A 93,031-nucleotide genomic window follows, 5' to 3' on the forward strand; every position below is an offset into this window, starting at 1 on the left:
GGCGATGTCCGTGCCAAGACCGCGTCCGGCACCGGTGACGAAGATGACCTTGCTCATGGGGGAGTTCCTTTCAGGCGCCGCGACCGGCACCCGCTCTGCGCGGTGAATACGGATCGGAGCAGACGGGCTCGACATCAGGCTGGACGGCGTCAAACTTGGTCGGTGGGCATGATCCACAACTCGCCGATAGAGGCGTGTCGAGGGCGAGTGACCATGTAGGCGACGCCGTCGGCGATATCGGTAGGGGCGAGAACCTCGGTCGTTTCGTAAAAGGGGTTGATGATCGAGGCCTGGATCTCGGGTCGGTTGTGTGAGCCCAGCTCGGTATGGACGCCGCCCGGCTCCAGGACACCGACTCGGACGTGCCGCTGGGTGACTTCCTGACGCAAGGACTCGGTGAAGCCGTTCACACCGAACTTGGTGAGGTTGTAGACGCCGCGGCCGTTCCGCGCCACGCGGCCCATCAGCGAGCTGATGTTGACGATGTCGGCGACCCGGCGCGGGCCCTCCTCAGCGGCCTTGAGCAGGTGCGGGAGGGCGACGCGCGTCGGGTAGAGCAGGCCCTGGACATTGATGGCAAGCATCCGCTCCCACTCTTCGGCATCCGCGCCGACGACCGGGCCCAGCAGCATCAGGCCGGCGTTGTTCACCAGGATGTCCAACCGGCCGAAGCGAGCGACCGTCTGCTGTACGGCCGCTTCGGCCTGGGTGCGATCAGTGATGTCCCCCTCCACCACGAGCGCGGTGCCACCTGCTTTTTGAAGCTCGGCAGCAAGTGCGTCCAGACGGTCCCTGCGGCGGGCCACGAGCGCGACCGAGGCGCCGCACCCGACGAGCTCACGGGCGGTGGCGGCGCCAATACCGCTGCTCGCGCCCGTGACGAGAGCGACGGAGCCAGTCAGTTTCGGTGCCATGGAGTTTCCTCCTTTCGGCCCCACGCCGCGGGCAACGGCGCGTTCACCAGGTGGGTCACTTCAATAGATGAGGCCTCGGCCCGTGGGCTCCTGGCTGGGCTTCAACGGCGTTCAGGCGTGGGTGTTGTCGTAGGCGAGGCTGTCGCCGAGTTCGCGGGAGGCTTCGGCCTGGGCGAGGAGTTCCTTCGCCTTGGCTTCGACGGCCTCGATGGCGTCCGCGCCGGCGACGAAGCGGTGCAGGGGCTTGTCCTGGCCGGCGATGGTGAGCAGGACGCGGGCGAGCTTGGCGGGGTCGCCGGGCTGCTGGCCGTTGATGCTCTTCCAGGCGGTGATGGTGGCGGTGGTGCGTTCGGCGTAGTCGTCGATGGTCGGCTCGGGCCAGGTGGTGGAAGCGTCCACGAGGAGTTCGGTACGGAAGAAGCCGGGCTCCACGACGGTGGTGTGGATGTTGTACGGCTCGACGTCGTAGCGCAGGGACTCCATCCAGCCTTCGACGCCGAACTTGGAGGCGGCGTAGGCGACGCAGAACTCCTGGCCGATGATGCCAGCGAGGGAGGAGAGGGTGATGATGTGCCCGGCGCGCTGCTTGCGCAGGATCGGCAGGACGGCACGGGTGACGTTCATCGGGCCGAAGAGGTTGGTGTCGAACTGCCGGCGCATCTGCGCGGGCGAGATCTCCTCGAAGTAGCCGGCGAAGAAGTTGCCTGCGTTGTTGATCAGGACGTCGATGCGGCCGAAGCGGTCGACGGCTGCCTGCGCGGCAGCCTCGGCGTCCTCCAGGCTGGTGACGTCGAGCCTGGTGACCAGCAGGTTGTCCTGCGGCCCGCCCAGGGTCTTCTCGACCTCCTCGGGGCGCCGGCCGGTGGCGACGACCTGATGGCCCGCGGCGAGGGCCTCGCGGGCGATGTCCGTGCCCAGACCGCGTCCGGCACCGGTGACGAAGATGACCTTGCTCATGGGGGTTCCTTTCAGGCGTCGTGATCCGGCACTGGTGTGGTGCAGTGATGCGACGCGTGGCGTTGCCAACCAGGTCGAGCGGATCGGCTCGGCCGATCCGCTGCGTAGTACGGGGCTGCCGATGCCCCGGCGGTTTATCCCGGTGATTTCGTTGAGTTTCGCACCTCCATGCGCATCGCCACAGAGAAGGATTCCGTACCCGGATGAAATGTTCCAGGTATAAATCCCTACCCCCCAATGTAGGTCCATTCGGTGCCACACTGGCTGGCATGACTCGCAACGCGCATCTCAACGAGCTGGGCGAGTTCCTCAAAACCCGCCGGGCCGAACTGAGCCCCCGCGCAGTGGGCCTGCCCGAGACGGGCGCCATGAGGCGGGTCAAGGGCCTGCGCCGTGAGGAAGTCGCTCAGCTCGCCGCCATCAGCACCGAGTACTACACCCGGCTTGAGCAGGGCCGCATCCAGGCATCGGGGCCGGTGCTGTCCGCTCTGTCGCAGGTACTCCGTCTGGACGACGACCAACGGGACTACCTCTTCGAACTCGCCGGAAAGGACCAGGGCCGGCCTCGCCGCCGTGCCGTGCAGAAGGTACAGCCGACGCTGCAGCGGCTCCTGGACAACCTGATCGACACACCGGCAATCGTTTTGGGCCGCCGTACGGACATCCTTGCCTGGAATTCCCTGGCCGCCGCCCTGATGACCGATTACGCGGAAATCCCGGAGAAGAAAAGAAATCACACCCGGATTCTTTTCACCGATCCCGTGATGAAGTCCCTGTACGCGGACTGGGAGGAGGTCGCTCACACCACCGTCGCCCAGCTGCGGATGCAGGCTGCCAAGTATCCCGACGACCCCCGGCTGGCCGCCCTCGTCGGAGAGCTGTCAGTGCAGGACCCGCACTTCCGCCGTTGGTGGGGCAACCACCACGTCGCCGCCCGCACCATGGGCACCAAGACTTTCCACCACCCTGTGGCCGGCGAGCTCACCCTCGACTGGGACACCCTCACCGCCAGCATCGACGCCGAGCAGCAAATCGTCGTGCTGACCGCCGAACCGGGCACACCTTCCCACGACGCGCTGCGCATTCTCGCCTCCTGGGCCACGGACCAGCAGCAGCCCGCACCCGATACGGCCGCCTGACCGCCTTGCCCGGACAGGACGGTGTCCGGCACCCGGTGACGGCGACAAGAACGCCCCCTTGGCCCAGTTGGCCGTTGCTGAGGTCGTCTCCCGCGGCGGAGGGCCCACGTGGACGACGCCGAGTCCGGGCCGGCACCGCTGTTCACCATCCGGCGCGACTGCACCCCGGTGCCACTCCGGCCGCGGCAGCTTCCTCCGGGCCGAGCCCCCACTGACCGAGCCCACCCGGTGCCTGGTCGGGTGCGCTGCCCAGGCCGATGGTCGTGCGCCTGTCCGTCATCGCTGAACAGCCAGCCATCGGCCATGTCACCGCAGCCCACTCCGAACGCACACCGCCAAGTTGCCTCGTCAGCAAGGCCGTTGGTTGCCAGCGGGAAGCCGCGCGATTCGTCCGGATCGACTACAACGCCTGCTCCAGTTCTCGCGCCGCGGCTACTGGTTGCGGGTGCGGGGTCCGTTGTACTGCTCGTCGGTGACCGGCTCGGCCCAGGCGGTCTCGGCCGTCCCGTCGCCCATGCCTTCCCACATGGCGATGTGTTCCATGAACCGGTCCGGTGCGGCGCCGTGCCAGTGATCCTCGTTGGCCGGGCAGGTGACGGTTTCGCCCGGGTGGGCTTCCAGGATGGTGCCGTCCCGAGTGCCGATCAGGGCAATGCCCGAGGTGACATGCAGGGTCTGGCCCAGGACGTGGGAGTGCCAGTTGGTGCGAGCGCCTGGGGAGAAGCGGACCAGGTTGGCGCGCATCCGAGACGGTTCCTGCCCGGCGACGATGACGTCCCACCAGACGTCGCCGGTGAACCAGTCCGCCGGGGCCTTGCTGCTGGGCTGTTGCTTGATGAATTCCACGATGCCTCTCTCAACTCTCCTGGTGCGTTGGGTCGGTTTACTGGACGACGGTGGGATTCATGCGGTCTCCCAACGAGAACTGTGCAGGATGGGCGAGCCGGTCAGTGCTGCGACGGTGCCGGAGTGGCGTCGTCCTCTTGCACGTGGGTGGAGCTCGTGTGCTGGGTCACGATCCGCGCCTGGCGGGGTGCGCCGCTGAGAGCGAGAGCGATGAGCGGCAACAGAGACAAGGCAGCGGAGACTGTGCCGACCAGGGCCGGTCCGGTCAGGCCCAGCGAGGAGTCCATGGCCAGGCCGGCGATGGCCGACCCTGCGGCGATACCCGTGTTGTAGGCGGAGGTCGTCAGCGCCGAGGTGAGGGTGGGGGCGTCGCCCGCGAAGCGGACCGCGAGAGAAGTGATGACCGGGGGGAGGGTGAACCCGGTCAGGGCCATGAGGAACACCAAGACGATGGCCGCGATGGGGCGGTTCGACAGCGGGATCAGCAGGAACAGTGTCAGGGTGGTGGCCGCGGCGGCGGTGATGGTCGTGGCCATCGGGCGGCGATCGCCCATGCGTCCGCCGATGGCGGTGCCGCCCAGCGCGCCGACGCCGAAGGCGATCAGGACCAACGGCACGGCCCCTTCCGCAATGCCGGCGCGGTCGGTCAGTAGCGGGGTGATGTAGGTGTAGGTCGCCAGGACACCACCCATGAGCAGCACGGCGGCGGTGAGTGCCAGCCACAGCCGGCCCTGCCGTAGAGCACGGAGCTCGGCCCGCACCGAAACCTCGGCGCGCTGCTCGACGCTGGGGATGAAGCGGCCGACGAACGCGGCGGCCAGGGCCGAGAGGACGGCGAGGGCCCAGAAGGGGCCGCGCCAGCCGGTGAACTGGCCGACGAAGGAGCCGATCGGTACACCCACGACGTTGGCAAGCGTCAGGCCGCCTATCATCACGCCGACAGCCCTGGTGGAGTTGCCGGGGCCCGCGGCAGCGGTGGCGATGACGAATCCGATCGCCCAGAACGCCCCCGTGGCCAAAGCCGTGACGACGCGGGCCATGAGGAGGATCGTGAAGGAGCTGCTGAGCGCGGCGACAACGTGACCGAAGGCGAAGACGGCCAGGGACAGGACCAGCGTCCGGCGCCGGGGCAGGCGCAAGGTAGCCATGGCCATGGTCGGCCCGCCGACGATCATGCCGATCGCGAAAGCGGTGATCAGCAGGCCGGCGTGAGAGACGCTGACGCCGAGGTCACCGGCCATCTCCGGCAGCAGGCCGGCGATGACGAACTCGGTGGTCCCCATCAGGAGCGTGCAGGCGGCAAGCACCCAGACGACGAAGGGCAGCTTGCCGGGGGCGGTCCCGGCTGCGGAAGGCATACGTGCGCCTCTCTCCTAGCAAGTGGTTGGTGGGTCGTCAGGAATCGGCTTCGACGGTGATGCCGCCCGCCGTGGCAAGCCGGTCGCTGGCACCGCCGACCGCCCACTCGGGAAGTCTCCGACGGCTCCGTACTGAGTACCGGTGCCTGCGAACTCGATGCTGAGCGAGGTCAAGCGCCCGCTGAGCAACTCCAGGGTGGCCGGAGGTGAAGTTGAGATCCATGGGCTGCGGGGGGCCCACCACGGACTTGGCGGGGCACGGTGACGCCCGTTGCCTTGTCGTCATGGGCGTCACCATGGGTGCGGGTAGACAGGGACGCTGTTCAGCGGGGCGAGATGCGGACTGTCGCCGACTTCGGTCCGTCGCCCCGCATGATCGGCACGGCTGGGCTGCCCGGGTACTTCTCGTCGTAGGCGGCGTCGACTGCGGTGTCGACGTCGCTGTCGGCGGGTTCGAAGGTGACCTCGTAGAACTTGCCGTCGACTCGTACGCGGCCGGCCTTCTGACTGACGGCCGCCTGATACCACTTCGACTGCTGTCCGTTGGCGGCACGCACGTAAACGTCGCCGTCGACGACGAGTGCCCAGGTCTGGGTCGGGGTGCCGTAGGTGATGCCGTCCTCGCGGAACGGGGAAACGAAGAGATCCGGGTTCTCAGCGATCGAACGGAGCTCTGCCTGGCTCCAGGAGCTCATGATCGTTCTTCTCTCGGAGTTGTGGACGTGCGGTGCCGGCCGTCAGCGGTCGATGCTGGCCATGTTGACCTCGTCGTGGCGCTCGCCCGCGGCCGGTGTGAGGTTGTTGAGGCGGTCGAGTTGCGCGGCGCTGAGTTCGATGGCGTCGGCGGCGGTGTTCTCCTCGACGCGTGCGACCCGCCGGGTGCCGGGGATGGGGGCGATGTCGTCGCCCCGGGTCAGCAGCCACGCCAGTGCGGTCTGGGCCGGGGTGGCACCGATCTCGGCGCCGATGGCCTGCACTTCGTCGACGATGCGCAGGTTGCGCTGGAAGTTCTCGCCGGTGAAACGGGGGTTGGTCTTGCGCCAGTCGTCGTCGGCGAAGTCGTCGACGGTGCGGATCTGCCCGGTCAGCAGGCCATGCCCGAGCGGGGAGTAGGGAACGAATCCGATGCCCAACTCCCGCAGCAGCGGGAGGATCTCGGCCTCGACGTCGCGGGTCCACAGCGAGTACTCGGTCTGCAGCGCGGCCACCGGATGCACGGTGTGTGCCCGGCGGATCGTCTCGGGACCGGCTTCCGAGAGGCCGATGTGGCGCACCTTGCCCTCGGCGACCAGCTCGGCCAGCGCGCCGACGGTCTCCTCGATGGGCGTGTTGGGGTCGACGCGGTGCTGGTAGTAGAGGTCGATGTGGTCGGTGCCGAGCCGCAGGAGCGAGCCCTCGACCGCGGCCTTCACGTTCCCGGGGCTGCTGTCGACGACGCCGGGGCCGCCACCGGCATGGGAGACGAGCCCGAACTTCGTCGCCACGACGACGTCGTCGCGGCGGCCCTTGATGGCCTCGCCCACGAGTTCCTCGCTGTGGAAGGGGCCGTAGATCTCGGCGGTGTCGATGTGGGTGACCCCGAGGTCCAGCGCCCGGTGGATGGTGCGGATCGACTCGGCGTCGTCGAGCCCGCCGCCCGTGGTGTAGGTGCCGGCCATGGTCATGGCTCCCAGGCCGATGCGGGAGACATCGAGCCCGCCCAGCGATACGTGCTTCATCAGGATTCCTTGTCGTGGCGGCCGTCAGGCCTGGTCGGTGGGCATGATCCATAGCTCGGCGATCGAGGCGTGCCGCGGCCGGGTCACGATGTAGGTGATGCCGTCGGCGATGTCAGCCGGGTCCAATCGCTCGTGCTGCTCGTTGAACGGCTCGAGAATCTCCGCGTGAATGGTCTCGTTGTTGTGCGAACCGAGCTCGGTGTCGACTGCGCCCGGCTCTAGGACACTCACCCGGACGTGCCGCTGGGTGACCTCCTGGCGCAGGGACTCGGTGAAGCCGTTCACGCCGAACTTGGTGAGGTTGTAGACGCCGAAGCCCTCCGTGGCGACGCGGCCGGCGACGGAGCTGATGTTGACGATGTCGGCGACCCGGCGCGGACCGTCCTCAGCGGCCTTCAGCAGGTGCGGCAGGGCGGCGCGGGTGGTGTGGAGCAGGCCCTGGACATTGACGGCGATCATGCGCTCCCACTCCTCGACATCCGCGCCGACGACGGGGCCCAGCAGCATCAGCCCGGCGTTGTTGACCAGAGTGTCCAGCCGGCCGAAGTGCTCGACGGCCTGCTCGACGGCGGCCTCGGCCTGTGTGCGGTCGGTGATGTCGGCCTCCACCACGAGGGCGGTGCCGCCGGCCTTCTCGATCTTGGCGGCGAGGACGTCCAGACGGTCCTTCCGGCGGGCCACGAGGGCCACGAAGGCACCGTTCTCGGCGAGTTGGAGGGCGGTGGCCTCGCCGATACCGCTGCTCGCGCCGGTGACGAGGGCGACGGTGCCGGTCAATTTCGCTGCCATGCGGGTTGGTCCATTCCTCTTGACGTACGGCATAGGGGCAGACGGCGGGACGTCACATCAACGGCATGGGCCGCCGCGTTGCGTGGACCGCTGGGCGCGGCAGTCGGGGCGCGCCGACGGGAAACCGGCGCCGGGTCGTCTCGTCCAGTTTTCCGACGTGTTTGCGTCGAGCACGCTCATTCGTCGACCGTCTGCCCGATCTGTCGATGGCACGGTTACGACCGTGCCATGGATTCCCCTACGCGACCATGGGAGGAATCGTTCCGGGTATAAAACTCTGCCCCCAACGAGTTGCTGGAGGAGGAACGCCTGACCGTCGCGAGCGCGGCTGCGCATCTCGATTGAGCGGCTGTGATTTTCCGCATCGGCTGGTCGGTGCACAAACTGTAGTCGATTTCACATGAATCAGCATCGGCTCAGAGGGTACGAGATAGATTTCCTGCCGTATGCCCGCCGCCTACTGCGGGAATGCGGAAGGTCCAGATGCGTGAGGACGAATGGTCATACGTGATTGGTGGTCTCGGAAATCTCATCGCGACCCGCATGCAGGTCACAGGGGAATGCGTAGGTTCATACCTCAGAAGAACGAAAGGTAATTCATGAAGTACGTTGTGCTGGGGAATCTGGAGGTCTCCCGTATTGGCCCTCAGCGTAGGTCTATGGGCCAGCCTCAATGAGGAGTTGGCCGGGCGGGCTCTCACGGACCGGCGTGACCGGGGCGTGGTCGCGACGAAATTCGGTTTCGTCTCGCACGCGGGAGCACGAAGGCATGTCGCGACAGCAGCCTGGCGACCGTCCGGGCGGCGCTTGAGGCCTCTCTCCATCGGCGCCGCACGGGCCACGTCGATCTGCTCTACCGGCACCGGGTCGACCTGGGTGGGCCCCTTCCCTCAGAAGGAGCCCAGGGAACCGTTGGCGCCCTGGCAGAGCTGGACAAAGGAGGTTCCCGGTTTATCGCTGTGAGCAAACTGAGCACTGATTGTGGAGATGGAGTGGACGATCTGCCTTTTACCGGGAATGCATGTTCCGGGTACAGATCTCTACCCCCCAGCTGAGCTGTGCCGGAGAGGCTTCCGCAGTAGCGTGTCCGGCATGAGCAGGGACGCACACCTCAGTGAGCTGGGTGGATTCCTCAAGGCCCGGCGCGCCGAGCTGAGCCCGCGTGCCATGGGTCTGCCCGAGAGCGGGGCCATGCGGCGGGTTCCGGGCCTGCGCCGGGAGGAGGTGGCGCAGCTGGCTGCGATCAGCACGGTGTACTACACCCGCCTGGAGCAGGGTCGCATCGAAGCCTCAAGTCCGGTCCTGAGTGTCCTTGCCCGGGTGTTGCGTTTGGACGACGACCAGTGCGACTACATGTTCGAACTGGCAGGGAAGGAAAACGCGCGGCGGCCACATCGGCACCCGGCGCAGACGGTCCGACCGCAGACGCGGCGGCTCCTCGAAAATCTCACCGACACCCCCGCTTTCGTCCTCGGCCACTGCATGGACATTCTCGCCTGGAATCACCTTGCAGCCGCCTTGTTCACAGATTTCTCTCAGATTCCGGAAGAGCAGAGAAATTCTGTGCGGCTGGTCTTCACTGATCCCGCTATGAGGGAATTGTACGTGGACTGGGAAACCGTCGCACGTACTGCCGTGGCATTTTTGAGGATGGAAGCAGCGGTTAACCCGGACGATCCCAGCATGACTGCACTAGTCACGGAGCTGTCCGAAAAGGATCCTCAGTTCCGGGAGTGGTGGGCCGCCCACCACGTGGCCCACCACTCCATGGGGACGAAGGCGTTGCACCATCCCGTCGTGGGCGACCTCACCCTCGACTGGCAGACTCTCGTCTGCCCCACCGATCCCGACCAGCATCTCGTCACCTGGACCGCGGAGCCCGGCAGTCCCTCTCAGGAGGGCCTGCGGTTCCTCGCCAGCTGGACCGCCGGCCGGCAGCCGAGAGCTGACGCTGCCGGCTGACCACCTTCTCGTGCGGTATGCATTTCCTGTGCCGTGCCGCTTTCCTGTGCCGTGCCGCAGGCAGGTCGCTCGTCACGCAGCCGTTCGCATGGCCGATGAATGCGCGTCAGGGACGACCCGGTGAATAGGGCCGTCGCCGCGGGTCAGGGGCAGGCCGGTGCCGCCGCGGATGTGGGCGATGATCTCGGCTGTGATGGAGATGGCTGTTTCCTCGGGGGTGTGGGCACCGAGGTCAAGCCCGATCGGGGAATGCAGGTGCGCGAGCCGACCCTCGGACACACCGGCTTCCCGTAGCGCCTTCAGACGGTGGTCGTGGGTGCGGCGGGAGCCCATGGCACCGACGTAGCCGACGGGGAGGTCGAGGGCGAGACGGAGCAGGGGGATGTCGAACTTGGCGTCGTGGGTGAGCACACAGACCGCGGTGCGGGAATCCACTTCCGTGCGCTCCAGATAGCGGTGCGGCCAGTCGACGACCACCTCGTCGGCGTGCGGGAACCGGGCTGGCGTCGCGAAGACCGGACGGGCGTCGCAGACAGTGACGTGGTAGCCGAGGAAGCGTCCGACCTCGCTCAGCGCACCCGCGAAGTCGACGGCGCCGAAGATGAGCAAGCGGGGGCGGGGCGCGTGGGTGTGGACGAGGACGGACAGTTTCTCGGGGCAGGTGTCGAGGTCCCCGCCGACCTCGGTGCGGGCGGTTCGCCCCGCCCGCAGCAGCGCGCGGGCCTGCGCCGCCACAGCCCGGTCCTCTCGCGTGCTGCCCAGGGTTCCCTCGTACGCGCTGCCGTCGCCGATGAGGGTGAGGGTCCGGCCGAGGAGTTCCTCTGGGCCGTCGATGATCTGGGCGAGCGCGGTGGGCAGGCCCTGGGTGACGGCTTCGAGGGCTTCGGTGAGGTGGGGCTCGTTGGCGGGATCCACGAGCTGTACGAGGACGTCGATCTCGCCGCCGCAGGTCAGGCCGACGGCGAAGGCGTCGTCGTCGGAATAGCCGAACCGGACCTGGGCGGGGGTGCCACCGTCAGCCAGCACTTGCCGGCACAGTTCGTAGACGGCTCCTTCCACGCAACCGCCGGAGATGCTGCCGACCGCGGTGCCGTCGGCGTTGACGGCGAGCGCGGTGCCCGGTGGCAGGGGTGCACTGCCGCTGACCCGAATGACGGTGGCGAGGGCGAAGGGACGGGCCTCGATGCACCAGTCGCGCAGCGTGTCCGCGATGTTCAGCATGGGTGGGTCTCCGGGTGAGACGACGTGGGACGTGGTGGGGGTGACGGCTTTGGTGGGCCGCCGCCGTGTCGTCCGGGGGAAGAGTGACACGGCGGCGGCCCTGTCGGTCCGGCGGCAGGGCATGGTCAGCCGTCGGACGGTCGGGTGAGCGCCGGGGCTCGGGGCGGGCGAGCACCCGGGCGGCTCAGAGCAGGGCTTCCACGGTGATGGGCAGTTCGCGGACGCGGCGGCCGGTGGCGTGGAAGACCGCGTTGGCTATGGCGGGTGCCACGCCGACGTGCACAACCTCGCCAAGGCCCTTGACGCCGATGGTGGCTGCCTCCAGGTCCTCGCCACCGTCGAGGAAGATCGCCCGCAGGTCGGGGACATCGGCGTTGACCGGGACCATGTAGTTGGCGAGATCGGCGTTGACGATCCGGCCGTCGCGGTGGTCGGTGACCGTGTGCTCCAGCAGTGCCGCGCCAATGCCGCCGACCTGACCGCCCAGAGCCTGGCTGTCGGCGAGCTTGGGGCTGATGATGCGGCCGGCGTCGTAGACGCCGAGCATCCGCCGCACCCGCACCAGGCCCAGGCGGGCGTCGACGGCGACCTCGGCGAACGTCACGCTGTAGCTGTACATGGAGGACCGGGCCTCGCCTGCGGTGTAGGACCCGAGGACTTCGAGGTGGGTGCGGCCGTTGCGGGTCAGGAGCTGCCGGTAGGTCTCGCCGCGTGCCGGATTGTCCGGCATGTGCAGCCGCCCGGCGCGGACCACGACGTTGCGGGCGTCGACGCCGTACAGAGGTGAGCGCTCGTCCTCGACGGCGAGCTTGATTGCCTGCTTCCGCAGTGTGTCGCAGCCGTCCTGGACGGCGGAGCCGACCATGGCCATGGTCATCGAGCCGCCGTGGGGTGGGGCCGGCGGCATGGTGGAGTCACCGAGCCGGAAGGTGACATGGCGCATCGTCAGGCCCAGGGCATCTGCGGCGACCTGGGACTGGGAGGTGTAGGTGCCCGGCCCCATGTCGCTGGTCGCGGCCTCGACCAGGGCGGTGCCGTCGGCATCCAGCCTGACCCGGGCCTGGGTGGTGAAGCCGCGGGGGACGTCCATGATGCCGGCGGCCATGCCGGTGCCGAGCAGCCAGTCGCCGTCGCGGGTGGAGCGCGGTTTGGGGTTGCGCCGGCTCCACCCGAACTCGCGGGCGCCGGTGGCCAGGCACTCGCGCAGCCGCCGGGTGGAGAACGGCAGCCCGTTGGACGGGTCCTCCTCCGGTTCGTTGCGCAGGCGCAGCTCGATGGGGTCGATGCCCAGCTTGTGGGCGAGTTCGTCGATGGCCGACTCGATGGCGAAAGCGGCGGTGGCGAAGCCGGGACCGCGCATCCACGCCGGTGTGTTCACGTCCAGCGGCACCGTCCGGTAGTCCTGGCGGACATGGGGCGCGTTGTAGACCATCTGCCCGGCGTGCAGGACGCCCTCGGTGAAGTTCTCGTAGGTCGAGGTCTCCGCCTTCAGGTTCTGCACTATGGCGCTCACCCGTCCGCGCCGGTCGCTGCCCAGGCGCACCCGGTACTCGTAGGCGGGCCGGTAGCCCGTCCCGAAATACATCTGCTTGCGGGACAGCACGAGCTTGACCGGGCGGCCCGTCTCACGGGCGGCGATCGCCGCGGTGGCGATGTGAGGCCAGGCGCGAATGGCACTGCCGAACCCGCCGCCGAGGAACGGCGCGATGACGCGCACCGAGTCCTTCGGGATGCCGAACTGGGCGGCGACGTCCTTCTGTGTACCGACGGGCCACTGGGTCTTGTCCCAGAGGGTGAGTTTGTCGCCGTCCCAGCGGGCGATGGTGGCGTGCGGTTCCATCGCGTTGTGGTGGGCGCGAGGCTGCCGGTAGGTGACGTCCAGCCGGACGGCGGCGGCTGCGAACGCCTTGTCCGCGTCGCCCCGCGCATAGTTCACAGGTTCGCCGGTCGCAGCGGAGGCCATGTCGGTCGACGGCTTCTCGGCGTCGTAGCGGACCTTCACCAGGCTCGCGGCGTGCTGCGCGACCTCCAGGGTGGTGGCCACCACGACGGCGACCGGCTGGCCGCGGAAGAGGACCTTGTCGTCCTGGAAGACCTCGAGTTGCCTCCCTGGCGGATCAATCGACTCCGGGTTGCCGCGGTAGGCCAGCTTGGGTGCGTTGAGGTGGCTGATGACCTTGATGACGCCGCGCTGAGCGAGGGCCGCGCGGGTGTCGATGCCGGTGATGCGCCCACGGCCTATGGTGCTGTCGACGATGACGGCGTGGACGACTCCCTCGATGTCGTGTTCGGCGGCGTACGTCGCCCTCCCCGTCACCTTCAGCCGGCCGTCCACCCTGGACAGTGGCGCACCGACGGCGGCCTGCGGCTGCGGGCTCACTTGGCACCTCCTACGATGCGCAGTTGGCGCTCGACTGTGCGTTTCAGGAGTTCGACCTTGAAGCGGTTGTGCTCCAACGGGTGGGCCCCGTCCGCCGCATGCTTCGCTGCTTCGGCCCATAGCGCCTGCGAGGGCCGCTCGCCGATGAGGTGTTTCTCGACGGCGGGCAGCTTCCAGGGCACAGTGCCCACACCACCGGCGGCCACCTTCGCCTCGCGGATCACCCCGCCGCGCACGTGCAGCGCGACCGCCGCAGAGGTCAGCGCGAACTCGTACGACTGCCGGTCACGTACCTTCAGATAGCCGGACTTCAGCGGGCGCGGAAGGGCTGGAATCTCCACCGCGGTAATCAACTCGCCCTGGTGGAGCGCCTGTTCACGGTCCGGAGTGCTGCCGGGCCGGAGCAGGAAGTCGGCAAAGGGGATGCCGCGTGAGCCGTCCGGGCCCGCCAGGCGGACGGTCGCCTCCAGCGCGGCGAAGGCCACGGCGACATCGGACGGGTGGGTGGCCACGCAGGACTCTGAGGTGCCGAGGATCGCGTGGGTGCGGTTGAAGCCGTCCCGCGCGGCGCAGCCCGAGCCGGGCTCGCGCTTGTTGCAGGCGGCGGTCACGTCGCGGAAGTAGGTGCAGCGGGTGCGCTGCATGATGTTCCCGCCGATGGTGGCCATGTTCCGCAACTGCGCCGAGGCACTCAGCTCCAGCGCCTCGGAGATGACCGGGTAGGTGGTGCGGACCTTGGTGTGCGCGGCGGCCTCCGCCATCCGCACCAACGCGCCGATGCGCAGGCCCCCGCGCTCGGTGACGGTGACCTCGCGCAGCGGCAGCGCGCTGATGTCGACCAGCGTCCCGGGACGTTCGACCGTCTCACGCATCAGATCGACCAGGGTGGTGCCGCCGGCGATGTAACGCCCGCCGCGCCGACCGGCGTTGAGTGCTTCAGCGGTGTCGGAGACCTTGGTGAAGGCGAAGGGATACATGGGAGGCTGGTCTCATTTCCCGTGGGCGGTCTGCTCGACCGCGCGCACGATCTTCACGTAGCAGCCGCAGCGGCAGATGTTGCCGCTCATCCACTCCCGGATCTCGTCCGCTGATCCGGTGTGGCCTTCCTCGATGCAGCCGACGCCGGACAGGACCTGACCCGGCGTGCAGTAGCCGCACTGGAACGCGTCCTGCTCGATGAACGCCTGTTGCAGCGGGTGAAGTTCGTCGCCGTCGGCCAGGCCCTCGATGGTGGTGACCTCGGCGCCCTCCAGGCGCACTGCCAGCGTCAGGCAGGAGTTGACCCGGCGCCCGTCGACGAGGACCGTGCAGGCGCCGCAGGCACCGGCGTTGCAGCCCTTCTTCGATCCGGGCAAGTCCAGGTGTTCGCGCAGGAGATCCAGCAGCGAGGTCCGATTGTCGACCGTGATGGCGTGGCGCTTCCCGTTCACCGTCAGCGAGACACGATTGCTCGGCGGCGCCTCGGCGGCTCCGGTCTCGGCGGCAAGGGCGGCCGGACCTGTCATCAGGCCGCCCGCCACCACGGCACCACCGACCGCGGTGGTCGTCGCAATGAACGTGCGCCGGGACGGCGCGGAGGGGTGCTCGGTGGGGGGAGGAACAGCTGACTCGGTGAGTTCGGTTGACATGCGTACGCTTTCCGATCGGCGGAAGGTCGATGGCCTGGTTCGTCGGCGTACCTGGCGGCGGAACCCGCGTCGTCGGCATCGCCGGTGTGCCTCCGGCCGTTGTCGTCAGTTGCGATGGAGGACGCGGCGCAGGGCACAGGGGAGTTCGCCCAGCTCGCCGAGAAGCGCGTTGCTGGTCATGACCGTTAGTTTGCCATCACTTGGCAGTTTCTTGGGGGGTAGAGTTTTCTGCCTGGATGACGGCCTGAGCGGTCCGTATGTTGCGGATGCCGCGCGCATTCGGCCCTGGGAGCGGGGCACCGTGGTCAACGTGTGGTCGACGACGAAGGGGCCGACGGCGCTGTGCGCGCATCTGCTGGGAGACCGGGGACAGCTCGACTGGACGCTCCCGTGGCCACGTACTGGCCGGAGTTCGCCGCGGCCGGCAAGTCGTCCGTCCTCGTACGTCACCTCGTCTCGCACCGGGCGGGCCTGGCCGGGCTTCGCGAGCCGTACCGCCTTGCCGAGATGTCCGACTGGGAGCACACCACCGCGCGGCTGGCCACCATGGAGCCGTGGTGGCCTCGACAAGGGGCCTTCGCCGACACCGCCGGAGTTGGCAGATCCTCACCGTCTCCTGGGCGCTCGCCTACCCGACGCCTCTGACCACCAAGGCCGCCACAGGTAACAGCCACGCCGTCGACCTGACCGCGCTCGATCGTCTGCCCGGCCTGCCCAGGATCTCCCGGGCCGACGTCGCCGCCTTCCTACTGGACGCCGCCGTCGAAGGCTCCTGGTCCCGGCGCACCGCGGTACTCACCGCCGGCCGCTGACCGCCTCGTCCTGCCATCTCACACACCCAGCAAGGAGATCGACCCGTGACCAAGACCCTTGGCCTCATCGGCAGCGGAAGCATCGGCAGCTCGGTGGCCCGCCTCGCCGTCGCCGCCGGACTGAACGTCGTCCTGAGCAACTCCCGAGGTCCCGAGACCCTGGCTGACCTGGTTGCCGAGCTGGGCACGAACGCCCGGGCCGCCACCCCGGAGGACGCCGCCGAGGCAGGCGACCTCGTGGTGGTGACCGTCCCACTGGCAGCACACGACCGGCTCCCCGCGACCGCCCTGACCGGCAAGACAGTGATCGACACGATGGTCTACTACCCCCACCGCGACGGCCACATCGAAGAGCTGGACGCAGGAACCCTGACCTCAAGCGCGCTCGTACAGCGACACCTGGCCGGCTCGCGGGTGGTCAAGACGTTCAGCAACGTTGACTTCCACCGTTTGCTCATCTCGGCCCGGCCGGCCGGGGCCGCCGACCGCAGCGCCTTGGCCGTCGCCGGCGACGAGGCCGCGGCCAAGGCCGAGGTGGTCAGGTTCCTGGACGCGATCGGCTACGACGCGGTCGACATCGGCACCCTCGCCGACAGTTGGTGCATCGGGCCCAACACGCCGATTCACGTCCAGCCCTACTTGGGAGAGCGGCCCCCAGGACTGAGCAGCGCCGAGGAGCGCGCGCGTTGGTTCTTCCAGGCGCCGGGTAATCCGGTGCCCGCCGACCTCGTGAGGGAATTGGTCGCCTCGGCCGTTACGGTGCCGGCGGGCGGACCGGACCCGGCTGCCGCGCACTGAGTCCGGCGCCGCGGTGCGGCTGAACGAGGAGCGATGGGTCCGCGACAGCCGCGTGTAAGTCAGTCGTAGTCCTCGATCCGCCATTCGTCGTGCCAGTCCACGAAGGCCATCTCTCCTTCGAAGCGGAGGGGGAGCCAGACGTAGTCCGCGATCGACGTGTCGGGGTTGATCAGTTCCTCGGGAAGGGCGATTGGGGTGTCGGAGGCATCCTCCGTCGGGTCGGCGTAGCGCCTGCGCATCTCTTGCCGGATCGGCTGGGCCAGTTCGGGCGCCAGGTGTGGCAGCCATCTGTCGGCCAGGGCGATGTAGAGGTTCTTCTTGTGCGGGTGCTTGAACACCGAGCTGATCTGGGAGCGGTGCGACGTCCGGGAGGCGTCGCCAGGGTGCGGATCACCCAGTACGGTCCACGGACCGTGGTAGGTCCGCGCGACGGCTACCTCCGACGGATTGGGGGCGTAGCCGGTGGTGCCCGAAGTGATCAGGTAGTGCAGTCCGTTGCGCGTGAAGTAGGCCGGTGCCTCACGGACGTACGGCGGGTGGGGCTGGGGGAAGTGGGTCGAGTAGTAGCCGGTGACGTCGGTGTAGTCATCGGTCAAGGTCGAAGTCGCCCGCGTTCATCCCGAAAGGGCGCAAGCCGGTACGGACGACGCGATAGGGGCCGAGGAAGTCGTCGGCGACGAGGACAGTGCTCTCCTGTGTGTTCCCCTCACCCATGATCTTGATCCAGCACACGTACTGCTTGGTCGCGGCGTTGAAGATGATGTGCGGGCGGTCGACCTGCTGGGCCGGGTGAAGGGGAGAGTGCGGGTCGTTCGGCTCGGGCGGGATGATCAGGCCCCGGTCCTCCCAGTTGTAGAGGTCGGTGGAGGCGTAGCAGCGGATTCCCCAGTGCCAGATTCCACTGCCGGGCGTGCGGTAGCCAGCTGGTCAGCGGCTGCCTCGGCGTGCGTGTGCCTCCGCGAGGAAGAGGTAGTTGGCGGCGGTCCAGGTATAGGCGCGGGGCAGAAGGACGCAGTCCTGGACGGCCATGGCCCGTTCCGGTCCGGGGGCGCGGACGGGGGTGCCGTCCACGAGGATCTCTCCCTCGTTCCAGTCCTGTCTTGCCGCAGCCGCTGGGGCCGAGCACGGTCAGGAACTCGTTGTCGTCGATGGTCAGGTCGGCTTCGGGCAGAACGTGGACCGTACCGCCCTCACGCCCCGCGAACTTCTTGCTGACGCCTCGCGATCACGCTTGCTCCTCGGAGGGTGGGGCCGGCGTGGCCACACGCCGGTGGTCCGGGTGCGCGGCCGCTCCTGGCGCCGCTGGTCGATCGCCGCAATGTGCTGCTACCGGCCGGGTGAGGCGTCGCGGCTGATCTACCGGCCGCGCCGCCACCGCAAGCACAAGGGCACAGGACGTGACAGCTTCTCCTGGCGTGACTACCGCGCCCTGGTCGTCCGCGCCCACATCCAGCTCAAGGCCCCCATCGTCTTGATCTGGGACAATCTCAACGTCCACCGGGCCGCCGGGATGCGGGATTACGCAGTCTCGCAAGACTGGCTGACCATCGTGCAACTTCCCTCCTATGCACCGGACTTGAATCCGGTGGAGGGCATCTGGTCACTGTTACGGCGCGGCCCGCTGGCCAACACCGCCTTCACCGACGACGAGCACCTCGAACGCACCCTGCGCCATATCCAGCTCCGGCCCGACCTCATCGACGGTTGTCTCGCCGGCACCAGACTCACCCTCACCCACCACCCGACAACAACCCGATGAGCTCAGTAATGGCGACTCAGCCAAAACAACAGCAGACCAACGCCCCCGGATCCGGCGGCACCAGCGGCACCGAGTGCCGCCTGCTGGGCGAGCCGAAGCCAGAACTGAGCCCGGGCGGTGCGCGGTCGCTTGCTTTCCTCTGATGTGGTCATCCGTGTTCCCTCTCCATCGGGACCGGGGCCTGTACCCCGGTCCCGATCGTTACCGATCCTGGCCGGGCAGGGAGTGCCGAAGGCCCTCGGAAGCGTTGCCATTCGCAGTTGCAGCGCCGGGCCTGTGTTGGCGCCCGAGGTGGCAACACTTCGTTAGCACAGACGAGTTGGTGTGCCGCCATACTGAGTAGCTGTTGTCTTTCCGGGCTTGGGGGCTGCGTTTCCGCTGGTGGGGCATAGGGTCGGCGGCCTTGTGGGAGTGGTGGGCTGTCGTGTCGTCGCTCCTGCGGAGGTTGCGGATGCCGTCGGTCGTGGGGCTGCTGGAACAGCACGAACTCTCCGCTCGGCGCCGGGTCGAGGAGTTGCGGGAGGAAGCCGACCGTATCCAGGCCGAGTTGAGCGTGGCCGAGCAGGAATGGAAAGAATGGGCCATCGCCCGCTCACGGGTCGGTGCGGTGCTGGTCGCGGAGAACGGTGACGCCGGTGTGGAGGCCGCTCGGGAACTGCGGGATGCGGCGAAGCCGAAAACGCAGGTTCCAGTGTGGCGTGAGGGACTGGCCTGGTCGGTGTTGTCGGTCGACTACCAGCGCATTCTGCAGGCTCTCGCGGATCGGCATCGCCTGCATCAAGGGCCGCTGACCTGCCAGGAGATGGCCGTGGTGTTCGGCATGGACGTGGTGCCGGCCAAGGTGGAGGCATTGCGGTCGAAGGCGAAACGCCTGGTCGCGCGCGGCTGGCTCACCGAGCGGCAGCCGGGCCAGTTCACCCTTGTCGATGCCGTCGCTTCGCGGTCAGGCGGCGACTCATGAGGAGCGTCATCGACCAGTAGACCATCGCCTCGGCGCTGGTGGTGCGGCGCTCGAAGTCGCGCGCCAGGCGGCGGCTTTGCATCAGGTGGGCGAAGAACCGCTCGACGATCCACCGCTTGGGCAGCACCACGAACCCCTTCTGGCCGTCGCTGCGCCTGACGATCGAGACGACCAGCGCAAGCGCGTTCAGGCAGTGATCGATGAGGCTGCCGGTGTAGCCGGCGTCGGCCCAGACCAGGGCGAGACGATGGTGTGCGTCGGCCACTTGTCGCAGCAGGACCCGGGCGGCGGCGCGATCACCGGTGTCCGCGGCGGTGACCACCACGCCCAGCAGCAGACCGAGCGTGTCGACCACGACGTGCCGCTTGCGGCCGTTGACCAGTTTGCCGCCGTCGAAGCCGCGGCTGTCCGCTCCGACGACGGCGTCCGCTTTGACGGACTGCGAGTTGATCACCCCAGCTGTCGGCTCCGCGTCCCGCCCCGACTCCTCGCGGACCCTGGCGCGCAGCCGGTCGTGGAACTCCCTGACCAGGGCGTGGTCGCGCCAGCGGCGGAAGAACGCGTAGACCCGGTCCCACGGCGGGAAATCGGCCGGCATCGCCCGCCACTTGATCCCGTTGTCGACCAGGTAGCGGACCGCGTCCAGCATCGCCCGGTGGCAGTACGCCTCCGGCTGACCACCCCGGCCCCGCAGCCAGGCCGGCACCGGCAGCAGCGGCCGGATGGCGGCCCACTCCGCGTCCGTCATGTCCGAGGGATACCGCCGAACACGTTCCGGGTGGTCGGCCGCATTCCCGAACCGGTGAGCGACACAATCACACGCCGGTGCAGCCGAGTTGAACTCCACCGGCACGAGCGCGTACAACTGCCGCAACAGGGTCTCCTGGGTCTCGGTTGGCTTCGCAACCCCGAGCTACCAGGAGGCCCTGTACTCATTCCCGTAGCCAGCTTCGATCACCCGATCGAGACTCCCGTTCGACGCACACACCTCAAGATCGGAACGACAACAGCTACTTACTCAGAGGCAGTTGGACACTGCGGCCTCGACGGTGGCTGTCAGGTCACCCCAGCCCTGGCAGGCTGCGCAGCTCAGCGATCCGCAGGAGTCGCGCAAGGAGCAGGAACAGCAGGACCATCGCGATGCTGCCCGCGGCGAGCGAGAGCGCGGGTGCCAAAGAAACTGAAGTCAGGGTCTGGCTGCAGGAGCGGGCAGTGAGCCACCCAGCAGCCCCGGCGACGGCGGCGGCTGCAGTGAGTTTGGTGTAGGTGCGGCAGATCCGCCGGCCGTCGAGGAGCCCCTCTGTGCGCTGCCGCAGGCGCAAGGCGGTCAGCAGCAGGCCGATCGCGTAGGACAGGGCGTAGGCGGCGGCCATCCCCATGACCGCCCAGCGCGGTGGCAGCAGGAGGTGGCAGGCCGTGGCGAGAGTGATGTTGATGCCGCTGATCCACACCGCCATCCGGAACGGCGTGCGGGTGTCCTCGAAGGCGTAGAAGCCGCGCAGCAGGAGGTACTGGGCGGAGAACGGGATCAGGCCCAGGCCGAAGGCTTGCAGCATATGGCCCAGGGGGACGGTGGCTGCCGTGTCGGCGGCGCCGTGGGCGAACAACAGCTGGGCGATCTGCGGGCCGAAGGCGAGGAAGAAGAAGGCGGCGGGGACGATGATGACGCCGCTGATCCGCAGCGCTCGGGACAGGTCGGCGCGCAGGTCGTCGACGCGCTGCTCCGTCACTGCCCGGCTCATGCGCGGGAGCAGGGCTGTCACGAGGGAGACGGTGACGATCGATTGGGGCAGCATCCAGATCTGCTGGGCGTAGCTGTAGGCGGTGTAGCCGACGCCGTCGTGAGGCAGAGCGGCGTCGGCGGAGGAAGCCAGGCGGGTGACCACTGTGCTCGCCACGAGGTTGGCCAGCACGAACAATAGGGTCCAGCGGGCCGCGTTCACGCTCTTGCGCAGGCCGGTGCCGCGCCAGTCGAAGCGCGGCCGGAACCGGAAGCCGGCCGCGCGAGCGTAGGGGATCAAGGCGAGTGCCTGGAGGGCGAGAGCGAGTGTGGTCCCGATCCCGAGCAGTCTGACCTGGCCGTGGGTAACGTCCGAGACCTGTTCGGGGGCGGTCATCAGGCCGAGGTAGAGGCCGAACATGGAGATCAGGACGAGGTTGTTGAGGACCGGGGTCCACATCATCGCGCCGAACCGGTTCCGGGCATTGAGGACTTGGCCGAAGATGCTGAACACGCCGTAGAAGAAGATCTGCGGGAGCAGGAAGCGGGCGAAGGTCACCGTCAGCTCGAACGCGTCGTGCGTGGCGGGTGTATCACGCTGGTAGACGCTGATGATCTCAGGGGCCGCCCACGTGGCCAGCGCGGTCCCCGCGCCGAGGACGCACAGCACCAGGGTGACCAGGCGTTGTTCAAAGGCGGCGCCGCCGTCGGTGTCCTCTGCGCGGGCCCGTATGAGTTGGGGGACTAGGACAGAGTTCAGTGCGCCGCCGATCAGCAGGAAGTACAGACTGGTCGGCACCGTGTTGGCCTGGTTGTAGGTGGTGGCCAATAGCCCGGTGCCCAGCGCGGCGGCCTGCAGCACCTGCCGTATCAGTCCGGTGGCACGCGAGACCACCGTTCCCGCCGCCATCAGCGCAGACGAACGCAACAGTCCGCCCCCGCCTCGCGCCTTCTTTGGGGCAGCGTGCCTCCGTCTTGCGGACCGCTCTAACCGCGCGGGCGACGTCTCCTCGATCATGGGCACAATTTACGATCCAGGCCCCGCCCCACTGGAGGGGCCTCGGGCTTCAGGGCGCCTTTGTGGCCAACTACTGAGCTCGTCGGGTTGTTGTCGGGTGCTGGGTGAGGGTGAGGCCGGTGCCGGCGAGACAGCCGTCGATGAGGTCGGGCCGGAGTTGGATATGGCGTAGGCCTCGGCGGAGGGTGCGTTCGAGGTGCTCGTCGTCGGTGAAGGCGGTGTTGGCCGGCGGGCCGCGCCGTAACAGTGACCAGATGCCCTCCACCGGATTCAAGTCCGGTGCGTAGGAGGAAAGTTGCACGATGGTCAGCCAGTCTTGCGAGACTGCGTAATCCCGCATCCCGGCGGCCCGGTGGACGTTGAGATTGTCCCGGATCAAGACGATGGGGGCCTTGAGCTGGATGTGGGCGCGGACGACCAGGGCGCGGTAGTCACGCCAGGAGAAGCTGTCGCGTCCTGTGCCCTTGTGCTTGCGGTGGCGGCGCGGCCGGTAGATCAGCCGCGACGTCTCGCCCTCCTTGTAGCAGTACATTGCGGCGAGAGACCAGCGGCGCCAGGAGCGGCCGCGCACCCGGACACGGGCGCGTGGCCATGCCGGCCCCAGGTGCGGGCCCGTGGCGGTGTCATCGGGAACCCGGCCTCGTTCTCGAAGACCACAGAGGCGGCCGGCGCCGCCGCGGTCATTCCGACTGCGGCCACACATCCTTCTTCCACAGGGCGACCGTATGCTCGTCCTGTTCCAGTGCCCGGCGAGCGGGAGACTGCCAGGACCAGCCGTGGCGGTGCAGCAGCCGCCACACGGCCGCCGTCGAGCAGCCGATACGGAACTTGAGGGCGATCAGGGGTCTGATCCGTGCCAGGGTCCACCGCCGGTCCTCCCAGCCATGCCCGGCGGGACCGAAGGCCAACTCCTTCTCCAACTCGGCGAACTGGCCGTCGGACAGCCTGGGCAGTTTCGGCGGCCCAGCGGTGGCAAGGGCCTCCATCCCGCCCTCCCGCCAGGCACGCCGCCAGCATTCCACCGACCGCTCACTCACCCGCAGATCCCTCGCGATCACCGCGGTCCGCTCACCGCGGGCAAACCGCTCGCCGGCCTCGTACCGAATCCGCTCACGAAACCGCCGCCGCTCGGCGGTCAATCCGCCGCCTTGCGCGTACCGCATACCCCCGGCCTACCGCAGGGATCACCACCCGACACCAACCCGAAGAGATCAGTAATCGCTTGGTCCGCTCGGTCCGCAGGATCGATCCTGGAACCGAAATACCCCCGAGGCCGGCCGTCGCAAGTCTTCGGCCCGTGGCACATGCACGGCCTGAGAGCCGATGGAAGCCGCAGACCGGCTCGCCCAGAAGATCGAATCGTTGATCCGGATGCTCGCGGAAGCCGAGCCTGCCGCGTTGAGCGCCGGCTATCTGGCAGATCCTTCGTCAGGACACCCGGTGCTGCGGGGTTCCACCACGACGGCGCTCGTGCCCTGCTGGAGCGAGTACCCCAGCGGCCTGGTGGTGCCCGCCTCGGCCACGCCGCCCGCACTGGCTTTGTAAGTGAGTCCGACTTTACATACGAAGCCAGCGGTGGACAGCGGCCAGTATGCGACCGCCGAGGAGGTGTGGTCGTTGTACCGGGCCACGACGACGTAAGCCCCTGCTGCCGGTGGAAGTATGTCGCTGGCAGGAAAGGCGGCTGTTCGTCACGTCCCCCAGGCGGACGGGGACGCTGCGGGCGGCTGGCTTCATCAACTACGCTGTCACTGATCGTGTGGCCTGTGTCCGTGCTCCGGGAGCAAGGCCCCTTGACCACCTTTGAAGGCGCCTGGAGGCAGTCGTGACCGCCGGACTTCCTGACTGGATGATCCCGCCCAGGCCCAGTGGCTGGGAGGCGGAGGACCTTGACCATCTTCCGCAGGCGCCGCGGCACACCGAACTCATTGACGGAGCATTGATCTTCATGATGTCGCCGCAGCGGTCCTGGCATTCCCGGCTCGTGGAGAGTCTCACGTTCGGCTTGCGGCAGGCAGCTCCCGCGGGCTTCGAGGCGGAGCGGGAGATGACGGTCCGCCTGGACAGGAAGAGCCGGCCCGAGCCCGACATCCTTGTCTCTACCGCCGCATATGATCCTGACCGCACCTGGTACGCGCCCGAGGATGTCGCTCTGGTCGTCGAGGTCGTCTCGGAGGAGTCGGCGGACCGTGACCGGTCTCTGAAACCCTTCAAGTATGGCCAGGCCAAGATCGCCCACTTCTGGCGTATCGAGGACGAGGGGGGCGCCCCCACTGTCCACACCTACGAACTCGACGCTATGACGAGTACCTATGTGCCCACAGGCATCCATCGAGGCCGGCTGAAGGTGTCCCTGCCCTTCCCCCTGGATATCGATCTCGACGCCCTCGTACCGTGACCGAGGCGTGGGGGTAGCGCCGGTCGTGCCTCTGACGTGGTAGGCGCTTTCGTACGTGGACGTCATCTCACGTGTCGGTGATGTTGTGGCCGATGGCGTGGTTGGATTCGGCTTTGGCGATCCCGGCGAGGATGGGCCAGCGTATGCCTTGGCACTTTGGCACGTATTGGCCGACGTGCTGGACGGCCTTGTTGTAGGCGGTGAGCATGCGTGCTGGGATGTCGGCGGCGCTGCCGTCCTCGGCGATTCCGCTGTCGTTGCTCGCCTCTGTCTTCAGTGCCGTGTAGGCGCTGATCGCGTTGGAGACGGGTACGGCGCAGCACACGGCGGCGGACATCAGCAGTGCGATCACACAGCCCCACTGCTTCGCTCGCTTCAGACGGCGCCCGGGTTGGCTCACTCGTCCTCACCGTCCTGGATCCGCCACCGTTCCCGCATGGCGCGCAGTGCTTCGTCCTTCCGCATCCGCTCCCGCAGTTGGTCCTGGTTGCCGGTGCCCGAGGTAGCGCCCGTGTCGTGGCCTCCGGTCGCAGCGGGCCCGGCCCCGCCCGGTGGACGGGCCATGGGCCCGGGACCGAGGCGGGTTGTCCACGAAGGCGCCGGAGCAGGCGCCGGCGGGGTGGTGGTGCCGCCCGCGAGGGGTGGCGTGCGGGGGCCTCCGGCGCCGGGGCCGGGCTGGCGCGGGCGCCCGCTGACCGTCATCGGCCGTGGTGGTGCTGTCGGCCGTGGTGGTGCTGTCGGGCGGGCCGGAACGGCCGGCGCCGTTGCGGTTGCCGGGCGACGGCTGAAGAGCCGACGGGTCTGGGCACTGACCCGGGCCACGGTGCGGCCTGTGTCGACCCAGGCCCGGGCGTCCTCGCGCCCGGTGCGATGTGCCGGTGTGGTGTCAGTGGGTGGTGTCAGTGACGGTATGCCAGGTCGGGGTGTTTTCGCTGGTGGTGGGGTGTTGAGTGTGGGGAGTCACTGACCATGGGGCGGTGTCTGGTGCTGTGGTGGCTGTCATGGGGCGGTACACCCTTCCCTGTTCCGCTGTCGTGGGAACGGCACTTCTGATCCTTTGAGGGCCGGTCGGCGGCACGGTGGTCGGCGTCGGGTTTGGGCGTCGGGAGGGTGTGGGGTGGGGGAGCCGGGCGTGTGGGGTGAGGTCACGGCGGGGTTGAGGGTGTCCAGGCCGGTGCTGGTGGCGCGGCTGCTGGAGCTCGAGGCGGCGGGGGCGTTGACCACGGCGCACGTGCGTGCGGGCGCCCAGGTTGGTGGGGTGAATGTGCGCACGGTGTGGCGCTGGCTGGATGCGGCGCGGACGGAAGGCCGTGTGGAGCGCAGGCCGCGGGCTCGGCTGGAGTTGTCCGACCAGGTGTGGGAGGTGCTGGCACAGGCGGGCGGGAACGTGTCGGTGCTGCACCGGCACCTGAAGAATGCTGGGGGAGAAGTGCCGTCGCTGGCGTCGTTGTACCGGGTGGTGCGCCGGGATTTGGAGGCCAGCAGGGTCTTGCCGGACCGCGTGGTGGTGCGGCGGGAGCGGGAGGAGCAGCGGACACGGCAGGCGCTGGCTGATCTTGCGCTGGCCGGGCCGCGTGAGGGCGGCGAGGTGAAGGCGGCGGCGTGCCGGCCGCCGCACCCCGCGTCGGCGGCGGCGTCCGCGGTCCTGCCGTCGGGGGAGAGCGGTGCGGTGGCGGGTGTGGCGTTGCCGGCCGGAGCGCAGCTGGTGGGGACGTCGTCGGTGCGGGCGGTGGCCGAGGCGGTCGGGCAGGCGATGGCGGCGGAGGGCGCGGTGTGTGTGTTCGGCGACCCGGGCCGGGGCAAGACCGTGGCCGTGCGGATGGCGCTCCGCGGAGTCCCGCCGGGCTGGAGAGTGACGTGGGTGCCGGTGCCGGTGCGCCCGTCGGTGTCAGGCATGAGGCGGGCGGTGTTCGATGCTCTGGCGCTGCCGGGTCGTTTCCCGCACACGTCGGCGCTGGCTGACGCCGCGGTCGCGGGGGCTTTGGGTGAGGCGCGGGTGCTGGTGGTCGATGAGGCGCAGCGCCTGTCTGTGCCGTGCCTGGAGTACCTGCAGAGCTTGTGGGACCACTCCGGCACGCGGATCACGCTGGTGCTGTGTGGGTCGGGCAGCGAGCGGGCGCTGGCCCGGCTGCCGCAGTTGGCGTCGCGGGTCGGCGCGTGGCAGGAGGTTCCGCGCCTGGCCGCAGCGGAAGTGGCGGCCGTGGTGACCGGCTTCCATCCGCTGTGGCGCACCATCGCGGCTCCGGATCTGGCGTGGATCGACCGGTCGTGCGCGCACGGCACGTTCCGCATGTGGGCTGCTTTGACCGCGCACCTGCAGAACGCGCTGCTGACCACCGCTGACGCGGCCGTTGACCGGGCTTTGTTGGGGCGGTTGTTCAGGAGGGTCGCGCCGCCGCTGTGAACCAAGCGGTCTGCAAGGGGCGGGAGGGCGATCGCAGGCGCTCGGCACCGGGCACGTACAGGACGTCCCACTGCGCGAGGGGAACTGACATGGAGGACGGTGACGCCGTTCGTACAGGCGGCGGGTTGCCCGCGGCATCGAGGACGGCACTGCGCGGTCCGGCGGTCCGGCGGCTGCTCGCACTGCGGGCGGAGAAGAAGCTGACGGCAGGCCATGTACGGGTGGCTGCAGATGCGTTGGGGGTGGCGGAGCGCACGGTGTGGCGGTGGCTGGCCGCGGCTGAGGGTGATGAGGGCGCGGCAGCCAGCCCTGGTGCCCCGTCCCGGGCCGGTGCGACGTTCACGATCACGCCTGAAGTCCGTGGGTTGTTGGCACTGTGGAAGGGGAACGTGCGGGCCGTCCATCGCGAACTGGTCCTCCGCGCCGCTCGGAAGTCTCCGCCTGCAGACGCACCGTCGCTGACGACGCTGCACCGCGCGATCCGCCGGGTGTTGTCTTGCGCTGTAACGTCCAAGATTTCTCTCATCTGAATGTCGATCGGAAAGCTCTGTTGAGCTGGTTGGTTGGTTCCATGAAGTGACATTGCGTGAGAGGTGGGCGTGGCAAGTCATGCAAAAGTCCAGGACATTCTGACGCGAATCGCGTAAGAGATTTGATCTTGGTTCGTCGGCCTGAAGTACCTGGTGTGGTCTGTGAACTCGAAGCGCGGTACATCGGCACTTCTCCGCGTGTGCGGAGCGGGCTTCGTGTTCACGCACTTCCACAACGACACCGGCGGTTTATCTCTGCGTGTGCGGAGTGGGCTCTTGTTGACCTGCGGTTGTGTGGTGGCTTTGCCGTTACGTGATGTGGGTGCGGGGCGGGCGGCTCGGGGAGTCTGCCCGGCCTGCCGGGCTGATGATGCGTGCCATGGGGGCGATTCACTCAAGCGAGCGGTTGTGGGCAGGAGTTGGTCTCTGCGTGTGCGGACTGGACGCCGGCGTCATCGTCCTCTCCGCCCTGTACGGCGGTTCATCTCTGCGTATGTGGAGCGGTCGTCGTCATTCAGGTGCGCGACAGCCGTCGGGACGATGCATCTCTGCGCGTGCGGAGTGGACGAACTGACCCGCCACATGGGCTCGTTCGGGAACGGTACATCTCCGCGTGTGCAGAGTGGACAGCATCGCTCGCAGCAGGGTGGTCTTCCCGGCCGGTGCATCTCCACGCGTGCGGAGTAGATGGCTCGTCGAGCATCCAGGAGATGCGGTGCGGCGGTTCATCTCTGCGTGTGCGGAGTTGAACGTGGTGCGATCGACCTCCATGAACGCGCGGAGCGGTGCATCTCTGCGTGTGCGGAGTGGACACGCGTTCAAGCATGGGCTCGGTGATCTCGGGCGGTACATCTCTGCGTGTGCGGAGTGTGCGCCGCGCCGGGCGCCCGGGACCACTACACCGTCGGTGCATCTCTGCGTGTGCGGAGTGGACTACTGGTCGGCCTGGTCGACGAGCTCGTTCTTCGGTACATCTCTGCGTGTGCAGAGGGAGCCCGGAGACAGTACGGGTGGACCGGGGCAAGGACGGTGCATCTGCGCGTGCGCGGCTCGAATGACGAAGGTCGCGGGGAGGCGTTCGGCGAGGTTGGTGCATCTCCGCTCGTGCGGAGTGGACAAGACGGTGAGGAGAGCACCGGGAGCGGTCATCGGTACATCTCTGCGTGTGCGGAGAGGGCGATCGTCTACTCGGGCAGGCTGTCGAGGAATTCGGTTCATCTCTGCGTGTGCGGAGAGGGCACCCGCGGCCTGCGCGCCTACCTCACCGCCACCGGTTCATCTCTGCGTGTGCGGAGAGGGCGGATGGACGGGCACGCTGCGAAGGGGAGCCGACGGTTCATCTCTGCGTGTGCGGAGAGGGCTCTTGCTGACCTGCGGTTGTGTGGTGGCTTTGCCGTTACGTGATGTGGGTGCTGGGGGAGTCTGCCCCGTCTTCCGGGCTGGTGATGCGTGTGATGGGGGCGATTCACTCAAGCGGGCGTTTGTGGGCGGGAGTTGGCGAGTGCCGGGGTGCGGCGGGGTAGGGGAGGCGGCGTTTGGTTCCGGTGGCTGTCGGGAGGGCGAGCGCGGGCGTGGGGGTTGTAGAAGAGAGCCGGATCAAGGGGTTGTCGTTGTGTTTGTGGGGCAAGTACTGCGCCCGGTACGGGTTGATCTACCCGGTGCTGTTCCACATGCTCGATACGGCTGCTGTGGCGGGGGAGTTGTGGGACCGGCTGCTGACAGGGACGCAGCGTGCTGCCATCGCCGGGGGGCTGGGGATGAGCGAGGCGCAGGCCCGCTGTGTGGTGATGTTCGTCGCGGGTCTGCATGATCTGGGCAAAGTGAGCCGTTTCCAGGCCTGCGAGCCGGTCGCGTGGGCACGGGTCAGTGATGCGCTGCGGGCCGATACGGGCCGCTGGAGACTGATGCGGCACGAGCGGGCTTCCGCACACGCCCTGGTCGGGATCCTCGCGGAGATGGGTTACGAACTGTCGGATGATGCCAGTCCGGCGGTGCGGATGGCACAGATCGTCGGCGGTCATCACGGACGTTTCCCGCAGCTCGATGTGCACGGTGCGGCCAGTACCCGGCGTGTGCAGGCCGACCTGGGCGGCCGGCTGTGGCAGGAGATCCGTTTCCGCTATGCCGCCCAGGTACGGCATCTGACGGGTGCCGAGGCCACGCCGAGGCAGGTGTCCGTCACGGCTGCGGTGCTGATGACCGGGCTGGTGATGGCTGCCGACCGGCTGGCCAGCCAGCGCAAGGTGTGGGCGCCGCGGGCGGACATGCCCGCCTATGGTGCGGCCGAGCACTTCGCCTGGGCCCGCTGGAAGGCCCGCGCGGTGGTGGAGGAGTCACGGCTGGCACGTATCGACCTGCCAAAACTGCCGTTCTGCGCCGCGCATCCCGGTCTGCGCACCCCGAACCCCCTGCAGGCCTCCGTCCTGGACCGTCTCCCTCAACTGGCCGGTGCACGAGGCGCGGGGATCCTGCTGGTCACCGACGGCACCGGCGCGGGCAAGACCGTCACCGCCCTGGAGGCGGCCCGTATCCTCAACGACGCGTGCGGCACCCGGGGACTGTGTTTTCTGCTGCCCACCACGGCCACCGCGGACGCTGCCTACGACACGCTGTGCGGCTACCTCCGTGCGCACCGTCCCACTCCGGCCGTGCTCACGCTCGCGCACAACCACAGCTGGCTGAACGCCGCCTACACCGACGAGATGCTCGCTCCCGGCGACGTCCCTGTCTGCACCGGCGACGACCCGCACCCCGACGAGGACGACGACGAGGACGACGGCTGCCGGCCGGCCGGCAGCCGGGGGAGGGGCGGTACCTGGCGGCGGATCCTCCCGGACGGCTGGGTAAGAGGCTGGGACCGTGCGCTGCTGGCCCAGTTCACCGTCGCCACCGTCGACCAGGCACTGATGGCTGCGCTCCCGGTGCGTGACAGTGCTCTGCGGATGCTGTCCCTGTCGGGCAAGTGCGTCATCGTCGACGAGGCACATGCGCTCACCGCGTTCAGCCGGCGCATCCTGACCCGCCTGCTGCACTGGCTGGGCAGCCTGCGTGTCCCGGTGGTGGTGCTGTCGGCGACCCTGCCGGGACAGGAGGCGCGTGAACTCGTGTACTCCTACCTGGCCGGTGCCGACCACCGCAGACGCGATCTGATGGCGCGCGCAGGCGAGTTCACCGTGCCCTACCCGGGCTGGCTGTTCGCCGACGCCGCCACCGCCCAGGTCGCCCTCATCCCCGCCGACGCACGCACACAGCACGCCGCAGCCCAGCAGCGCACCGTCACTCTCCGATTGCGGCCGGCGCACTACCGTCGCCTCGACGGCCCAGCACGCAGGGCCAGAACGGGGGAGCGGCTGGCCCGCATCGCCGCAGAGGTCGCGCCCGTGGCCCGGCTGGGCGGATGCGCCGTCATCGTGTGCGCCACGGTCGCCGACGCCCAGGACACCTACCGCTACCTCCAGCGGTTCCTGGAGTGGCCCGCAGGACCGCAGGAACTGCTGCTGGTGCACGCCCGGTTTCCCGGCCACTACCTCGAACGGGCTCTGGCGCAGGTCCGTACCGGGCTCGGCCCGACCGGTCCGCGCCCCGAACGGCTAGTGGTGGTCACCACCAGCCTCCTGGAACTCAGCCTCAATATCGATGCCGACCTCGTGGTCAGCGACCTCACCTCACTGGCCCGGCTCATCCAGCGCGCGGGACGGCTGTGGCGCTTCGAACAGACCTGGCAGAACGAACGGCCTCCCGGCATCGCCCCGCGTCCGCCCTGGATTCGATCCCGCGGCCCCCGTCTCACCGTCGTGCACCCTGTCGACCACGACCGCACCACCCTGCTGCCCGACGCCTGGGCTGCGACCGAACACCCCTACCTCCAGCACGCCACCGCCCACCTGCTCACCCTTCCCGACCACCACCAGATCACCCTGCCCGGGCACGCCCAGCACCTGGTCGAACTCATCCACCAGTCCGGCCGGCCGGCCACCTGGTCTGACCCTCTCGCTGCCCTGCACGCCCAGCACCTGGCGGCAGAGCGGGCCGAGGAACACACCAGCAGCGCCCACCTCGTGCCCTCGCACGACCGCGTCGCCTCCCTGTCCGACCTGCACCGCCAGAAGCTGACCGCAGCCCAGGCAGCCACCCGCCCGCACGATCGGCCCGGCCGCGTCCTCGCCTGCTACCGGCACCGCGACCGCCCGCCCACCCTCGACGCGGCAGGCCAACTCCCTCTGCCCCAGGGCCCCCACCTGAGCCCAGCCGCGATCCGTACCGTCCTGCAGCACTGCGTGCCGGTACCCAGCGCCGGGGGGGGGGCCGCCCCCCCCGCCCCCCCCCGCCCCCGGGGCGGGCAGCCCCACCCCCTGCGCGCCCCCCCCCGCCGCCCCCCCCCCCACCCCGCCCCCCCCCCAACCGGCCCACTCGGCTGCCACCAGCTGTATATCGATGACGAACTGGGCCTGATCCACACCGAAACGGCCTGACTTTGCAAGAGGGACGCGGGTTCCTGCACCGAGACGCCACGGGCAGGGCCGTTCACCGGTGCGCGACGCGTGCGGCAGCGCCTGTCGCCGATGCCCCAGCGCTCCCGCATTGACAGGCCGTCGCCATGGCCACGGCCGCGAGGACTCCCTCAACCAGCGCACGGCCTCCCCGCCAGGCAGCACCAGCATGTCCACCCGCGCCGGGGCGCGGTGACGATACTTCAGCGATAGCTGCCCTTCGTCCCTGCGCGCAGGGCGCGGCGCACGGCGGTGTACGCGGCGCGCACCACCCCTGGACGCGCGCCCCGGCCTGCGCGCCAGCCGTTGGTCACACTAGTTCGCAGGCTCTGTACGGCAGTTCACCGCAGATGCTTACCTTGATCCATGTGACGGTGCGTATCGCCCGTTACGGAATGTGTCCCTGCTCTCGTCTCAGTGGCCCCTTCGATCTGCTCCCGCCGCCGGAACCTCGTTCTTCACGGACCCCGCCCGGGCGCACCCCCCCACGCCGTATCCCGTCCATGCCGCTCTGCCCAAGCGCCTTCTGCCCTGTCCTCGCCGTGGCCCCGTACGGGCCGGCGGCAAGCGAAGAGGGAGTGTTTGTGATGCCACCGCCGAGTTACCGGATCGACCTGAGACCGTGCATCCCGGTGCGCTGCGGCCAGCACATCGAGTACGTCGGCTTACGCGACCTGCTGGCGAACGCACACCGCATCGACGACCTGGCCCTGCCCCTGCCGCCTGCCCAGTCCGCCCTCTACCGCGTCCTCACGGCGATCTGCGCCTCCATCACCGGCCTCGACGACCCCGACCAGCCCATCAAGGACTGGCTGGAGCACCGGATGGACCTGCTCAGACGCACAGACGGCTTCGACACCGACCGGGTGCATGCCTACTTCGATGCCGACCCCGGCGCCTTCGACCTCTTCCACCCCGTACGCCCGTGGTGGCAGGACGCGGCGCTGGCCGCCCAGTGCTCCAAACGCAGCGGGATCAACTCCCTTGTCTACGGCCGCGCGGCCGGCCGCAACCTGGTCTGGTTCAACCCCCGTCACACTGACACCGATCCCCAGTCCGTGCCTGCCAGGGAAGCACTGTGGAACCTGCTCGCCTACCACTACTACGGGCCCTCCGGGCGGGCCACCGTGCGCACCGTCGACGGTGTGAGCAGCGGACAGCTGCAAGCCGGCCCGCTGCGCTCCACCGTCTCCTTCCATCCCCGCGGCCGCACCCTGTACGAGACCCTTCTGCTGCACCAGGTGCCCTACCGCGGCGAAGACCAGGCCTCCGGCAGCGACGCCTGTCCCTGGGAACAGCCCGCCGCCGATCCGCTGCAGACACCACCGGCAGTGACCTGGCCCAGGCGGCTGCTGACCGGCCGCTCCCGGCACGCCGCGCTCCTGGTTCCCGACGAGAGCGGCGAGCACGTCACCGACGCCTATCTGACCTGGGCCACCCAACACCCTCCGCTGGAGGCCACCGACCCCTACCTCGTCTACGACATCAACCCCGCGGCACCCGCGGAGCGCCGGCGCAGCCCGCGCCGCGCGGACGCCGACTACGCCAAGTTCCGGGCACTGTCCGCGCTGGCACTCGCCGGTGACGAACACCGGCCGGGCTGCCGGCCCGAGGCATTCACCACGATCAACAGCCTTCCCGAGGACACTCGCGCCAGCCTGCGGGTATGGGTGTGCGGGTTCGACCAGGAAGGCCAGGTCAACAACCGCATCTGGTACACCAGCCTGACCCCGCCGATCTGGCCGCTGGCCCAGGAGAACGACCCCGTCAAGGCCTCCCGCATCGTCGAGTGCTGCGCCGCCGCGGAGACCCTGGGCGCCGCCCTGCGCCAGGCAGCCGACCAGGCCTGGAAGGACGCTGGCCTCTCCCTGCGTGCGGCAGCCCCATCCCGAAAGGGCAGCGGGAACAAGGGCGCCAGTCTGTGGGCCGGGCAAGCCCTGGCCGACTACTGGCCGCGCGCCGAGCAGGCCTTCTGGCAGCTCGTCGACGACACACGGCCCGCTTACGGGGTGTTCGCCGCCGCGGCCATCACGGCACTGTCCGAGACCACCCGCGACGCCCTCAACCGCCTGCCCAAGGCAGGCCCGGCCCTGGCCCGCGCCGTGCAGAGCCTGCGACGCGCAGGCACAGCCCCTGACGACACGCTCCGCCCGAGTGGAGGGCCGCATGCCCAGCCGTGACGAACGCCGCTGCCACTACGACGCCTTCGTCGCCCACGTCCGCGGCCTGTGCCGCACCCCGCGCATCCGCAGCCGCCTCGAAGACGGCCGCGGCCAGCCCGTCACCGAGTGCCCGCGCATGGACGCCTACCTCGTCAAACCCTGCCAGGGCTTCGGCGCCCGCCGCGCCCACTACACGGTCGCGTCCCTGATCGCCCTGGAACGCCCCGTCCCGGACTGGACCGAAACAACCCCCGCCACCCCGCCAGCGCACCCTGGCCCCGACCCGGACGATCCCCTGGAATCCGAACCGGTTCCGCCGGACGGCTGGGCGCGGCGCCCCAACCTCGGCCGCACCCTGGCCGACGCCGCCCGCGCACACCCCCACACCGCCGCCGGCTGGCAGCGCGAAGTGGAGGTGATGGGCGTGCTCTCCACCGACCTGCTGTACCCCCGACTGCCCCACACGATCCGCCGTCTGCTCCACCTCGGCCTGGCATGCGACTTCGCCATCCTGCTCGAAGACCTCGCCCAGTGGGACTTCGACCCGCTGGAAGTCGCCGGGCGTTGGCGCCACGCCTTCTTCCTGACCGTCCCCGACCCTCTCCTGGAGCTGTGATGCACGCCCGCTACCTCGACATCCACATGCTCGAGCACAGGCCGCCGTCCTGCCTGAACCGGGGCGAGCACGACGTGCCCAAAACCATGACCGTCGGCAACGCCAAGCGCATCATGGTCCCCGCCCAGACCCAACGACGCCAATGGCGCCTCGCGATCGAGGACACGCTCGAAGAGCGCGCCGCCCGCACCCGCGACCTCCTCCTCCGTGTCACCGAGGCGCTATGCGTAGAAAACTGGCCCAAGGACCTGGCCCACTTCGCCGCGGGGCAGATCGCCCGCTCAGCCACCGCCAAGGGCCTGGACACCGACCCCAAGAACGGCCACCGCACCAAGGCCCTGCTCCTGGTCGCTGCCGACTCCATCGTCGAGGACCTCGCCGAGCTGTGCACCGATCACCGTGCCGCTCTGGAGAAGGGCCTGGCCCACCTCCAGAAGAAAGAGCCCGACGACAGCGCCGACACCAAGCCCGGCCGCGGCAAGCCGCCTGCACTGCTGCCCACCGACAAGGTGGCCGCCTGCCTGAGCCGGCCCACAGCCACCATCCACCTCTTCGGCCGCATGCTCGCCGGCCTCACCGACGCCGACGTCCCCAGCGCCGTGCAGACCGCTCCCGCCCTCACCACCCACAAGAGCGACCTGCAGCCGGACTTCGTGACCGCCGTGGACGACTGGCTCGGCGCGGGCGACCGCGGCAGCGCCTTCATGGACACCTCGTTTTTGACCAGCGGAGTGTTCTACCGGTTCACCACGGTCAACCTCACCGACCTGACCCGCAAACTCGACGGCGACCAGCACCAGGCCCTGCACCTGGCCGGCCTGTTCATGCGCGCGGCCATCATGACCGTGCTCCCCGCGAAGCAGACGTCCACCGCCCCGCACACCGTGCCCGACCTGGTCGCCTACGCCATCCGCGACGGCCGCCCCGTCACCTACGCCAGCGCCTTCGAACAGCCCGTGCAAGCCGCCCCCGGCGGCGGCTACCTCACCCCCAGCTACCACGCCCTGGACACCTGCGCCGGCATCACACACCGGCTGACCGGAACCAGCGACCTCGTCGGCCACGGCTACGCCACCGCCCAGACCGGCGACGCAGCCCACCTCGGCACCCGGCACGACAGCTTCGACGCCCTCATCGCCGCAGCCCTCACCAACGCAGGCGCACAAGCCACCGGCCAAACGCCGGCGGACGCCGCGTGAGCGCTCTGCTGCTGCGCCTCGCAGGCCCCCTGGCCGCCTTCGGTACCAGCGCCGCCTTCCACGACCGCGACACCGCCCCCCACCCCACCCGCTCCGCCCTGATCGGCATGTTCGCCAACTGCGCCGGACGCCCACCCCAGCACGCCCTCGACCCCTTCACCGACCTGCCCGGCCAGCCCTGCTACCAGGACCTGGGATTCCTCATCCGCATCGACCGGCCCGGCACCCCCCACACCGACTTCCACACCGTCGGCGGCGGCCACCCCCGCGACAAGCAGCTGCGCACCAGCGGCGGCCCCCAGCGCCCTCAGACGGAATCCACCCTCATCTCCCACCGCCACTACCTCGCCGACCCGGTTTTCACCGTCGCCGTCACCGGCCCCGTCCCCTTCCTGCAGACCATCGCCGGCCACCTCCGCCATCCCCGCAACGCCCCCTACCTAGGCCGCCGCACCTGCGTCCCCACCGAACCTCTCGTCCTGGCCACCGCCATCCCCGACCCCATGAACGAACTCACCTGCCGCATCCCGCTCAGCCTCGCTCGCCCGCCCCGCCCCCACACCACCACCGTCAACGTCGACTTCATCCACGAAGGCCCCCCACCCGACCCCACCACCGCCATCGACCACTACGAACTGTGCGACCAGCCTGTCGACTTCGCCCCTGGCCGCCGCCGCTACCACCCACGCACCGTGTGGCGCACCCGCATCCCCCTGCCTGCCGCCCTCTATGCCGGCCCCGACCCCCTCACCGCCCTCGCCGCCTACATGCACCCGGAGCAGCCATGACGCCCACCGCCACCCTCACCCGTATCCGCCTCAACCCCGCCCATCACGCCGTACGGCGCGACCTGGCCGACCGCGTCCAGCTCCACAAAACCCTCATGCGTCTGACCCCCGGCACGCCCAGCCCCCACCCCCGCCGTGACGCCGGGCTCCTCTTCCGCCTCGACACCGACCAGGACGAGCCCACCCTGCTCGTCCAGACTGCCCAGCCGCCCAACCTGGCTGGCCTGCCCGCCCACTACGGAACCCTTCTCGCAGCCCGCGACCTCACCCCCGTCCTGCACGCCCTCACCGCCGGCCAACACGTGCGCTACCGCATCACCGCCGCCCCGGTCCGCCACCTCCCCGGACTCCCGTGTGGCCGGCGACCCGACGGCCGCCTCCTGCGCCACCGCGGCACCCCCACCGCCCTGCACGGCCACGACGCCGCCCTGTGGTGGCAGCGCAGAGCCGGCCAGTCCGGCCTCGCCCTCACCGGCATCAGCCTCACCCCCCAAGCCTTCGAACGCTCCCCGCGCACCCCCCACCGGCCGGGCCTCGACCACCAGCTCATCCAGTTCGACGGGCACGCCCGCATCACCGACGCCCGCCTCCTCGCCCAGAGCATCTGCCGCGGCATCGGCCGCGCCCAGTCCTACGGCGCGGGCCTTCTCAGCCTCGCCCCTGCCTGAGACCGCACCACCGCATCGGGCACAACCATCCCTGGGAGGACTCTCCGTGACCATTGAGCAGCCGCTGCGCGACACCAGCCTGCGCCGGGCAGCCGTCAGCCGGCTTATGTTCCTCGCCCAACAGAACAGCCGCACCACCGACCACATCGCCACCGTCGCCGAGACTTTCGGAGTCTGCCCGCGCAGCGTGCGCCGATGGATGGACAACGCGGCCCGACACAACGGCCGCTACACCCCGCAACGCCGCGCCTCCTTCACCCTCACCCAGGTGATGCGCGACGCCGTCGCCCTCTTCTGCGGCAACATCGCCGCCGCCTATCGGGACTTGCGCAAAAGAGGCCACCTGGGAGACGACCCCGTCTCCTACGCCACCTTCCACCGCGCCGTCACCACCGCCTACACCCCCGGCTTCCTCGCCGGCCTACGCGGCGGCGAGAAGGAACGCCGCAAATTCGACGTCCACTTCACCCGCGACATCGGACACCGCAACCAGGCCTGGGAAGCCGACCACGTCGAAGCAAGCGTCTGGGTCAACGTCAACGGGCACCGCCGCAAACCCTGGATCACCTGGTTCATCGACTGCGCCAGCGACGCCATCTGCGGCCTGTCCGTCTCCGCACAGACCCCCAGCCGGGAGAACATCCTTCTCGCCATCCGGGCCGCTGTCCTACGAGGAGGCGACCACGGCCCCTTCGGAGGAAGCCCCGGCCTCGTCCGGGTCGACAGAGGCAAAGACTTCCTGAGCGACACCGTCGAAACTGCCTTCGGCATCCTCGGCGTCCGCGTCGTCGACCTGCCCCCCAGACACCCAGAGCTCAAGGGAACCGTCGAAGCCCTCAACCGCGCCGTCAAAACAATGCACTTCCCCGGCCTCCCCGGCTTCGTCCACGCCCCCCGAACCAGCCGCCGCACCAAAAAAGACCCCGACGAACGCCTGCTGACCTACGAGGCATTCATCCGCCACCTCCTCACGTGGGTCCACGAGTGGAACCACGAACACCGCATCCGCACCCGCGACAACCGCACCCCCTACGAGTTGTGGCACGACGACCTCACCCCCATCTACGACCCCGACCCCGAAGACCTCCTCTTCACCCTCGAAACCCACCCCACCCACCTGACGATCAACTCGGACGGCGTCCACTGGGGCAAACGCCTCTACCTCGCCCCCTACATGCAGGGCCGAGGCGGCACCAAAGTCGTGCTGCGCTACATGCCCCGCCAGGAACGCACCGTCGAACTCTTCGACGCCAAAGACGGCACCTACCTGGGCCCGGCCGTCCTGCAGAACGCAGCCAACCCCCAGGAACGCGGTGAGGTACGGCGCGCGGCCGACCGCGAAGCCGGCCGCCTGCGCACCGCCCTGGACAAGGCGAAGCGCCAGCGGGAGGAACGCTTCGAGGCCGACACCGTCGCCACCACCCCCCGCCCGGTCAGCGACATGACCCAGGAACAGGCGGCCGCATTCCTCGACGGTCACCGCCAGGACGAACTCGCCAGCGAAGCACGCCCCGACCTCATCCCGCTGCCCGACCCCACCGACACCTGGAACAACACCCAAAGCCCCGCCGAAAGCCGCCCAGGCTCCACTGACCCCCTGCTCCCGCCGCTGCCCGACCCCACCGCCTCCTGGAACCCCACCCCGCTGCCTACCCCGCCAGAGGAGCCCGCCGATGAACCACACGATTGACACCACCGCCCCAGCCAACGACCACTACCTCGGCCTGACCGGGGCACGCACCCTGCCCACCACCGCCTCGCGTCTGACCCAACGCCACCTGGCCACCGTCATCAAGGCCCGCGCCCTGTTCTGCATTCACGGCGACGTTGGACTCGGCAAGACCTTCGCCCTCAACACCAGCCTGCGCGACCTCGCCCCCGACAACACCCTCTGGCTCGAATGCCGCAAAGGAGCCCCGCTCGGCACCCTGCGCAATGCCCTCTTCCGCGCACTAGCGATGCCCAGCGACCCACCCAAAAGCGACGAGCTCGACCAACTCCTCCTGCAGGCCTTCGCCGAGCAGCACCGCGTCCTGGTCTGCGACGAAGCCCAGGGCCTGACCAAGAACTCCCTGGAGTACCTGCAGACTCTCTGGGAGAACAAGAGCACCCAGCTGACCGTCATCCTCGCCGGCGGCGACAACTGCCTCCAGCGCATCCGCAGCTGCCCCGGCCTCTTCTCCCGCATCCCGATCTACCAGCAGTACCAGCCGCTCACCACCGACGAAGTCCTGGCCCTGATGCCGACCTACCACGCCCTGTGGCAGAACGTCGCCCCCGACGACCTGATGTGGATCAACGACGCCGCCTGCCACGGCAACTTCCGCAACTGGGCCAAAGTCACCTTCCACATCCAGGACATCCTCGAACAGCACCCCGAGACCGCCTGGTTCAGCCGCGACACGGTCCGCATGGTCCTCAGCTTCCTCGACAGCAGCATCCGCAGATGACCCCGGCGGCCATCGAGCGTGGCCGAAATGCACAGCACCCGATCCGGCATACCGAAATCCCTCGGATAACAGCAGGAACATGAGAGCCGGGAATTCACTCGGGACACGGAACCTCGGACGCGCTCACGGTCTAATACCCGCTGCAGAGGGGCCGCTCCAGGCACAGCCACCAACCGGGCGGCGGGACCTGACGAGGAAACAGCCCAAGCTGCTGTACCCGACTACTGCGCCGGCAAGGACGAAGACGTCAGAGGGAAGAATCCGAAGCGCTGGCCGTGGGCCTCCCGGCTGAACATGTAGACCTGCGCCCGATCGAGGATGTCCGAGGGCGGGTCGGTATTTTCCACGACGATGGCCTGGCCGCGGAAGGCGTTGAGCAAATGCCGGTAGAAGTGCTGGGGCACGTTCTGGCGCAGATCCGCTTCTTGCTCGCCGGGTTCCCGGAAGGTGACCAGAGGGGAGTCCAGCACGATGAAGCCGGGATGACTGCGCCTTTGCTCCAGGCAGAAGTCGGCCAGGGCGGTGGTGAAGGCGCCGTGCAAGACGGCGCGCATGCCCTTGCCGTGGCCGGAACGGGACCGGTCGCCCACATACAGCTCCGCCGTGTACTGGTCGTAGGTCACCTCCTCCTCCCGCCGTACCCGCCAGGCATCCAGCGTCCGCTCGATGATGCGATCGAAGCCGGCCAGCGTGGCGGACGGGATGCCGCGGCTGGGCTGTCCGCCCGGCTGGGCCTCCTCGGAGACCAGTTGTGCCCTTACGTCTTCCAGCTCCTCGATCCGTGCGTGCAGGCCGAGTTCGTTCTCCAGCCGGGAGCGGGTGGCCATCACCTCGGCCACCTCGTCCTGCAGGGGGGTGAGTTCCTCGCGCTCGATGCGGGTGATCTCAGCGTCGGCCTGCTCGGCCAATGAGGCCTGCATGGCCTGCTCGTCGGCCACGTACTCGCGCTGGGAGTGCAGGTCGTCGATGGTGACCAGCAGATCGGCCAGGAGCGTGCGGGTCTTAGCGCTTTCTGCGGTGACGGCCTGGTGCAGGGCGGTGGTTTCCATGGCGTCGTGACCGGCCTGCTGGTGGTGGGGCTCTGCGCCGCAGAACACGCACGGGCCGCTGCGGAAGTAGCCCAGCAGACTGCCAGCCTCGCTGACCATGCCAAGGCGGGCAAGGTCGGACTCGTACTGGGCGCGCAGCAGTTCGAACCGGCCCAGCAAGTCATCCGTCTCTGCCAGGCGCTGCGCGTACTGGGCCAGCGCCACCGACAGGGTCGCGCGGCCGGAGGCTGCCTGTGCGTGGCGGCGGGTGACGTCTCGCAGTGACTCCGCGCGGGTGTCCTGGTGCTCCAGCAGCCGCCGCAGCTGATCCTGCAGCTGACTCTGGTTGGCCTCGCGAGAGGCGAGCTGGCGCTGCAGCCCGAGGACCAGCTCGTCCAGCAGGCTGATCTTGCCTTTGTGGACACGGCGCTGTGCGTGGTTGAGGCGGCTGGGCGAGGGCTGCTCGCCTGTACCGGTGAGCAGGAGTTTGAGGGTCGACTTTTGCGCGGTCTGGCCGCTGGTGCCCGAGGTGCGCAGGACGGGTGAGACCTTCGAGACCATGCGGGTCTCACTGATCAGGCACAGGTGCAGCAGGTCCCGGAAACCGGCGAGTTTGGTTGCTCCGGAGTCGTTGGTGGCCAGCAGCGAGCCGTCGAGCCCGATGCGCTCCATCAGATAACGGGAGAGGTTCTTGGTGGTACGGGGGCTGTGCTGGGCCGAGAGCACCAGATCCGGCGATCGGTAGACGAGGTCGCGGACGTCGTCCTCGAAGACGCTGACCCGTCCCGACTGAGGTGCTCGCATCAGAGTGATGACCGATGCGTCGGGCAAGGCGATGCCCAAGAGGATCTGCGAGTAGCCCTCAGCTTCGGGGATGAGGCTCAGTTTGCGGGCGCCGAGCATGTAGTCGATCGACTCGGTCACGAAGGACTTACCGGTGTCCGAGGCGCCGTAGACGATCGTCAGGCGGGGATCGAAGACAACGCGGGCCGTCTCGCGGCCCATGCCGGCGTAGGTCAGATGCAGCAGGCGCAGCTCAGTCATCATTGCCCTCCCGGCGAGGGAGACGGCTGCCGAATGTATCCATCCACTGCTGGGTGATGTTGTCCATGGGGGCGCGGCTGTCGGCCGGCGCCCCGTAATGGAAGGCCAGCGCCCACTGCGCCCGTTCCCGCAGGGCAATGACATACGGGGCCTCGAGCAGGTCGAGGAAGCCCGGGCCCTCCTCGCTTGCCCGGTACATCAGCCCACCGTCGTCCGCCTGCACGTCGGCCAGGCCCGCCCGCATCAGCACCACCAGTCCCTGCTCAAGCAGTTGGCGTTTCATGGCCAGTTCGCCCGGGCTGGCCGGCAGCGACGGGTGCACGCTGGGCGGCCCGTCCATCTCGCCGCTGTGCAGCATCGCGTAATCCAGATACACCAGTTGAGCCAGGTCCAGTGGCTGGGGAAAGGAAGCGGCGAGCAGTACCAGAGCACGCACACCCACCTCCAGCGGGCTGTTGAGCGCTCTCACGTCTCCTCCTCGACCCAGGTCAGCCGGTCGTCGTTGGCGAGCTGGTGACAGATACCCATGCGGTCAATGGGCTCCACCACGTTCACCAGGACGTTCGTTCCCAGCTGCATGTCGCGGGCCGCGTCCTGCACCGCGTTGAGCCGGTCGAATCCGGTCGCGAAGTCCCGCCAGGTCAAACTGACGACACCGTCGTGGACGTTCTTCTGCAGCGATTCGAAGGTGCCCTCCGGCACACTGTCGCGGGCGAACACCCGCAGCTGCTCGGCGCAGTAGAAGGCCTCCCGCTGGTGCCGCAGGTGAGGGCCCGCCTTGGAATGGGCGCGCACCTGCCCCATTGCACCCGGGTCACAGCCCCACTTCTCCTGGTAGACGTCCAGGAGCTTTTGGATATACCGGGTTTCTACCGGTGTGTGTTCCGGCGGGGGCGCCTGACGGGCCTCGCGGTCCGGCAGCCGTGTGCCGAATCTGCGCACGTGATACGGCGTGGTGGCGTGCTGCTCGAGAATCCGGTCGAGATTGGCCGCCTCGAAGCGGGCGAAGTCCGTCTCCCGGGCCAGCTCCAGCGCTGCGCCGAGCGGGTCTGCGCCGTATTCCGCGCTCAGCCGGTCGGTGCCCTTGACGGCCCAGTCGAGGAACGACTCTTTCAGCTCTGCGGGTTTGGCCAGCAGTTGCGTGAGGGAGGCGCCGATTCTTGGGGCCACGAAGACGTAACGCTCGGGCAGCATGCGGTACTTGCCGCCGGCCACCACCGCGATGATCTTCAGTATCTCGACATAGGCAATGGCCGGGGTGAGCGCCTTCTCGTAGTGCTTGCACTGGTAGCAGTGCCACCTGTCGTCGGTCCGGTGCGCCGTGAGGAACGCGGCGACATCGGCGCCGCCGTCGTGGGCACCGCCCAGCTGCACCACGTCCACGTATCCCTCCTCCTTCAGCGCCAGCAGCCACTCGTAGACGAACTCCTCGAACTGAGTCGGTGAGTGATGCGCAAGGATCTGCTTGGGCGTCACCGCGGGGCCTGTCGCCATCATGGGGGACAGCACTGTCACTGGGACCTGCGACGGCTTCGGGACCTCGGAGAACAGCGGCTCGCCGGAGCCGTCGGGTGAACTCATGCATCCCCCGTCGCATGATCATGATCGTTGCTCAGAGCATGTTCTTACCATCGCCCACCGCACCCCGAAAGTGTGCATCCCGCCATTCGTGACGGATGCGGCCAAGGTGCAGGCAATGGGTGGCAGTGCATCCGGCACAGCAGGCGCTCGCGCCCCCGCCGTCCGGACGAGAGCACGACGTGCCGCACGTAAGTACGATCAACGGCATGAGATTCCGCCCGGTGCCTGAGGACGCTGGAATCCCCGTGGGCGCGCCGCCTGAGGCCTGCGGGACGCTCGGCGCCTTGTTGGTCGGCGACACGGCGGACCCGCACGTGATCGCTGTCCTCGATCGGCTTCCCCGGCAGGGCACGGTCGTCGTGGACGCCGCCACACTTCCCGACGTGCTGCGCCGCCTCAGTCCCCAGCACAGCACACTGCTCGACCAACAGGGCGAACCGGTCCGCCTGTCCGCAGCCGCCCCCGCTCGCGGATGGATCCGACGCCTTGCCCCCGCGGGCTGGGACTCGGGCACCGTCCTGGGCAGCCAGGCGGCTGCCCGGCTCGCCTCGCGCATGGCACTGCTGGCCGCCTTCATGCGTGATGAACGCACCACCTGGCTGTGCCACGTGGATGCGCTCTTCGCGGCCGAGAACAAGATGGTGCAATACCGGGCGGCCCGCACCCTCGGGCTGCGCGTCCCGGAGACCCTCATCTGCTCGCACCCTGCCGACCTGGCCGCCGTACTCGGCGACCCCTTCGTCATCAAGCCGCTGGGGCCGGGCAACTTCACCGGCGATGACGGCCAGGAGCGCGTCGTGCACACGCAGACCGTGACCGCCGCCGACCTGGCGGGCGCGCACCTGCTGGGGGCGCCATTCCTCGCTCAGCAACAGCTCACGGCCCGCACCCACTTGAGGATCGTCACCGTCAACGGCCGTGCCTGGGCCGCCGAACTCGACGCCGACAGCCTCCCGCTGGACTGGCGCCAGGCCGAGGCGGCGCACCACAGCTTCAAAGCGTCCGCCCGCTGGCGGAGGGAGGAACGCGACGCCCTCCTGCTGGCCCGGCACCTCAAGACGGGCTTCACCTGCCAGGACTGGATCGTGGATGCGGCCGGCCCCGCCTTCATCGACCTCAATCCTGGCGGACAGTGGCTCTTCCTGCCGGACAGTATGACCACTCAGATCGCCGACCACCTGGCCGCATGGCTGAGAGGCGTCTGACGTGCCCGTGGTCACGGGCCGGTTCGCCGAAGCCCGCCTCTATCTCCGCTACTGCGCGACCCTGCTGCACCCCGGCCGCATCCTGCCCACGTTCGCCGACCCAGCTCCCTACACCGGCAACCTCGACCATTTCCAGGAAGAAGACCTCACCCTCCTGATAGAAGAAGGCCGCCGCCAACTCGACCGGCAGGCAGCGGACTTGGACCGGATCCGCAACCGGGCCGGCGCCCTGGCCGCCGTCTCCCTCGCCCTGACCTCAGCCGCCGTCGCCAAGTCCACGGACGTTCTCACACGCCACTGGACCCTCGTCGCTGCCTGGGCCATCTCGTGCGCCCTTGCAGTACTGGCGGTCGCCGGGGCAGCCGCGGTACTCGCGGGACGAGCGGTCTTCGGCCGCATGGACACCCGCCTGGCAGCCCAGGGCCCGCGCCCCACCCGAAAATATCTCGCTGCCGGATACATCGAGCAGGTCAGCACCGGCGAAGAGACCGTTCGAACATTCCTCACCGTCTTCCGCGACGCCGTGACCCTGACCGTCACCTCCGCCTTGATCTTCCTCATTGTGCTGGCCTGCACCCTGCACAGCACCACCCGCATCGACCGAACGGAACCGACATGCCCGACCTCTACGACCTGTTCGCAGCCCGCACGCCCGAAGTGACGTGCCCGTCCTCCAGCACACCGCCGCCGGTGCCGCCCACTCCCGGCACTGTCTACACTGCCTCCGTCGAGACGATCGACAACGACCGGGCCGGCATGCTGCTCGGCGCCCTGAACATCTGACAGCTCTATGGGTCCCGGATCTGCATGCCGACGCATGCCGCTGATGGGTTCGGAAGGGGCGCGGAACGACTACGTCGGCTCGTCACTGCCGTCGCCGAACAGACCCGGCCCAGGAGGCAGGGCGGCCTCAAACTCCCGGCGGATCCGTGCCACGCGGGGCTGGGGGAACTCGGCAAGTCGCAGCCACCGGCCCACCTGCGGATCCCGGCCAGGTACCAACCAGACCGGCGCTGCGCTCAACAGCCCCCGCACGCACATATCGGATGTCCCGCCCGCCGCCGGGTTGAGCCGCTCGTGAAACGCGATGATCAGCCGCGGATGCTCCTGGAGCAGTATGCGTGTGTTGCGCTGCGGCCCGGCCTGGCGCCACTGATTGGGTCTGGTACGCCGCTCCGCCTCCCAGTCCACCGGATAGCACCGGTGACGATCAGCCCCCAGACCGTGTGCGCGGCACCAGAGGTGTGCAGCCCAGTCCGCACCCGCGGCGGCGCCCTCGATCACCACCAGCCGGTCGATATGACGTGCTGCCAGACGATCCAGCACGGCCTCAACCGTCGACGGCCACAGCCAGCGCCGACTGCCGCACACCAGCACCCGCGGCTCGGTCAGTTCGAACATTGTCCAACACCTTCGGCCAGAGGTTCACCGCTTCTCGCGCGGTGGGGTGGGTGTTGATCCATGAGAGGCCGCCGAGGTCGAGGTGTTGTCGGGCGCGGGTGACGGCGACGTAGGCGAGGCGGGCGTCGGTGTCGTTGACGGGTTCCGGGACGGGGCGTCCCTGGTCGTCGTGCTGGTCGGTGTCTTTGGGCGGTGGGAAGTCGTTGCCGATTTGGACGGTGGGCCATTCGCGGCCTTTTGCGGTGTGGGCGGTGGAGACGGTCACCTCAGCGTGGGCTTCGTCGGTGAGTTGGTCGACGGCGGTGAGGATGGCGTCGGGGCCGTGGGTGTCGACGAGGTCGACGAAGGGCTGCAGGTCGCGTCCGGCGGGATCGTGTGCGGCGTAGTCCTGGACTTCGCCCCAGGAGGGGAAGAGGACGAGTTCGGGGTGGGTGGTGCGGCGGCCGTCTTTGAGGTCGCGGGCGGCGAGGGCCAGCGCGGCGAGCTGCTGTCCTCCTCGGGTGAGGGCGACGCGGTGGCCGGCGGTGAGCAGGCGCATGACTTCGGCCATGGCGCCGATGTTGGTGCGGCACAGCACCGCGTCCGGCCGGTCGAGGCTGCCGACTTCGGTCGCGATGGTGTCGGTGCCGGTCAGACGGATGGGGGCGTCGGCGAGCATGAGCCAGCGGTTGGCCTCTTCGGCGATTAGGGGGCCGAAGCGGAAGGAGCGGGTCAGGGTGAGGGGAGTGGCGTCGAAGCCGGTCATCACATCCTGGGCGCCGCGCCAGCCGTAGATGGCCTGGGCGGAGTCGCCGACCATGACGAGCTGGGCGTGGCCGCGCTGGGCGGCGAAGACCTCTTCGAGGACCGGGTTGGTGTCCTGGGCCTCGTCGAGGAAGAGGAAGTCGGCTTCGATCGTGGGCTCGGTGAGGGCCCACATTTTCAGGTAGTGGTCGTGTTCGAAGCGGACCACGCCCCGCTCGGGGTGGTGCAGGTCGGCCCAGGCTTTGAGGGCGAACGGCAGGACATGGTGGGCGAGTTGGGCGTGCCCGGCGGGTGTGTCGAGGCCGCGCAGGCGCGGCACGTGGTGGCGGGCCAGGGTGCGGTCGGCGGAATAGCAGTAGTGGGTCACGGTGCGCAGCACGGAGTGGGAGAGCGCCCGGGGGCTGATCTCGTGATCGCCGATGCGGACCGGCCGGGTGATGCCGAGTGCCTGGCCGGTCTTCCAGGCGGGCTGGCGGGGGCTGTTGAGCCGGTTCGTGAAGCGGTGGCCGAGGGCGGCGTAGGCCGTGGCATGGGCGGTCTTGCACCGCACCGTGCGCGGGAAGCGGGTGGCGGCATCCCGGGCGATGTCCTTGTTGAAGGCGAGGTAGCGGCCGCGGCGGCGGGTGCTGTCGGCGAGCAGGCCGAGCGTGCTGGTCTTCCCCGTCCCGGCGCCGGCCTGCAGGACGAGATGGTGACCGGCCCGGAAGGCATCGACGGCATGGGCCTGTTCGTCGGTGGGCGTGTGCAACAAGGGCTCCGATGAAAAAGGGGATCGAGGAACGCAAGGCGGGGTCGGCAACCGCTGTGCCGGGGTGTTGCGGGGGAGGAGGCGCTACGGCGCTGCGCGGGTGGGATGGTGCTGACGGCCGTGCAGGAGGCCAGCGACGCAGGCCAGTACTTCGTCGGGTGTGTGGTGGGCGAGCAGGCTCTCCAGCCGGTCCTCCAGCAGCCGGGCGCGTTCCTGCTCGGCCCGGGTGAGGGCCGCGGTCACACGCCGGCGGAGCAGGTCCTGGGGCCGCTGTCCCATGACAGCCGCGTCCCGCCGCAGCGCCCTGTCGGCGGCGTGGCCGAGGGCGACGTTGAGCAGGATCTGACCGTGCCGGTCGGGGTAGTGCGTGCTCAGGACGTCGATGGGCAGCAGCGCGTCCAGCCGGCGCCGCAGTGCATGCAGGGCGCGGCCGGGGCTGCGCGCGCCATGGACCGCCATCAGTCGGGTACGGTCCGCGTTCGCGGCCAGGGGCACGCCCCGACGCGCATGCCGCAGTTCGCCGGGGGTGGCGGGTCTGGTCAGGGTGATCTCGACGGCGTGGTGCGGCGTCACGGCCGGGCCCCCTGCCGAGCGCGGCCCGCAGACCCGGGACGCCGGGCGGGGGCGGGCAGGCGGGCGTGGATGTGCTCGTGGTGGCGCAGCGGGTCGAAGGGCTCCCACTCGGCAACCGCCAGGTCGGCGGCCGTGGGCGAGGCTGCGTGCTGCGGGCAGCGCTGGGCGCGCCAGCGCAGCTGCTCGGCGTAGGGAACGCGGCCGAGGTCGTAGACCGCCATGACGTCAGCGGGCAGGGCCAGTTGACCGCTCGTCGCGGTGGCGGGCATCAGTGTCCAGGTGCCGCCGGGGGCATCGGGGGCCAGCAGCGGGCTGGTGCAGCGGTGGCGGCGCCGGGTCTGGGCGACACACTGGATCTCATCCACCGGCCGGGCAGCGAGGTAGCGGACGTACAGCAGCTGCACGATGGGCCGGGCCGGACGGCAGACGGACGGCCGGGGCGCCGGGCTCTCCGGAGAGGCCGGCGGGGGAGAGGCGAAGACGCCTGCGTCGATCAGGCGGCGGGAACGCACGGCCAGCGACCGGCGCAGCCCGGCCAGCTCGAAGGGAGGCGGGGGAGTGTCCCGGGCGGGACAGACGACGGCGTGCGGCAGACGGCACCAACTGCTGCCGTCCCCGGCCGGGTGGGCGACACCGGAGCTGACGTGCCAGCGGCAGGCGACGGGCACCCTGGCGGCCGGCAGTTCGTGCGGATGGAGGCGCACCGGCTCGCGGTTGCTGCGGTGGTACCACTCGACCTGGTTGCCGCACTCGCGGCACCGGTCGCTCTGGCCGCAGCGCAGCAGCCGGCTGACGCCGTCGGAGGTGACCTGCAGGGAACGGCGCGCGCGGTGGGCGACGACCGGGCTGCCGTCCCAGTGGCGGGAGGCGGGAGGTGTGGAGCGCATGCGCGTGAACCTGCCAGCCAACACGCCGCATCCGGGGCGGCGCTGCCGCCGGATCCCCCGCTTGGCCGCATGCGGTGGAACGGGGGCGCGAATGGACGGCCGCGTGTTCGAGGCGGTCTCGCCGGTTCGGGTGATCCGCGGCGGCTGCTCGGGCGGGGTGTCAGTCTCCGCCGGACCCCGGTAGGTCGTGTCTGCGGCACAGGGTGCTGAAGAGCTCGTCGAGCGGGGTGTCCAGGGCGTGGGCGAGGGCGTGCCAGGTCTTCAGGGTGCCGATGGTGCGGCCCTGCTCGATCTCGATGACGGTGCGTCTGGCCAGGCCGCTGCGGGCGGCGAGCTCGTCGTAGGTCCACCGGCGCACGGCCCGCAGACGCGCGAGTTCCAACCGCAGCGCGTCGAGGTCCGGATCGGGCGGCAAGATCGTCACCCGTCCATCCGACGGTGCAGACCCCTGCCCTGTCAGTGCAGACCTCTGCCCTATTTTCCCAGGTGGCAGCAGTCATCGGAGGGCAGAGGTCTGCACTACGGTGAGCCGTCGCCCCCACAACCAAGGCGAGACCAGCACGGAACAACCGGAGGAACACGCGCCCATGAGGCAGCGCACAGCATGCCCGGCGACACCACGCGCCTGGACCGTAGAACTACGCCCGCACCCCAGCGGACTCGTCCTCACATGCCAGCACTGCCCCCACGGCACCACAACCATCACCGCAACCTCCGCCCGCTCAGCCGCCCTCGCCCACCTCGCACGACACGCGCGCGGCGACCTCCGCCCCCCACACCTGCGGATCTGCCAATGCCACGAACGCGGCTGCCGCTGGCACCCCCGCCACCGCGGCTGCACCGGCCCCATCCACCTCCTCCTCGCATGCGAACACGGCGGACGGCTATGGCGACTCACCGACGCCTGCAGCGCCTGCGCTGCAGCGACAGCGCAGGCCGCCGTCGTACCCGACACCGCCCTCGCCCGCGCACCTCAGCAGTCGGCAGCAGCTCGGCGACGCGGCAGACGCTGCCCCAAGGGCCCGGATGAACGGGTCCGGGTACGCGAAATGCTCAGCTACCTCGCCACCGCACTCCCGCAGGGCACCTCGCCCTCCGCGCACCTGCTGGCGGTGCAGTGCGCCCTCCGCATGAACACCAGAATGCAAGTCCACCTGCCCAAAGGTGTCTTGCGCAGCCTCCGCCTTAACACCACCTCGGATCCGTGGCACGAGTTGGAGCACGCGCGATGGCTGCGTCCAGCCCCCGGGAACGCAGCCAACGAGACCACCGCCGAACTACTCGACGTCACCCTGCTCAGCCAAGCTCCAGCCGGCCCCGACCGACGACGTGCCGCGGACTGGGCACTGCGCGCCGGCTCCTCCTCTGCAACAGGGGCAGCCGAGCCGTTGCCCCGACTGGCAGGCGTCTATCTAGCCGCACACACGGACCTCGAATCCGGCAGTGGTCTGGGCGAACTCGACCGGATGGCGCGCGCCTGCGGTGCCCAGCCCGCAGAACTGACCAGCACACTTGACCAGTTGGCGGCAACAGGACTGCTGGGGACATGGCAGGTCTGCCCGGACTCGGGAGATCTGCAGTGGATCTTCGCACGCGGCACGGGAATCCCCGCCGGTGATCCCCAGTGGGAAGCGGTCCGAGGAATCGTGCGGGGATAGGCAGGTGCCTCTGCACAAGCGATGCCGGCTACGACGGACCAGGCTCCGCGACATGCAGCCGTCACGCGTCCCCGCCCATGGCTTCGTCACGAGAATGAGGCTCTGGCATCGATCTTGGGGATCGGTTACGGAGGGCGATCGCGGAGCTTCTAGTGAACGACGACTGCTGCGACGGACCAGCTCCGGGGAGTGCGGCCGTCACGCGTACCTGTCAGCGTCCCGACGCGGGTGACCGGTTCTGGATCTGTGACAGGCCTGGTGGAACTCCTTTCGCCTGCCATGGAACCGGTTGATGATGCCGCTCGGCCGGGGAATGTCAGCGGCCGAACCACATGGCCCCGCCAGCGGAGCCCGCGATTCCGGTGAGGAACGTCAGCAGCGGATACGGCAGGCGTTGGATCGTCAGACGCAAGCCGCCCAGGCGCAGGTCGACAGCAGGCGGGTTGGGGAGGGGGCGGGACGTAGACGGCATGGTGTCGGTCCGTTCGTTGGTCGGGCAGTGGCGGTAATGCCACCATGAAGGAACGGAAGGGGGAGCGGGACGTTTTCCGTGCCGGAAAAAGCCTCCGAGAGCGGCTTTCCGGCAGTTGGCAACAGCGTGGATGCAGCCGGGTTCACGAAACCCGCCCATGGCGGGACAATTACTCCTCTGCTGCGCTTCCCCCGGAGGTGCAGCCCAGAGGATCGGGGGAGGGCTGGGGGTGGCGGAAGAGAAGGCTGTGTCGCCGCGGCGGGCGAAAGTCGGCCCACAGGCCCGGGCCTATGGGGCGGCACTGGCTGCGTGCCTTCAGCAGACGGGTGCCACGCAGCGGGACCTCGCCGCATTCACCTACCTCTCCGATGCTGCGGTCAGCAACTACCTGAGCGGTGTGCGCATCGCTCCGAAGGGCTTCGTCGGCAGGATCGAGGACTTCGTCATAGTGCATACCGGGTCATGCGCCCCGAAAGACATCGAGCATCTGCATGATTTGAGGCGCGCTGCTCAGACGGCCAGTAAGTCGGCGGAGGTGCGGCTGGCGGTGGCGAAGGAGGAGGTCGAGCGGCTGACGAAGGAGCTGAATGACGTTCAGCAAAAGTACAACGCCAGCCCGCGCCGCTCCGTCCATGACCTGGAGCAGAGGCTGAAGGAGAGCGCACGCGAGGTAGCCGACCTGAAGCGGAAGTTGGAGAACGTCAAGCGCGACCTGGAAGCTGAGCGTCGCCGTGCAGCACAAGCCGAGCAGGAGAGCGCCGGCGTGGGCAAGGCCCTCGTGACAGCCAGGCCGTCACGAGGTAACGCTGTGCCCCGTCCCCGGCAAGCCATCGCGCACGATCAGCAGCAGACTGACGAACTGCTCGGACAAATTGACGTGTTGCGAAACCTCGTGCACCAGCTGGGACCCGGTCTTGACAGCAGTACCCGCGCAGAATCCGCCGCCGAAGGCGCGGATTCCGTGGCAGGCGCGAACCGTGTCAAATACGGCCTGTTCCGCCGCCCGATATCGGCATCCGGCGCTCTGCGTTGGAAGCAGCAGAGGCCCCTGCAGGTATACAGCTGGAGCGCTGCCATGCTCAGTTCCACCGTGCTCTGCCTCAATCTGGCCGCGTTTGTTGCCACTTGCCGCGCCGACACAGGCTTGACCCTCGGCCAGCTCAACGCCTACGCCGTCCTCGTTTTCCCTCTTGCTCTGGGTCTCTGTCTGATGTTGGTCTGGCCCGGCATATGTTGGGCCCGCCGCAGGCGCATGCAGACAGACGTGTACCGCGTGCTGGCCGTCTGCGCAGCAGCCGCTGTATTCATCGCAATCGCCGGCTCACTCGTGCTATCCCCGGTGTCCTGGGCGGGACGGGCCTGGGCTCGTTCTCTCGGCCTGCTCTAGCGCTGGGCAGGCCGAGGATGTCCTCTTTTACGCCTGGCCTGGTAGTAGAGACCGGCGACTCACTGCGCCGGACCTGCGAGCAGCCCGCTTCCAGCGCGGCGTACCAAACCCCCGAACTTGCCCCCGGATTACCGTGTCGGCGCTGGGGGCCGCAAGGTCGACAAGCGGCGTCTCGTCCGGGCCGTCAAAGCAGTCGGGGATGTCGGCGGTGTCCGCGTAGTAGGCGATGACGAACGGTTGGTCAATGAGCGGGACTGTGTCGAGGGGAGGGTTGTGCCGGTCGATCAGGTGTTCGACGTTAGCGGCCGGTGGAGAGTGTGGCTCGTCCATGGACTGCATACTGCAGTACTACTGACGGGTCGACAGAAGCCACCTCAACGAGGGCCTTGCCTTCCCGCGCTGCGCTCCCGGCGAGCGCGCACTGCCGTCAGCTTCTCGCCCTGATGGGCAACGCCGTACGATCCCGACACCACTGGGAGGCGCATCTCCCGCCTGCCCCTCTTCGACTCGGAACGGTTACGTGAAACTGGGTCCTCTTGATCCCCAGGTGCTCAATCGAGACGGGGCCGCCTGGGCGGCGGGTTCGGAATGCGCGGCGTGTCTGGTGCAGTGGGTGCAGCGCCGGTAGCGGGTCTGCTGCAGGTTCGGGAGATCACCCGCGACGTCACCGCGAGGCTCATGCTCGGCGCACACCCGGCACCCGCCAGCGGCCTGACGACCCATCAACCCTCACGGCCAGGGCTTGACGAGCATAGGGGCATCTGCGAAGTGAGTTCGGTCTGATGTCGGCGCGCAGGTGTGTTCGATGTGAGTCACTGCCGACCATCGCAAAGTGACGAAAGTGCTTCCGGAATGTTCCGGGTCGGCATACTCTGCGGGAATTACCGCACGTCAGACCGCAGCGGCCTGAAGCGCGGCGGAGGTGTCATGGGTGGGGACCCGTATGTATCAGCAACGGTTGACCAACGTGGGGGGCCGGAGGCGTCATTGACGCCTGGCGGTAGGGCGCAGGTGCCTGATCCGTACGGTGGCCGGGCCCTGTTGACCTTCGCGATGACGAAAGGCTATGACGCCGTACCCGACGAAGAACGAGATCGGTTGCGGCGCTATCTCGAAGCGGTTGTCGCGGCCCGCCCGGCACCCGTGCACACCACCGTCGCCTTCAACGCCGTGTACTTCGGGTACGACCTCGGCGGCGACGGCTACGGCGGCAGCCCGCTCTGCCTCGACGACTTCCCTGTGATCACCTTCGGTGAGTGCGCCCCCGTGCTCCCGGTCGGTGCCATGGTGTGTGTCGCCACCGGGTCGGACCCGTTATACGCCGAGATCGTCTATCGGGAGGGCGCCCACCCAGAGGCGGGCGCCCTCGGTGACATACCGGCCTGGGTGTCGGGGGCGCCTGCAGGCGCCGAGGGCCCGGGGAGGCCGGGAGACGGCGCCGCGCCAAGGCGAAGGGAGCTCCTGGTCCCGGATCTCCATGCCTTCGGTCCGGCTCTGAGCCTGTCATCGGCTCAGCTCCACCGCTTACGTACGCGCCGGCGCTGGATCAACGAGGACGGACATGTCGTCGTCGACGTCCGTTACCCGTCCCAGGAGGCGGCCCGGCGCGACGACCTGACGGCCTATGCGGACCATCTCCTGACGACGGCACGGGAGCAGCTGCTCAGCCCCTTCGTCCCCGTGTCCCTCGCCGCATTGGTGGGTGGTACGCACGACGACGACCTGCGGGCGGGGCTGCTCGGTCTCCTCGACACGGTGCAGGGTGTGCTTAACTCCAGCGCCGCCTTGCGCCTATGGGGTGACTACACCATGACCCGGGCCTCCCTCGCGGACTGCTGGCGGGGCACCGGACCGCTGGGCGGCGATGACCTCAGGTCGCTTGCCGCGGCGGTCGAACGCGCGGCCACCCCGGGTAAGCGGCGCTACGGCCTGACCACGCCGGTCACGGTGTACACAGCGGTCGGACCGCGGCTTCGCGGGTTTCCGGGGGCGACGGAATTGCTCAGGGGAGTGGGGTACGCCGCAGCGGTGTGCCGGGCGAACGTGGCGCTCGCTGACGTCGTCCAAGGGGACAGTGACCAGGGCCTGTTCGAGAACGGCTCCCGGATCACGCTCGACGACGCCTTCGAGGGTGGAGGCGTGTGGCGGTCCCATCATCCCGGTGATGCAGAAGCTCCCGGAGATCCCCTGGCCCCGGCCGGACGCGGTTGGACGTCCACGTTGCCTGCGCCATCTGAGCCGGAGCCGGCAACAGAGTTGGACCCGGTCGATCTGCCCCTGGCCGACGACGCTTCTCTCGGTGCCGGCGAACTCTTGCGGAGCGACGGGCAGGAGATCGTTTGGCGGGCACCCCTGCGGCTGGCCCAGCTCATCGACGGTTGGTTCCCCTTGCATCCGTACGTCGTCGAGGAACTCTGCCGGTCTCACGGTGCGCGCCCCACGCTTCGCCTCGAACTCGACCATGTCGGCGAGGTGTTGGACGAGGAGGCGGTGCAGGACGTTACCGTCGAACTCGGTAACGACTCGGGTCGTTTGACCGGGATCGCCTGGCCCCGCGACTTCTTCCCCGGCCTGATGCTTGAGCTGCGCCGGCTCCGAGGCGGCTCGGTGATCCGCCTGGCCACGACGCGGCTCGAGGAACGGGTGCAGGTCGGCGACCGTGAGACTGGGCACTGTTATGACCCTCGTGTGCTCACCAGGGAGGACACCCCGGGAAGTGACCGCTACGGTGACAGCGCGGTCGGGCTTGGCCCCCGGCAGCTGGTGATGCGCACCGTGCGCCGTTGCGGTCTGCTCACCCTCGACGGCCATGCCCTGATGGACCGTTCGGTCTTGCCGAGGGCGGTCTACGGGCGCCGGCCGGCCCGGTCACAGGCCGCCGCCCTGGAATCGGCCGTCGCGGAGCTGGTCGCGGAACGGCTCCTGGAACCCGCCCTCGGCAGCCGAGACGCCTGGGGCCAGCCGCATTTCCCGCCGCGCGACAGACAGCGGACCATTCCTCTCGTCGGCTACCGCCCCGCCCGGCCGCGGGTGATACGGCCCTGGGGCGGCACCGAACCGGGTGGTGAGGGGCTGCAGGGCGTCCAGTTCGTCCCCGGCCATCTGCGCCGCTTGCGACCGGGTTGCTCGCCCAGTGAGGTTCAGCGCGCGGCCTTTCGGGAGCACTGCCGCAGGCTCGGCAAGGCGGACGGCTGGGAGCTGCCCTACGGATACACGTTCGTCACCGAGCACACGCGCGGCCGCTGATCGGCCACGGCTTTTGCGTGTCCACAGGTCTGGCTGGCCAGCCCCCTTCCTTCTTCTTGGTGCCCACAGAAACGGAGTACGCGTACATGCACGACCGCTACCGCGTCGTCATGGGGCCGCCGTGGTCCCCGTCGAGCGTCTCGGCCCAGGACATTGAAGGCCTGGCCGCCGCGCTCAACGCCTTGGATCACCCGGCCGTGGCCGCCCTGAACGACCTCACGGTCGACATGGTGGAACTGGCCTTCAACTCGCTGCGGCCAAAGGACCGGCAGGAGTTGCTCGGCAGCCTGGGCATCCGCATGGCGGCCCCTCGGCGGGTGAGCAGTGCCCTTTGCCGGGACGTTCTCGCCAGACTGCGGCGTGAGGCGCGACAGCACACCTGCACATGCGGGATCAAAAGACTCACGGTCACCGTGATGAATCAGGTGGGCAACTTCGTCGCGCAGGACGGTGAGACGGTTCCCGACCCCGTTACCCGGTGGGGGGCGACGCTTGTCCGGGCCACGGTCTTCGCGTGGTGCAACGCCTCCGTCACCGACGCACACATCCTTGCGTGGGCGGCGGATCAGGACTGGTTCGCGGTGACGGCCGACGACAAGGAGACGTCTCAGCTCGCCGCTGTCGGTGCCGCGGCTCGGTCCATCGTGGAGGCGAACCCGGACTTCGCCCCCGGAGCAGCGGAAAACGACGAGCCGCCGGTCGCGGGCGACGGCAAGCCTGTGCGCGCTGCCGTCGCCGACCGGCCGGGTACGAATGCCCCCGCCCCCGAGATCGTGGTACCTGACTCCGGCATCTCTCACGAGATGACCGCTACGGCGTCCGACAGCGTCCCAACCGACGAGGAGACGGATCTCGAGGCGGCCTGCCGACAGCTGGAATCGGCCCTCGCGCAAGCCCGGCAAGCCGCGGAGAAGGTGATCGGTGCGGTCGTGGACGGTTGCCCTCCGCAAGACGAGGACATGGCTCCGCTGGCCGCGCTGGGTGCCGTCTTCGACACAGTCGACGCGGTGCTCCGCGCGGCGGGGATCGAGGGGGTGCCTCGCCGCTTGGAGGACTTGACGCGCGCCGCACGCGCGCACCGGGCGGCGCACGAGCGTGACCTCCATGCACGGGAGCCACTGAGGGAACTGCTGGATGTCTCCTCCCGCCCGGACAGCTCCGCCGCTGCCGCGGCTGCCGCGGCTGCCGCCGAGGCCGTGCGCGGCGCGTCCCGCCGCCTGCTGGACACACCGGTGTGGGAGGAGCCGCAACGGGAGGAAGGCGCCGCGCTGGCCGCCTTGGCCCGGCTCATCAGGCTGGGGCGGCAGGCAGATGCCGCGGCGGAGATCCTGGCTCTGCAGGAGCAGGTCGTGCGGGTACTGCCCACGTGTGCCATAGCGGTGGTCATGGCCCCTGAACTGACGTTGTCCCAGACGGAGGACGCCGGCCGCGAACCCGCCGGGGACGAGACGGACGGCATCACCGAGCCTGCCGCCGAGACGAGCGTGGAGTACGGGGCCGTACAACCGGCCGACCAGACGGAGGAGGCCGCCGGCCACTCCACCGAGGAGGCCGCGCCCCACCCCGCCTCCGAACCGGAAGCCGCCGCGCCCGCCCGGACGACAGCCCCCCAGCCGGTCCGCGCCACCGGCGCACAGGCCGCGCCCCCTGCCGACAGCTCCCCGGCGCCCCGCACGGGCCCGGACGCGAACGTCCCAGCGCCCGCGATACCCACGATCCGTCCCACTCAGGACGCACCCGTCCGAGAAGCAGTCCCGTCCGCGGGTGACGACACCGACGAGGCCGCAGCCGAGCGGGCCTTGGCGCAGTTGGTTGTGGATCGGCGCTTCGGACTCGCCCACCATCTGGCGAGGGCCGCCGACCACCCCGAGCCCCAGGTGGCGGCGCTCCGCCTGGCAGGTGCCGCCGCGCTGCTCACCTCCGGCGACAGCCAGGGCGCCCGGCTGACGGCAGACCTGCTCCAGGAGTACGGCGGATACGCGGGCCGGGACACCGAGGGCAGCGAACTTCTCCTGCTGCCCGCCCTGCTGCGTACCGCACTGATCACCGGCGACCACTCAGCAGGCGCTCAGCTCAAGGCGCTGGTGCCCCGGCTCCCGGACCGGCTCGGGGAGGCGGCGACCGCTGTCGCCGACCGTGCCCTCAGCGGGGCCCTGATGATCGCTTCCCCGCTAGTTGCCGACACCTCCGAAAGCGAGCTCCGGCTGCGGGAGTTGCGCGAGCAGAGCCGTGCTCTGCTCGCGCCGCAGAGGCTGCGGTTCGCGCGGGCGACGGAGATCGCAAAGCACTGGCTGGCCCCCGACGACGGGATGCTCGGATCGCTGCTCACGACCGTCGTCGGCGACAACCGCGACGCGATGCAGCAGGTGCGCGAGCAGGCCGAGCGGCTGTCGAAACTGGCTGAGGTCAACAGCGAGATCGACCGCATGGACCGCAAGCACCGCTCGTCCAGCGGAAAGCCGTTGCAAGGCTCCGGGCGGCAGGATCTGGTGCATCTCGTGGAGCGAGCCGTCGGCCTCGTCAAGGAGTGGTGCCTGGTGGTCGACAGCACCCGCCGCGGCGACCGTTCCGACAGCAATCGTGCGGCCAAGGAGATTTCCTCCCTGCGTCAGTCCCTGCTGGACGGCAGGGAGGCCGCGCTGGCCGATCTGGAGCAGCTGGCGCGGAGCTCGGACGCCGTCTCGGCCGCGACGGCCTGGGCGGCACACGCCTCGATGGAGGACCTGTTTGCTCTGCTGGCCGGTGACACCGTGACTACGCGTTCCGGCGGTCCGGTCGACCCAGAACTCGTGCTGAACGCGGAACTGCTGAAGGTGTGCGACACCCCTGACGAGCGGCCGACGCTCGACGAGCTTCTCACCGCGGTCGACCGGAGGTGGCAGGACGCCTTCGACGAGCGGCTCTCCCACGACGCCTTCACCGCGGCCCGTACTATCGTCGAGCTGGCCGGGCGAGGGCTGCTTCCAGCCGCCCGAGCCGGGGAGTTCGTCTCGCCGAAGGACACCGAGATCGACGACCGGGAGGCCCTCCGGCGCACACAACTGCGCAAGGCACACGGCGAACTCGTCGCCGAGCTGCACCGCGCGCAGGCGGACGGTGCTGTGACCGAGGACCAGGACCTGGGTCTTCAGGAGCTGCTGGCCGACGCCCATGACCGCCTCGAAGGTGCCGACCGGCACGACCTAGTGGACGTGCGTCGGGCGCTCGACACGGTACGGAGTGACCTGCCCGCCTTCCGGCGGCAGGCGGCCGACCGGATCCGCGCCCGGCTCGACGCCTTGGACCCCACCACGGAGGAGCGGGCCCAGGTCCTGCGGCGCCTGGAGACGAACGACCTGGCCACCGCCGCCGACCTCGTCTACTTCCTGGAGATCGGCGAACCCGTCCCGGAGATCGAGGGAGGCGAGTCCCACCTGCCTGACTTCTTCCCGGCCGTGCCCCACGGCCTGCCGGGAGGCATCGACCACGACCTCGTCGACCTCGTCCGGTCCGGCGGCAAGCATCCGACGCTTTCCGTCCTGGACTACGGAGGCCTCTCGACCGACGAGGCGGCACTCGCGGCCGACGCCCTCGACGAGTGGCGCGCGTTGGCCGCCGCCGAGCGGAAGGACCGGCTCCAAGTGGCTCCGACAAGACAGGTGCCGCCGCTCCTCAAGCTCCTCGGCTACGACGCCAAGAGCGCCAGGCCGCTCGATGACCGGTCCCAGCACCGGCGGGAATACCGCCTCTTCGAAGCAACCGGGGTTGAGATCAACGGCAGGGCGAAGGCGCCCGCGTTCGGCTCGCAGATCAGGGAGCAGGGCGGCAACCTACGGGTGATGATGGTCTGGGGCAGACCGCCCGCCAAGGTCGTCATGAGCTGGGCAGAGCGTGACACCAGCGATGCGAGCCTCCTCGTCGTCTACTTCGGCACACTGAGCCGTGAGGCCCGCGTCGAACTCGCCGTCGGCTCCGGCCGATTGCAGCCGCTGCTGGTAGTGGACGATGCCGCCCTTGCCTATCTCGCTGCCCGCGGCAACCGCCAGGTCAGCACCGCCACGCAGACACTGCTGCCCTTCTCCGGCGTTAACCCGTACATCAGGGAGAAGCGCGGCCGGATCGGCGGCGAGATGTTCTACGGCCGTGAGGCCGAACGCAAGAGCATCCTCGACCCGCGCGGCACCCAGGTCATCTACGGCGGCCGGGGGCTCGGCAAGTCGGCACTGCTCGCCGACGCCGGGGAACGGTTCACGGAGCAGCGCCCCGGCTACCACCAGGCGGTGTACATCAACCTCGACCAAGAGAACATCGGCAAGGGCAGCTCGTTCGGGCCGGAGACGCTGTGGAGCGTCCTGGAGCGGGAGCTGACCGAGGCGCAGGTACTCGACGACCGGCCGCAGGGGCGCAGGAAACGGCAGGAGATCTCCGATCGGGTGCGCGCCGGCATCCGGACCTGGCTGGACGGTGACTCGCGCCGCCGTCTGCTGATCCTGCTCGACGAGTGCGACCAGTTCTTCGAGGCGGACGCCCCGCGCTTCGACCAGACCAAAAAGCTCAAGGGCCTCGGGTCCGACACCAAGGACCGCGCCAAGGTCGTCTTCGCCGGACTGCACTCCGTGCAGCGCTTCTCCAAGCTCGCGAGCAACGGGCCGTTCGGCCACCTCGCGCAGACCCCGAAGGTGATCGGCCCGCTGGCTCCTCAGTCCGCGGCCGAGCTGCTGGTCGAGCCGATGCGGGCGCTCGGATTCGAGTTCAAGGACCTGGATCTCGTCAACCGGGTGCTCGGCTACTGCTCTTACCAGCCCTTCCTGCTCCAGATGTTCGGGCACCGGCTGGTCGAGCTGATGCACCGCAAGCGGGCGCGGCGCGGAGCCGAGGGCCCTCCTTACGAGGTGGAGGTGACCGACATCGAGGTCGTGGAGTCGGACGCCGCGCTCAGAGACGGCATCTCGGCGGCCTTCAAGGACACGCTGAGCCTCGACCACCGCTACGACGTGATCGCCAACGTGCTGGCCTACCACGCCCGCCATCACGGCCTGGAGGTGCGGCTGAGCGACACCGAGCTGCGCGAAGAGTGCGAGACGTACTGGCGCAAGGGGTTCGAACAACTCGACACCGAGGGTTTTCGCGCCTACCTCTCCGAGATGGTCGGCCTGGGCATCCTCGCGCCCAACCACGACGGCCTGGGCTGGCATCTGCGCGGCCCCAACGCCCTGCGCATGATCGGTACCTCTCACGAGGTGGAGGCCCGCCTGCTCAGGGCCGAGCAGGACTGCAAACTCCAGGAGAGCATCGTGCAGGAGGGCCGCCCCGAGCTGCCCGACGGCCAGCCGGCTCCGCTGACCAACACCCAGCTCGACGACCTTCTGGGCGAGCGGTCCAACCGGACCAGGGTCGTCCTTGGCACATCCGCCACCGGAGTCACCGACGTCGCCCGCACCTTGCGTACGATCGCCGGACCGATCGATGGCTGGACGCTGCCGCCCGTCGGCAAGCCCAGCGTCTACAAGCAGGAGCTCACCGGCGGACGCCCGCGCGAACGACGTGTCGTCATCAGTGACTTCGTCAACTATCGGGAACCGGTGCGGCCCGAGACCTGTCGGGAAGCTGTCGACCTGGCTGAGATGCTGCTGCCCACCACCCCGGGGGTCACCCGCGCGGTCGTCCTCGTCACCGACACCACCCAGCTGGCGCTGTGGCGCACCCTGCTGACGGGAACCGAACCTACCTCGGCCGCCCCGGTGGTGCTGCGCCGTCACGACCGCCGCAGCCTGCGGGGCTGGGCTCAGCGCGTCAACATGTTCCACACGGAAGACCGCCTGGACCGTCTCCACGAGCTGACCGGCGGCTGGCCGCTCTTGGTCGGCCGAGCACATCGCCTGCACGACGAACTGGGCGACCCCGACGAGGTGTTGCGCAGCCTGGCAGGCCTCCGCGCGGATCGAGCCGAGGCACGCGCCTTTGCCGAGGCGACCGGCGTGTATGCGGACCCGCTGCTTACCGCTGGATACCGGGCCCTCGACGACGAGTTCAAAGACGGCCCTTTCGATCTGGAGGGCGCGGTGACCGCTGTGGCGCTCAAGATCGAGGACGAGGACGAGGCGCGGTGGATCGTCAGCTGCCTCGACGCTCTTCAGGTTCTCGACCGCGAGGACACCCAATTGCGCCTGGAACCGCTGTTGCACCAGTGCGTGGCGCTCGGCGTGTGACAGTGGGTGACACCAGTCCGGCCGCCCGCATGTCCGGGCGGCCGGTCGTTTTCACGGTCACCGTGCCAATAGCCGACCAGACACGGCGAGGTACATTCTGGGCCAGACGGTCTCACGGGCAGGCGAGGTGGTGAAGCCGCACGCGGCATTTCTCAGGGCTGTGCGGAGCAACAATGGCTTCCAACTCGGACATGGTTGTCCCGTTTGCCCGTGCCCGTGTCCACAGCCACGTGAAGTACTCGTCTGTGGTTGCCGCCCAGCCTGAAGGATGCGGGAGCGGTCATGGAGATGTCGGTCGTGGTCCCAGTAGTAGTGCCGCGAGTTGGAGGTAGGCCTTGTAGACCTCGGGTGTCAGCCAGGAGAGTTCTACGGTGCTGCCCATGGCGAGGTGGCCGTCGCGGGGGACGGTGACGAGGCCTCGGCAGCGGGAGCTGAGGGCCCGTTTGGCGGCCGGGTCGAGGGTCCAGCCTGCGGCGGGGCGGCTGTGGTTGAGCACGATGACCGCCTCTTGGACCAGGTCCGAGCGGTTGGCTGTCAGTAGCCGGTCCATGGTCTGCTGGGCCTGGGTGAGCCCTGCGGGGTCGGCGCGGGAGACGATGACGACGCGGTCGGCGTATTCGAGGACGACGGGCAGCGGCCGGTCCGCGTCGATGAGGGTGAGAGCGAAGTGCTGCTGCGTGGCGAGGGCCACGCGGCCGAAGTCCGGGTCGGTGTAGTGGACCCCTGCGCTGGGGTGGGACAACGAGTCGTTGGCCAGGACCATGAGCCCCGATCGGTGCGGGGACAGGAACAGTTGCAGTTCTTCGAAGCCGTGCACGTCGTGGAGCGAGCCGGCCAGGTCGGACAGCCCTTCCAGGGTGTCGCGGAAGATGCGGCGGACGAGGCGGATCTGGCCGCCTGTGTGCCGGTCGGCGTCGATGGCGAGCACATGTTCCTGTCGCTGGTCGGCCAGGACCGCGCCGAGCACCATGGTCGTCGTGGTGCACCCGACCCCGTCCTTCGCGCCCAGGAGGGCGATGCGCAGGGGTTGCTGCAGGGGCGCCCGGATGGTCTGTATCCAGCCCTCGCTGCTCGTTTCCGGGCCGGCGGCCGTCTCATTCTGCGGCGACGGCGTCGCGGTCTTGGCCGGTGTCCAGGTCTCCTCCTCGGTGGCTGCCCACTCCGGGCCTCCGGGCAGACGCGTGACGAGGGCTTCGGCCACCTCCTGGGCGGTCGGCCTGTCCTCGGGTGCAGTCGAGACGCAGCGCAGCAGCAACTCCCGCAGCTCGTCGTCGAGTTCTGAGAACTCCCGGCAGCGCTCCAGTTCGCTGCGCTCGTAGACGTGCCACACACGGCCCGTGACCGCGTGCAGCAGGATGGCGCCCATGGAGTACACGTCGCCCGCCGCGATGCGTGACTCGCCCCAGTAGGTCACCTCGGGTGCGCGGTACGCGGAGTGAGTCGGTACGGATGCCGTCGACGCGCTCCAGGCGCCGTCGATACGAGCCGAGGTCCAGCTGATGATGTTCAGCGTCGACTCGGTGATCAGGATCGCGCCCGGTGTCAGCGAGCTGTGCACGATGCCCCGGCGGTGGCAGCGGCTCACCGCGCGTGCCAGATGCCAGCCGAGCCACGTGAACAGTGGTGTTCCCACCGGTCCGGCCGCGGTCAGCACGGCCCGCAGTGTGGGAGCCGGCCGGCCGTCGGCGAGGGTGTCGAGCCGCAGGGCGAGCCACGGTGTGGCGGCCCAGACACCGCTGCCGACGACGACGGGCGCGTAGAGCCCGTCCATGCGGCGCAGTGCGCGGTGCTCGATGTCCAACAGTTCCTGACCGACGGGGGAGTCGAACGACCAGGACACACGCAGCAGTACCTGCCGTCCGTCTTCGTCCTCGCCGATGTAGGCCGTGGGTTTTCCCCCTGTCCCGTCGCGTTGCAGGAGCGTGTACGGGCCGAGTGCGTGCAGGTCCTGCAGGCGCAGCGGCAGCCAGGTCGGCGACGTCTCCAGCCCCGTCGGCAGACGTATCTCCTCGTACTCGACGACTTGCTCGGGCGCCGGTGCCATCGGCCGGGCGCCCAGGTGGGTGAAGAGGCGGTCCTCCAGCCAGGCGAAGGGGCGGGTGCCGGGCAGCAGTTCGCCGGTGCCCGCGGGGTGTGCGAGCCAGGCCGGGAAGTCGGGTGAGTGGCCTACCAGCGTGCGCAGACGCTCCGTGACGGCTCGCGTTGTGCGCAGCAGGTCCATCGGGGACGCCGTGTCGAGCAGGATCTCCTGGGCGTCCCTGGGGAATGCGAACCGGCGGTGCTGCGCCGGGAGCCGCTCGTCGGCCCGGTCGACCTGGCGCATCAGACCGCCGAGGAACACCTCGGCGAGATGAGCGGTGTCGGCGCGCCAGGGGACCGCCGCCTGGACGAGCCGCATCACGGGCACGGTGAGCGGGGACACCGCGGCAAGGTGGGCGGCCAGCCTGTACGCCTCCGGCGAGGCCGCGTCGCGGAAACGCAGGACGGCGCTCGGCGCGTCCGTGCCACGGGTGTCGGCCCTGCCACGCGGCGTACTGGCGTGCGGCGGCTGCAGCAGGGGCAGCTTGGCGCTCGCACCCGGCGACGCGACGAGCCCAGCCCAGACGGCGATCGCCGGCGGGTAGGGCTCAAGCACGGGGACCGGCACACCCGTGAAGTCCTCGCCGAGCCCGGGGGGCAGCAGCGGGTCGGCCACCTCCCAGGTGCTGTTCGCTGCTCCCCGCCGCCTGCTTGTCACCAGCCAGGGCTCCGAGCGGATCCCCGAGCCGTCCCACAGATGCGCGGGCAGAGTATGCATGATCGCGGTCGGTCCCTGACGCGCCCAGCGCTCCAGAGCCTTCGTCATCCGCCCGTCACGCCAGCACACCCCGACTCCGTCACTGATCACCAGGACCAGAGTGCGGCCCGACGGGTCGACGACCGAGGCCGGCGAGAGAGCCGAGGCGTGCGGGTCGAAGGGACGAGCCCGCAGCAGCGGCGCCCGCGCCGACCGCGTGTCGAGGCCGTGCACGCGGACGTCCCGGAAGGCACCCAGCCGTTCCAACAGGGCACGCAGTTCCGTCGCCAGGCGCCGCCACAGCAGCATGGATATGCCGTCGTCGATCAGCAGAACGAGGTTCAGCCAGCGCTGCCGCGCGGGCCGCGTCACCATGTCCGGCAGCCCGGTCTCGGCCAGCGCCGCGGTGGTGGCCTCCTCGTCGAACTCGGTCTTGAACGGATCGGGCCGGGGCTGCTTCAGCGAGCGCAGCGCGCGTCCGAATCGCAGTTCGTCCTCCCCGAGCGCCTTCTCCTCAGGAACACGTACGGGCATTGCCCCCTCGTGCCTGCCTGTTCGGCGTTCCCTCCCGAGGCCGGCGAACTCGGGGGCGCTGCGTGCGGCCGCAGCGGCGTGCAGGGCACCGAGCAACTGGGCGGGAGGTGGCGGCTCGGCGGGAGCGGCCGGTGCCGGGAAGCCGCGTGCGGGCCCGGTACCCGAGGAACCCTCACGTGTACGGGCGTTCTCCGCCATTCCTGATCCCGCAGGACGCGCCGAGGTCCCGCGCAGGGAACACGCGAGCGGTGCGTCGGCGTCTGCGGGCAGTCGCGTCGCCAGCCAGACGGCGTCGAGCAGCTCATGGATGGACAGGTCGTGCCCGGTCAACTGAGCCAGACTGCTCAGCGCCGACGGCGCAGGGGCGGCGCCGGACTCCGCCGGGACATGCGGGCCCCTACCGTCGGCTGGCATCTAGATCGCCCCGCCGAGCCGGTGCAGGACTGCCTCGAGCAGGCCGTCGGCGTCCAGGTCGATCCCGCCTTTGCGCAGGAACACGGCGTTGAGTAGCTGATCCGTGGCCAGCTCGCCGGGCGCCCGGCGGTTGAGGAAGGCGTGGAGGAGATCGTCCACACCGTCCAGGGCCCCCTCGCCGAGGTGCGCGGCCACGATCTCGCGCAGACGTGCCTCGTCGGGGTCGGGCAGGTCCAGGCGTACGCAGCGGCGCATGAAGGCCGGCGGGAAGTCACGTTCGCCGTTGCTGGTGATCACCACGACGGGGAACTCGCGGCAGCGGACCAGGCCCCGGCTCACGGTGACCCGCTTGCCGTCCGCGCCGTGGGTGAGGACGGCGACCTCGGACTGCGCCTCGGGCAGCCGGGACAGCTCGAGGATCTCGAACTGGCCCTCCTCGAAGACGGTGAGCAGGTCGTTGGGCAGGTCCACGTCGCCCTTGTCCAGCTCGTCCACCAGCAGCACCCGCGGCCGGTCACGCGGCACGAGTGCTGTGCCCAGGGGGCCGAGCCGGACGAAGGTGCCGATGTCGGGTTCGGCGTCGCCCTGTTCCTTGCGCAGATGAGTCTCGCGGAGGCGGCCGATGGCGTCGTATCCGTAGAGGGCATCCTTGAGAACCGAGCGGCTGTTGACGGGCCACTGGAGCACCGGCCCCAGGGTGAGCTCATGGGCGATGGCGTGTGCCAGGGACGACTTGCCCGTACCCGGGTGGCCGGTGACCAGCAGGGGGCGGCGCAGATGCAGGGCGGCGCTCACCACGTCGGCCTCGGTGCGCCCGATGAGGTACGGACGGTCCGGGCCACGGGCAGCCGAGGCGCCGGCGAACTGCCGCCACGGAGGGGCCTCGGGAAAGGCCACCTCCCGGGCCACGCGGTCTCCGCGGAACAGCCGCCACCCATCGCTGTGCGTCATGTCTCCTGCTCCGTTCCTTCCGGTGGGTCAGCGAGCTGGAGGTCATCAGGCAGCGGCAGTTCGGCGTCCTCCCACACCAGCGCGGGGCGCCCGGATCCCACGTCCTGCGCGTAGGCGCGGACCCTGAAGTGCCGCAGACGCTCCGGCAGTTCCTCGACCGAACTCTCCCGCACGATGGCATCGAGCGGGGGCCCACCGCCAGAGCCACCGCCTCCGAAGGCTTTGTCATCTCCGCGGCCCTCGCGATCCCACAGCACGATGGGGACACCCATCGCGATACAGACGACAAGGAGTTCGCCGCGGTGCACGGCGCTCCCCTGCACGAAGACGCGCGCGCTGTCCCGGTGCGTTGTCTTCAGCAGTCCGATCAGCCCCGCGCGCCCGCCGACGGCGTGGTCGACCACGAGCGGGGGACTCTGCGCACGCGCCTTCCACCGCCGCTTGAGGTCGGAAGCACCGGTCTTGGAACGCAGCCACAGCTTCGGGCAGCGCAGCACGAGGTGGAAGTCCTCGCCGAGCGGGGCGGGGATGACTTCGTCGGCTCCGGCCCCGTCCCACTCGTCCACCGGAAGCTCCAGTTCGTCCGGCGGTACGGACACGGCGACGAGTGCCACGCCGTCTCCCGTCCCGTCGGCCCCGCCCGCGATTTCGCGTATGAGCTGGGCGATCTCCTGGCCGGTACGGGGCCGTTCCGAGCCCGTACCGGCGCGTGCGGCAGTGCCGTCCGACCGCAGCCGCCAGACCGAGCAACGGTAGTGGCCTGCGGAGTCCTTGGCGTACCGGTCGAGTTCCACGAGGATCCGCGCGCCGGCGAGAGCGGTGCGCCGTGACCATCGCTCGGCATCGGCGCGCCGCTCGTGCAGCGCCGATGGGTGCACGCCGAGGCGGCCGGCGACCCGCCGGCTCCACTCCTGCAGCGCCTGGCAGTCCAGTCCACCGGTCTCTGCGGCCACGTATTCCACCACCCGCAGCAGCGCGGGCAGTCCCGGCCCCTCGGGCACCGGCGAACTGTCGCCGCACCAGGTCTCCAGCTCCCGCAGCACACCGGGCACCGCGGGGAGTGCGAGGCGGGCCGCCTGGAGGGACTGGGGCAGGTCGAGATAGGGCAGGGCGGCATTCGCGGCGCGGTGCAGCAGACCCGGATCGTGCATCACGAGATGCTGCACCTTGCCGAGCAGAACGCGGTATTCGGCGACCGACAGCAGCCGGGCCGCGCCGGTGAGCCGGCTCAGGGCGAGCAGCCGGTCGAGCTCGGCGCGACCGCGCGGATCGTCGGCCACCTGGGGGGCCAGCGACTCGGCGAGCGTGGGCAGCGCCCGCTCGGTGCCGCTGAGCAGATGCGCCAGCTCCTCCACGGAAGGCGCGGGCCGCTCTGCCGGGACGTGCAGACCGAGTTGGGCGGCAAGTGCGCCGGCGTGCGCGGCGCGTGCCCCCGGGGCGCCGAGCAGGGTGTGCAAGGGGCCGACCATCATGTCGCGCACCGACTCGTCCACATCAAAGACAGCGGGTTTCGCCCACAGCGCGTGCAGGTGCTCATCGGGCACCGCCCCCGCCCGGCGCAGCTCCGCCAGGACCGACTGCCAGCCGAGGCCCCAGCTGCGCCGCACAGTGTGCTGTGCAGCGAACGCCGTGTCCGGGGCGGCGATCCGGCCCATGACCAGGCCCACGACGGCGCCGTCGGCCGTCGACCACAGTGGCCCGCCGCTGTAGCCCTCGTCGATGGCGGCCCCCGACAGCTGTCCGTCGAGGTAGCCGATGCCATCTTCGTACCAAGCGACCCGGACGTCGGCGTACGAGAACGGCTGCCCGCCCCCGTACCAGGCCCTGACCTCCTGCCCGCTCGTCATCTCCACCCAACGGGCAGGGCCCACTGGCGGCGGCGGTTCTTCGTCCAGTTCGAGGACGGCCAGGTCGCCCTCCCACCTCAGCGAGCCGTCCGCCGTCGGCCCGTACCGCTGGGATCGCGGGGGGATCCAGGCCGCGAGCCGCGCCTGCCACGTGCGGGTGGCGGACAGCACCGGGAATGCGACATCGAGCATGACGCTGCCGGGGTCCTGAGAGCTGAGTACGCGCAGGCCGAGGGCCGCGTTGACCACGTGCGCGCAGGTCAGCAGGGACCGGCCAGTGAGATACACGCCCGCGCCGGCCGTGCGCGCCCGGTCTTTCGCCAGCACCTGGACGAGCGCACCGCGGGCGTCCGCGGACCGCCCGTCCTGTGCCGCTGCGAACCAGGTCACGTCTCGGGCCCGCGGGGCAGGTGCCAGGTGGCCGAAATAGTCATGCTGGCCTGGCCGTTGGTGCCGACGATGCCGATCTTCAGATCTTGGCCGATCTGTACCCCGAAGCCGACGGAGATCTCCTGCGGAGGGTCGGGGATGCCGCGTACGGAGTCGTGCACTTGCTGAAGCACGGGGCCCAGCGGGCTCAGCACCGTCCGCAGCGCATCCGTGGCCAGCGCCCCGACGCGCGCCCCGCGTCCCACCGGCGTCACTCCGGCGATGCCTGTCGGCAGATCGGTACCACCCTCCGGGGGCGCCGGCCCTTCGCCTGCAGCCGCCAACTCAAGACGGACACACGCACCGTCATCGAGAGTGAACTCCATGTAATCGTAGTGTGGCACAACCAGCATTGTGCCGAGCAATCAGGTCACCAGACAGGGGAGTTGAGGAATACGTTGCGCGCAACTCGTGAACGCCGACTTCCCGCAAGGGGGCGGCAGCGCGAAGAGAGCACCGGCCATGTCCTCGCGTACGTTCGTCGCCCGCACCTGGGAACTCGTGGGCCTGGCCTCGTCCAAGGAGATGATCCTGTCCAACCAGCGCAAGCACTACCCCGGCATCGGACTGCTCACTGACGTCCAGTCCTTCGCAGACCGGTATCTGGACGGTGCCGCCACACGGCGCGGGCGGCTGCTTGGGACACGCACGGAATGCCGTGTGTCACCCGGCTGTGTCATGCCGCGACCGTGGCTGCAGTTGCTGCGCGGGTACCCTGCCGTCCGCCCTATGGACATCAAAACGCTCGTGGCGCACACGAGTCCCGTGCACGAAGATGACCGGCACAGGTTGTTCCTCAGGCGTCTGCTGTGATCGCGACGTTGCCTCCGCGGATCTCTACCAGACGGTTGATCAGCGGTGTGGTGGCCGGACCGGAGAGTACTGAGCCGTCTGTGATGTCAAAGATGCTGCCGTGGCAGGGGCACGCGATTGTCCCATTGCTGACTTCACTCACCCGGCAGCCCTGGTGTGTGCACTTGGCGTAGAAGGCCCAGGCCCTCGACAGGACACGCCGCCGCAACCCGCACGACCGTGACAGCCTCCCTGGCGGCCTGTACCGGGAAGGTGCCCCCGGCGAAGCCGTTGACCCGCGGACCATCGAGGTGAAGAAGGTGGGGGAGAAGACCCCGCGCTCGCAGAGCGGGCCGGCCGCCATAACCGGCTCTCGCTCCTGACGGTCCGCGGACCGGTACGTGGCCGCTTTCACCCGGCGCACCGCATACGGTCTTCCCCACGGCCTGCCGTTACCGACGGCCGCCTGGCTGCGTTGGGAGCCTGCGACTGGCTGCTGCCCGCGAGGTGACGCATACCGCAGTGCCCGGTGCCGCCGACCATCTCGTTTTCAGCGCCGGTGCAATTGCCCTGTCACAATTGCTGGCGTCGAAACCTTGTAATCCAGGGTGCCTTGGCCTAGAGGTGTCAAGGTGATGTCTACCTCTGGGATGCAGTGGGAATTTTTGGTGATCTCTTCGCGTACGACAATTGCGCGGGCTGAAGCCTGCGTAAGGAGCCACTGGCCGCTGCATCCGAGGGTGGGGTAGCTGACGGTGGCTACCTTCTCTCCCCGGTGCCCGCCGGTGTAATGGACATCGATGGTGTAGTTCTGGGTTTTATCTTGCAGCAGCGTTCCGTGCCAGTCGCCCACATATGGGGCGTCGGAGGGTGCTGGTCGGACAGGGGGTGAGGTTGCTGATGGCACGATCGGGCCGCGCGTCTTGTGAGCAAGCCAGTCGGCAGCACTGGTGGTATAGCCGGTCTTCTCGTAGGCAAGGTGATAGGAAATTTGGGTGGCGAGGAGCTTTTTGCACAGGTGAGAGGGCGTCGCGCACGCAATTGCTGTGGCCGGGGCAAGATCGCAAACTAGGTCTTTGGGTAGGCACCAGGAACGCACCTTGGCAGTCAAAGCCTTGGGGAAGACCGGCCTGACGCCACCGTGGGTGGAGGGCAGCACGGCCAGAATCGGTATCGCGCGCTTGTGGGCTACGGTTGCTACAGCTACGTCCTTGGAGTTGTAGCGGGGATCACCCAGGAGCGATACAGCATCAATTTGGACGCCGAGATGCCGGTCCACAGCCGAGCTGCTTTTCCAGAGATTGTTGAGGGTCCCGGCAACCACGTCGGCACCCTGGGAATATCCTGCAATGCCATAGCTGTTGTTCGCGCATTGACGATTATTCAAGTACAGCGCGTTAGTCAGCTGCTCTACTCCCTGAGCATAGCTGGCGTCGTACATTCCCCAGAGTCTGGGGTCCATCACGTTCACGGCGACGTAGTCGATTGATTCGAATTCAGTGAATCCGGAGGCGGTCCGCCCAAGGCGATGTTTCACTGCTCCGATTGTGTCACCGAACCCTGCATGCTCGCCTGACCCGCGGACGCCGATGAAGATGTGTTTCCCAGTGCAGCTGGGCCCTGGCTGACTCGCGGATGCGCTGGTCAAGCAGCCGCCCGCAAATGCGGCGAGGAGCAAGAACAGCGCGGCGTAATGGGATCTGGCACGCATAGGCTTCGCCTCTCATCGAACCGTGGAGCCTGGGCTCGGGGGCGTGGCGGGGGTTGGGCAGGGGATCGCGGCGATACCGCCCTGCTGGGGACCTGCGGCGGTGACGCGGAAGCCGGTGGGGCCCGGCCAGGCTGGCATTGGGACGCCTCGGCGCTGGCGGTCGGCGCTGGCTGCAGCGGCGATAGCGTTGGCTGCTTGGCGCGGGTCGGTCGCGGAACCGTGCAGGGTAAGGCGGAGAGCAGCTGGGCCGTCGCCGTCCGTCCACGCGAGCGTCAGGCCCGGCTGGGACCAGCCGGGCTGCTGCCAGCCGTGGTAGCTGACCTCGCGCAGCCACTCGTGGCGCAACTGCCCGGTGAGTACTTTGCCGTGCCGACGGGCAGCCGCGGCGAGCATACTGCCGGCGTTGAACAGCAGCATGGCACCCGGAGTGCCGATCCATCCGCCGCCCTTGTCGAAGTTGCGGCAAGCCAGGACCGTCCGGGCAGTAGTGACGGCGATGCGGATATCCACTCCCTTCAGCGTGGCACTCTGCTCCCACCGGCCTTGCGCCAGGCGGAGCACCTCGACCGTGGTGGCCCTGGTGGAGTAAACGAGGCGTTCGCCTTCCCAGAGGGCGAACGCACATGGGCCCGGGCCGCGCAGCGGCTGCGGGTAGACGGCTTGGTCGACTGTCTCGGCGTAGTCGACGATTGCCAGAATCGGGTGGCCCATGACGTCACCAGAACCAGATGACGATGCTGCCGCCCCGGTACAAATACCAGGCGTAGCCACCGAACAGCGCGGTGCCGAGAAGCATGACGGCACCCGCGCCGGGCAGGGCAACAAGAGTGACGACAGCCAGTACGGCGTAGAAGATCCAGGCCTTTGAGCGTGGCTTGACCTGCCGCGTTTGGTGGTCTTCCAGGGATTCCACCACCGGACTCACCTTCCCTTCCCGAAGCCCGGGCGGTTAGGCCGGACATTCCGGACGAAAGCTTCCCTCGGCTGTTCCAGCCTCTCGCGACATCCTGTCGAGGTCAGGAACGGAATCCACCGTTGTGCTGGGCGTTCGGCAAGATCGTGCAGCAGCTGGCACCAGTCGGCAAGATCTTGCGAGCCCGGTGTACCCAGCACACTCTGAGGCCGTGAACCGACAACAGCTGCGCATTCTGGTGGCCGCCGCGCTGGACTGGATTGCTGAGCCGATCCTCAACGACGGCATCGAGGGTGCCGAGGTCGTGCTCGCCGACTCCCCGGACGCGGTGCGCCGAGCGGTGGAAGACAGACTCCGGTTCGATGTCGTGCTCGCGGATCTACTCTGGAACGATCACCGGCTCGAACGAAACTTCGATGGCCTGGATGTCCTCGACACACTGCGCGAACTGCAGCGCAGCGCACCCGCGATCATGGCCGCCCAGGGCAACAACATGGAACGCGACCTTCTCGACGAAGCGAGAGTCCGTCCCGACGTCGTGGGCGTCGTCGGCAAGTTCCGCGCGCCCGCGGACCTAGTGGAGGCTATCTGCCTCGCCTCCACCGGACGCAGACTGCCACCACTACGGTTTCCTACCTGCGCCGATGGGACAAAGCCCACCCTGCACGACTACTTCGGTTCAGGCCGCCGCGGAGCCACCTGCGCCCGGATGGCCGGCGCCATCGCCGCCGGGCAAGCCACCGACTACCGCTCCCTGCACCAGGCTGCCCACGTGCCGCTCAACACGGCGAACAAACTCGTCGGCTACCTCGGCCCACTCATCCTGGCCCGCGGCGAACACCCTTCCCACCTACCCATGAACTGCCAGGCCGTCTTCCGCTGGTGCGGCCAGCACGAGCACTACATCCTCAGCTGGTGCAGACGCTACGGCCACCCCGACGTCACCGAGCCCACGACACGGACTACGGCATAACCCCGCCCATGGCTCGGACGAGTCGGGCTTCGCTCAACGAGGTGCTGGCGGGCCGTCGACCCACGCTTTGCAGATGGCCGGGTGGGCTGCGGCGACCTGGTCGAGTAAGCGCGTGCTGGCCGTCGAGTCCTGTACCCAGGCAACGCTGACCAGCACCGCGAGCAGGAGACCGATGGTGTCGACGTCGACCGGCAACAGCTGATCTCTGCCAGTGCTGGTGAAAGGAGCGGCAGGTCGGGCGAGGATCCGCGATATCGGTGCGGGGGCGGTGGCCGACGGGTCTACGGTGCTGCGGTGAGCGACGAGGTGGCGCCGGTGGGCGCGAGTGAGCTGTCCGAGGTCGACGACGTCCTCGCGGAGGCCCTGACGGTGCAGGGGGAGGCGGGTGTACGGGCGTTGGGGCTGATGCGGGATGCCCACCGGGTCCTGACCGGGGAGGGTTTCGTACGGCCGGCGGAGGTGGCTGCGGCGTGTGTGCGGTCCGCGGCGGACGCGCTGCTGGGCCTGCCCGGCGCCCCGGTCACGGTGGGCCTGCAGTCCGCAGCGGAGGACCTGTTGGCCGCAGTGGACGCCTTCGGGCCGCCAGCCGTCGCCGTGGAGGTCGGCCCGTCCGGCGAGGCCGCTGCCGAGGTCGCCGGCCAGAAGGCGCCGGGTGCCGGGACCGGAGCCGCCGACACCGGCTCCGGTGAGCCGCAGGCCTCGTCGGTGACGGTGGGCGCGGTGTGGGAGCGGGTGACGGCGGCGGCCGAGGTGCTGCGCGGCGAGCTGGAGCGCCCAGGTGGCTATCACCGCGGGCGGGCCCGCGGCATCATCGAGCGGCTGACGGGCGCCGTGCTGGGCGGGGCGCAGGAGCGGGCGCTGGATGTGTGGGGGAAGGTCTACGGGCTGGCATCGGGCATCCTGCACGGCCGGGCGGCCGGCCCCGGTGACGCCGTCCTCCTCTACACCGAACTCCTCGGAGCGGCACGCGAGTTGCTGGTGCCGCTGCCGGAGCGCGCGGCCCGTGTCCTTCAGCTCGCCGCGCTCAAGGACCCGGGTGCGGCCGAGGCGGCCGAGCTCGCACGCTGGTGGGACCTGCGCGCCACGGACTACTTCTTCCGCTCCACGCCGGCGCCGGTGTGGCTGGACGTGCTCCAGGAGCATGCGCCGCACCTGCTGATGCCGGACCAGGCGGCCGGCGGACGGTGGCCGGTCACCCCGTTCCTCGACCACGTCGCCGCCGCCGACCCGGACGCAGTCCGCACCTGGCTGAACGAACCCGCCGGCAAGGGCGCCGGTGTCCCGCGGGCCCAGGAGATCGCCGCCGCCGGCCGTCTCGCCCTGGACGCGCTGCTGGGCCTGGCCGTGCGCCACTGGGACGCCGTCGACGCCGGCCAGCTCCAGGCCGTGCTGGCTGGCCCGGCTGTCCGGGACGGGGGCGGCCCGGCGGTGGGGGCGACGCTGCGCCTGGCCGCGCGGTGGGCCCGCGCGGTTCCGCGCGCTGAGCGGGCGGGGCAGTGGATCGGGGTGGTGGAGGGGCTGCTGGCCGGCGCGGTCGAGGACGAGCACACCGGCCACCTGGCGCTCGATGCGGTCGCCGGGCGGGTGAAAGCCCAGATGCGGGCCGCCGGCCTCCTTGACGGCGACGACGAGGACGTCGAGGGCGCGGCGGGCGAAGGAGGGGGCGCGGACTGGGTGGCGACCGAGGAGGAGATGCGCGAGCTCATTGCCCTGGAGGTCGCCTCCCATCTGCCCGACCACGACGTCGCCATGCTGGTGCGGGAGTTGGCGCGCACCGCCTACCCGGCTGGCCGCCCCGGTCCCGCGCACCGCAACATCGGCGCCGTCCGGGCGGTCCTGGCCAAACTTCTCGCGCGCGATGTCGAGGCGACCGCCGGGCAGGTCTGGCCGGTCGTTTTCTCCGCCGACCTGGACCAGGTGCATGTCGCTGATACCGCGGTGTTCGGCGGGCCGCGGCTGGCGCGCGCCGTGCTCGATCTCGCCGCGGCGGACGCGGAGGCGGGCGTGGACCTGGCCGTGCGCACCCGCGGGTTGCGGCGGGTGGCCGCCGTCGACGCCCGGCTGCACGACCGTCTCCTCGCTGCGCATCTGGCCCACCGCCCGCCAGCGGCGGGCGCGGGCGGGGCGGGGGACGGCGAGTGGTGGCAGGAGGCGATCGCGCTCGTCCCCCGGCTGGTGGCCGGCGAGCCCGCGCCGGAGACGGCCCGCCTCGTCGAGCTCGTGCTGCGCACCTGCCCGCCGGAGAGTGCCGCACGGCTGGAGGAGGACGTCCGTACGGCGCTCGGCACGCCGCCGTCGGCCGCCCTGGTCGCGGAGGTGGTGCCCGACGGCGCCGAGCGCGTCGACGGCCTCGCCGAGCCGCTCGCCTCGTGGCTGCGGGTGTGGGACTGGTCGCCCGTCCTGACCCCGGTGGTGGTGGCGGGCTGGGAGCCGGTGCTGGACGCGGTGGCACGCCTCAGGCCCGAGGGCCCGGCGGACCCGCGTGTCGGCGCCGTGCTGGACCCGGTGAAGGCCGACGTGTCCCTGGGCGAGGAGGAGTTGGCCGGGCTGGGGCCGGTGGAGGCCGCGGTCCGGATCGCCGGCGCCCCGGACGCGGGCGGCGTCGGGTACGCGATGGTGCTGCATCGCCTCGTCGCCGCCGATCCGGCCGCCTGGACGGGCGACGTGCCCGCCGTCCTGGACGCCCTCAGGCTGCCGGGGCTCGCCGGCTTCTACCTCGCCGCGGCCGCCGTCTACGCCGACCGGCCCGGCGCCTTCCCCGACGGTGCGCTGTCGGCGGCCGTTGCGGCGGCGCTCGACCTGCGCCGCGGGTTCGCTGAGACGGGCCCGACCGTTGGCAAGGACGGTATATGGCGCCGGCCGGCCGGGATGTCTTTCGCCGGTCAGGCGCTGTTCGACCTGCTGACGGCCGCCTGGCGCGCCGACGGCCTCGCCGGTGACCTGGAGAAGGACGCCGTGGCGTACCTGCACGCCCTGGCCGACCCGCTCACCCACCCCGCCGAGGACGCCGAGGAGACCGGCGACGTTGCCACCGCTGCCGCCGGGGACAGCGCCGGCGCTCCCGGCGCGGTCCAGGACCTGCCGGGTACGGCTGCGGACGCCGGCCCGGAAGCCGCTGTTGTGGGCGTGGGGGAGGGGACGGCGCCGGTGCTGGGCTCGGATGGGGAAGTGCGGGCGCTGGGCACGCTGTTGGAGTACGCCGTCCACCGGGCCCGTACCGCCGGCGAGATGCCCGAGGATGTCCTGGACACGGTCGCCGCCGTCCTCGCCGCGCACGCCGGCCAGGAGGCGGTGGCCACCGCGGTCGGGGTGCACCTGCCGGCCCTGCACCGCCACGCGCCCGCGTTCACCGCCGCCCACCGCACCGCCCTGTACGGGATCGAGCCCGGCCGGCCCTCGCCGGCCGCCTCGTGGCTGCGCTGGGGACCGTACGACCGGTTGCTGCTCGCCGCCCTGGACCGCGCCGAGCTCCTGGCTGCACTGCGCGCGCAGATGCCCGGAGCCGACGGGCACCTCGCGAACGCCCTCCTGGACGACCCGGCCGTGCTGGGTGATCCGGCCGCCCTGTGGGCCGAGTTGGCCGGCGGCACCGACGAGGGCGCCGCCGCGGTCTCCCGGCTGCTGGAGGCAATCGGCGGCCGTGCCCCGCGCGCCGTCGACGGCGTCCCTCTCCCGCCGGCCGCCGGTCGGGTGGGGGCGGCGGTGGTGCTGTGGCGGGCCGCTCTCGCGGCCGGCCTCCCGCCCGGCGCGCTGGCCGGTGCGGGCGCCTTTGCCGACGCGGCCGTCGAGGAGGCGGTGTGGCTGGAGTTGATGCGGGCGAGTGCCGAGTACTCCCTGCCCCTGACCGATGCCGATCTCGTCGCCGAGCGCGCAGCGGCCCACCCCGATCGTCCCGACGCCCTGCTGCTGGCCGCGCTGCTGGTTGCCCAGGCGCCCGGGACGTGGCAGGAGACGGCCGTACGACGCCACGCCCGCGTCCTGCTGGATGCCGCAACCGCCCTGCCCCCCGGCGAACGCCCGCGCGGGGTGGGGGAGTTGAGGACGGCGCTGGTCAACGCCGGCGACCTCGGCGCCGCTGCCTGCCGGTGAGCCGCGCCCGGCGCCGGAGCCCGGCCCACCGCGGTGCCGGTGCCGGGCGCGGCCGGTCACGAGCACGAGCTTGAAGGGAGTCTCGGCCGGGCCCTCGCCCGGGTCTGAGTGGTCGTACGACGGTGCTGGCAGTTGCTCCCGCTCGTATGACGGTCACCGGTTCGTCGTGCGTGGGCCCGCCCGGTGGAGAGGCGCTGTTACGGCTGTGCGTGCAGGTAGTCGGGTGTGTGCGATCGCCGTCGCCGGGATCAGGGGCGATCCGGCGGCGGGGTACCGGGGCGGTGTTGCTCGTGCGCCGTGGGCCGGCGGGTGTCTATGCGTGCTGGGCCTGTAGTACGGCGGCGAGGCCGGGTGGGGCGGTGTCGCGGTAGTGCTTGGGCTGGATCAGATGGAAGGTCCCGTCGTCGGCGACGAAGAGGGTGTCGGGGACGATGCCGTTGCGGCGGGCGCGGCTGGCGAGGAGGCGGTTGATGCCGGTGGCGAGGACGATGCGTGGTTCGTCGGGGGACAGGTCGTCGGCGACGAAGAGGGTGTCCGGGGCGGTGCCGTTGCGGCGGGTGTGTGTGGTGGCGAGGCGGTTGATGCCGGTGGCGAGGACGGTGTGCCGCTCGTCGGGGGAGAGGCCGTCGGCGACGAAGAGGGTGTCGGGGAGGGCGCCGTTGCGGCGGGCGCGGCTGGCGAGGAGGACGATGTGTGGTTCGTCGGGGGCGAGGGTGCCGGGGACGGTCCCGTTGCGGCTGGCGCGGCTGGCGAGGAGGCGGGTGAGGCCGGTGCTGAGGACGCTGTGCCGCTCGCCGGGGGGGAGGATGCCGAAGACGCGGGTGAGGGCCTGTCCGCCGGGGAATCCGGGTTGATCTTCGCAGAACAGGGCGACGAGCCAGTCGCTCTCACCGCCCAAGCGCAGCTGTTGACCAGAAGGATCAAGCCACACGAGGCGGGCGGCGGCCTGCGAGGAGCGCCGGGTCGGGGTGCGGGCCTGGGCGGGGGTCTGGGCGCGGGTCCAGGCGTCGTGCCAGGCGCGCACGTGGCGGGGGTGGATGCCGCAGCCGCGGAGGAAGGCGGCGCACTGGGTCCAGGTGGCGGGCAGGGCTTCGCGGCGGGTGATGCGCCAGGCGCTGGTGAGGGGGAGGAGCAGGGCTCCGTCGGCGTCGTCGGTGGTGGCGCGTTCCTGGAGGAGGCGCAGGGCGGGGGCGCCGGCGCGTTCGTAGGCGGCGGCGAGGGCCGCGGTGAGGTCGGCTCCGGTGCGGATGGCGGCCATGGCGGGGGCCTGCAGCGTGGCGAGGATGCCGCGCTGTTCGGCGCGGGCGGTCCGCCACAGCTCCAGGACCTCCTGCTCCTGGCCGGCGTCCGCACCGCAGGCGCGGACGAAGGCGGTCACGACATGCTCGGGGGCGACGGGGGTGTGCAGGCCGGCGGCCCGCTTGAGGGCGCTCGCGGAGACGGTGGTGCGGGCGGCGAGCTCGTGGAAGGTGCGCCCGGAATTCTCCTTGAGTCCGGCCAGGACGGCGCAGAGGCGGGTGTGGCGGCGGCCGGCACGGTGGGCGGCGCGGGAGGGCGAGGTCATCGCGGCGGCCCCTACCTGCTGGTCTCGGTGCCGGCGGCCGCGTGGGCGGCGGCGGAGGCGAGCGAGGTGAGCAGGCGGCGTCCTCCGCTGGCAGCGGCGATGGTGGCCGCGCCGATCGTCCCGCACCCGGCGAGCAGGGTGAGGGCGTCGCTGACCGGCGTGCCGGCGAGGGTGAGGCCGGTGCCCAGGAGCGGGAAGAGGCTGATGCCGCAGATCTGCGCTGTGGTAAGGATGCGGGCCGGGGCGCGCGGGGGCTCCGGGACGGACCGGGGCGGGTGCTGGGGCGCGGACGCGCCGGGGTGGTGCGTGGACACGACGGGGGATCCTCCCTGACGGGGTCGCCACGCGCCGTCGGCCCGCGAACGGGAGTCCGGCGGCGGGGCGGATGGCTGCTACTGGCCGCAAAACCGGGAATTCGGACGGCAGTTGACAGCTGTCGTCCTCCGGTGCCGAAGAGAATGGCACGGCCTCTACCCGCTCCGCTCACCCGGAAAGTCCGATAGAGGCGTGATGTCGGGTTGCTGGTCCGCGTGTGTTCCAGGTAGGCGCCCGGTGTATCTGATTCCTGTCCGGCTGCTCGCGCCTTTCATGACCAGCACACTCGCGGTGACGCCTCGTCAGGACGGTCCGCGTGTGTTCCAACTGGCCTTGCCTCTCGGCCGCTCGGCGGTGATGCTGCGTCACAACCCGGTCTTCGGCAACGACCCCGGGTTTCCCCTGACCCGCTACTGGCCGCAAACCGATGCGACAGGGACACCCCGCAGGACACGGTGACGCGTGCCCGCGGACGAGAGGAGACCGGCCCCGAGCACGGGGACCGGTCTCCTCTCGCACCACCGGCGGACCACGGCGGAGACAGCCTCACCGGCCGGTCCGGCGTACGGCCGCGCCGGGTTCCGGACAGCAGCCGCCTGCCAGCTTCGTACGCCGCCGCCCGCCCGGTGGCGGAGGCCGAAGTCCCCGATCCGGTGGACGAGTTGATGCAGGCACTGGGACCCTTCGTGGTCGGGAACGTCCCGGGGATCTCCCAGGCCCTCTACCGGGCCATGTACCGGCTGCAGACCTCCCACCGGCACGGTCCCCAGGGGCAGGAACTGGCCGTGGAGCGCCTGGTGGTGATGGATCCCGACCGCCTCAGGATCCCGGACACGGACGACGGGAAGCGGCTGCGCGCCGCCCTCAGGGCGATCCGCGACCGGCATACGCAGCCGTAACGGCGGACCGTGGCCGGGGCACGGCTCGATCGGCCGGACCGCGCGGAGGCGGTCGCGCCACGCCGCCTTGCCCCCACCCGAGGAGGGCGGGCGGACGCGGTTCAACTGTCCAGTGCGGAACCGCTGTTCGGGGCGGTCCCGCACCGGGTCCGGCGGCCGTCGCCGTACGACGGGTGCCGACCGGGATCCGGTCCGCGGGCGGTGCCGTTCGCGGGCCGGCGGGTGCCTCTGCGGCCTGGGCCGACGGCGGCGTGCGGGCGGTGCCGGTGCCCGGATCGGGCCCGGGTGTTGTGGTGCTGGGGCGGTATCTCCTCCGTCCGGCGACCCCGGACGATGACCCCGGTGTGGTGCGCGCGCTGCTGGAGCCGGTGGACTTCATGGACGCGGCGATGTCTGAGGGGATCGTCGAGCGGATGCGGACGGGTTGGCGGCTGCTGGCCGGGTTCGGCACCGCGACCCTGCTGCTCGCTCAGGAGCACCCGGACGGTGAGGTCGTCGGCCTCGCCCACGCGGTCCCGCCGGTCCAGTGGCTGTCGGAGGCGGGGCTGGATCTGCAGTGGTGCATGCGGCTGTCGCGGTCGCTCGTCGAGCTGGAGGCGGTGTCGGTGGCCGACAGCGCCCGCGGCCAGGGGCTCGGGCACCTGCTCGTCGACCACCTGGTCGACTCCTACGCCCGCCAGGGCTATGAGGCGATGCTCGGCGGCATCCACGCCCACAAGCCCCACCTGGCGCCGTACTACGAGGCCGACGGCTTCCATGTCCTGGCGCCCGGCGCCCCGTTCGACCTGCAGCTGCCCATCGGTCGGCTCCGGTACCCGGCGGATGCGTCGATGCGGCACCTGGTGCGCCCGCTCACCGGCCGGGTGTCGTACAAGCACGGCGTCCTGCAGGGTTTGCTCGCCGGCCGGTGACGCCGGGGGAGTGAAACGGCTCCGGTCCCCTCCGACGTCGAAGGCGGAGGGGACCGGATGGTGGTAGCGGGGGCGGGATTTGAACCACGCGACCTCTGGGTTATGAGCCCAGCGAGCTACCGAGCTGCTCCACCCCGCGTCGGTGGACTGACCTTACGTCATCAGGGCGCGCCGGGCGGGGATTTACCAGAGGCCGGTCGCCGTACGGAGCCGTCGGTGCGGACCTTCACTGTGCACGAGGCCGACTCGGTGCGCGGGTCCCCTCCTGCGCCTGCGGTGGTCGCCGCCGATGCTTACTGCGGCTGTTGGGTTCCGAGGTGGCGTACGGCCGGGGTGTGTTCGGCCAGCCGCATGATGACGGTGGCGTGTCCGTGGTCGGCGAGTTCGCGCTGTGCCTCGCGCATGTTGAGGATCTTGTCCATGGTGTAGGTCTCGGTGCAGGGGCCGAGGTCGATCTGGTGGTCGCCGAGGGTGAAGATCATGGATTCGTATCCGGCGGTGAGGCGGAACATCCCGTCGCGGATGGCGGCCAGTTGGTCGAGGCCTTCGGCGCTGGTCACCTCTGCGGACACGGTCTCGCCCCGCAGGACGGTCTTCTCTCCGTCGAGCAGCGCGTGGATTTCCTTGATCTCGCGCGCGTCCTGCTGGGTGAAGTTGTCGGGGACGGGGAAGTAGCGGCTGGTCCTGCTCTGCAGCCGGGCCAGGTCGTCGTACGCGTCGGCCCAGAACTGGGCTTCGCCCGCCTCCCAGCCGGGAGGGGTCATGCCGGTGGTGATCGGGGCGCGCATCCCGCCGGTGGTGTCCCCGGCGAAGACGAGCGCGACGAAGCGGCCGGGGTGGCTCTCGGCGAGCAGCCGCAGCACGGGCAGCATGGCCGTCGGCATCGCGGTCTCGGGCGGCTCGAAGGAGAACGTCAGCCGGCCGGAGAGGTCGCGGTGGTTGAAGCGCAGCCGTACGCGCATCAGGCCGGTCACGTCGCTGCCGTGGAGGGTTCCGCCGTCCGCGCCGAGGACGCGGTGGGGGAACGTGACGGACAGGGACGTGACGGGGATGCCGGAGGGCTGTTGGACGATGACCTGTCCGCGCAGCGGCGGTGTCACGTCCTGGTGGGGTGAGGTGATGCGCACGGTGCCGAGCGTGAGCTGTTCCAGCCCGAGCCCGGCGGGCCCGGCCAGGCGGGTCTCGGTGAGGTTGCCGGCGGTCAGTTCGACCTCGCCGCCGAAACGCAGGGTCTCCTCGAACTGGCGTTGGCGCTGTGCCTCCTGCGGGTCATCGGCGGGGAAGCGGATGCGGCCGGTGAAGCGGATCGCCGCCTGTCCGTCGGGAGCCGGCCCCTTGGGCGTCAGGCGCACGACGGTCTGCCCGTCCGCGTCCTGCGTGGTGTGCACCGCGTAGTGCGGGGAGATCTCCTGGGCCCGTGCATGCAGCGCGTTCGCCCGCTTGATGTAGTCGGGAAGCCCGCCCAGCAACGTGTCGCGCTCGGCGCGGGCCTCGGTGATGCGTTCCAGGATGTAGTCGCCGGACTCCTGCAGCGCGTAACGCACCAGATCGGGATGGGCCGCGAACTTCTCGTCCAGCCAGCTGCGCCCCAACCACGCGCGTACGAACGGGAAGTCGACGCGCAGGCTATCGAACCACCGCTGTTCGGCAGGGTTCGGGTCGATCGGCACGAGGAGGTCCCAGTAGTCGGGCTGGTGGCGGGCCGCCGACACCAGCGAGCGCACCACCTGCCTTCGCCGACCTGGGGTCATGCGGCCGGTGAACGACTTCGCCTCGAAGACGACGAGTTCACCGTCCTCTGTGTACTCGAACAGGTCCCGGCCCCCGTCTCCGCCACTCCCGTCAACCGCCCGCGCCCGCGAGTGAAGGCGCAGCATCAGGAGGGTCACCAGAGACTCGGACGCTTTCGGGCTCTCGGCCAGCTTGTCCCACGCGATCCTCACCACACGACCACCCTACGAACGCGCGCGGACATCACAACGCGCGGCCGCAACGTCTACCAGGGATAAGGCCCTGCCTCCGCACAGGGATAAGGTCCTCGCCCGGTGACGGTGGGCGAGGACCTCAAGGGTGGAGCGCCGACGACGACTTGAAAGTGGACCTGCTCCCTGGTCGGGAAGCCGTGCAGAAGATAGACCAACGGCTCCTGGCCGGTTGCGCCGCACTCAGAACGACCGGACGGAGAGTGACTTCATGTCACTCATCGTGGCTTTTGTCGTCCTGTGGGCTGGGGCTGGATGGCCCGAGCACATAGCTCAGGCGGATGCCGAAAAGGAACGGGACCCACGTGGCGCTCCAAGCCGTCCACCAGGGAACGCCCAAGGCTGCAGCCAGAGTGAACAACACTCCTGACCCGATGAAGGTGGCGGTGACCACCGAAAACCTGAGCGCTTCAACGACCTCAAAGGCGCTGCTTCTGTGGTGCGCCTGCTTCACTCGGACTTCGCGGATCTTGGCGGTGAGGCGAGCCGCTCCGAGGGCGAGAGGCAGGGCGTACTTCAGGCCCTTGAGCGACTTGATCACCCAGAAGCCCTTAGAGGCGTCGAGGATGGCGTGCAGTTCGCCCTTCCACGCCTTGTAGAGGTACGGCCATTCCGACTTAGGGGTGGTGAGGCGTGCGATGTACAGGACGAGGAAGGGCAGGCGCAGGCCGATCAGGCGGGTGAGCGCCATGGCCATCTCGTAGCCGACGGCGGCGACGACGGCGAGGATCCCGGCGACGCGCCAGACCTCGTAGGTCTCGCCGAGGAGGGTCCGTCCGTGCTCGGCGGCCGCACCCGCCAGCTGGACGCCCGTGAGGGTGTTCACGTGCTTCAGACTCCCTCGGGGGTGGGGTCGATGAGCCAGCCCGGCGAGGATGCGGGTGGGCGGACGCTGTTGCTGAGTTCGACCAGGGCGAGGTGGGCCGCGCGCGCACCCTCGCCCGTCATCCAGTAGTAGCGGCGCGCGGGGCGCCCCCGCTTCTTGGGGGTGGGGTCGCCTTCGTCCTCGTCCTCGGCGACGATCCACCCGCTCTTCTCCATACGTGCGAGCGCGGGGTAGAGGGAGCCGCTGCCGACACCAGCGGCCTCCATGAGTTCGGTTGCGTAGAAGCGGCGGGTGGGGTCTTCCAGGAAGGTCTGGGCCAGCCTCACCGCCGCGGGAGTGAGGTGCTTCTGTTCCATGCCGGCAACCATACGCTATTTCCTGCCAATCTTGCATTAGCTGTTCTTCTTCTCGTGCAAGACTGGCGGAAATGCCGCTCCGGTGGGCGCGGTGTTGCGCAGATCGCGAAGTGTGTGGTCTTGGCAGGCCGGGCGCGGGCGGGGCAGAACCGATAGCCGCGCGGCCTGGTGCGGCGGATCCGCGACAACCAGCCCGACGATGGTCTGCTGCGCTCTGGGGTGCGGGAGTGAGCGACGAGGCTGCGGCGTCTGCTGGCGCGGCCGAGGTCGACGACGTTCTCGCTGGGGCTCTGATTGCTCAGGGCGAAGCGGGAGTACGGGCGTTGGGGCTGTTGCGGGACGCGCGGTGGGTGATGGCCGGGCGGGGATGGAGCGGCCCTGGGAGGTTGCCGAGTCGTGTCTGCGGTCCGTGATGGACGCGCTGCTGAGTCTGTCCGGCGCCCCCGTCACGGTGCTCAAGCCTGCGGCGGAGGGACTGCTGGCAGCTGTGGACGCCACTGCCCTGGATGGCCAGTCGGGAGCGGCGGGGGAGCGGGTGCGGGAGGCGGCCGAGGTGCTGCGTACCGAGCTCGTGAAGCCGGGCCGCTACCACCAGGGCCAGCCCCGCGCGGTGATCGAGCGGCTGACGGGCGTCACGCTTGGCGCCGTCCAGGAGACGACGCTGGACGTGTGGGGTGCCGCGTATGGTGGTCATCGCTGGCGCCGACAGGTGTTCGATGACGGTCTGCGGTGGCCCCACCTCATGGTCGTACCCGCAGGCGAACGGCAGTGGGGCCGCTTCGAGCCGTTACGCGCCGCCCTTCAGTCAGGTGGGGCCAAGTGGCCCATATTGAGGGGCCGCTGAACGACGTCAGAGCCAGGCGGACTCGTTCTGGCCGGGACAGACCCCGATCCAGCAGGCCAGATGGTGGGCGGAGGCGAACTGGGCCATGTCGCTTCCGGTCTCGGCGATGATGATGTCTGAGCCGAGGCGGCCGATGCCCGGTTGGTCTGGGTGAACTCGTGTTGCGTCGTGCTGTGCAGGCGGCAGCTTCTCAGCGCCTGGGCTGGGTGCTCAAGGCATGTCAGAATCCCTCGTCGTCAGAGCGCTCGGAGCGATCCGACGCGTCGAGCCTGAAGCGCTCCCGCCCCAGATCACTGGACGGCGTCCGAGGATGACCGCCGAGCCCAGTGAACGCGTCCGGTGCCCTGCTCAGGCTGTCTAGGCTTCCCGGTGCCACCACGACGCTTTCGCCGACCTCGACGATGCGCTGGGCCAGCGCCAGCACGGCCCTTTCGTAATCCGAGCGGAACGATCTGACTTTGCTCAGCCCGTACAGTCCGTACTCGCGGTAGCGGTGGCCGAGGTGGGGGGTCACGTACTGGATGTCTTTGACGACGTCGGGCAGGCGGTGGGCGGGGACCGGCGACCAAACGGCGGGCACGATAGCGCTCGGCCTGCCCCCTGCTTCCGGCTCCCGGAAGCGGGTACGGCGGCTAGCGAACGCCGCCCATTCCTGTCCGCACCATCTGCTGATGAAGTAGCGGGGCGAGTACAGGGGGACGAAGACGCGGCAGGTGCTCAGAGAGCGGGCGAGTTCGTCGGACCAGAGCTGTCCGGCAGACATTGATCGGTCCATGAACCCTGGCATGCCGTCGTATGCGGTCAGGCTGTCGACGTGTTCGCACAGATCGCGGAAGAGGTGATGGACCCACAGGTTGGGGTCGGAGACATCCGACTCGTCGGTGGGAGCGCGCGCGTAGCTCAGAAAGAAGTACGGACCGCTGGCACTCCGTTCCACATCTGCCAGCGCCCGCCGATACGCGGTGGCCATCTCATCTCTGCCAAGGTCGTGGGACAGCTCTTCCAGCAACTGACACAGTTCCATGAACAGTTCGGCATCGTCCGCCCTGCTCGCCTGGGATGCCAGGATGAGCAGGTCTGCCACCCGTTGGGCGTCAGCGGTTCCGGCTCGGGTGGCGACGGCTTCATGAACCCAGTCCAGGCGCGGGGCGTTCAGTCGGTCCATGAGGCCGTTCAGGGGTTCCGTCAAGGTCGTGAGGGAGATCTGCCGACTCCGCCCGTGCCCGGCATGGTCGGGGCCGACGCTTCCCAGCGGCAGGTCGGCGTGCGCGCGCAGGGCTCCTTGCGGATCGGAGATCAGGGCCTGCCCGGCCTTGGCCGTTCGGTGCCGCTGCGCCAGGTAGTCGGTCACGTAGTCGTGGGTGGCCCGTTCCTCGGAGCGTCGAACGAGCTCGCGCAGTGAGTCGGCGACGGCCGGGGGGAAGGCGAACGCGCGCTGGTCCCAGGGCAGGACTTCGTGGGGCAGGGGATCGAGGCCGTCCTGCGTCACGGGTGCGTAGGGGATCAGCATGCCGGAGAGGAATACCTCGGCCAGGTGCTCAGGACCCGACGTCGGCACCGCCGATCCCTGTACCAGGCGCATCAGCGGGATCGTCAAGGCGCTTCCGGCGCAGGCGAGATGGGAAGCCAGTCGGCCTGCCTCGTCGGAGCAGAGGGCGAGGAAGTCCTCGAGCGCGTTCTCCGCGAACCCATCGGCTTCCTCGTCTTCGGGCGTTGCTGGCGCGTCTGCCAGCCGTTGCTCCGGATCGTAGAAATGCAGTGCTGCCTCACCGGAGGGTGCACCGACCAGCCGGGCCCAGGACCTGGTCGTTGCACCTGGGACGAGATCGATCACGGGGATGGGTGGGGACGGGACGGGCAGGATGTCCCGAGACACCCTGGGGTGCCGCAGCCGGATGTGCGGGTTGGTGACACCGGCCCGCGAAGCGGAGGCCATGAGCCGCACGGTGGGCAGTCCGGTGCTGGGCCACATGTCCTTGGGCAGGACGTGGAACACGGCTGTGGATCCCTTCGCCGCCCAGCGCAGAAGCCATTCCTGCGCCGTCCCGGTCTGCCACGCCGGTCCTACTGCGTCGGTGAGGACCAGCAGCAGGGCACGGGCGCCAGATGAAGGGGCAGTTACCGGCGTGGTCGGGCGGAACGGTTCGGCCAGAAATCGGACCGTGTCAGGGTCGTCGCTGTTCATGCCCAGCAGCCGGATGCGGCGGAACGCCTTGAGGCGGTGGAATTCCTGGTGCAGTTCCATCGCCGCGTCGCGCCAGACGGCCATGGAGATGCCGTCGTCGACGATGAACATCAGATCGAGCAGCGGCTCGCGGGCCGGGGTGAGGATGATGTCGTGGAAGCCGTCGGCGAGGGCCGTCACCGTGGCGGCGACGTCGAGTTGGAAGTGTGTGTGGGAACAGACGGTCGAGCGCAGCGGGCGCAGGGATCTGGCAAGGCCTCGCGCGTTGGTGAGCGCGCGGGGTGTGGGGATCCGGGTCGGCGAGACGGCCACGCCGCCCGCCGGGCCGGACCAGCCGGCCGACGCGAAGAGCACACGGTTGCCCGACTGCTCGAGGGGGGCTGGCTGTGGCCCGGCCCGCGCCCTGTCGGCGCCTGGCCTGGCGGCCCTGCCTGCTGCCGCGGTTCCCGGTGCCGCAGGTCCTAGGAGCATTCCGCTGTGAGGTCGCGCTGCCAGCCACAGGATGTCGGCGAGTTCTTCGGGCGTGGGGTCGTAGCCGGCAGCCGCGAGCGCCGCGCGCAGAGCGGCGATCACGGGACGGGATCCGTGTTGTCCAGGGGCCTGAGCACCGCGTTGAGCACGTACGGATCGAGGTGCACGGCGTTCAGCCGCAGATGGATGGCGTTGAGCAATTGGTCCGTGGCCAGCCGTCCGTTGCGGCCCGCCGCGCTGAATTCGTTGATCATCTCTGCTACGACGGCCAGCGTGTCTTCGTCCGCTGCGGTGATCTCCTCCCCGAACTGGGCCTCCACCACCTGCTTGAGGTGCTCCGTGTCGGGATCGCCCAGATCGAGGCGGACGCAGCGCCGCAAAAAAGCCGGCGGAAAGTCACGCTCGCCGTTGCTGGTGATGACGACGACCGGGAAGTCGTGGCAGTACACCCACCCGTCGACCACGCTGGCCGACACCGTGTCCGCCCCGACCGTCTCCGGTGCACCTCTCGGGGAGGGGGCCCGGTAGGGGACGGGCCGGGTGAGTGCCACCTTGATCTCCCGGCCGCCCGATCCCGCGGCTTCACGGCTGAGCTCCGGAATCTCGAAGGCCCCCTCCTCGAACACGGTCAGGAGATCGTTCGGCAGGTCGATGTCTCCCTTGTCCAGTTCGTCGATCAGCAGCACGCGCGGGCGGCCCGCCGGGGAGGCCAGCGCCGTGCCGAGCGGCCCCAGGACGACGTACTTCTCCACCGGCAGGCGATGGCCCGCATTTTCGGGCGCCGCCGCATCCCGGAGGCGGGCCACAGCGTCATAGCGGTAGAGCGCCTCGGTGAGGACCGAACGGGAGTTCACCGCCCAGTGCAGCACCTCACCGAGCCCAAGGTCGTCCGCGATGGCGTAGGCCAGGGACGATTTACCAACGCCGGGGAAGCCGGTGACGAGCAGGGGCCGCCGCAGTTGGAGCGCTGCGTTGACCACGGCAGTGTCCCCGCGCTGGATCACGTAGGCCGGGCGTTTGCGCCGACTGCCGAAACGGCGCCACGGCGGTCCCGCAGGCAGCCGCACCGGCAAGGTGTCGTGTGGGTCGCCGAACAGCCCCTCAGTGGAATCGGTGCCGGTCACGGGCGTGGGATCCTTCCGGGAGCGCGGGGACGGATCCGGGGCGGAAGACGACCCGGATCGTCCCACAGGAGAACCAGATGATTCTTGCCGCACACGGCCGGCTCATCAGCCTCGCCGCGCAGCTGGCGGACTTCCTCGGGCAATTGGCGTGGATGGAGGACTCGCAGGTCGGCGAGGTCATCGTCGGGCCGTACACCGTCCACGCGCCGGTGCCATGCCATCACCGGCACTCCTACCTCGGCGCAGTACATCAACGCGGGTGTGAACTCGGCGCCGGTGCCCCAGAGTTCGACGCAGCCGACCAACGGGTTTTTGTTCAGGGCGGTTTTGAGGGCCGGCAGGTCGTCCGCGTCGTGGCGGAGCCAGTGGTGTGTGCCGGGCAGCTCGATGCGATGACATGCCTTCCACCGGCGGTCCCAGGAAGTCCGCCGCCGCCCGGCGCAGCGGACGACGACTGTGGCGAGCTGCCCCAAGGCCACGTTGTCCACTCCGCGATGGCAGACCGGGATGCGTTCCACCTGCAGTTCCAGCTGGCTGTGCGGCAAGAAGAACTCCACAGCGAGGTCGACGCGATCCTCGGCGCCTTCACGCCGCAGGTCGAGCAACGGCTCGATCAGCTCCGCGAGCGCCAGCTGGGTGTGCCGCCACGGCGCGAACCTCCTGCCGGCCGGGCAGGGCAGCGCTTGCGGATGGGGGTTGGCGGAGTCGACGAGCCACGCCGAGTGCGTGTACCGCGCGGCGCCCGTGAGTGCTTCCGGATCATCGACATGGAGGCGAATGAGCAGCCATGCCTTGTCGCTGCGGCGGCGGGCCGCTTCCTTGCGGGCCGCCGCAAACTGGGCAGCCAGGACCGTCGTGTGGCCGGTTCGGCGGGCCACGTGCGAGCCCCATGCGGCGAGTCCGCCGTCGGTGCCCGCATGGACTCCGGCTTCGGCCGCCACCAGCGAGGTGAAGCGCAGCAGCGGCGGAATCGCCCCGCTGTCCCTGCGGCACCCGGCGGCCTCCAAAGACCGCAGCAGAGCGTCCTCGTCCCGTGCTGCCGCGACATGGTGACGCAGCCTTCTGTCGTACAGGGCTGCGGTGCGGGGATCGGGCAGGCCGGCCGCGGCGAGGAGAGCCATTAGCTGGGCGTGTTCTTCCCCGGTGAGGAACTCGTTGGGGCGTAGCTGCCAGCCCGCCTCCTGGATTTCACGCAGCGTGTCGTCGCCGGTGCGGGCCTGCGGAAGGACAGCGAGCAGGTCGAGCAGGGTCGGCACGCCGTGCGGTGTGCGGGCGGCGGCGGTGACGATCTGCTGGGCTGTCGGCTCGGCTGCGCCGACACTGACCGGCACCACGATCGGCAGGCGTCTTTTGAGCTGCGCAGCACAGGCCTCGCGGGCCGACCCGTCGGGCAGCACTGTCTCCAGGAGCGTGGCCAGCTGGCTCTCTTCGGCGGTGGGCGGCACCAAAAACTCGCCGCTGGCGGTGGTCCGGCCCTCCCAGTTGCGCCGCAGCAGGCCCGGCTGCTGCCGGGTCAGCCGCTTCTTACGCAGCACCTCGAACTCGGCGTCGACGCGGTCGCTGACCTGATGGAGGTCTGGCAGGACACGGCGGGTGCCGTCGTCGAGATACTTCAGCAGTGTCTGAGGGAAGAGACTGGCGGCCCCGCCCGGGATCCGCGTCCCGCGCGGGGCGATCCGTGCCTGCTGGCCGGTGCTGCAGGCATGCATGATGAACATGCCGCGCTCCGTGACGGAGGTCTGCTGCACTCCCACCTCGACCTTGCTGATGCAGTCCTCACGCGGCTGGTTCTGGCAGGCGTTGACGGCCACGGCGATCTTCGGCACGCCCGCGCCTCTGCGTACTCCCACCCGCTGCGACTGCAGGGCGAGTTGGAGGGCGTCCACGTCGATGACCCGCTTCGTCCTCACCGTGCTGTCGGACAGCACCAGCACATGACTGCCACTGGCGTCGATCAAGCCGTGTCCCGACCAGAACACCCACAGCAGGTCGGTTTCCAGGTGCTCCATGCCCTCCTGCAAATGCCGGGACACCACGGCGGAGCTCGCTTCCCGTTGCCGCGTCAGGAGGCCCGCGGGCAGGACGGGCGGATCTTGCGCCCCGGGTCGGCTGGCGGGAAGCGGCGAGGCGAAAAGCGTGATGTTTGTGTCCGGCACCCCGCACCCATCGACGAGCCAGGAGATGAACGCGCAGGCATCGGCGTACGGGCCAGAGACGTTCCACTCCTCGTCCTCGTACTCCTCCACGGCGACGACCAGCGCATGGGTACGCCGCGGATCAATCCCGTCCGTCATCGAACAGCTCTCTGTCCAGCCGCTGGTACAGCGGTTTGTGGTCCCAGTAGGCAGAGTGCGCACGCAGCAGCGGCCGGCCGGTGTTGACCGCAACGTCTGTGACCCGGTCCCTGCCGAAGATCTCTGCGCCGACATAGGCGAGCGGGTCGCGCGGGTCGTACACGTTGATCCACCGCCGCGGGAAAGACGGGGGGAGCGGCTGACCGAAGGTCAAGGAGGCCAGGGCGTCCAGCTCGTAGAGGAACGGCGCTTGGGAACCCACGGTCACCAGGGCCTTGACCGAGCTGCTGTGGTCCTCGCTTGCAAGCAGATCGACGCAGGCCACACCGCCGAGGCTGTGAGCGAGGATCACCACCGGAGGGGCCGCCGCGCGCAGCACCTGTGCGATGTGGTCACGAAGTCCCTCGCCTCGCGTCTGGTAGCGCAGGATGTCCCCGATGGGCGGTGCGGCCTGCCGGCTCAGATGCGGCCGACGCCGGCGCACCCGCCACGAGGCGGTCCACTCCGCACTGCGCCAAAACGGCAGCCACACCGGGCTCGTGACACTGGAGACGAAGCCGAGGGCCGCTCCCGGCTCACCCAACGCGGCCAGCACCGCGGCCAGCAGCTCGTCCACACTGTTGCCGTCCAGGCTGGTGCCCGCGGGATCCCAGCGCTGGTCGGCCGAAGCGAGCGCTGTCGCGACCACGGCCCGCGCGGTGAGCTGACGCAGCGTTGACAGTGGTGACGTCGTCTCCCGCAAGGTGGTGCCCAAAAACTCGGACACCTCGCGCGCTGCGGCCTCGATCTCCGTCGCGCGCACCCCGTGTGCGGTGGCCGCTTCGCGTACCCCGGGGTCGTGGCTCAGTGCGTCGAGGCGCGGGCAGAGATCCTCCGGTGGGGTGTCGTCCTGCCGCGGCACATACCTTTCGACGTGGCGTTGCTCTTCCTCGGCGAGCAGGAGCAGCTCCGCGAAGGGGTCGGCATCCAGCAGGGCCCAGGAGGCCAGGCGTGTCTCTTCGCGGGTAGGCTCCGCTGGCCGGGCGTCGGCTTCACCAGGCCGGGGAGGCAGCGAAGCGCCATCGCGGTGGAGGTGGGCGCCGTGCTTCTCACCCCAGAAGCAGGGCACTAAGGTCAGATCACGGTCCAGCTTCCGCAGGTGCCCGGCGACCAGATCGAACAGCGCGGTATATCCGTCATCGCGCACGCCGGTCCCGTGGACCAGGACAACGCTCGTCATGCAACCCCCCGTTGCCGTCCTTCACGCCAGTGTGGCAGAACGGCTATGCATCCGAACCCCGTTGGGCGCATCAGACACCAACCCACCTGGTGCTGCGGCTGGTTGTGGCGCGAGCGCTGCCCGCACCACCCCGGTACGACCGTGGGTGGCGCCGGCGGTCACCTTTCCACAAGACCACAAAAACTGCGGGCGGCTCTCGTGGGCCGGTTCACCGCCCCATGCTCCGTCAACGGGGCGGCGGCGAGGGGGTTCGTAAAGGGCCAGGGCCAAGGTGCCGGGCGTAGAGGGCGAGCGGTAGGCGGCGTGTGGAACTGCTGCCACGCAGTGCCCCTCATTGTCGACGGCACCGGGGCGTCCTTTCAGCTCTACCCCTCTACCCAGGAAACGGGACCCCGGAGGGGGCCCTATTCCTTCATCCCGGTATTCGGTGGTTTACTTATTCCGTGGATTCCAATCAAAAAGATCACCTTTAAAGGAATCGGATATTCCTCCAACATCCACCCAGGGAAACGGATAAAACGCACTCTCGGTTAAGTTAGCCTTAACCCGTAAACAAAACAGGCTTCTTTCCGTGCCGGAGGCACGCCAATTTGCTATATTTTCCGTTCCGGAGGAACGCCAATCCTCCCATTCTCTTTTCATTCCGGAGGAATGCACGTTATGGAATTCCCGGAGGGAAATTCCATAACGCCCCGCCGGAGGCGGGAATTCGCGCGGGGACGCGCGAAACGAGCGGAGCGAGTATTCGGCTGCCGGAGGCAGAGC

At 69.6% G+C, this 93,031-nt stretch carries 76 protein-coding genes, 1 tRNA gene and 5 pseudogenes; 33 read left to right on the plus strand and 49 right to left on the minus strand.

Features of this window, described 5'->3' with window-relative positions:
* Nucleotides 1–149: 149 nt before the first annotated feature.
* A complete protein-coding gene (locus ACFXC1_RS47085) occupies nucleotides 150–914 on the minus strand; it encodes an SDR family NAD(P)-dependent oxidoreductase (RefSeq protein ID WP_381255414.1) in 765 nt (254 codons plus the stop codon).
* Between the two features lie 111 nt (nucleotides 915–1,025).
* A complete protein-coding gene (locus ACFXC1_RS47090) occupies nucleotides 1,026–1,871 on the minus strand; it encodes an SDR family oxidoreductase (RefSeq protein WP_381255417.1) in 846 nt (281 codons plus the stop codon).
* A 269-nt stretch (nucleotides 1,872–2,140) separates the two neighbouring features.
* On the opposite strand from ACFXC1_RS47090, the gene ACFXC1_RS47095 reads away from it, so the two are divergent.
* The gene (locus ACFXC1_RS47095; RefSeq protein WP_381255420.1) at nucleotides 2,141–3,010 is read left to right on the plus strand and encodes a helix-turn-helix domain-containing protein; all 870 of its coding nucleotides are present in this window, start codon (nucleotides 2,141–2,143) and stop codon (nucleotides 3,008–3,010) included.
* A gap of 432 nt (nucleotides 3,011–3,442) precedes the next feature.
* On the opposite strand, the gene ACFXC1_RS47100 is transcribed toward ACFXC1_RS47095, so the two are convergent.
* The 5 genes from ACFXC1_RS47100 to ACFXC1_RS47120 form a co-directional block, all read right to left on the minus strand.
* Nucleotides 3,443–3,856, minus strand: coding sequence for a (R)-mandelonitrile lyase (locus ACFXC1_RS47100; RefSeq protein WP_381255422.1), 414 nt, complete (start codon nucleotides 3,854–3,856; stop codon nucleotides 3,443–3,445).
* 101 nt (nucleotides 3,857–3,957) lie between these two features.
* Complete coding sequence (locus ACFXC1_RS47105) at nucleotides 3,958–5,214, minus strand: MFS transporter (RefSeq protein WP_381255425.1); 1,257 nt, start codon at nucleotides 5,212–5,214, stop codon at nucleotides 3,958–3,960.
* A 323-nt stretch (nucleotides 5,215–5,537) separates the two neighbouring features.
* Complete coding sequence (locus ACFXC1_RS47110; RefSeq protein ID WP_381255428.1) at nucleotides 5,538–5,909, minus strand: DUF2255 family protein; 372 nt, start codon at nucleotides 5,907–5,909, stop codon at nucleotides 5,538–5,540.
* A gap of 42 nt (nucleotides 5,910–5,951) precedes the next feature.
* A complete protein-coding gene (locus tag ACFXC1_RS47115; RefSeq protein WP_381255431.1) occupies nucleotides 5,952–6,932 on the minus strand; it encodes an aldo/keto reductase in 981 nt (326 codons plus the stop codon).
* A 24-nt stretch (nucleotides 6,933–6,956) separates the two neighbouring features.
* On the minus strand, nucleotides 6,957–7,721 hold the full coding sequence (locus ACFXC1_RS47120; protein WP_381255434.1) for an SDR family NAD(P)-dependent oxidoreductase: 765 nt from the start codon (nucleotides 7,719–7,721) through the stop codon (nucleotides 6,957–6,959).
* A gap of 1,092 nt (nucleotides 7,722–8,813) precedes the next feature.
* On the opposite strand from ACFXC1_RS47120, the gene ACFXC1_RS47125 reads away from it, so the two are divergent.
* Nucleotides 8,814–9,683, plus strand: a complete 870-nt coding sequence (locus tag ACFXC1_RS47125) for a helix-turn-helix domain-containing protein (RefSeq protein WP_381255438.1) — start codon at nucleotides 8,814–8,816, stop codon at nucleotides 9,681–9,683.
* 72 nt (nucleotides 9,684–9,755) lie between these two features.
* On the opposite strand, the gene ACFXC1_RS47130 is transcribed toward ACFXC1_RS47125, so the two are convergent.
* From ACFXC1_RS47130 to ACFXC1_RS47145, 4 genes are all read right to left on the minus strand, one after another.
* Nucleotides 9,756–10,904, minus strand: coding sequence for an XdhC family protein (locus ACFXC1_RS47130; RefSeq protein ID WP_381255441.1), 1,149 nt, complete (start codon nucleotides 10,902–10,904; stop codon nucleotides 9,756–9,758).
* Nucleotides 10,905–11,088: 184 nt separating this feature from the next.
* Nucleotides 11,089–13,284 (minus strand): xanthine dehydrogenase family protein molybdopterin-binding subunit, encoded by a 2,196-nt coding sequence (locus tag ACFXC1_RS47135; RefSeq protein WP_381255443.1) that lies wholly within the window; start codon nucleotides 13,282–13,284, stop codon nucleotides 11,089–11,091.
* On the minus strand, nucleotides 13,281–14,261 hold the full coding sequence (locus ACFXC1_RS47140) for an FAD binding domain-containing protein (protein ID WP_381255446.1): 981 nt from the start codon (nucleotides 14,259–14,261) through the stop codon (nucleotides 13,281–13,283). The genes ACFXC1_RS47135 and ACFXC1_RS47140 overlap by 4 nt, the downstream gene beginning before the upstream one ends.
* 12 nt (nucleotides 14,262–14,273) lie before the next feature.
* Nucleotides 14,274–14,912 carry a (2Fe-2S)-binding protein gene (locus ACFXC1_RS47145; protein WP_381255448.1) on the minus strand — a complete coding sequence of 213 codons (639 nt, stop codon included), beginning with the start codon at nucleotides 14,910–14,912 and terminating at the stop codon, nucleotides 14,274–14,276.
* Between the two features lie 262 nt (nucleotides 14,913–15,174).
* Between ACFXC1_RS47145 and ACFXC1_RS47150 the strand changes: the two are divergent.
* The 3 genes and pseudogenes from ACFXC1_RS47150 to ACFXC1_RS47160 all read left to right on the plus strand — a co-directional run.
* Nucleotides 15,175–15,473 (plus strand): annotated as a pseudogene (locus ACFXC1_RS47150) (serine hydrolase domain-containing protein); the annotation flags it as partial.
* On the plus strand, nucleotides 15,470–15,724 hold the full coding sequence (locus ACFXC1_RS47155; protein WP_381255620.1) for an NAD(P)-dependent oxidoreductase: 255 nt from the start codon (nucleotides 15,470–15,472) through the stop codon (nucleotides 15,722–15,724). The pseudogene ACFXC1_RS47150 and the gene ACFXC1_RS47155, both read left to right, overlap by 4 nt.
* Before the next feature lie 15 nt (nucleotides 15,725–15,739).
* Nucleotides 15,740–16,522 (plus strand): NADPH-dependent F420 reductase, encoded by a 783-nt coding sequence (locus tag ACFXC1_RS47160; protein WP_381255608.1) that lies wholly within the window; start codon nucleotides 15,740–15,742, stop codon nucleotides 16,520–16,522.
* A 59-nt stretch (nucleotides 16,523–16,581) separates the two neighbouring features.
* Here ACFXC1_RS47160 and ACFXC1_RS47165 read toward each other — a convergent pair whose 3' ends face one another.
* The 3 genes from ACFXC1_RS47165 to ACFXC1_RS47175 all read right to left on the minus strand — a co-directional run bounded on the left by ACFXC1_RS47165 (nucleotide 16,582) and on the right by ACFXC1_RS47175 (nucleotide 17,593).
* The gene (locus ACFXC1_RS47165; protein ID WP_381255451.1) at nucleotides 16,582–17,118 is read right to left on the minus strand and encodes a glycoside hydrolase family protein; all 537 of its coding nucleotides are present in this window, start codon (nucleotides 17,116–17,118) and stop codon (nucleotides 16,582–16,584) included.
* Entirely contained in the window at nucleotides 17,108–17,236 is a 129-nt protein-coding gene (locus tag ACFXC1_RS47170; protein ID WP_381255453.1) for a hypothetical protein, read from the minus strand. The genes ACFXC1_RS47165 and ACFXC1_RS47170 overlap by 11 nt, the downstream gene beginning before the upstream one ends.
* Nucleotides 17,237–17,449: 213 nt before the next feature.
* Nucleotides 17,450–17,593, minus strand: coding sequence for a hypothetical protein (locus ACFXC1_RS47175; protein WP_381255455.1), 144 nt, complete (start codon nucleotides 17,591–17,593; stop codon nucleotides 17,450–17,452).
* 175 nt (nucleotides 17,594–17,768) lie between these two features.
* On the opposite strand from ACFXC1_RS47175, the pseudogene ACFXC1_RS47180 reads away from it, so the two are divergent.
* Both ACFXC1_RS47180 and ACFXC1_RS47185 read left to right on the plus strand, forming a co-directional pair.
* Nucleotides 17,769–18,281 (plus strand): annotated as a pseudogene (locus tag ACFXC1_RS47180) (transposase); the annotation flags it as partial.
* Between the two features lie 451 nt (nucleotides 18,282–18,732).
* Nucleotides 18,733–19,242: a hypothetical protein gene (locus tag ACFXC1_RS47185; RefSeq protein WP_381255613.1), complete on the plus strand. Its 510-nt coding sequence runs from the start codon at nucleotides 18,733–18,735 to the stop codon at nucleotides 19,240–19,242.
* Here ACFXC1_RS47185 and ACFXC1_RS47190 read toward each other — a convergent pair.
* From ACFXC1_RS47190 to ACFXC1_RS51265, 3 genes and pseudogenes are all read right to left on the minus strand, one after another.
* Nucleotides 19,196–19,990 carry an IS5 family transposase gene (locus ACFXC1_RS47190; protein WP_381255457.1) on the minus strand — a complete coding sequence of 265 codons (795 nt, stop codon included), beginning with the start codon at nucleotides 19,988–19,990 and terminating at the stop codon, nucleotides 19,196–19,198. The two genes, ACFXC1_RS47185 and ACFXC1_RS47190, sit on opposite strands and share 47 nt — an antisense overlap.
* A 313-nt stretch (nucleotides 19,991–20,303) precedes the next feature.
* On the minus strand, nucleotides 20,304–21,872 hold the full coding sequence (gene murJ, locus ACFXC1_RS47195; RefSeq protein WP_381255460.1) for a murein biosynthesis integral membrane protein MurJ: 1,569 nt from the start codon (nucleotides 21,870–21,872) through the stop codon (nucleotides 20,304–20,306).
* 178 nt (nucleotides 21,873–22,050) lie between these two features.
* A pseudogene (locus tag ACFXC1_RS51265) lies at nucleotides 22,051–23,143 on the minus strand (IS630 family transposase).
* Between the two features lie 160 nt (nucleotides 23,144–23,303).
* On the opposite strand from ACFXC1_RS51265, the gene ACFXC1_RS47210 reads away from it, so the two are divergent.
* Both ACFXC1_RS47210 and ACFXC1_RS47215 read left to right on the plus strand, forming a co-directional pair.
* Entirely contained in the window at nucleotides 23,304–23,525 is a 222-nt protein-coding gene (locus ACFXC1_RS47210) for a hypothetical protein (RefSeq protein WP_381255466.1), read from the plus strand.
* Nucleotides 23,526–23,805: 280 nt separating this feature from the next.
* Nucleotides 23,806–24,378 carry a Uma2 family endonuclease gene (locus tag ACFXC1_RS47215; protein WP_381255469.1) on the plus strand — a complete coding sequence of 191 codons (573 nt, stop codon included), beginning with the start codon at nucleotides 23,806–23,808 and terminating at the stop codon, nucleotides 24,376–24,378.
* 67 nt (nucleotides 24,379–24,445) lie between these two features.
* On the opposite strand, the gene ACFXC1_RS47220 is transcribed toward ACFXC1_RS47215, so the two are convergent.
* Together ACFXC1_RS47220 and ACFXC1_RS47225 are read right to left on the minus strand one after the other, a co-directional pair.
* The gene (locus ACFXC1_RS47220; protein WP_381255472.1) at nucleotides 24,446–24,730 is read right to left on the minus strand and encodes a hypothetical protein; all 285 of its coding nucleotides are present in this window, start codon (nucleotides 24,728–24,730) and stop codon (nucleotides 24,446–24,448) included.
* Between the two features lie 44 nt (nucleotides 24,731–24,774).
* On the minus strand, nucleotides 24,775–24,942 hold the full coding sequence (locus tag ACFXC1_RS47225; RefSeq protein WP_381255474.1) for a hypothetical protein: 168 nt from the start codon (nucleotides 24,940–24,942) through the stop codon (nucleotides 24,775–24,777).
* A 610-nt stretch (nucleotides 24,943–25,552) separates the two neighbouring features.
* Here ACFXC1_RS47225 and ACFXC1_RS47230 point away from each other — a divergent pair.
* The 10 genes from ACFXC1_RS47230 to ACFXC1_RS47275 all read left to right on the plus strand — a co-directional run bounded on the left by ACFXC1_RS47230 (nucleotide 25,553) and on the right by ACFXC1_RS47275 (nucleotide 39,685).
* Nucleotides 25,553–26,782: an AAA family ATPase gene (locus ACFXC1_RS47230; RefSeq protein ID WP_381255477.1), complete on the plus strand. Its 1,230-nt coding sequence runs from the start codon at nucleotides 25,553–25,555 to the stop codon at nucleotides 26,780–26,782.
* 89 nt (nucleotides 26,783–26,871) lie between these two features.
* Nucleotides 26,872–27,312 carry a helix-turn-helix domain-containing protein gene (locus ACFXC1_RS47235; RefSeq protein WP_381255480.1) on the plus strand — a complete coding sequence of 147 codons (441 nt, stop codon included), beginning with the start codon at nucleotides 26,872–26,874 and terminating at the stop codon, nucleotides 27,310–27,312.
* A gap of 1,571 nt (nucleotides 27,313–28,883) precedes the next feature.
* Nucleotides 28,884–31,784 (plus strand): CRISPR-associated endonuclease Cas3'', encoded by a 2,901-nt coding sequence (locus tag ACFXC1_RS47240; RefSeq protein WP_381255483.1) that lies wholly within the window; start codon nucleotides 28,884–28,886, stop codon nucleotides 31,782–31,784.
* A 605-nt stretch (nucleotides 31,785–32,389) separates the two neighbouring features.
* Nucleotides 32,390–33,982, plus strand: a complete 1,593-nt coding sequence (casA, locus tag ACFXC1_RS47245; protein WP_381255486.1) for a type I-E CRISPR-associated protein Cse1/CasA — start codon at nucleotides 32,390–32,392, stop codon at nucleotides 33,980–33,982.
* A complete protein-coding gene (locus ACFXC1_RS47250) occupies nucleotides 33,969–34,580 on the plus strand; it encodes a type I-E CRISPR-associated protein Cse2/CasB (RefSeq protein WP_381255489.1) in 612 nt (203 codons plus the stop codon). The genes casA and ACFXC1_RS47250 overlap by 14 nt, the downstream gene beginning before the upstream one ends.
* On the plus strand, nucleotides 34,580–35,779 hold the full coding sequence (gene cas7e, locus ACFXC1_RS47255; RefSeq protein ID WP_381255491.1) for a type I-E CRISPR-associated protein Cas7/Cse4/CasC: 1,200 nt from the start codon (nucleotides 34,580–34,582) through the stop codon (nucleotides 35,777–35,779). Before ACFXC1_RS47250 ends, cas7e begins: the two co-directional genes overlap by 1 nt.
* Nucleotides 35,776–36,567, plus strand: a complete 792-nt coding sequence (gene cas5e, locus ACFXC1_RS47260; protein WP_381255494.1) for a type I-E CRISPR-associated protein Cas5/CasD — start codon at nucleotides 35,776–35,778, stop codon at nucleotides 36,565–36,567. Before cas7e ends, cas5e begins: the two co-directional genes overlap by 4 nt.
* Complete coding sequence (cas6e, locus tag ACFXC1_RS47265) at nucleotides 36,564–37,235, plus strand: type I-E CRISPR-associated protein Cas6/Cse3/CasE (protein WP_381255497.1); 672 nt, start codon at nucleotides 36,564–36,566, stop codon at nucleotides 37,233–37,235. Before cas5e ends, cas6e begins: the two co-directional genes overlap by 4 nt.
* A 46-nt stretch (nucleotides 37,236–37,281) precedes the next feature.
* Nucleotides 37,282–38,925 (plus strand): Mu transposase C-terminal domain-containing protein, encoded by a 1,644-nt coding sequence (locus tag ACFXC1_RS47270; protein WP_381255500.1) that lies wholly within the window; start codon nucleotides 37,282–37,284, stop codon nucleotides 38,923–38,925.
* Nucleotides 38,909–39,685, plus strand: coding sequence for an AAA family ATPase (locus tag ACFXC1_RS47275; protein ID WP_381255503.1), 777 nt, complete (start codon nucleotides 38,909–38,911; stop codon nucleotides 39,683–39,685). The genes ACFXC1_RS47270 and ACFXC1_RS47275 overlap by 17 nt, the downstream gene beginning before the upstream one ends.
* A 221-nt stretch (nucleotides 39,686–39,906) precedes the next feature.
* On the opposite strand, the gene ACFXC1_RS47280 is transcribed toward ACFXC1_RS47275, so the two are convergent.
* The 3 genes from ACFXC1_RS47280 to ACFXC1_RS47290 are packed head-to-tail and all read right to left on the minus strand — an operon-like array spanning nucleotide 39,907 to nucleotide 43,338.
* A complete protein-coding gene (locus tag ACFXC1_RS47280; protein ID WP_381255506.1) occupies nucleotides 39,907–41,757 on the minus strand; it encodes a coiled-coil domain-containing protein in 1,851 nt (616 codons plus the stop codon).
* Complete coding sequence (locus tag ACFXC1_RS47285; protein ID WP_381255508.1) at nucleotides 41,750–42,226, minus strand: ABC-three component system middle component 2; 477 nt, start codon at nucleotides 42,224–42,226, stop codon at nucleotides 41,750–41,752. Before ACFXC1_RS47285 ends, ACFXC1_RS47280 begins: the two co-directional genes overlap by 8 nt.
* Nucleotides 42,223–43,338, minus strand: coding sequence for an ABC-three component system protein (locus tag ACFXC1_RS47290; RefSeq protein WP_381255511.1), 1,116 nt, complete (start codon nucleotides 43,336–43,338; stop codon nucleotides 42,223–42,225). The genes ACFXC1_RS47285 and ACFXC1_RS47290 overlap by 4 nt, the downstream gene beginning before the upstream one ends.
* 245 nt (nucleotides 43,339–43,583) lie before the next feature.
* Between ACFXC1_RS47290 and ACFXC1_RS47295 the strand changes: the two genes are divergently transcribed.
* Genes ACFXC1_RS47295 through ACFXC1_RS47305 form a run of 3 tightly spaced genes read left to right on the plus strand, consistent with a single transcriptional unit; the run spans nucleotide 43,584 to nucleotide 45,326 of the window.
* Entirely contained in the window at nucleotides 43,584–44,543 is a 960-nt protein-coding gene (locus ACFXC1_RS47295; protein WP_381255513.1) for an ATP-grasp domain-containing protein, read from the plus strand.
* Between the two features lies 1 nt (nucleotide 44,544).
* The gene (locus ACFXC1_RS47300; RefSeq protein ID WP_381255516.1) at nucleotides 44,545–45,204 is read left to right on the plus strand and encodes a hypothetical protein; all 660 of its coding nucleotides are present in this window, start codon (nucleotides 44,545–44,547) and stop codon (nucleotides 45,202–45,204) included.
* Nucleotides 45,159–45,326: a hypothetical protein gene (locus ACFXC1_RS47305; RefSeq protein ID WP_381255519.1), complete on the plus strand. Its 168-nt coding sequence runs from the start codon at nucleotides 45,159–45,161 to the stop codon at nucleotides 45,324–45,326. Before ACFXC1_RS47300 ends, ACFXC1_RS47305 begins: the two co-directional genes overlap by 46 nt.
* A 69-nt stretch (nucleotides 45,327–45,395) precedes the next feature.
* Here the strand turns inward: ACFXC1_RS47305 and ACFXC1_RS47310 are convergent, their stop codons facing one another.
* The 5 genes from ACFXC1_RS47310 to ACFXC1_RS47330 form a co-directional block, all read right to left on the minus strand.
* The gene (locus ACFXC1_RS47310) at nucleotides 45,396–45,944 is read right to left on the minus strand and encodes an SLOG family protein (protein WP_381255521.1); all 549 of its coding nucleotides are present in this window, start codon (nucleotides 45,942–45,944) and stop codon (nucleotides 45,396–45,398) included.
* Nucleotides 45,874–47,436 carry a UvrD-helicase domain-containing protein gene (locus ACFXC1_RS47315; protein WP_381255524.1) on the minus strand — a complete coding sequence of 521 codons (1,563 nt, stop codon included), beginning with the start codon at nucleotides 47,434–47,436 and terminating at the stop codon, nucleotides 45,874–45,876. The genes ACFXC1_RS47310 and ACFXC1_RS47315 overlap by 71 nt, the downstream gene beginning before the upstream one ends.
* Before the next feature lie 84 nt (nucleotides 47,437–47,520).
* Complete coding sequence (locus ACFXC1_RS47320; protein ID WP_381255527.1) at nucleotides 47,521–48,009, minus strand: hypothetical protein; 489 nt, start codon at nucleotides 48,007–48,009, stop codon at nucleotides 47,521–47,523.
* Nucleotides 48,006–48,896, minus strand: coding sequence for a DUF6083 domain-containing protein (locus ACFXC1_RS47325; protein ID WP_381255530.1), 891 nt, complete (start codon nucleotides 48,894–48,896; stop codon nucleotides 48,006–48,008). The genes ACFXC1_RS47320 and ACFXC1_RS47325 overlap by 4 nt, the downstream gene beginning before the upstream one ends.
* A 160-nt stretch (nucleotides 48,897–49,056) precedes the next feature.
* Nucleotides 49,057–49,320 (minus strand): helix-turn-helix transcriptional regulator, encoded by a 264-nt coding sequence (locus tag ACFXC1_RS47330; RefSeq protein WP_355975317.1) that lies wholly within the window; start codon nucleotides 49,318–49,320, stop codon nucleotides 49,057–49,059.
* A gap of 625 nt (nucleotides 49,321–49,945) precedes the next feature.
* On the opposite strand from ACFXC1_RS47330, the gene ACFXC1_RS47335 reads away from it, so the two are divergent.
* Entirely contained in the window at nucleotides 49,946–50,554 is a 609-nt protein-coding gene (locus ACFXC1_RS47335; protein ID WP_381255533.1) for a hypothetical protein, read from the plus strand.
* A 316-nt stretch (nucleotides 50,555–50,870) separates the two neighbouring features.
* Here the strand turns inward: ACFXC1_RS47335 and ACFXC1_RS47340 are convergent, their stop codons facing one another.
* On the minus strand, nucleotides 50,871–51,026 hold the full coding sequence (locus ACFXC1_RS47340) for a hypothetical protein (protein WP_381255536.1): 156 nt from the start codon (nucleotides 51,024–51,026) through the stop codon (nucleotides 50,871–50,873).
* 229 nt (nucleotides 51,027–51,255) lie between these two features.
* Here ACFXC1_RS47340 and ACFXC1_RS47345 point away from each other — a divergent pair, with 229 nt between their 5' ends.
* The 3 genes from ACFXC1_RS47345 (at nucleotide 51,256) to ACFXC1_RS47355 (ending at nucleotide 61,847) form a co-directional block, all read left to right on the plus strand.
* On the plus strand, nucleotides 51,256–52,413 hold the full coding sequence (locus ACFXC1_RS47345) for a hypothetical protein (RefSeq protein ID WP_381255538.1): 1,158 nt from the start codon (nucleotides 51,256–51,258) through the stop codon (nucleotides 52,411–52,413).
* A 1,053-nt stretch (nucleotides 52,414–53,466) separates the two neighbouring features.
* Entirely contained in the window at nucleotides 53,467–55,659 is a 2,193-nt protein-coding gene (locus tag ACFXC1_RS47350) for a hypothetical protein (protein ID WP_381255541.1), read from the plus strand.
* An 86-nt stretch (nucleotides 55,660–55,745) separates the two neighbouring features.
* A complete protein-coding gene (locus ACFXC1_RS47355) occupies nucleotides 55,746–61,847 on the plus strand; it encodes a hypothetical protein (protein ID WP_381255615.1) in 6,102 nt (2,033 codons plus the stop codon).
* A 280-nt stretch (nucleotides 61,848–62,127) separates the two neighbouring features.
* On the opposite strand, the gene ACFXC1_RS47360 is transcribed toward ACFXC1_RS47355, so the two are convergent.
* The 4 genes from ACFXC1_RS47360 to ACFXC1_RS47375 form a co-directional block, all read right to left on the minus strand.
* Complete coding sequence (locus tag ACFXC1_RS47360) at nucleotides 62,128–65,487, minus strand: SAV_2336 N-terminal domain-related protein (protein ID WP_381255544.1); 3,360 nt, start codon at nucleotides 65,485–65,487, stop codon at nucleotides 62,128–62,130.
* An 84-nt stretch (nucleotides 65,488–65,571) separates the two neighbouring features.
* Entirely contained in the window at nucleotides 65,572–66,522 is a 951-nt protein-coding gene (locus ACFXC1_RS47365; protein ID WP_381255547.1) for an AAA family ATPase, read from the minus strand.
* Nucleotides 66,519–68,759: a VMAP-C domain-containing protein gene (locus ACFXC1_RS47370; protein WP_381255549.1), complete on the minus strand. Its 2,241-nt coding sequence runs from the start codon at nucleotides 68,757–68,759 to the stop codon at nucleotides 66,519–66,521. Before ACFXC1_RS47370 ends, ACFXC1_RS47365 begins: the two co-directional genes overlap by 4 nt.
* Entirely contained in the window at nucleotides 68,756–69,142 is a 387-nt protein-coding gene (locus tag ACFXC1_RS47375) for a CU044_2847 family protein (RefSeq protein ID WP_381255552.1), read from the minus strand. The genes ACFXC1_RS47370 and ACFXC1_RS47375 overlap by 4 nt, the downstream gene beginning before the upstream one ends.
* A 118-nt stretch (nucleotides 69,143–69,260) precedes the next feature.
* Here ACFXC1_RS47375 and ACFXC1_RS47380 point away from each other — a divergent pair, with 118 nt between their 5' ends.
* Nucleotides 69,261–69,611: a hypothetical protein gene (locus ACFXC1_RS47380; protein ID WP_381255554.1), complete on the plus strand. Its 351-nt coding sequence runs from the start codon at nucleotides 69,261–69,263 to the stop codon at nucleotides 69,609–69,611.
* On the opposite strand, the gene ACFXC1_RS47385 is transcribed toward ACFXC1_RS47380, so the two are convergent.
* Nucleotides 69,595–69,819 carry a Rieske (2Fe-2S) protein gene (locus ACFXC1_RS47385; RefSeq protein WP_381255556.1) on the minus strand — a complete coding sequence of 75 codons (225 nt, stop codon included), beginning with the start codon at nucleotides 69,817–69,819 and terminating at the stop codon, nucleotides 69,595–69,597. The genes ACFXC1_RS47380 and ACFXC1_RS47385 overlap by 17 nt on opposite strands.
* A 1-nt stretch (nucleotide 69,820) precedes the next feature.
* Here ACFXC1_RS47385 and ACFXC1_RS47390 point away from each other — a divergent pair.
* Nucleotides 69,821–69,973, plus strand: a pseudogene (locus ACFXC1_RS47390) (DUF6009 family protein); the annotation flags it as partial.
* 167 nt (nucleotides 69,974–70,140) lie between these two features.
* Here the strand turns inward: ACFXC1_RS47390 and ACFXC1_RS47395 are convergent.
* Genes ACFXC1_RS47395 through ACFXC1_RS47405 form a run of 3 tightly spaced genes read right to left on the minus strand, consistent with a single transcriptional unit; the run spans nucleotide 70,141 to nucleotide 72,217 of the window.
* The gene (locus tag ACFXC1_RS47395) at nucleotides 70,141–71,301 is read right to left on the minus strand and encodes a cutinase family protein (RefSeq protein ID WP_381255558.1); all 1,161 of its coding nucleotides are present in this window, start codon (nucleotides 71,299–71,301) and stop codon (nucleotides 70,141–70,143) included.
* Nucleotides 71,302–71,313: 12 nt separating this feature from the next.
* On the minus strand, nucleotides 71,314–72,012 hold the full coding sequence (locus ACFXC1_RS47400; protein WP_381255561.1) for a hypothetical protein: 699 nt from the start codon (nucleotides 72,010–72,012) through the stop codon (nucleotides 71,314–71,316).
* A 4-nt stretch (nucleotides 72,013–72,016) separates the two neighbouring features.
* Nucleotides 72,017–72,217 (minus strand): hypothetical protein, encoded by a 201-nt coding sequence (locus ACFXC1_RS47405; RefSeq protein ID WP_381255564.1) that lies wholly within the window; start codon nucleotides 72,215–72,217, stop codon nucleotides 72,017–72,019.
* 208 nt (nucleotides 72,218–72,425) lie between these two features.
* Here ACFXC1_RS47405 and ACFXC1_RS47410 point away from each other — a divergent pair, with 208 nt between their 5' ends.
* Entirely contained in the window at nucleotides 72,426–73,187 is a 762-nt protein-coding gene (locus ACFXC1_RS47410) for a hypothetical protein (protein ID WP_381255566.1), read from the plus strand.
* Nucleotides 73,188–73,207: 20 nt separating this feature from the next.
* Here ACFXC1_RS47410 and ACFXC1_RS47415 read toward each other — a convergent pair.
* A pseudogene (locus tag ACFXC1_RS47415) lies at nucleotides 73,208–73,367 on the minus strand (IS5 family transposase); the annotation flags it as partial.
* Nucleotides 73,368–73,481: 114 nt separating this feature from the next.
* Here ACFXC1_RS47415 and ACFXC1_RS47420 point away from each other — a divergent pair.
* Nucleotides 73,482–77,276: a hypothetical protein gene (locus tag ACFXC1_RS47420; protein ID WP_381255569.1), complete on the plus strand. Its 3,795-nt coding sequence runs from the start codon at nucleotides 73,482–73,484 to the stop codon at nucleotides 77,274–77,276.
* 313 nt (nucleotides 77,277–77,589) lie between these two features.
* On the opposite strand, the gene ACFXC1_RS47425 is transcribed toward ACFXC1_RS47420, so the two are convergent.
* Nucleotides 77,590–78,840 carry a hypothetical protein gene (locus ACFXC1_RS47425; protein WP_381255572.1) on the minus strand — a complete coding sequence of 417 codons (1,251 nt, stop codon included), beginning with the start codon at nucleotides 78,838–78,840 and terminating at the stop codon, nucleotides 77,590–77,592.
* An 11-nt stretch (nucleotides 78,841–78,851) separates the two neighbouring features.
* Nucleotides 78,852–79,154 carry a hypothetical protein gene (locus tag ACFXC1_RS47430; protein ID WP_381255574.1) on the minus strand — a complete coding sequence of 101 codons (303 nt, stop codon included), beginning with the start codon at nucleotides 79,152–79,154 and terminating at the stop codon, nucleotides 78,852–78,854.
* A gap of 456 nt (nucleotides 79,155–79,610) precedes the next feature.
* Here ACFXC1_RS47430 and ACFXC1_RS47435 point away from each other — a divergent pair, with 456 nt between their 5' ends.
* Entirely contained in the window at nucleotides 79,611–80,054 is a 444-nt protein-coding gene (locus ACFXC1_RS47435) for a hypothetical protein (RefSeq protein WP_381255576.1), read from the plus strand.
* Between the two features lie 173 nt (nucleotides 80,055–80,227).
* Nucleotides 80,228–80,965: a GNAT family N-acetyltransferase gene (locus ACFXC1_RS47440; RefSeq protein ID WP_381255579.1), complete on the plus strand. Its 738-nt coding sequence runs from the start codon at nucleotides 80,228–80,230 to the stop codon at nucleotides 80,963–80,965.
* A 61-nt stretch (nucleotides 80,966–81,026) separates the two neighbouring features.
* Here ACFXC1_RS47440 and ACFXC1_RS47445 read toward each other — a convergent pair.
* The 4 genes from ACFXC1_RS47445 to ACFXC1_RS47460 all read right to left on the minus strand — a co-directional run bounded on the left by ACFXC1_RS47445 (nucleotide 81,027) and on the right by ACFXC1_RS47460 (nucleotide 84,129).
* Nucleotides 81,027–81,104: transfer RNA gene (locus ACFXC1_RS47445), tRNA-Met, on the minus strand.
* Between the two features lie 154 nt (nucleotides 81,105–81,258).
* Nucleotides 81,259–82,911, minus strand: coding sequence for a hypothetical protein (locus ACFXC1_RS47450; RefSeq protein ID WP_381255582.1), 1,653 nt, complete (start codon nucleotides 82,909–82,911; stop codon nucleotides 81,259–81,261).
* Nucleotides 82,912–83,161: 250 nt separating this feature from the next.
* Nucleotides 83,162–83,773 carry a hypothetical protein gene (locus ACFXC1_RS47455; protein WP_381255585.1) on the minus strand — a complete coding sequence of 204 codons (612 nt, stop codon included), beginning with the start codon at nucleotides 83,771–83,773 and terminating at the stop codon, nucleotides 83,162–83,164.
* A gap of 5 nt (nucleotides 83,774–83,778) precedes the next feature.
* Nucleotides 83,779–84,129: a PadR family transcriptional regulator gene (locus tag ACFXC1_RS47460; RefSeq protein WP_381255588.1), complete on the minus strand. Its 351-nt coding sequence runs from the start codon at nucleotides 84,127–84,129 to the stop codon at nucleotides 83,779–83,781.
* 346 nt (nucleotides 84,130–84,475) lie between these two features.
* On the opposite strand from ACFXC1_RS47460, the gene ACFXC1_RS47465 reads away from it, so the two are divergent.
* Nucleotides 84,476–84,973 carry a hypothetical protein gene (locus ACFXC1_RS47465; RefSeq protein WP_381255591.1) on the plus strand — a complete coding sequence of 166 codons (498 nt, stop codon included), beginning with the start codon at nucleotides 84,476–84,478 and terminating at the stop codon, nucleotides 84,971–84,973.
* Nucleotides 84,974–84,979: 6 nt separating this feature from the next.
* Here the strand turns inward: ACFXC1_RS47465 and ACFXC1_RS47470 are convergent, their stop codons facing one another.
* The 6 genes from ACFXC1_RS47470 to ACFXC1_RS47495 form a co-directional block, all read right to left on the minus strand.
* A complete protein-coding gene (locus ACFXC1_RS47470; protein ID WP_381255617.1) occupies nucleotides 84,980–85,159 on the minus strand; it encodes a transposase in 180 nt (59 codons plus the stop codon).
* A 34-nt stretch (nucleotides 85,160–85,193) separates the two neighbouring features.
* The gene (locus ACFXC1_RS47475) at nucleotides 85,194–87,731 is read right to left on the minus strand and encodes a TIR-like protein FxsC (protein WP_381255594.1); all 2,538 of its coding nucleotides are present in this window, start codon (nucleotides 87,729–87,731) and stop codon (nucleotides 85,194–85,196) included.
* Nucleotides 87,728–88,753: an AAA family ATPase gene (locus tag ACFXC1_RS47480; protein ID WP_381255597.1), complete on the minus strand. Its 1,026-nt coding sequence runs from the start codon at nucleotides 88,751–88,753 to the stop codon at nucleotides 87,728–87,730. Before ACFXC1_RS47480 ends, ACFXC1_RS47475 begins: the two co-directional genes overlap by 4 nt.
* Complete coding sequence (locus ACFXC1_RS47485; protein WP_381255600.1) at nucleotides 88,750–91,047, minus strand: VMAP-C domain-containing protein; 2,298 nt, start codon at nucleotides 91,045–91,047, stop codon at nucleotides 88,750–88,752. Before ACFXC1_RS47485 ends, ACFXC1_RS47480 begins: the two co-directional genes overlap by 4 nt.
* The gene (locus ACFXC1_RS47490; protein ID WP_381255603.1) at nucleotides 91,031–92,266 is read right to left on the minus strand and encodes a lipase family protein; all 1,236 of its coding nucleotides are present in this window, start codon (nucleotides 92,264–92,266) and stop codon (nucleotides 91,031–91,033) included. The genes ACFXC1_RS47485 and ACFXC1_RS47490 overlap by 17 nt, the downstream gene beginning before the upstream one ends.
* Before the next feature lie 432 nt (nucleotides 92,267–92,698).
* A partial coding sequence (locus ACFXC1_RS47495; RefSeq protein WP_381255606.1) for a hypothetical protein occupies nucleotides 92,699–93,031 on the minus strand: 333 nt, incomplete at its 5' end.

It is taken from the genome of Streptomyces hokutonensis, from assembly GCF_042751305.1.
Classification (GTDB): Bacteria; Actinomycetota; Actinomycetes; order Streptomycetales; family Streptomycetaceae; genus Streptomyces; species Streptomyces hokutonensis_A.

Bases quoted from the DNA above. Each gene is read 5' to 3' on its own strand.
- ACFXC1_RS47085 (WP_381255414.1), bottom strand. From the start codon at position 914: ATGGCACCGAAACTGACTGGCTCCGTCGCTCTCGTCACGGGCGCGAGC.
- ACFXC1_RS47090 (WP_381255417.1), bottom strand. From the start codon at position 1,871: ATGAGCAAGGTCATCTTCGTCACCGGTGCCGGACGCGGTCTGGGCACG.
- ACFXC1_RS47095 (WP_381255420.1), top strand. From the start codon at position 2,141: ATGACTCGCAACGCGCATCTCAACGAGCTGGGCGAGTTCCTCAAAACC.
- ACFXC1_RS47105 (WP_381255425.1), bottom strand. From the start codon at position 5,214: ATGCCTTCCGCAGCCGGGACCGCCCCCGGCAAGCTGCCCTTCGTCGTC.
- ACFXC1_RS47110 (WP_381255428.1), bottom strand. From the start codon at position 5,909: ATGAGCTCCTGGAGCCAGGCAGAGCTCCGTTCGATCGCTGAGAACCCG.
- ACFXC1_RS47115 (WP_381255431.1), bottom strand. From the start codon at position 6,932: ATGAAGCACGTATCGCTGGGCGGGCTCGATGTCTCCCGCATCGGCCTG.
- ACFXC1_RS47120 (WP_381255434.1), bottom strand. From the start codon at position 7,721: ATGGCAGCGAAATTGACCGGCACCGTCGCCCTCGTCACCGGCGCGAGC.
- ACFXC1_RS47125 (WP_381255438.1), top strand. From the start codon at position 8,814: ATGAGCAGGGACGCACACCTCAGTGAGCTGGGTGGATTCCTCAAGGCC.
- ACFXC1_RS47130 (WP_381255441.1), bottom strand. From the start codon at position 10,904: ATGCTGAACATCGCGGACACGCTGCGCGACTGGTGCATCGAGGCCCGT.
- ACFXC1_RS47140 (WP_381255446.1), bottom strand. From the start codon at position 14,261: ATGTATCCCTTCGCCTTCACCAAGGTCTCCGACACCGCTGAAGCACTC.
- ACFXC1_RS47145 (WP_381255448.1), bottom strand. From the start codon at position 14,912: ATGTCAACCGAACTCACCGAGTCAGCTGTTCCTCCCCCCACCGAGCAC.
- ACFXC1_RS47170 (WP_381255453.1), bottom strand. From the start codon at position 17,236: ATGGGTGAGGGGAACACACAGGAGAGCACTGTCCTCGTCGCCGACGAC.
- ACFXC1_RS47185 (WP_381255613.1), top strand. From the start codon at position 18,733: ATGCCGTCGGTCGTGGGGCTGCTGGAACAGCACGAACTCTCCGCTCGG.
- ACFXC1_RS47190 (WP_381255457.1), bottom strand. From the start codon at position 19,990: ATGACGGACGCGGAGTGGGCCGCCATCCGGCCGCTGCTGCCGGTGCCG.
- murJ (WP_381255460.1), bottom strand. From the start codon at position 21,872: ATGGCGGCGGGAACGGTGGTCTCGCGTGCCACCGGACTGATACGGCAG.
- ACFXC1_RS47210 (WP_381255466.1), top strand. From the start codon at position 23,304: ATGGAAGCCGCAGACCGGCTCGCCCAGAAGATCGAATCGTTGATCCGG.
- ACFXC1_RS47225 (WP_381255474.1), bottom strand. From the start codon at position 24,942: ATGGCCCGTCCACCGGGCGGGGCCGGGCCCGCTGCGACCGGAGGCCAC.
- ACFXC1_RS47235 (WP_381255480.1), top strand. From the start codon at position 26,872: ATGGAGGACGGTGACGCCGTTCGTACAGGCGGCGGGTTGCCCGCGGCA.
- casA (WP_381255486.1), top strand. From the start codon at position 32,390: ATGCCACCGCCGAGTTACCGGATCGACCTGAGACCGTGCATCCCGGTG.
- ACFXC1_RS47250 (WP_381255489.1), top strand. From the start codon at position 33,969: ATGCCCAGCCGTGACGAACGCCGCTGCCACTACGACGCCTTCGTCGCC.
- cas7e (WP_381255491.1), top strand. From the start codon at position 34,580: ATGCACGCCCGCTACCTCGACATCCACATGCTCGAGCACAGGCCGCCG.
- cas6e (WP_381255497.1), top strand. From the start codon at position 36,564: ATGACGCCCACCGCCACCCTCACCCGTATCCGCCTCAACCCCGCCCAT.
- ACFXC1_RS47275 (WP_381255503.1), top strand. From the start codon at position 38,909: ATGAACCACACGATTGACACCACCGCCCCAGCCAACGACCACTACCTC.
- ACFXC1_RS47280 (WP_381255506.1), bottom strand. From the start codon at position 41,757: ATGACTGAGCTGCGCCTGCTGCATCTGACCTACGCCGGCATGGGCCGC.
- ACFXC1_RS47290 (WP_381255511.1), bottom strand. From the start codon at position 43,338: ATGAGTTCACCCGACGGCTCCGGCGAGCCGCTGTTCTCCGAGGTCCCG.
- ACFXC1_RS47305 (WP_381255519.1), top strand. From the start codon at position 45,159: ATGCCCGACCTCTACGACCTGTTCGCAGCCCGCACGCCCGAAGTGACG.
- ACFXC1_RS47310 (WP_381255521.1), bottom strand. From the start codon at position 45,944: ATGTTCGAACTGACCGAGCCGCGGGTGCTGGTGTGCGGCAGTCGGCGC.
- ACFXC1_RS47325 (WP_381255530.1), bottom strand. From the start codon at position 48,896: ATGCGCTCCACACCTCCCGCCTCCCGCCACTGGGACGGCAGCCCGGTC.
- ACFXC1_RS47335 (WP_381255533.1), top strand. From the start codon at position 49,946: ATGCTCAGCTACCTCGCCACCGCACTCCCGCAGGGCACCTCGCCCTCC.
- ACFXC1_RS47340 (WP_381255536.1), bottom strand. From the start codon at position 51,026: ATGCCGTCTACGTCCCGCCCCCTCCCCAACCCGCCTGCTGTCGACCTG.
- ACFXC1_RS47350 (WP_381255541.1), top strand. From the start codon at position 53,467: ATGACGAAAGGCTATGACGCCGTACCCGACGAAGAACGAGATCGGTTG.
- ACFXC1_RS47355 (WP_381255615.1), top strand. From the start codon at position 55,746: ATGCACGACCGCTACCGCGTCGTCATGGGGCCGCCGTGGTCCCCGTCG.
- ACFXC1_RS47365 (WP_381255547.1), bottom strand. From the start codon at position 66,522: ATGACGCACAGCGATGGGTGGCGGCTGTTCCGCGGAGACCGCGTGGCC.
- ACFXC1_RS47380 (WP_381255554.1), top strand. From the start codon at position 69,261: ATGTCCTCGCGTACGTTCGTCGCCCGCACCTGGGAACTCGTGGGCCTG.
- ACFXC1_RS47395 (WP_381255558.1), bottom strand. From the start codon at position 71,301: ATGCGTGCCAGATCCCATTACGCCGCGCTGTTCTTGCTCCTCGCCGCA.
- ACFXC1_RS47400 (WP_381255561.1), bottom strand. From the start codon at position 72,012: ATGGGCCACCCGATTCTGGCAATCGTCGACTACGCCGAGACAGTCGAC.
- ACFXC1_RS47425 (WP_381255572.1), bottom strand. From the start codon at position 78,840: ATGACCTCGCCCTCCCGCGCCGCCCACCGTGCCGGCCGCCGCCACACC.
- ACFXC1_RS47460 (WP_381255588.1), bottom strand. From the start codon at position 84,129: ATGGAACAGAAGCACCTCACTCCCGCGGCGGTGAGGCTGGCCCAGACC.
- ACFXC1_RS47485 (WP_381255600.1), bottom strand. From the start codon at position 91,047: ATGACGGACGGGATTGATCCGCGGCGTACCCATGCGCTGGTCGTCGCC.
- ACFXC1_RS47490 (WP_381255603.1), bottom strand. From the start codon at position 92,266: ATGACGAGCGTTGTCCTGGTCCACGGGACCGGCGTGCGCGATGACGGA.